The 114526-nt window shown below is 74.1% G+C and carries 97 protein-coding genes (1 of these 97 cut by a window edge); 46 read left to right on the plus strand and 51 right to left on the minus strand.

What is annotated here, in order from left to right:
* Window positions 1-1332, minus strand: a 1332-nt coding sequence (locus IO39_RS11075; RefSeq protein WP_043620013.1) for a HAMP domain-containing protein, incomplete at its 3' end; no start/stop codon positions are given.
* Window positions 1333-1565: 233 nt separating this feature from the next.
* Between IO39_RS11075 and IO39_RS11080 the strand changes: the two genes are divergently transcribed.
* The 5 genes from IO39_RS11080 to IO39_RS11100 are packed head-to-tail and all read left to right on the plus strand — an operon-like array spanning window position 1566 to window position 6732.
* Entirely contained in the window at window positions 1566-3149 is a 1584-nt protein-coding gene (locus IO39_RS11080; RefSeq protein ID WP_043620016.1) for an ABC transporter substrate-binding protein, read from the plus strand.
* Window positions 3146-4123, plus strand: a complete 978-nt coding sequence (locus IO39_RS11085; RefSeq protein ID WP_245641910.1) for an ABC transporter permease — start codon at window positions 3146-3148, stop codon at window positions 4121-4123. The genes IO39_RS11080 and IO39_RS11085 overlap by 4 nt, the downstream gene beginning before the upstream one ends.
* Entirely contained in the window at window positions 4123-5004 is an 882-nt protein-coding gene (locus IO39_RS56700) for an ABC transporter permease (RefSeq protein ID WP_043620018.1), read from the plus strand. The genes IO39_RS11085 and IO39_RS56700 overlap by 1 nt, the downstream gene beginning before the upstream one ends.
* Complete coding sequence (locus tag IO39_RS11095; RefSeq protein WP_245641911.1) at window positions 5001-6065, plus strand: ABC transporter ATP-binding protein; 1065 nt, start codon at window positions 5001-5003, stop codon at window positions 6063-6065. The genes IO39_RS56700 and IO39_RS11095 overlap by 4 nt, the downstream gene beginning before the upstream one ends.
* Complete coding sequence (locus IO39_RS11100) at window positions 6058-6732, plus strand: ABC transporter ATP-binding protein (RefSeq protein ID WP_052422735.1); 675 nt, start codon at window positions 6058-6060, stop codon at window positions 6730-6732. The genes IO39_RS11095 and IO39_RS11100 overlap by 8 nt, the downstream gene beginning before the upstream one ends.
* Window positions 6733-6846: 114 nt before the next feature.
* On the opposite strand, the gene IO39_RS11105 is transcribed toward IO39_RS11100, so the two are convergent.
* The 3 genes from IO39_RS11105 to IO39_RS11115 form a co-directional block, all read right to left on the minus strand.
* A complete protein-coding gene (locus IO39_RS11105; RefSeq protein ID WP_043620020.1) occupies window positions 6847-7212 on the minus strand; it encodes an STAS domain-containing protein in 366 nt (121 codons plus the stop codon).
* A 90-nt stretch (window positions 7213-7302) separates the two neighbouring features.
* Window positions 7303-8868 carry an MFS transporter gene (locus tag IO39_RS11110; protein WP_157548189.1) on the minus strand — a complete coding sequence of 522 codons (1566 nt, stop codon included), beginning with the start codon at window positions 8866-8868 and terminating at the stop codon, window positions 7303-7305.
* Window positions 8869-9049: 181 nt separating this feature from the next.
* A complete protein-coding gene (locus IO39_RS11115; protein ID WP_043620022.1) occupies window positions 9050-9370 on the minus strand; it encodes an ArsR/SmtB family transcription factor in 321 nt (106 codons plus the stop codon).
* Between the two features lie 100 nt (window positions 9371-9470).
* Between IO39_RS11115 and IO39_RS11120 the strand changes: the two genes are divergently transcribed.
* Window positions 9471-10472: a zinc-dependent alcohol dehydrogenase family protein gene (locus tag IO39_RS11120; RefSeq protein WP_043620024.1), complete on the plus strand. Its 1002-nt coding sequence runs from the start codon at window positions 9471-9473 to the stop codon at window positions 10470-10472.
* Between the two features lie 18 nt (window positions 10473-10490).
* Here the strand turns inward: IO39_RS11120 and IO39_RS11125 are convergent, their stop codons facing one another.
* The 4 genes from IO39_RS11125 to IO39_RS11140 form a co-directional block, all read right to left on the minus strand.
* Complete coding sequence (locus IO39_RS11125; protein WP_043620025.1) at window positions 10491-11111, minus strand: TetR/AcrR family transcriptional regulator; 621 nt, start codon at window positions 11109-11111, stop codon at window positions 10491-10493.
* 161 nt (window positions 11112-11272) lie between these two features.
* A complete protein-coding gene (locus tag IO39_RS11130; protein ID WP_043620026.1) occupies window positions 11273-11716 on the minus strand; it encodes a CBS domain-containing protein in 444 nt (147 codons plus the stop codon).
* A gap of 186 nt (window positions 11717-11902) precedes the next feature.
* Window positions 11903-12565 carry a potassium channel family protein gene (locus IO39_RS11135; protein ID WP_211266977.1) on the minus strand — a complete coding sequence of 221 codons (663 nt, stop codon included), beginning with the start codon at window positions 12563-12565 and terminating at the stop codon, window positions 11903-11905.
* A complete protein-coding gene (locus tag IO39_RS11140) occupies window positions 12558-13907 on the minus strand; it encodes a TrkH family potassium uptake protein (RefSeq protein ID WP_043620027.1) in 1350 nt (449 codons plus the stop codon). Before IO39_RS11140 ends, IO39_RS11135 begins: the two co-directional genes overlap by 8 nt.
* Before the next feature lie 213 nt (window positions 13908-14120).
* On the opposite strand from IO39_RS11140, the gene ybiA reads away from it, so the two are divergent.
* The gene (gene ybiA / locus IO39_RS11145) at window positions 14121-14555 is read left to right on the plus strand and encodes a riboflavin biosynthesis intermediates N-glycosidase (RefSeq protein ID WP_342671411.1); all 435 of its coding nucleotides are present in this window, start codon (window positions 14121-14123) and stop codon (window positions 14553-14555) included.
* A gap of 101 nt (window positions 14556-14656) precedes the next feature.
* On the opposite strand, the gene IO39_RS11150 is transcribed toward ybiA, so the two are convergent.
* Complete coding sequence (locus IO39_RS11150) at window positions 14657-15202, minus strand: RNA 2'-phosphotransferase (RefSeq protein ID WP_439331472.1); 546 nt, start codon at window positions 15200-15202, stop codon at window positions 14657-14659.
* Window positions 15203-15490: 288 nt separating this feature from the next.
* Here IO39_RS11150 and IO39_RS52480 point away from each other — a divergent pair, with 288 nt between their 5' ends.
* Window positions 15491-18643 carry an FAD-binding and (Fe-S)-binding domain-containing protein gene (locus IO39_RS52480; protein ID WP_063765251.1) on the plus strand — a complete coding sequence of 1051 codons (3153 nt, stop codon included), beginning with the start codon at window positions 15491-15493 and terminating at the stop codon, window positions 18641-18643.
* 79 nt (window positions 18644-18722) lie between these two features.
* On the opposite strand, the gene recD2 is transcribed toward IO39_RS52480, so the two are convergent.
* The 3 genes from recD2 to IO39_RS11170 are packed head-to-tail and all read right to left on the minus strand — an operon-like array spanning window position 18723 to window position 23294.
* Entirely contained in the window at window positions 18723-20864 is a 2142-nt protein-coding gene (recD2, locus tag IO39_RS11160; RefSeq protein ID WP_052422738.1) for an SF1B family DNA helicase RecD2, read from the minus strand.
* Window positions 20865-20898: 34 nt separating this feature from the next.
* Entirely contained in the window at window positions 20899-22158 is a 1260-nt protein-coding gene (locus tag IO39_RS11165; protein WP_052422739.1) for an erythromycin esterase family protein, read from the minus strand.
* Entirely contained in the window at window positions 22155-23294 is a 1140-nt protein-coding gene (locus IO39_RS11170; RefSeq protein WP_084772693.1) for an acetate/propionate family kinase, read from the minus strand. Before IO39_RS11170 ends, IO39_RS11165 begins: the two co-directional genes overlap by 4 nt.
* Window positions 23295-23389: 95 nt before the next feature.
* On the opposite strand from IO39_RS11170, the gene IO39_RS11175 reads away from it, so the two are divergent.
* From IO39_RS11175 to IO39_RS11190, 4 genes are read left to right on the plus strand one after another with little or no spacing between them, the layout of a single operon-like run.
* Complete coding sequence (locus IO39_RS11175) at window positions 23390-23878, plus strand: (2Fe-2S)-binding protein (protein ID WP_043620033.1); 489 nt, start codon at window positions 23390-23392, stop codon at window positions 23876-23878.
* Complete coding sequence (locus IO39_RS11180) at window positions 23875-24846, plus strand: FAD binding domain-containing protein (RefSeq protein ID WP_043620035.1); 972 nt, start codon at window positions 23875-23877, stop codon at window positions 24844-24846. The genes IO39_RS11175 and IO39_RS11180 overlap by 4 nt, the downstream gene beginning before the upstream one ends.
* Window positions 24843-26873 (plus strand): xanthine dehydrogenase family protein molybdopterin-binding subunit, encoded by a 2031-nt coding sequence (locus IO39_RS11185; RefSeq protein WP_043620036.1) that lies wholly within the window; start codon window positions 24843-24845, stop codon window positions 26871-26873. The genes IO39_RS11180 and IO39_RS11185 overlap by 4 nt, the downstream gene beginning before the upstream one ends.
* A 52-nt stretch (window positions 26874-26925) precedes the next feature.
* Window positions 26926-27504: a DUF6328 family protein gene (locus tag IO39_RS11190; protein ID WP_052422740.1), complete on the plus strand. Its 579-nt coding sequence runs from the start codon at window positions 26926-26928 to the stop codon at window positions 27502-27504.
* Here IO39_RS11190 and IO39_RS11195 read toward each other — a convergent pair.
* The 7 genes from IO39_RS11195 to IO39_RS11225 all read right to left on the minus strand — a co-directional run bounded on the left by IO39_RS11195 (window position 27453) and on the right by IO39_RS11225 (window position 35327).
* Window positions 27453-27770: a cation:proton antiporter gene (locus tag IO39_RS11195; protein WP_043620038.1), complete on the minus strand. Its 318-nt coding sequence runs from the start codon at window positions 27768-27770 to the stop codon at window positions 27453-27455. The genes IO39_RS11190 and IO39_RS11195 overlap by 52 nt on opposite strands.
* Before the next feature lie 40 nt (window positions 27771-27810).
* Window positions 27811-28071, minus strand: a complete 261-nt coding sequence (locus IO39_RS11200; protein ID WP_043620040.1) for an MrpF/PhaF family protein — start codon at window positions 28069-28071, stop codon at window positions 27811-27813.
* Complete coding sequence (locus IO39_RS11205) at window positions 28068-28661, minus strand: Na+/H+ antiporter subunit E (protein ID WP_052422741.1); 594 nt, start codon at window positions 28659-28661, stop codon at window positions 28068-28070. The genes IO39_RS11200 and IO39_RS11205 overlap by 4 nt, the downstream gene beginning before the upstream one ends.
* The gene (locus tag IO39_RS11210; protein ID WP_245641912.1) at window positions 28658-30226 is read right to left on the minus strand and encodes a Na+/H+ antiporter subunit D; all 1569 of its coding nucleotides are present in this window, start codon (window positions 30224-30226) and stop codon (window positions 28658-28660) included. The genes IO39_RS11205 and IO39_RS11210 overlap by 4 nt, the downstream gene beginning before the upstream one ends.
* Window positions 30223-31038 (minus strand): Na(+)/H(+) antiporter subunit C, encoded by an 816-nt coding sequence (locus IO39_RS11215; protein WP_245641913.1) that lies wholly within the window; start codon window positions 31036-31038, stop codon window positions 30223-30225. The genes IO39_RS11210 and IO39_RS11215 overlap by 4 nt, the downstream gene beginning before the upstream one ends.
* Complete coding sequence (locus IO39_RS11220) at window positions 31035-33842, minus strand: Na+/H+ antiporter subunit A (RefSeq protein ID WP_043620042.1); 2808 nt, start codon at window positions 33840-33842, stop codon at window positions 31035-31037. The genes IO39_RS11215 and IO39_RS11220 overlap by 4 nt, the downstream gene beginning before the upstream one ends.
* Window positions 33843-34115: 273 nt before the next feature.
* A complete protein-coding gene (locus IO39_RS11225) occupies window positions 34116-35327 on the minus strand; it encodes an alpha/beta hydrolase (protein WP_245641914.1) in 1212 nt (403 codons plus the stop codon).
* Window positions 35328-35677: 350 nt separating this feature from the next.
* Between IO39_RS11225 and IO39_RS11230 the strand changes: the two genes are divergently transcribed.
* The 3 genes from IO39_RS11230 (at window position 35678) to katG (ending at window position 38868) form a co-directional block, all read left to right on the plus strand.
* Window positions 35678-36046 carry a hypothetical protein gene (locus IO39_RS11230; RefSeq protein WP_052422742.1) on the plus strand — a complete coding sequence of 123 codons (369 nt, stop codon included), beginning with the start codon at window positions 35678-35680 and terminating at the stop codon, window positions 36044-36046.
* Window positions 36047-36173: 127 nt separating this feature from the next.
* The gene (locus tag IO39_RS11235; RefSeq protein WP_043620044.1) at window positions 36174-36608 is read left to right on the plus strand and encodes a Fur family transcriptional regulator; all 435 of its coding nucleotides are present in this window, start codon (window positions 36174-36176) and stop codon (window positions 36606-36608) included.
* Between the two features lie 34 nt (window positions 36609-36642).
* Window positions 36643-38868, plus strand: coding sequence for a catalase/peroxidase HPI (gene katG / locus IO39_RS11240; RefSeq protein ID WP_043620046.1), 2226 nt, complete (start codon window positions 36643-36645; stop codon window positions 38866-38868).
* 60 nt (window positions 38869-38928) lie between these two features.
* Here katG and IO39_RS11245 read toward each other — a convergent pair whose 3' ends face one another.
* On the minus strand, window positions 38929-39348 hold the full coding sequence (locus IO39_RS11245; protein WP_043620048.1) for an SRPBCC family protein: 420 nt from the start codon (window positions 39346-39348) through the stop codon (window positions 38929-38931).
* A gap of 134 nt (window positions 39349-39482) precedes the next feature.
* Here IO39_RS11245 and IO39_RS56705 point away from each other — a divergent pair, with 134 nt between their 5' ends.
* From IO39_RS56705 to rhaS, 8 genes are all read left to right on the plus strand, one after another.
* Entirely contained in the window at window positions 39483-41207 is a 1725-nt protein-coding gene (locus IO39_RS56705; RefSeq protein ID WP_052422743.1) for a TIGR02677 family protein, read from the plus strand.
* The gene (locus tag IO39_RS11255) at window positions 41204-42442 is read left to right on the plus strand and encodes a TIGR02678 family protein (protein ID WP_043620372.1); all 1239 of its coding nucleotides are present in this window, start codon (window positions 41204-41206) and stop codon (window positions 42440-42442) included. Before IO39_RS56705 ends, IO39_RS11255 begins: the two co-directional genes overlap by 4 nt.
* Window positions 42439-46467 (plus strand): TIGR02680 family protein, encoded by a 4029-nt coding sequence (locus tag IO39_RS11260; RefSeq protein ID WP_043620050.1) that lies wholly within the window; start codon window positions 42439-42441, stop codon window positions 46465-46467. Before IO39_RS11255 ends, IO39_RS11260 begins: the two co-directional genes overlap by 4 nt.
* Before the next feature lie 20 nt (window positions 46468-46487).
* Window positions 46488-47717, plus strand: coding sequence for a TIGR02679 family protein (locus IO39_RS11265; protein WP_245641915.1), 1230 nt, complete (start codon window positions 46488-46490; stop codon window positions 47715-47717).
* Between the two features lie 139 nt (window positions 47718-47856).
* Complete coding sequence (locus IO39_RS11270) at window positions 47857-49362, plus strand: sugar ABC transporter ATP-binding protein (protein ID WP_043620053.1); 1506 nt, start codon at window positions 47857-47859, stop codon at window positions 49360-49362.
* Window positions 49359-50384, plus strand: a complete 1026-nt coding sequence (locus tag IO39_RS11275) for an ABC transporter permease (RefSeq protein ID WP_043620055.1) — start codon at window positions 49359-49361, stop codon at window positions 50382-50384. The genes IO39_RS11270 and IO39_RS11275 overlap by 4 nt, the downstream gene beginning before the upstream one ends.
* Window positions 50377-51447 (plus strand): ABC transporter permease, encoded by a 1071-nt coding sequence (locus IO39_RS11280; RefSeq protein WP_084772695.1) that lies wholly within the window; start codon window positions 50377-50379, stop codon window positions 51445-51447. The genes IO39_RS11275 and IO39_RS11280 overlap by 8 nt, the downstream gene beginning before the upstream one ends.
* Window positions 51448-51456: 9 nt before the next feature.
* Window positions 51457-52524, plus strand: coding sequence for a rhamnose ABC transporter substrate-binding protein (rhaS, locus tag IO39_RS11285; protein ID WP_043620059.1), 1068 nt, complete (start codon window positions 51457-51459; stop codon window positions 52522-52524).
* A gap of 21 nt (window positions 52525-52545) precedes the next feature.
* On the opposite strand, the gene IO39_RS11290 is transcribed toward rhaS, so the two are convergent.
* Both IO39_RS11290 and IO39_RS50485 read right to left on the minus strand, forming a co-directional pair.
* Window positions 52546-53562 (minus strand): carbohydrate kinase family protein, encoded by a 1017-nt coding sequence (locus tag IO39_RS11290; RefSeq protein WP_043620376.1) that lies wholly within the window; start codon window positions 53560-53562, stop codon window positions 52546-52548.
* 212 nt (window positions 53563-53774) lie between these two features.
* On the minus strand, window positions 53775-57206 hold the full coding sequence (locus IO39_RS50485) for a S8 family serine peptidase (protein WP_157548191.1): 3432 nt from the start codon (window positions 57204-57206) through the stop codon (window positions 53775-53777).
* 201 nt (window positions 57207-57407) lie between these two features.
* Here IO39_RS50485 and IO39_RS11300 point away from each other — a divergent pair, with 201 nt between their 5' ends.
* Window positions 57408-58370 carry a helix-turn-helix transcriptional regulator gene (locus IO39_RS11300; protein WP_043620061.1) on the plus strand — a complete coding sequence of 321 codons (963 nt, stop codon included), beginning with the start codon at window positions 57408-57410 and terminating at the stop codon, window positions 58368-58370.
* 36 nt (window positions 58371-58406) lie between these two features.
* Here the strand turns inward: IO39_RS11300 and IO39_RS57600 are convergent, their stop codons facing one another.
* From IO39_RS57600 to IO39_RS11315, 3 genes are all read right to left on the minus strand, one after another.
* On the minus strand, window positions 58407-60089 hold the full coding sequence (locus tag IO39_RS57600; protein ID WP_084772698.1) for a PQQ-dependent sugar dehydrogenase: 1683 nt from the start codon (window positions 60087-60089) through the stop codon (window positions 58407-58409).
* 131 nt (window positions 60090-60220) lie between these two features.
* A complete protein-coding gene (locus IO39_RS11310; RefSeq protein ID WP_043620063.1) occupies window positions 60221-61045 on the minus strand; it encodes a PIG-L family deacetylase in 825 nt (274 codons plus the stop codon).
* 114 nt (window positions 61046-61159) lie between these two features.
* A complete protein-coding gene (locus tag IO39_RS11315) occupies window positions 61160-62551 on the minus strand; it encodes a tetratricopeptide repeat protein (RefSeq protein WP_157548193.1) in 1392 nt (463 codons plus the stop codon).
* Window positions 62552-62686: 135 nt separating this feature from the next.
* Here IO39_RS11315 and IO39_RS11320 point away from each other — a divergent pair, with 135 nt between their 5' ends.
* On the plus strand, window positions 62687-63508 hold the full coding sequence (locus IO39_RS11320; protein ID WP_043620067.1) for a DUF1206 domain-containing protein: 822 nt from the start codon (window positions 62687-62689) through the stop codon (window positions 63506-63508).
* Between the two features lie 81 nt (window positions 63509-63589).
* Here IO39_RS11320 and IO39_RS11325 read toward each other — a convergent pair whose 3' ends face one another.
* The 4 genes from IO39_RS11325 to IO39_RS11340 form a co-directional block, all read right to left on the minus strand.
* Window positions 63590-64684: a glycerophosphodiester phosphodiesterase gene (locus IO39_RS11325; protein WP_245641916.1), complete on the minus strand. Its 1095-nt coding sequence runs from the start codon at window positions 64682-64684 to the stop codon at window positions 63590-63592.
* Window positions 64685-64794: 110 nt separating this feature from the next.
* Window positions 64795-66393 carry a GMC oxidoreductase gene (locus tag IO39_RS11330; RefSeq protein ID WP_052422747.1) on the minus strand — a complete coding sequence of 533 codons (1599 nt, stop codon included), beginning with the start codon at window positions 66391-66393 and terminating at the stop codon, window positions 64795-64797.
* Window positions 66390-67019, minus strand: a complete 630-nt coding sequence (locus tag IO39_RS11335; protein ID WP_245641917.1) for a carboxymuconolactone decarboxylase family protein — start codon at window positions 67017-67019, stop codon at window positions 66390-66392. Before IO39_RS11335 ends, IO39_RS11330 begins: the two co-directional genes overlap by 4 nt.
* The gene (locus IO39_RS11340) at window positions 67016-68095 is read right to left on the minus strand and encodes an NAD(P)H-dependent amine dehydrogenase family protein (protein WP_043620070.1); all 1080 of its coding nucleotides are present in this window, start codon (window positions 68093-68095) and stop codon (window positions 67016-67018) included. Before IO39_RS11340 ends, IO39_RS11335 begins: the two co-directional genes overlap by 4 nt.
* Window positions 68096-68443: 348 nt before the next feature.
* On the opposite strand from IO39_RS11340, the gene IO39_RS11345 reads away from it, so the two are divergent.
* A complete protein-coding gene (locus IO39_RS11345) occupies window positions 68444-70423 on the plus strand; it encodes an ATP-binding protein (protein ID WP_052422748.1) in 1980 nt (659 codons plus the stop codon).
* Between the two features lie 6 nt (window positions 70424-70429).
* On the opposite strand, the gene IO39_RS11350 is transcribed toward IO39_RS11345, so the two are convergent.
* The 7 genes from IO39_RS11350 to IO39_RS11380 all read right to left on the minus strand — a co-directional run bounded on the left by IO39_RS11350 (window position 70430) and on the right by IO39_RS11380 (window position 76656).
* Window positions 70430-71875 (minus strand): amidase, encoded by a 1446-nt coding sequence (locus tag IO39_RS11350; RefSeq protein ID WP_052422749.1) that lies wholly within the window; start codon window positions 71873-71875, stop codon window positions 70430-70432.
* A gap of 89 nt (window positions 71876-71964) precedes the next feature.
* Window positions 71965-72762: an amino acid ABC transporter permease gene (locus tag IO39_RS11355; protein ID WP_157548195.1), complete on the minus strand. Its 798-nt coding sequence runs from the start codon at window positions 72760-72762 to the stop codon at window positions 71965-71967.
* Window positions 72759-73427, minus strand: coding sequence for an amino acid ABC transporter permease (locus IO39_RS11360; RefSeq protein WP_043620073.1), 669 nt, complete (start codon window positions 73425-73427; stop codon window positions 72759-72761). Before IO39_RS11360 ends, IO39_RS11355 begins: the two co-directional genes overlap by 4 nt.
* A gap of 5 nt (window positions 73428-73432) precedes the next feature.
* Window positions 73433-74272 carry a glutamate ABC transporter substrate-binding protein gene (locus IO39_RS11365; protein WP_052422750.1) on the minus strand — a complete coding sequence of 280 codons (840 nt, stop codon included), beginning with the start codon at window positions 74270-74272 and terminating at the stop codon, window positions 73433-73435.
* 8 nt (window positions 74273-74280) lie between these two features.
* A complete protein-coding gene (locus IO39_RS11370; protein WP_043620074.1) occupies window positions 74281-75024 on the minus strand; it encodes an amino acid ABC transporter ATP-binding protein in 744 nt (247 codons plus the stop codon).
* Window positions 75025-75136: 112 nt separating this feature from the next.
* Window positions 75137-75976, minus strand: coding sequence for a glutamate ABC transporter substrate-binding protein (locus IO39_RS11375; protein WP_043620075.1), 840 nt, complete (start codon window positions 75974-75976; stop codon window positions 75137-75139).
* Window positions 75973-76656: a response regulator gene (locus IO39_RS11380; protein WP_052422778.1), complete on the minus strand. Its 684-nt coding sequence runs from the start codon at window positions 76654-76656 to the stop codon at window positions 75973-75975. The genes IO39_RS11375 and IO39_RS11380 overlap by 4 nt, the downstream gene beginning before the upstream one ends.
* A 156-nt stretch (window positions 76657-76812) precedes the next feature.
* Between IO39_RS11380 and IO39_RS11385 the strand changes: the two genes are divergently transcribed.
* The 5 genes from IO39_RS11385 (at window position 76813) to IO39_RS11405 (ending at window position 83479) form a co-directional block, all read left to right on the plus strand.
* The gene (locus tag IO39_RS11385) at window positions 76813-79734 is read left to right on the plus strand and encodes a hybrid sensor histidine kinase/response regulator (RefSeq protein WP_043620080.1); all 2922 of its coding nucleotides are present in this window, start codon (window positions 76813-76815) and stop codon (window positions 79732-79734) included.
* 161 nt (window positions 79735-79895) lie between these two features.
* Window positions 79896-80801 (plus strand): ATP-binding cassette domain-containing protein, encoded by a 906-nt coding sequence (locus tag IO39_RS11390; RefSeq protein ID WP_043620082.1) that lies wholly within the window; start codon window positions 79896-79898, stop codon window positions 80799-80801.
* Window positions 80798-81589, plus strand: a complete 792-nt coding sequence (locus tag IO39_RS11395) for an ABC transporter permease subunit (protein WP_043620084.1) — start codon at window positions 80798-80800, stop codon at window positions 81587-81589. Before IO39_RS11390 ends, IO39_RS11395 begins: the two co-directional genes overlap by 4 nt.
* Window positions 81590-81701: 112 nt before the next feature.
* On the plus strand, window positions 81702-82844 hold the full coding sequence (locus tag IO39_RS11400; RefSeq protein WP_043620086.1) for a sensor histidine kinase: 1143 nt from the start codon (window positions 81702-81704) through the stop codon (window positions 82842-82844).
* Window positions 82835-83479 (plus strand): response regulator, encoded by a 645-nt coding sequence (locus tag IO39_RS11405; RefSeq protein WP_043620088.1) that lies wholly within the window; start codon window positions 82835-82837, stop codon window positions 83477-83479. The genes IO39_RS11400 and IO39_RS11405 overlap by 10 nt, the downstream gene beginning before the upstream one ends.
* 39 nt (window positions 83480-83518) lie before the next feature.
* Here the strand turns inward: IO39_RS11405 and IO39_RS11410 are convergent, their stop codons facing one another.
* Window positions 83519-84223, minus strand: a complete 705-nt coding sequence (locus tag IO39_RS11410; RefSeq protein ID WP_043620090.1) for a sulfotransferase family protein — start codon at window positions 84221-84223, stop codon at window positions 83519-83521.
* Window positions 84224-84351: 128 nt separating this feature from the next.
* On the opposite strand from IO39_RS11410, the gene IO39_RS11415 reads away from it, so the two are divergent.
* Together IO39_RS11415 and IO39_RS11420 are read left to right on the plus strand one after the other, a co-directional pair.
* Window positions 84352-85176 (plus strand): aldo/keto reductase, encoded by an 825-nt coding sequence (locus IO39_RS11415; RefSeq protein WP_043620092.1) that lies wholly within the window; start codon window positions 84352-84354, stop codon window positions 85174-85176.
* A gap of 12 nt (window positions 85177-85188) precedes the next feature.
* Complete coding sequence (locus IO39_RS11420; RefSeq protein ID WP_043620094.1) at window positions 85189-86340, plus strand: acyl-CoA dehydrogenase family protein; 1152 nt, start codon at window positions 85189-85191, stop codon at window positions 86338-86340.
* Between the two features lie 141 nt (window positions 86341-86481).
* Here the strand turns inward: IO39_RS11420 and IO39_RS11425 are convergent, their stop codons facing one another.
* Window positions 86482-87795, minus strand: coding sequence for an MFS transporter (locus IO39_RS11425; protein WP_211266978.1), 1314 nt, complete (start codon window positions 87793-87795; stop codon window positions 86482-86484).
* A gap of 66 nt (window positions 87796-87861) precedes the next feature.
* Here IO39_RS11425 and IO39_RS11430 point away from each other — a divergent pair, with 66 nt between their 5' ends.
* Together IO39_RS11430 and IO39_RS11435 are read left to right on the plus strand one after the other, a co-directional pair.
* On the plus strand, window positions 87862-88821 hold the full coding sequence (locus IO39_RS11430; RefSeq protein ID WP_043620099.1) for a LysR family transcriptional regulator: 960 nt from the start codon (window positions 87862-87864) through the stop codon (window positions 88819-88821).
* Window positions 88822-88927: 106 nt separating this feature from the next.
* Entirely contained in the window at window positions 88928-89269 is a 342-nt protein-coding gene (locus IO39_RS11435) for a hypothetical protein (RefSeq protein WP_063765253.1), read from the plus strand.
* 15 nt (window positions 89270-89284) lie between these two features.
* Here the strand turns inward: IO39_RS11435 and IO39_RS11440 are convergent, their stop codons facing one another.
* From IO39_RS11440 to IO39_RS11470, 7 genes are all read right to left on the minus strand, one after another.
* Window positions 89285-89929 (minus strand): class I SAM-dependent methyltransferase, encoded by a 645-nt coding sequence (locus tag IO39_RS11440; protein WP_169789052.1) that lies wholly within the window; start codon window positions 89927-89929, stop codon window positions 89285-89287.
* Between the two features lie 187 nt (window positions 89930-90116).
* Window positions 90117-91637, minus strand: a complete 1521-nt coding sequence (locus tag IO39_RS11445) for an acyl-CoA synthetase (RefSeq protein ID WP_052422753.1) — start codon at window positions 91635-91637, stop codon at window positions 90117-90119.
* Window positions 91638-91680: 43 nt separating this feature from the next.
* Window positions 91681-92670, minus strand: a complete 990-nt coding sequence (locus IO39_RS11450; RefSeq protein ID WP_043620106.1) for an LLM class flavin-dependent oxidoreductase — start codon at window positions 92668-92670, stop codon at window positions 91681-91683.
* A 29-nt stretch (window positions 92671-92699) separates the two neighbouring features.
* On the minus strand, window positions 92700-93623 hold the full coding sequence (locus tag IO39_RS11455; RefSeq protein ID WP_052422754.1) for an aminotransferase class IV: 924 nt from the start codon (window positions 93621-93623) through the stop codon (window positions 92700-92702).
* A gap of 11 nt (window positions 93624-93634) precedes the next feature.
* Window positions 93635-94690, minus strand: a complete 1056-nt coding sequence (locus IO39_RS11460) for a hypothetical protein (RefSeq protein ID WP_043620108.1) — start codon at window positions 94688-94690, stop codon at window positions 93635-93637.
* Window positions 94687-95166: a SigE family RNA polymerase sigma factor gene (locus IO39_RS11465; protein ID WP_043620110.1), complete on the minus strand. Its 480-nt coding sequence runs from the start codon at window positions 95164-95166 to the stop codon at window positions 94687-94689. The genes IO39_RS11460 and IO39_RS11465 overlap by 4 nt, the downstream gene beginning before the upstream one ends.
* A 168-nt stretch (window positions 95167-95334) precedes the next feature.
* Window positions 95335-96297, minus strand: a complete 963-nt coding sequence (locus IO39_RS11470; protein ID WP_157548197.1) for an adenylate/guanylate cyclase domain-containing protein — start codon at window positions 96295-96297, stop codon at window positions 95335-95337.
* 190 nt (window positions 96298-96487) lie between these two features.
* Between IO39_RS11470 and IO39_RS11475 the strand changes: the two genes are divergently transcribed.
* From IO39_RS11475 to IO39_RS11500, 6 genes are read left to right on the plus strand one after another with little or no spacing between them, the layout of a single operon-like run.
* Window positions 96488-97987, plus strand: coding sequence for an ABC transporter substrate-binding protein (locus IO39_RS11475; RefSeq protein ID WP_052422756.1), 1500 nt, complete (start codon window positions 96488-96490; stop codon window positions 97985-97987).
* Entirely contained in the window at window positions 97984-98955 is a 972-nt protein-coding gene (locus IO39_RS11480; protein ID WP_052422757.1) for an ABC transporter permease, read from the plus strand. Before IO39_RS11475 ends, IO39_RS11480 begins: the two co-directional genes overlap by 4 nt.
* Before the next feature lie 20 nt (window positions 98956-98975).
* Window positions 98976-99917, plus strand: coding sequence for an ABC transporter permease (locus tag IO39_RS11485; RefSeq protein WP_084772723.1), 942 nt, complete (start codon window positions 98976-98978; stop codon window positions 99915-99917).
* Window positions 99904-100923: an ABC transporter ATP-binding protein gene (locus IO39_RS11490; protein WP_084772700.1), complete on the plus strand. Its 1020-nt coding sequence runs from the start codon at window positions 99904-99906 to the stop codon at window positions 100921-100923. The genes IO39_RS11485 and IO39_RS11490 overlap by 14 nt, the downstream gene beginning before the upstream one ends.
* A complete protein-coding gene (locus IO39_RS11495) occupies window positions 100892-101707 on the plus strand; it encodes an ATP-binding cassette domain-containing protein (protein WP_063765254.1) in 816 nt (271 codons plus the stop codon). Before IO39_RS11490 ends, IO39_RS11495 begins: the two co-directional genes overlap by 32 nt.
* Before the next feature lie 56 nt (window positions 101708-101763).
* Entirely contained in the window at window positions 101764-102942 is a 1179-nt protein-coding gene (locus IO39_RS11500) for a M20 family metallopeptidase (protein ID WP_211266979.1), read from the plus strand.
* Between the two features lie 126 nt (window positions 102943-103068).
* Here the strand turns inward: IO39_RS11500 and IO39_RS11505 are convergent, their stop codons facing one another.
* Together IO39_RS11505 and IO39_RS11510 are read right to left on the minus strand one after the other, a co-directional pair.
* The gene (locus IO39_RS11505) at window positions 103069-103830 is read right to left on the minus strand and encodes an SDR family NAD(P)-dependent oxidoreductase (RefSeq protein ID WP_043620112.1); all 762 of its coding nucleotides are present in this window, start codon (window positions 103828-103830) and stop codon (window positions 103069-103071) included.
* A gap of 10 nt (window positions 103831-103840) precedes the next feature.
* Complete coding sequence (locus IO39_RS11510) at window positions 103841-104374, minus strand: GNAT family N-acetyltransferase (protein WP_043620114.1); 534 nt, start codon at window positions 104372-104374, stop codon at window positions 103841-103843.
* Window positions 104375-104465: 91 nt separating this feature from the next.
* On the opposite strand from IO39_RS11510, the gene IO39_RS11515 reads away from it, so the two are divergent.
* A complete protein-coding gene (locus IO39_RS11515; protein WP_052422758.1) occupies window positions 104466-104990 on the plus strand; it encodes a type II toxin-antitoxin system prevent-host-death family antitoxin in 525 nt (174 codons plus the stop codon).
* Between the two features lie 30 nt (window positions 104991-105020).
* On the opposite strand, the gene IO39_RS11520 is transcribed toward IO39_RS11515, so the two are convergent.
* The gene (locus IO39_RS11520) at window positions 105021-105212 is read right to left on the minus strand and encodes a DUF1918 domain-containing protein (protein WP_043620116.1); all 192 of its coding nucleotides are present in this window, start codon (window positions 105210-105212) and stop codon (window positions 105021-105023) included.
* Window positions 105213-105379: 167 nt separating this feature from the next.
* Entirely contained in the window at window positions 105380-106036 is a 657-nt protein-coding gene (locus IO39_RS11525) for a TetR/AcrR family transcriptional regulator (RefSeq protein ID WP_043620118.1), read from the minus strand.
* 80 nt (window positions 106037-106116) lie between these two features.
* Here IO39_RS11525 and IO39_RS11530 point away from each other — a divergent pair, with 80 nt between their 5' ends.
* From IO39_RS11530 to IO39_RS11540, 3 genes are all read left to right on the plus strand, one after another.
* Window positions 106117-107124 carry an NAD(P)-dependent alcohol dehydrogenase gene (locus tag IO39_RS11530; protein ID WP_043620423.1) on the plus strand — a complete coding sequence of 336 codons (1008 nt, stop codon included), beginning with the start codon at window positions 106117-106119 and terminating at the stop codon, window positions 107122-107124.
* A 219-nt stretch (window positions 107125-107343) separates the two neighbouring features.
* Window positions 107344-111555 carry a hypothetical protein gene (locus IO39_RS11535; protein ID WP_157548199.1) on the plus strand — a complete coding sequence of 1404 codons (4212 nt, stop codon included), beginning with the start codon at window positions 107344-107346 and terminating at the stop codon, window positions 111553-111555.
* 126 nt (window positions 111556-111681) lie between these two features.
* Window positions 111682-112140 carry a pyridoxamine 5'-phosphate oxidase family protein gene (locus IO39_RS11540; RefSeq protein ID WP_043620122.1) on the plus strand — a complete coding sequence of 153 codons (459 nt, stop codon included), beginning with the start codon at window positions 111682-111684 and terminating at the stop codon, window positions 112138-112140.
* On the opposite strand, the gene IO39_RS50490 is transcribed toward IO39_RS11540, so the two are convergent.
* Window positions 112133-113347: a methyltransferase domain-containing protein gene (locus tag IO39_RS50490; protein ID WP_052422759.1), complete on the minus strand. Its 1215-nt coding sequence runs from the start codon at window positions 113345-113347 to the stop codon at window positions 112133-112135. The genes IO39_RS11540 and IO39_RS50490 overlap by 8 nt on opposite strands.
* A 150-nt stretch (window positions 113348-113497) precedes the next feature.
* Between IO39_RS50490 and IO39_RS11550 the strand changes: the two genes are divergently transcribed.
* Window positions 113498-113785: a HesB/IscA family protein gene (locus IO39_RS11550; RefSeq protein ID WP_043620124.1), complete on the plus strand. Its 288-nt coding sequence runs from the start codon at window positions 113498-113500 to the stop codon at window positions 113783-113785.
* 119 nt (window positions 113786-113904) lie between these two features.
* Here IO39_RS11550 and IO39_RS11555 read toward each other — a convergent pair whose 3' ends face one another.
* Window positions 113905-114526, minus strand: the 3' portion of a protein-coding gene (locus IO39_RS11555; protein ID WP_043620126.1) for an acetylxylan esterase. It continues 362 nt past the right edge of the window; the window shows 622 of its 984 coding nt (coding positions 363-984); its start codon lies off the right edge, out of view — the gene reads right to left on this strand; its stop codon occupies window positions 113905-113907.

Below are 114526 nucleotides of genomic sequence, written 5' to 3' on the forward strand. Positions count from 1 at the left end.
GAGGTTGCCGGCCAGCTCGTTGACGTTCTCCGTCAGCCGCTTCCAGGTGCCCGACACGCCCTCGACCTCGGCCTGCCCGCCGAGCCTGCCCTCGCTGCCGACCTCCCTGGCCACCCTGGTCACCTCGGCGGCGAAGGAGGAGAGCTGGTCGACCATCGTGTTGATGGTGGTCTTCAGCTCCAGGATCTCGCCCCGGGCGTCCACGTCGATCTTGCGGGTCAGGTCGCCGCGGGCCACCGCCTGGCCCTCCGTGCCGACCTCGCGGGCCACCCGGGTCACCTCGTCGGCGAACGCGCTGAGCGTGTCGACCATCGTGTTGATCGTCTGCGCCAGTGCGGCCACCTCGCCCTTGGCCTCCACGGTGATCTTCTGCGACAGGTCGCCGCGCGCCACGGCGGTGGCCACCTGGGCGATGCTGCGCACCTGGTTGGTCAGGTTGGAGGCCATGACGTTGACGTTCTCCGTCAGGTCCTTCCAGGTGCCGGAGACGCCCCTGACCGTGGCCTGGCCGCCCAGGTTGCCCTCGGTGCCCACCTCGCGCGCCACCCGGGTCACCTCGTCGGCGAAGGAGGAGAGCTGGTCGACCATCGTGTTCAGGGTGTTCTTCAGCTCCAGGATCTCGCCCCGGGCCGAGACCGTGATGCTCTGCGACAGGTCGCCCCTGGCCACGGCCGTGGCCACCTGGGAGATGTTGCGCACCTGGTCGGTGAGGTTGCCGGCCATGAAGTTCACCGAGTCGGTCAGCGCCCGCCAGGTGCCGGCCACGCCCTTGACGTCGGCCTGGCCGCCCAGCCGCCCCTCGGTGCCCACCTCGCGCGCCACCCGGGTCACCTCGTCGGCGAAGGAGGAGAGCTGGTCGACCATCGTGTTGACGGTGTTCTTCAGCTCCAGGATCTCGCCGCGCGCGTGCACGGTGATCTTCTGTGACAGGTCGCCGCGCGCCACGGCCGTGGTGACCTGGGCGATGCTGCGCACCTGGTCGGTGAGGTTGCCCGCCATGGCGTTGACGGACTCGGTGAGGTCCTTCCAGGTGCCCGACACCGCCGGCACGTCGGCCTGGCCGCCCAGCCGCCCCTCGGTGCCGACCTCCCGCGCCACGCGCGTCACCTCGGAGGTGAACAGCGAGAGCTGGTCCACCATGCCGTTGAAGACCGAGGCGATCTCGCCGAGCAGCCCCTCGGCGTCGTCGGGCAGCCTGGTGCGGAAGTCGCCGTCCCTGACCGCCGTCAGCCCGGCCAGGAGCCGGCGCAGCTCGGGCTCCTCGCGGGCCTCACCGGCGCGTTTTCCGCGCGCGGACGATCGGGACACGCCGCCGACGGTGGGGTCGCTCATGACCTGGCCTCCGTACTCGCCCGGGCTTCCTCAGGTAGCGGAGAGATTAGCCGGATGTGCCCATGGTGCGCGCTAACCGCACGTTGTCATCTATCTATCACAGGACGTACACGAGGGGGCGGGCGAGATTTCGGGCGGTTCATGTGGGCGTTACCCGGGAGGCGCCATTCCGCCCACCGGCCCTTATTGCGAGATAGTTGCAATTGCATGATGCCAGCTTTAAGGTCGCCAGCATGAGGCGAAGAATGGCCCTCTTCGGGGCAATTGTCCTGGCGTTGAGCGCGTGTTCGGCTCCCACCCCGCCATCGGGAGCGGGCGCGCCCGCCACCGCGCGGGACACCGCCGCGCAGGACACCGCCGCGCAGGACACCGCCGTCCTGGGTCTCGGCTCGGAACCCGACTCGCTCAACCCGGTGCTCGGCTACGCGGTGGACGGCGGCTCGCTCATGTTCGACGGGCTCGTCCGGCGCACCCCCGACCTCAGGCTCGAACCGGCGCTGGCCGAGGCGCTGCCCGAGGTGAAGGGCGAGCAGGTGACGTTCACGCTGCGGCAGGGGGTCACGTTCCACGACGGCCGGCCGCTGACCGGCGCCGACGTCGTCTACACCTACGAGCAGGTGCTCGACTCCGCCAACAACTCCCCGGTCAGGGGCGACTACGCGGCCATCGAGAAGGTCGAGTCGCCCGGCCCGCGCACGGTCGTCTTCCACCTCAAGCATCCCTACGCGCCCATCCTGCAGCGCGCCACCCTCGGCATCGTCCCCGACAAGTCGGACCTCGCCGGGAACCCGGTCGGCACCGGGCCGTACGCCTTCGTCTCCTGGACCAAGGGCGACAAGATCACCCTCAGGGCCAACGACCGCTACTGGGGCCGGCCGCCGGCGATCAGGAACCTCGTGCTGGCGTACACGAGCGACGACAACGCGCGCGCGACCAGGATGGCGGCCGGCGAGTTCACCGCCACCGAGCTGCCGCCCAAGGCCGTGGCCCGGTTCAGGGAGCAGCCGGGCATGACCGTGTACGAGGTGGACAGCGCCGACTACCGGGGCGTCATGTTCCCCCTGGAGCAGCCGGTCACCGGCGACCCCGCCATCCGCAGGGCGCTCAGCCTGGCCATGGACCGGGAGGCCATGGTCTCGGCCATCCTGGCCGGCGCGGGCGCCCCCGCCTTCGGGCCGATCGCGCCCGGCACCGACTGGCACAACCCCGCCGTCACCGGCTCCGCCGCCCCCGACCGGGGCAAGGCCGCCGCCACGCTGGACGCGGCCGGCTGGAAGGCGGGCGCGGACGGCATCAGGGCCAAGGACGGCACCCCGGCCAGGTTCACGCTCATGTACCCGGCGGGCGACTCGCTGCGCAAGGAGCTGGCGCTGGCCGTGGCCTCCGACGCCAAGCAGGTCGGCATCGACGTGCGGCTCGCCGGGCTCGACTGGGACGCCATCGACCAGCGCATGTCCAAGGACGCCCTGATCATGGGCTACGGAACCCCGTACGACCCCGACTACACCAACTACGAGCTGTTCCACTCCTCCTTCGCCGGCCAGGGCTACCTCAACCCCGGCCGGTACCGGAACGCCGAGGCGGACCGGCTGCTGGAGGAGGGGCGCGGCACCACCGACCCGGCCGCGCGCAAGAAGGTCTACGACCGGCTCCAGCAGCGGCTGCACGACGACGCCGTCTGGCTGTACCTGGTCTTCCTCAAGCACACCTACGTCGTACGCGGCGACTGGACCGGCCTGACCCCCGGCGTCGAGGCCCACGAGCACGCCACCGGCGGCCTGCTCGGCACCGTCGTCAACTGGAAGGCCGCCGCGTGACCTGGGCGCGCATCGTGCTGTGGCGGCTGGCGTTCGCCGTGCCGCTGCTGCTGGCGGTGACGTTCGGGATGTTCGCGCTGGCCAAGGCGTCCCCGTTCGACCCCGTGCGGCAGTACCTCGGCGAGCGGGCCATGGTCACCGGCCCCGAGGTCATGGCGGAGATCAGGGCGAACTGGGGCCTGGACCGGCCGCTGCTGGAGCAGTACACGACCTGGCTCGGCAACCTGCTCACCGGCGAGCTGGGCGACTCCCGCTCGATGCGGCTGCCCGTCGCCCAGGTGATCGGCGAGCGGCTGGGCTGGACGCTGCTCGTCGTCGGCTGCGCGCTGGTCGTCATGCTGGCCGCCGGGCTGACCCTCGGCACGCTGGCCGCCTGGCGGCGCGACTCCTGGCTGGACCGCCTGGTCACCGGCACGGCCTTCACCAACGAGGCCGCGCCGGTGTTCTGGACCGGGCTGCTGGCGATCTGGGTGTTCTCCGTGACGCTCGGCTGGCTGCCCGCCGGCGGGCTCACCGACGCCGCCGCCACCACCGTCACGCTGCCCGACCTGGCCCGGCACATGGTGCTGCCGGTGCTGGTGCTGGCCTTCTCGCAGTCGTCGTGGCTGCTGCTGTTCGTGCGCGAGTCGGTGATCGGCGTGCTGCGCGAGGACTTCGTGACCGGGGCGCGGGCGCGCGGCCTGCGCGAACGCACCGTGCTGCTGCGGCACGCGCTGCGCTCGGCGCTGCTGCCGTTCATCACGATCATGGGGGCCCGGGTGCCCGAGCTGGTGACGGGGGCGATCCTGGTCGAGTCGGTGTTCTCCTGGCCCGGGGTGGCCGAGACCACGATCAAGGCGGCCCTGGCGGTGGACTTCCCGCTGCTGGCGGCGCTGACCCTGCTGGCCACGCTCGCCGTGGTGGCCGGGAACCTGCTGGCGGACCTGGCGTACACGGTGGCCGACCCGCGCGTACGCGTGCTCGGGGTGAGCTGATGACCCTCGAACGCTCCTCCAGGAGGCCACGGCGGGCCGGCGTGCGGCGGGCCGGCGTGCGGCGGCCCGGCCGCCACCGCCTGGCGCTGGTCACCGTGGTCGTGCTCGTGCTGGCCGTCGTCCTGGTGCCGCTGCTGGCCCGCCTCGACCAGCAGCTCGTGGACCTGCGCTCGGCCGGCCTGCCGCCGTCCCTCGCGCACCCCTTCGGCACCGACGAGGTCGGCAGGGACGTGCTGCTCCGCTCCATCTACGGGCTGCGCGTCTCCCTGCTGGTCGGCCTGGCCGCGGCCGTGGTCAGCGTGGTCGTCGGCGGGCTCGTCGGGCTCGCCGCGGGCGCGGCCGGCGGGCCGCTCGACCGGCTGCTGATGCGGGTCGTGGACGGCTTCAACGCGCTGCCGCACCTGCTGTTCGGCGTCTTCATCGTGGCCCTGTTCGCGCCCAGCGCCACCGCCGTGGTCGTGTCCGTGGCCGTCACCCACTGGACGACCGCCGCCCGCATCGTCCGCTCCGAGGTGTTGTCGCTGCGCGGCCGGCCCTTCGTGGACGCGGCCGTCTCCGGCGGCTCCGGCCGGCTGCGCATCGTGGTGCGCCACTTCCTGCCCAACCTCGCGCCGCACCTGCTGCTCGCCACCGTGCTGATGATCCCGCACGCCATCTGGCACGAGACCGCGCTCAGCTTCCTCGGCCTCGGGATGCCCCCGCACCTGGCCTCGCTCGGCAACATGATCAACGACGGGCAGCGGTCGCTGCTGGTGGGCGACTGGTGGTCCAGCCTCTTCCCCGGGCTGCTCATCCTGGTGCCGACGCTGGCGGTGTCGTCGCTGGCCCAGCACGTACGCGACCGCGCCAACCCGCGCTGGAGATCGGAGCTCAACCTGTGAAGCTGCGTGTGGACGGCCTGTCGGTACGCTTCCACCTCCCCGGCGCCGACGTGCACGCCGTCACCGACGCCCGCTTCGAGCTGCGCGAGGGACGCTGCCTGGCGCTGGTGGGGGAGTCGGGGTGCGGCAAGTCCGTGATGGCCCACGCCCTGCTCGGCCTGCTGCCGGGCAACGCCACCGTCACCGGGCACGCCCGGCTCGACGACCTGCCGGGCGGCGGCTCCCTCGACCTGGTGACCGCGCCGGAGAAGGTGCTCGCCCGGCAGGTCCGCGGCCGCCTCATCGGGCTCGTCCCGCAGAGCCCCGCCGCCCACCTCACCCCCGTGCGCACCGCCCGCTCCCAGATCGCCGAGACGCTGCGGGAGCTCGGCCGCACCGGCGAGAGCGCCGACACCCTCGCCGAACGCGCCGGCCTGAGCCCCCGGGACCTGGACCGCTACCCGCACCAGCTCTCCGGCGGCATGGCGCAGCGCGTCGCCAACGCCCTCGCCCTGGCCGGCGACCCGCCGCTGATCCTGGCCGACGAACCCACCACCGGCCTGGACCGGCCCCTCGTGGACGCGACCATGGCCGAGCTGCGCCGCCTGTGCGACGAGGGGCGCGCGGTGCTGGTCATCACGCACGACCTGCGCGCCGCCGAGCGGGTGGCCGACGAGATCGCGGTCATGTACGCCAGCCGCATCGTCGAGCTGTCACCGGCGGAGCCGTTCTTCTCGGGGCCGCGGCACCCGTACGCCCGGGGGCTGCTGGACGCGCTGCCGTCGCGGCGGTTCGTCCCGATCCCCGGGCAGCCGCCCGAGCTCACCCGGCTCCCGGACGGCTGCGCCTTCCTGCCGCGCTGCTCCTCGGCGACCTCCGCCTGCGAGCGCCAACCACCCCTGCACGCCGGCCCCGCCGTGAACGGGCAGGTCGTGAACGGGCAGTTCGTGGAGGGGCAGTTCGTGGAGGGGCAGTTCGTGGAGGGGCAGCCGGTCGTGGGCGGGCAGCCGGCCCTGGACGGGCAGGCGGCCGGGAACGGGCAGACGTCCATGAGTCGGAAGGTGGCCTGTCACCATGCTTGAGGCCCGCGACATCACGCTCTCCTTCGGCCGGCACCGGGTGCTCGACGGGGTCTCGCTGTCGCTGCGGCCGGGGGAGGTGCTGGGCCTGGCCGGGCCCAGCGGCTGCGGCAAGTCGACGCTCGCCCGCGTGCTGGCCCTGCTGCTGCGCCCCTCGTCGGGCACGGTCAGCGTGGACGGCACGGTGGTGAAGGGGTGGCGGCACCGGGCGCCGCAGCGTACCGCGATCGGCCTGATCTTCCAGCAGCCCCGGCTCGCCGTCGATCCCCGCTTCACCCTCCTGGACGTGATCGCCGAGCCCCTGCGCGCGGCCCGGCGGCCCCTGGACCGGGCCCACGAGCTGGCCGAGGAACTGGGGCTGACGCCCGAGCTGTTCGGCCGCCGCCCGCACGAGGTGTCGGACGGGCAGTTGCAGCGGGCGTGCGTGGCGCGGGCGCTGGTGCTGGAGCCCCGCTACCTGATCTGCGACGAGATGACCACGATGCTGGACGCCTCGACGCAGGCGCACCTGGTGGGCCGGATCGAGGCGTACCGGGAGCGTACGGGGGCGGGGGTGCTGGCGGTCAGCCACGACGCGGAGCTGCTGCACCGCTGGTCGGACGGCAACGTCCGCGACTGGAACCCCGCCCCGGCGCCGGCCAGGAACGCTGACCCGGCTCCCGCGTCCTGAACCCACCCGCCCCGAGCTCTGACCCGGCTCCCGCGTCTTGAACCCGGCCCGGCATCCGGCCCCCGGCGGAAACGCCGGCCGGGTCATGGGGCGGGGTGCGGGTGCCCGGCGCCGTCAGAGGGACGGGCCCGCGGAGGTCAGGGCGGCCGCGATGGCGTCATCGACGCTGGTGTGCACCGGTATGTGCGCCACCACGCCGGTGATCTCGAAGAGCCGGGCCGGCAGGGGCTGCACGCCCGCCAGGCGGACCGCGCCCCCGCGCTTGATGCAGTCGGTGGCGCACGACAGCAGGACGTGCAGGCCGGAGCTGTCCATGAACGGCACCCCCGAAAGGTCGAACACCAGTCGTTCCGGCGAATCTCTCCGGACACCGCGGAGATAGTTCTCGAAATCGGCTCGATTCGTGGCGTCCATCTCACCGTCAACGGCGACCACGGTCACCCCGCGCAGGTGCTGGTGGCCCAGCGTCAATGGCGGCATCTACGGGTTCACCGCTTTCGCCGGCAGAACTTGACCATCAATGAAGGATAGACCGCCCGAGTCGTCGGCGATATCCCGGTTTTGCGCCAGTCAGTGGCCGTGCCCGTGCCCGTGGCCGACGAAGGACGCGGCGGGCTTGCCCGGGGGCACCAGCCCGAGCGCGATCACTCCCGCCACCCCCGCCGTCACGGCGCACACCGTGAACCCGGCCACGAACCCTCCGGCGTCGCCCGCCGCGCCCGGGGCGAGGCCGGCCGCGGCGACGGTGGAGACGACGGCCACCCCGATCGAGCCGCCGAGCTCGTGGAAGGTGCTGATGACGCCGGAGGCGACGCCGTTCTCGCCGGGCGGGACGTTGGCCATGGTCGTCGTGGTGGCCGTGACGAACAGCGGGCCGATGCCCAGCGCGGCCAGCACGAAGCCGGGCAGCAGCGTCGTGTACGCGCTCGCGTCCGGCGAGATCCGCGTCATCAGCGCCGCTCCCGCCGCCGTCACCAGGAACGCGCCCACCGCCACCGGCCGTCCGCCCAGCCGGCCGATGAGGTGCCCGCCGAGCTGCGCGCCGGCCGTGATGGCGACGGCCGCGGGCAGGAAGAGCAGCCCGGTCTCCAGGGCGCTGAAGCCGAGCGTGTGCTGCAGGTAGAGCGTGCTGAGGAAGAACAGGCCCAGCATCAGGCCGGTCGCCACCAGCATGACGAACGTCCCCGAGAGCACCGGCCGCCGGGCGAGGGTCTCGGCGCGCATGAGCGGCGACCGTACGGAGCGCTCGATCACCACGAACGCCGCGTACAGCAGCGCCGCGCCGGCCAGCGGCAGCAGCGTGCCCGCGGACGCCCATCCGGCGTCGCCCGCCGTGACCAGGCCGTAGATCAGCAGCGCCGTCGCCATGGTGACGACCAGCGCCCCCGGCACGTCCACCCGCTTCCGCCCCTCCGGGACCCGGACCGACGGGCCGTGGCCCGGCGGGACGTGCCCGGCCGTGGTCCCGGTTCCAGTCCCGGTCCCGGTCCCGGCGACCGAGGTTGCGGCGGCGGCCGGGAGCACGGCGGGCACGAGGGCCAGCACCGCGAGCCCGATCGGCACGTTGATGGAGAAGATCCAGGCCCATCCCGGGCCCGCGGTCAGCAGGCCGCCGACGAGCACGCCCAGGGCCGCCCCCGTGCCGCCGATGGCCGCCCACACGCCGAGCGCGCGGGTGCGGCGCGCTCCCCGGAAGACGGTGGTGATGACGGCCAGCGCCGCGGGGGAGAGCAGCGCCGCGCCGACCCCCTGCAACGCCCGCCCCGCGATCAGTACGGCGCCGCTCCCGGCCAGCCCGCACACCAGCGACGCCGCCGTGAACAGCCCCAGCCCGGCCAGCAGCACCCCACGGGCGCCGAACGCGTCCGCCAGCCGCCCGCCGAGCACCATGAGCCCGCCGAAGCAGAGCGTGTACGTGGTCACCACCCAGGTCAGCGCCTCCCGCCCGAGCGCCAGGTCGGCGCCGATGGAGGGCAGGGCGACCTGGACCACGGTGATGTCGACGATCAACATGAACTGCGCCAGGCAGAGCAGCACCAGCACGCTCCACCCGCCGCTACTTCCCGGCCCCGTGTCGTGCCCCGTGTCGTGCCCCATGTCATGCGCTGTGCCGTGAGTCGTGTCGTGAGAACTCATCCGCAACTCCTTAACTCGAACATCGGTGTTCAAGTTAGCACGCAGAACGGTACCCCGGTACGGTTCAGGCGGAAACAACGCCTCCCGAACCTGATGGAGATCGGGGGAGGCGGGGCCGGGCGATCGCCGGAGGGTGGTCGCGAGGTCCTTCCGGGGCCGGTCGCGGGCCGGCCCGGGGTGGTTACGCGTCCCGTTCGGCGGCGATGAGGGCGTCGAGCAGTCCGGGGAAGACCTCGTCGAACTCGTCACGGCGCAGCGTGTTCATGCGCGAGGTGCCCACGTAGTGCTGCCGGATGAGTCCGGCCTCGCGCAGGACCCGGAAGTGGTGCGTGGCCGTGGACTTGCTCACGGCGATGTCGAACGCCCCGCAGGCGATGTCGGCGGCCGAGCGGAAGAGCTGCCTGACGATGCTGCGCCGGACCGGGTCGACGAGCGCTTCGAGGACCTGCTGAAGGGTGATCGTCCGCACGTCGGGATGCTCTGGGGCGCGATCGGTGCTCATGACTCCATAGTACGACGGTTGTCGAAGTTTGACAGTGATCGTACCAAGGGTCTATGAATGGGGCACTGCTCCTCGGACGGAGATCGGAAAGGACGACGTGATGACCACCAAAGCGGTGCTGTTCCGCGAGCTCGGCGGGCCCGACGTCATGCGGTTGGAGGACGTGCCCGTCGGCGAACCGGGGCCGGGCGAGGCGCGCATCCGCGTGGACGCGATCGGCCTGAACCGGGCCGAGGTGCTCTTCCGCACCGGGCAGTACATCGAGCCGGTCAGGCGGTTCCCGGCCAGGCTCGGCACCGAGGCGGCCGGCGTGGTCGAGGCGGTGGGCGACGGCGTCACCGGGCTGAGGCCGGGAGACCCGGTCAGCACCATCCCCGCGTTCTCCCAGAACGACTACGGCGTGTACGCCGAACGGGCGATCGTGCCCGCGTCGCTGCTGGTGCCGCGCCCCGAGGGTCTGGGCGCGGTCGAGGGGGCGGCGGTGTGGATGCCGTACATCACGGCCTACGGGGGGCTGGTGGAGGTCGGCGGGATGCGGCCGGGGGACACCGTCGTGCTGAACGCGGCCTCCAGCAGCGTGGGCCTGGCCGCCATCCACGTCGCCGAGCGGATCGGCGCCACGCCCATCGCCGTCACCCGCACCGCCGCCAAGAAGGAGGCGCTGCTGAAGGAGGGCGCGGCGGAGGTGATCGTGAGCGAGTCGGAGGACGTGGCCGGGCGCGTGCTCGCCGCCACCGGCGGGCGGGGCGCCGAGTACGTCTTCGACGCCGTCGCGGGTCCGGGTGTGACCGACCTGGCCAGGGCGGTCGCCGACGACGGCACGCTGATGCTGTACGGGGCGCTGAGCGGCCAGGCGACGCCCTATCCCGGGTTCGAGCTCGGCATGCCCGCGCTGAACGTGCGCACGTACACGATGCTCGAGACGGCCAGGCGGCCCGAGCGGCTGCGCAGGGCGGTCGCGTTCGTCCTGTCCGGGCTGCGCTCGGGCGCCTTCCGGCCCGTGGTGGACCGCACGTTCGACCTGGGCGACATCGTGGACGCCCACCGCTACCTGGAGTCGAACGCCCAGACCGGCAAGATCGTGACGACTGTCGCGCACTGACCAGGGGTTTGGGGCCCGTCAGGGCGTGGCGGGGTCTTCGGCGGCGGGCCGGGGGTGGAGCAGCGACAACATCGTCTTGGTCAGCACCCGCTCGACCTCCTCGGCCTCCAGCCGCCCCGCCTCCCGCTCCTGGGCGGCGCTGTGGATGATCGAGAAGAACGCGGTCACCAGCCACGGCAGCGGCAGGTCGGTACGGAAGTCGCCGTCGCGCTGCCCCCGCGCGATGAGCCGTTCGACCCGCCGCAGCGGGCGCTCGTGGTGCTCCCTGATCCGCTCGGTGGCCAGGACCCGGTCGGCGGCCAGGAACAGCCGCCGGTGCCGGTCGAGGATCTCCCAGGCCGACCGCAGCAGCTCGGCGATCGCCTCGGGCGCGGGCGCCGTGTCGATCGCCTCGTCCTCCAGCACGGCGTCCGCCAGCTCCACCGCGTGGTCGAGCACGGCGTCCACCAGCGCCTCGCGGGAGGGGAAATGCCCGTAGAGGGTGACCCGCCCGACCCCGGCCGCCTTGGCGATGTCGGCCACGCTGGCCGCCGGGTCGGCGCTGAGCAGCCGGGTGCCGGCCTCCAGGATCGCGGCGATGTTGCGCTCGGCGTCCGCGCGCCGGGAGGGTACGGGCTGTCGTGCCGCGGTCCTGACCATGGCACCAGCCTACGACGCCCGCCCCGTCCCGCCGGGACAGGCCCGCCGACACGCTGACCGCACCCCACAGCCGGGCCGGGTCACGGGGCGAGGTGGCGCGGGTGAAGTCGTGGGGGCGGGGTCGCGGGGCGAGGTGGCGCGGGTAGGGGGCGGGGCGCGGGTCAGGGGAGCAGGGCGTGGTCGAGCAGGGACTGGAGGGTGACGGCGCCGAGCAGCCGCCCCTGGTCCATCACCGCCACCAGCGGACTGCGCGTACGCGCCATCAGCGCCGCCAGCTCCAGCACCGTCGCCTGGGCGTCGGTCACCGGCAGCTCGCGCGGCTGCTCCGGCAGGGACTCGCGGACGGTCCTGCCCCCGAGCCGCCGCAGGAACCCGTCGGCGTGGGCCTCGTCCACCACCCGGGCCAGCGCCGGATCGTCCTGGCAGTACGCGGGCACGGCCAGCCGCAGCACCTGGGTGCCGGGCAGGATGCTGAGCGGCCGGCCGTCGTCGCCGATCAGGATGAGGCCCGGCAGGTCCTGGTCGGCCAGGAGCCTGGCCGCCTCCAGCGCCGGAGTGTCCAGCGTGACCGTCGGGAATTCGACGGCGAGATCGCGTGCGCGCATCAATGGCCTCCGCGTCCCAGCGTAGCCAACGGCCACCCCGGCCGGCCGCCGCGTAGCCAACGGCCACCCGGCCGGCCGCCGCGTAGCCAACGGCCACCCTGGCCGGCCGCCGCGTAGCCAACGGCCACCCTGGCCGGCCGCCGCCTCCCGGCGTAGCCAGCAGGCACCCCAGCCGGCCGCCGCGTGTCACGGCAGTTCGGCGAAGCGCTCCACCTGCTCGGTGCGGCCCGAGACCAGCACGATGTCACCGTACGACAGCTCGGTCTCCGCCGTCGCGTACGTGAACTCCTCGCCCGGCGGCTTCACGGCCACGATCGTGACGCCGTACTTGCGGCGCAGATTGGAGCGGCCGAGGGGGATGCCGACGTATTCCTTCGGCGGGCTGGTCTTGGCCAGCGCGAAGTTCTCGTCCACCTGCATGTAGTCCAGCATGCGGCCGCTGACCAGGTGGGCCACCCGCTCGCCCATGTCGTGCTCGGGGAAGACGACGTGGTGGGCGCCGATGCGGTCGAGGATGCGGCCGTGCTGGGTGCTGATCGCCTTGGCCCAGATGTCGTTGATCTCCAGCTCGGCCAGCAGTGAGGTGACCAGGATGCTGGCCTCGATGTCGCCGCCGATGGCGACCACCGCCTGGTAGAAGTCGGGCACGCCGAGCTGGCGCAGCGCCTCCATGTCGGTGGCGTCGGCGGTGGCGATCTGGGTGATCTGCCCCGCCAGGCTCTGGGTGATCTTGGGCCGGTTGTCGATGGCCAGGACCTCGGTGCCGCGCCGGGTGAGCTCCAGCGCCAGTGACGTGCCGAACCTGCCCAGGCCGATGACGACCACCGGGTCGCCCTTGTACTCAGCCAACGATGACACGCTCCTCGGGTAGCTCGTAGTGCCGGGCGCGCCTGTTGAGGGCCAGCGCGGAGCCCAGGGTGAGGGGACCGATCCTGCCGATGAACATGAGCGCGACCAGCAGCAGGTGACCGGCCACGCCGAGCTGGGCGGTGATGCCCGTGGACAGGCCCGCCGTGCCGAACGCCGCGACCACCTCGAACAGCACCTGGTCCAGACTGTACGGCGTGAGGGCGAGCAGCACGTACGTGGCGACGCCCACGATCACCACCCCCAGCGCCGTGATCGTCACCGCCTGGCGCTGTGCGGTGTCCGGCAGGCGGCGGTGGCCGATGTTCACCCGGCTCTCGCCGCGCAACTCGGCCCACACGACGAACACCAGCAGCCCGACCGTGGTCACCTTGATGCCGCCCGCCGTGCCCGCGCTGCCCCCGCCGATGAACATCAGCAGATCCGTGGTCAGCCAGCTCGACGGGTACATCTGGGAGACGTCGAGGGTGTTGAACCCGGCCGAACGCGGCATGACGGCGGCGAAGAAGGCGGCCAGCACCTTGCCGGGCTCGTCGAGCGGCCCGAGCGTCCTGGGGTTGCGCCACTCGATCGTCAGGAACGCCAGGGTGCCGAGCAGCAGCAGGATCGCGGTCACACCGACCGTGATCTTCGTCAGGATGGTCCACCTGCCCGGACGCCGCCAGGAGCGGGCCAGCTCGAACACCACGGGGAAGCCGAGGCCGCTGACGACGCTGGCGATCGCGACCGTCAGGCAGATCCACCCGTCGGACACGAACCGCACGAGACTGTCGGGCCAGAGCGCGAACCCGGCGTCGTTGAAAGCGCTGATCGCGTGAAAGACGCCCAGGTAGACCGCCCGCCCGAACGGCTCGTCGTAGCCGGTCACGAAGCGGGCGGTGAGCACGACGGCGGCGACGGCCTCGCACACCAGGCTGAACACGATCACCTTGCGGAGCACGTGGCGCACGTCGCTCATGCTCGGCGTCTTGGTCTCCGCCTGCGCCACGATCCTGGCCCGCAGACCTAACCGGCCGGACACGAGCAGGGTGAACACGGTCGCCATCGTCATGATCCCCAGGCCGCCCACCTGGACCAGCCCGGCGATCACCACCTCGCCGAACACCGACCAGTGCGACGCGGTGTCCACGAGCGCCAGCCCCGTCACGCACACGGCGGAGGTCGCGGTGAACAGCGCGGCCACCCAGCCCGCCGGCTCGCCCGTGGTCGTGGCGATCGGCAGCGAGAGCAGGGCCGTGCCGGCCGCGACGGCCAGGCCGAACGCCGCCACCACGACCTGGGCCGGATGCCGGAAACGGGCGGTGAACGGCGTCAGGGCGCCCATGAGCGCGCCACACCCTCACGCCAACGGCAACAGCGACGGCCACGCATCGCGAACGCCTCCCCCGAGCATCCAACCGGCAGTCCACCTCTTTGCCGACCAGGCTTCCCGGCGTACCGCGCACTACCGTAACAGGCCCCATGAGCGCGGCGGCACCTCCACCTCCATGACGGGAAAACCACGCGTTCTTGACGCCCGCGTGCCCTCGCGCCGCTGGTGGAACGGCGTACGTCCGGGACCGGCGGCGCCGGGCGCGACGCCGGGCGACGCGGCAGGCCGCTCACGGACGACCCGCCGCCCGCGGCCGGGCATCCCGGCCGGGCCAAGGAGCTCGGCCGTGGCGTGCGCGGCTTCGACCAGGCGACGTGGGAGTCACACCGCTTCGACATCGTCGTACGCGGCAACGCCGCCAAGTTCGGGCAGCACCCCGAGCTGGCCGGCTACCTGCTCGGCACCGCCCGCCGGGTCCTGGTGGAGGCGAGCCCCGTGGACCGGGTGTGGGGCATCGGGCTGGCCGCCGACGACGACCGCGCCGCCTCACCGGCCGGCTGGAAGGGCCTCAACCTGCTCGGCTTCGCCCTCATGGCCGCCCGCGACCTCCTCACCCGGCGCCCGCCGGCAGGCCCCGTTCAGGACGGGAACCGCGGGTAGTCCGGCGGGCAGGCTCTGCTCAGGACGGGAACCGCGGGTAGTCCGGCGGGCAGGCCCCGTTCAGGGCGGGAACCGCGGGTAGTCCGGCGGGCAGGCCCCGTTCAGAACGGGAACCGCAGGTAGTCCGGTGGCACGTGGTCCGTCAGCCAGACACCGTTCGCGCTGCGCAGAAACGCGTGCCCGTCGGCGTGCATCGCCCCCGACGCCACCACCAGCACCACCGGCACGCCCCGCCGTGCCCCCACCCGCATGGCCGTCTCACGGTCAGGTGACAGGTGCACGTGGTGCCGGCTCATCGGCCGCAGGCCCTCGCGCCTGATCGCCGCCACGAACCGCCCCACGGTGCCGTGGTAGAGCACCTCGGGCGGCTCCAGGGCGGTCAGGCCGAGGTCCACCGGCACCGAATGCCCCTGGTCGGCCCGGATCCGCCCGCCGTCGATCGTGTACCGGCGCTTGTCGTTGACCGCGACGACCTTCCGCAGCTCCTCGGCCGTGATCGGGAACCCGTGCGTGGCCGCGGCCCGCAACAACTCTTCCACCTCCACCCAGCCGCCCGCGTCGAGGGCGAGCCCGATGCGCTGCGGGTCGTGCCGCAGATGCCGGGCGAGGTATTTGGATACGCGGATCATCCGCCTTTCGTCCATCATCTGCCATGCTGCCGCCCCGCGTCCCCCCGCCGCCAGCCGATTTCCCCGGTGCGGCACGGCGTGGCGGTGCTCAGGCAAGGGGCGGTGCTCAGGCAAGGGGCGGGACGTTCGCCCAGGCCGGCGGTGGTTCGCACAGGCGTGTCCACTCCGGGGGAGGGGACGTTCTGGCGCCGACGATGCCGCCCACGATCGCGCAGGTCGTGTCGATGTCCCGCCCGGCCGCCGCTTTGGGTGGGGTTTGGGGTGGGGTTGGGGCTCGGGTGGGGTGGCAGGGGTAAGGGCGGGAGCATGGACAGCCTGGTCACCACGCCCGTCACGGGCACGCCTCCGTCCCGCGAGATCGACGTCGAGACGTTGCGCCTGCGCCTGGAGGAGGCCGTGGACGGGGAGGTGCGGTTCGACGCGGGCAGCCGCGCCGCCTACGCCACCGACGCCTCCAACTACCGGCAGGTCCCGATCGGCGTCGTGGTGCCGCGCGACCTCGACGCCGGGGTGGCGGCGGTGGCCGTGTGCCGGGCCAGGGACGTGCCGACGCTGTCGCGGGGCGGCGGCACCAGCCTGGCCGGGCAGTGCTGCAACGTGGCCGTGGTGATCGACTGGTCCAAGTACTGCGGGCGGGTCGAGTCCGTGGACGTGGCGCGGCGGCGGGTCGTCGTGCAGGCGGGCGCGGTGCTGGACGCCGTCGATCACGTGCTGGCGCGGGACGGGCTGATGGTCGGGCCCAAGCCGTCCAGCCATCCGGCCTGCACCATCGGCGGCATGATCGGCAACGACTCGTGCGGGGCGTCGGCGCAGGCGTACGGGAAGATGGCGGACTCCGTGCTGCGGCTGGAGATCCTCACCTACGACGGCGTGCGCGCGTGGGTCGGGCCGACCAGCGCGGAGGAGTACGCCCGCATCCAGGCCGGCGGCGGGCGGCTCGCCGAGATCTACCGGCAGCTCCGCGAGCTGCGCGACGAGACCATGGAGCTGGTACGCACCCGCTTCCCCCGCCTGGAACGCCGCGTGTCCGGCTACAACCTCGACCAGCTCCTGCCTGAGAACGGCTTCAACGTGGCCCGCGCCCTGGTCGGCAGCGAGGGCACGCTCGTGCACGTGCTGCGCGCCGAGCTGGCCGTGGTGCCGCGACCGGCCGCCAGGGCGCTGGCCGTGCTCGGGTACGACGACATCTTCACCGCCGCCGACGCCGTGCCCGCCGTGGCCGCGCACCGGCCGCTGGCGCTGGAGGCCATGGACGAGACGATGTACCGGCTGGCCCGCGCCGAGCGGCCGCACGACCCGGCGCTGCGCGACCTGCCGGCGGGGGCGGGATGGCTGCTGGTGCAGTTCGGCGGTGACACGCCCGAGGAGGCGCGCGAGCGGGCCGAGACCATGATGCGCGACATGACGCGCAGGGGCGCCAGAGCCTCCGGCGACGGCAGCCGCCTCGTCCATGGCGACGGTGTCCGTGGCGACGGTGTCCGTGGCGGCGGTGTCGGTGGCGGCGGTGTCGGTGGCGGCGGTGTCGGTGGCGGCGGTGTCCGTGGCGGTGAGGTCCGTGGCGGTGAGGTCCGTGGCGGTGAGGTCCACGCGCCCGCTGACCGCGAGGGCGCCGGTGGCCGGGCCGGGGTGCCGGTGCCGACGCACGCGTTCCTGGGCGATCCGGTCAGGGAGGACCAGCTCTGGCGGCTGCGGGAGTCGGGGCTGGGCGTGGAGGCGTACCCGCCGACCGGGAAGCAGACCTACGAGGGCTGGTCGGACGCGGCCGTCCCGCCCGAGCGGCTGGGCGCGTACCTGCGGGACTACGACCGGCTGCGGCGCCGCCACGGCTACGCCCACTCGGCCCTGTACGGCCACTTCGGCCAGGGCTGCGTGCACGGCAGGCTCCCGCTCGACCTGCACACCGACGACGGGATCGCCGCGTACCGGAGGTTCGCCCAGGAGGCCGCCGACCTGGTCGCCTCCTATGGCGGGTCGTTGTCGGGCGAGCACGGCGACGGGCAGGCGCTGGCCGAGCTGCTGCCGCGCATGTTCGGCGAGGCCGTGGTCGAGGCGTTCGGCCGGTTCAAGGCCGTCTTCGATCCGCGCGACCGCATGAACCCCGGCAAGGTCGTGCACCCCAACCGCCTGGACCAGGACCTCACCCAGCGGCACTTCTACCCGCTGGAGCCCCGGCACACGTTCTTCGGCTATCCGCAGGACCACGGCCGGTTCGGGCACGCCGCCACCCGCTGCGTCGGGACGGGCAAGTGCCGCAAGCACACGTTCGAGGGCGGCGTGATGTGCCCCAGCTACCGGGTCACCCGGGAGGAGGAGCACTCCACGCGGGGCCGGGCCCGGCTGCTGGAGGAGATGGTGCGCGGCGACGTGATCGCCGACGGCTGGCGCTCCACCGCCGTGCGCGACGCGCTGGACCTGTGCCTGGCGTGCAAGGGCTGCCGCGCCGAGTGCCCGGTGAACGTGGACATGGCCACGTACAAGGCCGAGTTCCTCGCCCACCACTACCGGGGCCGGCCGCGGCCGGTCGCGCACTACTCGATGGGCTGGCTGCCGCTGTGGGCGGCGCTCGCCTCGGCGGCCCCCGGCACGGTGAACGCCCTCACGCACCTGCCGGGCCTGTCGCGGCTGGTCAAGGCCGCCGCCGGGATCGCGGGCCAGCGGGAGCTGCCGAGGTTCGCCAAGGAGCGGTTCACCGACTGGTTCAGGCGGCGCGGCACGGTGGGGCCGGGCACGCGCGGGCGGGTGGTGTTGTGGGCCGACACCTTCACCAACAACTTCGACGCCCACGTGGGGCGGGCGGCGGTGCACGTGCTGGAGGCGGCCGGGTTCGAGGTGCTCGTCCCGCCGGTGACGCTGTGCTGCGGGCTGACCTGGATCTCCACGGGGCAGCTCGGCGTCGCCCGGCGGGTGCTGGCGCGCAGCGTGCGGGCGCTGCTGCCGTGGGCCGAGTCGGGCGTGCCGGTGGTGGGGCTGGAGCCGAGCTGCACCGCCGTGTTCCGCTCCGACGGGCCCGAGCTGATCAACACGGCCCAGGCGCGGCTGGTGTCGGAGCGCACGCTGACGCTGGCCGAGCTGCTGGAGGAGCGCGCGCCCGACTGGCGGGCCGGCCGGGCCGGCGGGTCGGCGCTGGCGCAGGTGCACTGCCACCAGAGCGCCATCATGGGGTACGACGCCGACCGGGCCGTGCTGGAGCGGTTCGGCGTGCGGACGCGGGTGCTCGACACCGGGTGCTGCGGGCAGGCCGGGAACTTCGGGTTCGAGCGGGACCACTACGACGTGTCGGTGGCGTGCGCCGAGGAGGGCCTGTGGCCCGCGCTGCGCGCCGCGGACCCGGACGAGACGGTCCTCGCCGACGGCTTCTCCTGCCGCGCCCAGATCGCCGCCTCCGGCACCGGCCGCCAGGGCCGCCACCTGGCCGAGCTCCTCGCCGCCGCCCTCACCCGCCCGTCACACGAACCCTAGACCCCGCCGCCCCGGCATGCCGGCCCCGCGCGGGGAGACCACGGCCCTGCCCGGAGGCCGGGTGCCCTGCCCGGGAGGGTCAGGTGTCGAGGCTCAGGGAGAGGCGGCGGGCCAGGCCCGTGTTCCTCGGGTGCCCCAGCCGGTGCACCGCCAGCTCCAGCGCCTCCCGCTGCCCCACCAGCACCACCCACGCCCTGGCCCGGGTCACCAGCGTGTAGAGCAGCTTGCGGCGCAGCATGACGCCGCCCGACTCGGCCACGATCGGCGCCACCACGAACGGGTATTCGCTGCCCTGCGACCGGTGCACGCTGATCGCGTAGGCGTGTGTCAGGTCGTCGAGCTCGTCGAACGAGTAGCGCACGCTCTCCCCGTCGTCGGTGCGGATGTCGATCGCCCGCTCCTCCCGCACCACCGCCGTCACCGTGCCCGTCTCGCCGTTGAAGACCCCCTTGTCGTAGTTGTTGCGGATCGGCATCACCCGGTCGCCGACCCGGAAGACCGTCGCCCCCGACCAGTGCTCGGGCTTGTCGTCGGCGGCCGGGTTGAGCTGGTCCTGGATGAGCCGGCCGAGCGCGGTGGCGCCCGTCTCGCCCTTGCGCATCGGGCACAACACCTGGACCTGGGCGGGGTCGACGTTCTGCTTGCGGGGGATCGCCACCATCGCCAGGTGGGCCACCCGCCGGGCCACCTGCTCGGGGTCGTCGAGCTCCTCGAACCAGAACCCGCCGCCGCCGGGCCGCGCCGGCAGCCGGCCGGCCCGGATGCGGTGGGCGGCGTCGATGATGCCGCTGCCGCCCTGCTGGCGGAAGACGTGGGTGAGCTGCACCCGCGGGATCGCCTCGGCCCGCAGCAGGTCGGCCAGCACGTCGCCGGCGCCGATGCTGGGCAGCTGGTCGCTGTCGCCGATGAGCAGCAGGTGGCTGCCGGGCCGCACGGCCGAGGTGAGCCGGGTCGCCAGGTGCAGGTCGAGCATGGACGCCTCGTCGACCACGACCAGGTCGGCCTGGGATGGCCGCTCGTCGAAGAGCGTCTCGGGGTCGGGGTCGGGCTGCTGGGCCAGCATCCGGTGCACGGTCATCGCGGGCAGCCCGGTCAGCTCCGACAGCCGCTTGGCGGCCTTGCCGGTGGGGGCCGTGAGCGTCACCGTGCCGCCCGCCGCCCGCACGGTGGTCGCGATGGCCTTGACCGTGTGGCTCTTGCCGCAGCCCGGGCCGCCGGTGATGATCGAGACGGTGCTGGTCAGCGCCATGGTCACGGCGGCGCGCTGGTCTTCGTGCAGGTCCGGGTCCTCGCGGTAGGAGCGCAGCGGCAGCGTGGAGCGGGCCTTCATGAGCGCGGTGAGCTGGGCGGTGAGCGCCACCTCGCGGCTGTGGACGTGTTTGAGGTAGGCCACCACCTGCTCGGCCTGCCCCGGCCGCCCGGGCGCCGTCTCCAGGACCACCCGCCGCTCGGCCGCCAGCGCGTCGACCGTCGGCCGCACCAGGTCCTGGTCCTGCTCGATCAGCTCGGCCGCCTCCCTGACCAGCGTGGCGACCGGCACGTAGCAGTGCCCGTCGCGGTTGCCCGCCGCCTCCAGCCGGTCGAGCAGCGCCGCCCGGACCCGCTGCGGGCTGCGCTCGGGCACCCCCGACTGCAGCGCGATGCGGTCGGCGATGCGGAACCCGATGCCCCTGACCCGGCCGATGAGCCGGTAGGGGTCGGTGGCCAGCACCTCGTCGGCGTCCTGCCCGAACACCTGGTAGATCTTGGCCGCCAGCAGCGGGCTGACCCCCAGCCCCTGCAACGTCACCATCAGCGCGGCGATGGCCTTCTGCTCCTGCCACGCCGCGACGATCTGCGCCTGCCGCAGCGGGCCGATGTTGACGACCTCGGTGAGCCGCTCCGGCTCGGTGTCGATGACCTTGAGCGTGGCCTCGCCGAAGTGGTCGACGATCGCGTACGCCAGCCGCGGCCCGATGCCCCTGATCAGCCCCGACCCCAGATAGATGCGGATGGCCCGCACCGACGACGGCGTCACCCGCTCGCAGCCGGAGACCGCGAAACGCCGGCCGTAACGCGGATGCCGGCTCCAGTCGCCGAACAGCCGCAGCGTCTCGCCCGGCTGCACCCCGGCCAGCGCCCGCCCGGTGGCCACGAAGTCGGGCACGCCGTCGGCGCTCATGCGCGCGACGGTGTATTCGTCCTCCCGGACGTAGACGAGCTGCTCGACGGACGCCTCCACACGGGAGATCAAACCATCCGCCACCGACAAACGGTCACATCGCCGTCGGGTACGTCTCGGGCTCCACGTCGCCCCACGGCTCGCCGTGCAGCGGATGCACGGCCCTGGTCTCGTCCAGCCAGAGGAAGGCGTCGTAGCGGCGGCCCACCACCGTGGGCACGTAGTTGCCCCACCGCTCCCGCTCGGGGTGGTACACCACGCCGATCGCCCGGTGCCCCATCGGCTCGTCGTACCAGTCGGCGCGCAGGCCCGGCGGCGGCACCAGGAACAACGCGTCCCGCCCCGGCCCCGTCCCGCCCAGCGCCTCGTGCAGGAACGCCTCCAGCGACGCCGGCCGGGCCGGCGGCACCCGCATCACGTGGTGCTGCGCGCCCCACCGGTCGCCGGCCACCACCGTGCCGCGATGGCTGCCGAAGCCGACCAGCACCACGTCCTCGCGGTGCCGTTCGCGGGCGATCTGCCCCAGGTTGGTCATGCCCGCCGCGGCCATGTCGGTGGCGCGGGCGTCGCCGACATGCGTGTTGTGCGCCCACACGACGCCCTTGGCCCCGTGGTGCTCGGCCAGCCGGTCGAGGGTGTCGGCCATGTGGGCGTCCCTGATGTTCCAGGAGTCGGGGCCGCCGCGCACCATGGCCCGGTAGTAGCGCTCGGCCCCGGCCACGACCTCGGCGTTCTGCCGCACCCCGAACTCGCCGCCGCCCACCGAGGCCAGCAGGTTCACCACCTCGTCCTCGCAGGCGCCGGGGACGAGCCGGGCGGCCAGGCCGTACTGCTGCGGGTCGTGGCCGTAGGACTCGAAGCAGTACAGCGCCTCCATCACCGAGTCCATCTGCTCCGGCAGGTGGGCGGCGGCGTAGCGGCGGACGGCGCGCAGGGAGTCCCAGAGGCTGTAGACGTCGAGGCCGTGGAAGGCGCAGCGCTCGCCGGGCGGGCGTTCGGCGTTCCAGCGGCGCAGCCAGCGGCAGAAGTTCACGACCTCCTCGTTGGCCCACATGAAGGTGGGCCAGCGCGCGAACCCGTACAGGGCGTCGTAGGGGTCGGTGTCGGTGGTGACGGCCTGGTTGACGCGTTCGCAGTCGGGCCAGTCGCCCTCCACCGCGACGAAGCCGAAGCCCTTCTCGGCGATCAGCCGGCGGGTCAGCTCGGCCCGCCAGGCGTAGAACTCGTGGGTGCCGTGGCTGGCCTCGCCGATCAGCACGAACCTGGCCTCGCCCACCCGTTCGAGCAGCGGGCCGAGGTCTCCGGGGCCGGTGAGCGGCAGCGCCGCGCGGCGTACCTCGTCGAGGTTGCTCATGTCTCCTCCTCCGCCAGCACCCGCAGGCATTCCCGGGCGAGCTGGAGCTCCTCGCGCACCTGCACGACCAGGACGGGCACGGCCGCGCCGGCCGCGCTGACCGGCCCGTCGTCGCGGCGGCCCGCCAGGGCGGGCGGCTCGATCCCGAGCAGGCCGAGGCGGCGGCAGACGGCCTCGCGCACCTCGGGCTGGTCCCAGCCGATCTCCCCGGTGAACACCAGCGCGTCGATCCGCCGCAGCGAGGTGGCCGCGGCGGCGATCTCGCGGCCGATCCGCCGCGCGAACACGCGCAGCGCCAGCCCGGCCGCCGCGTCGCCGTCCCGCTCGGCCGCGACCAGCTCCCGCGTGTCGCCGGACCGGCCGCCGGACAGGCCGAGCAGCCCCGAGCGGCGCCACAGCCCGTCGGCCAGCTCCGGCGCCGGCATCCGGTCCAGCAGCCACAGCAGCATCCCCGGGTCCACGCTGCCCGAGCGCTTGCTCATGGGCAGGCCGTCGAGCGGCGTGAACCCCATCGAGGTGTCCAGGCTGCGCCCGCCCGACACGGCCGTGACCGAGCAGCCGCCGCCCAGGTGCGCCAGCACGAGATCCAGCTCGGCCGGCGGCCTGCCGAGCAGCTCGCTGGCCCGGTCGGCCGCCCAGGCGCAGGACAGGCCGTGAAAGCCGTGGCGGCGCAGGCCGTACCGGTCGCGCCACTCGGATGGCAGGGCGTACGCGGCGGCCTCGTCCGGCAGGCCGGCGTGGAAGGCCGTGTCGGGGCAGAGCACGTGCGGCACCGCGGGCAGCTCCGCGCGGGCCGCCTCCAGCAGGGCCAGCGCGGGCGGCAGGTGCAGCGGCGCCAGCCCGGTCAGGCCGCGCAGCGCCGCGACGGTCTCGTCGTCGGCCACCGCGGGGGCGCGCACCACGTCGCCGCCGTGCACCAGCCGGTGCGCCACCGCCCTGACGTCGCGGTCGAAGTGGCCACCGAGGAACGCCGACAGCTCCTCCCCGGCCGACCCGGGCCCGGCGGCCCGCTCGGCGTGCGCGCTGTCCAGCACGCTGCCCCCCTGTACGAGGTCCAGGCGCAGACTGGACGACCCGGCGTTGACGGTGAGTATCGCCGCCGACTCCGCCACCTGCTCGTCCATGGCCCGGCTCATGCCGCCCGGCTACCCCCCGTCGCCCCCCGGAAACGGCCGTCCGGCTTTACCGCCCCGCGAGGTTGTCCCCTGGGGACCTCGGGTAGCCGGACCCCATGAACATCACCCTGCAGGTGAACGGCGCGCCGCGCACGGTGGACGTGGATCCGCGCATGTCGCTGCTCGACCTGCTCCGCGAACGGCTCGGGCTCATCGGCGCCAAGAAGGGCTGCGACCACGGCCAGTGCGGCGCCTGCACGGTCCTGATCGACGGGCGGCGGGCCAACTCCTGCCTGGCGCTGGCGGTGGCGGTGGACGGCTCGGAGGTCACCACCGTCGAGGGGCTGGCCTCCGGCGACGACCTGCACCCGCTGCAGGCGGCCTTCATCGAGCACGACGCCTTCCAGTGCGGCTACTGCACGCCGGGGCAGCTCTGCTCGGCGGCGGGCATGCTGGGGGAGCCGGGCCCGAGCGCCGTCACCGAGGACCTCACCGTCGACCCCGGCCTGACGCCCGAGGAGATCGCCGAGCGGATGAGCGGCAACCTGTGCCGGTGCGGCGCGTACGTCAACATCGTCAGCGCGATCGGCGAGGTGACCCCGTGAAACCCTTCGAGTACGCCCGCGCGACCGGCCCGGCCGAGGCCGTGCGCGACTACACCCCCGGCACCATGTACCTCGGCGGCGGCACCAACCTCGTCGACCTCATGAAGCTGGGCGTGGCCGAGCCCGACCGCCTGCTGGACGTCAGCCGCCTGCCTCTCGACGGCATCGAGGAGGCGCGCGACCGCGTCCGCGTCGGCGCCACCGTCCGCAACACCGACCTGGCCGCCCACCCGCTGATCCGCGCCCGCTACCCGATGCTCGCGCGGGCGGTGCTGACCGGGGCCTCCGGGCAGGTCCGCAACGTCGCCACGGTCGCGGGCAACCTGCTGCAACGCACCCGCTGCACCTACTTCCAGGACGTCACCAGGCCGTGCAACAAGCGCCGGCCCGGCTCCGGCTGCCCCGCGATCGCCGGCGACCACGCCAACCTGGCCATCCTCGGCGCCTCCGACGCCTGCGTGGCCACCCACCCCTCCGACCTGGCGGTCGCGCTGGCCGCCCTCGACGCCGAGGTGCACGTCACCGGGCCGGGCGGCGACCGGATCGTGCCCATGCCGGGGCTGCACCGCCTGCCCGGCCACGAGCCCGAGCGCGACACCGTGCTGGCGCCCGGCGACCTCATCACGGGGGTGGAGCTGCCGCCCCCGCCGCCCGGCGCCTCGCTCTACCGCAAGGTGCGCGAGCGGGCCTCGTTCGCGTTCGCGCTGGTGTCCATCGCCGCCGTGCTCGACGTGGCCGCCGACGGCACCGTGGCGGACTGCCGCATCGCGCTGGGCGGCGTCGCCCACGTGCCCTGGCGGGCCGAGCGGGCCGAGCGGGCCCTGATCGGCGGGCCCGCGACCGGTGAGGCGTTCCTCCAGGCCGCCGAGGCCGAGCTGGAGCAGGCGGCGCCGCTGCCGCGCAACGCCTACAAGGTGCCGCTAGCCCGCAACCTGATCGTCGCCACGCTGGAGGAGCTCGCACCATGAACCGCGTCGAAGGCAGGGTCAAGGTCACGGGGCTGGCCACGTACGCGGCCGAGTACCCGGCGGAGAACGTCGCCTACGCCTACCCGGTGCAGGCGCAGATCGCCAAGGGCCGCGTCAAGCGCATCGACGTCGCGCAGGCGCTGGAGCTGCCCGGCGTGCTGGCCGTGCTGTCCTGCGAGGACCCGCCCCGGGTGGCCGAGGACGCCGACCCGGAGCTGGCCCTGTTTCAGCGCCGCGACGTCGCCTACCGGGGCCAGTTCGTGGCCGCCGTCGTCGCCGACACCTACGAGAACGCCCGCGCCGCCGCGGCGGCCGTGCGCGTCGACTACGACCCCGACGACCACGACGTGCGCCTCAGCGCCGACCACCCCGGCCTCTACCGGCCCGACGTCGTCAACCCCGGCTTCCCGACCGACACCGCCAAGGGCGACGTCGAGGCGGGCCTGGCCCAGGCCGCGACCACCGTGGACGTCACCTACGAGACGCCCGTCCTGCACAACAACCCGATGGAGCCGCACGCGGCGCTGGCCTTCTGGGACGCCGAGGGCCGGCTGCTGGTGTACGACACCGCGCAGGGCGCCTCCGGCAGCCGGGCCGCGATCGCCAAGACGCTGGGCCTGCCGCCCGACCGCGTCCGCGTGGTCTCCCGGCACGTCGGCGGCGGCTTCGGCGCCAAGGGCACCACCAGGCCGCAGGCCGTGCTGGCGGCGCTGGCCGCCAGGGAGGTGCGCCGCCCGGTCAAGATCGCGCTGACCCGGCACCAGATGTTCGACGTCACCGGCTACCGCACGCCCACGATCCAGCGGGTGCGGATCGGCGCCGACGCCGAGGGCCGGCTGACGGCCCTGGAGCACGTGGCGTACGAGCAGACCTCCACGCTGCTGGAGTTCGCCGAGCAGACCGCGGTCGTCGGCCGGGTCATGTACGCCACGCCCAACCTGCGCACCGCCCACCGCCTCGTCCGGCTGGACGTGTCCACCCCGTCGTGGATGCGCGCCCCGGGGGAGTGCCCCGGCATGTACGCGCTGGAGTCCGCCATGGACGAGCTGGCCTACGCCGCCGGCCTGGACCCCGTCGAGCTGCGCGTGCGCAACGACCCGGAGACCGAGCCCGAGGGCGGCCTGCCGTTCAGCTCCCGCAACCTGGTGGGCTGCTTGCGCGAGGGCGCCCGCCGCTTCGGCTGGGAGCGGCGCGACCCCGCGCCGGGGATCAGGCGCGAGGGGGAGTGGCTGGTGGGCACCGGCGTGGCCGCCTCCACCTACCCGGCCAGGCGCATGCCCTGCCAGGCCGTGGCCACCGTGCGCGACGGCGACTTCCTCGTCCAGGTGGCCGCCGCCGACATCGGCACCGGCGCGCGCACGGCGCTGACCAGGATCGCGGCGGGCGCGCTGGGCGTCGCGCCCGATCGCGTGCACGTCGAGCTGGGCGACAGCGACCTGCCGCGGGCGCCGGTCGCCGGCGGCTCCATGGGCACCGCCTCGTGGGGGTCGGCGGTCGTGCGGGCCTGCGAGGAGCTGCGGCGCGACGGCCGGGAGGGCCGCGCCGACACGACCGAGGAGATCAAGCGCGACGCCGAGCTGGCCAGGCACGCCTTCGGCGCCCAGTTCGCCGAGGTGCGGGTCAGCTCGGTGACCGGCGAGGTGCGCGTCTCGCGCCTGCTCGGCGTGTTCGCGGCCGGGCACATCGTGGACGCCAAGCTGGCCAGGTCGCAGTTCCTCGGCGGCATGACGATGGGCATGGGCATGGCGCTGATGGAGGAGACGCCCATCGACGAGGAGTTCGGCGGTTTCCTCCACCGCGACCTGGCGCAGTATCACGTCCCGGTCTGCGCCGACGCCCGGCACGTGGAGGCGGTCTGGCTGGAGGAGCACGACGACGCGCTCAACCCGATGGGCAGCAAGGGCATCGGCGAGATCGGCATCGTCGGCACGGCCGCCGCGATCGGCAACGCCGTCTTCCACGCCACCGGCCACCGCGTGCGCGAGCTGCCGATCACCCCGGCCAAGATCCTCGCGCCGAGGTTTTAGCGCCGTCCTGGAAGGAAGAGGAAACCCCTCGTTCGACACACGGGAGGGCGGCGTGACGTACCAGGCGGAGCAGGGACGGGCCGATCGCGAGGAGTCGGAGCAGGAGCGCGCGGACCGCAATTTCGTGGAATTACTCCAGGGCGCGCGGGTGGCGGTCACCGGGGTGCAGGTGCTGTTCGCGTTCCTGCTCACGGTGCCCTTCTCCTCCGCCTTCGCCAGGCTCGACCAGGTGGACCGGTGGTTGTACTTCGCGGCGCTGATCAGCGCCGCGCTCGCGTCGATCTGCTACATCGCGCCGGCCTCGCAGCACCGCGTGCTGTTCCGCCAGGGCCGCAAGGAGACTCTGGTACGGCGCTCCAACTTCTACGGCATCCTGGGCGCGCTGGCCCTGGCGGTGTCGATGACCACCGCCACCCTGTTCGTGATCGACTACCTGTTCGACGCCACCCTGGCCTGGATCACCGCGGGGCTGCTGGCGCTGCTGGCCCTGTGGACGTGGTTCCTCCAGCCGGGCATGGACCGCTCCGACGGGCCGGACGACCCCGCCGACGGGCCCGACCGGCTGCCGCGCCGGTCGCGTCAGTCCTCGGGCGGCAGCTCGGTGTCGTCGTCGGGGGACTCGCGCGAATAGCCGGCCCGCGCCACCATGTAGGCCGCGACCGACACGCCGATCACCTGCGACATCCCCACCAGCAGCAGCGGCCCCGCGTACGCCCAGGTGGGCCGGTGCAGCCACATGGCCAGCAGCACCAGCAGCACGCCGAGCACCTGCGGTTTTGTGCCGGCGTGCATGCGGTCGAGCGTGGTCCGGAAACGCACCAGGCCCACCCCGGCGGTGAGCGCCAGCAGCGCGCCCAGCAGCAGGCAGGCCGCCACCGCGACCTCCTGCGCGCTCATCGCGACCTCCCGCCGGAGCGCCCGCTGGCGGCCTCCCGGCTCATCGCGACCTCCCGGCGAAGAACCGGGCCAGCGACACCGACCCGACGAACCCCAGCAGCGACAGCACCAGCAGGATCGGCAGGTCGGAGTAGTCGTCCCTGGCCACGGCGAACGCCCCGACGCCGCACATCGACAACGACGTGAACACGTCCAGGGCCACCGCCCGGTCCAGCATCGTGGGGCCGCGCCCCACCCGGTAGAGCGCCGCCGCCGCCCCGCACCACAGCAGCCCGACGGTCACCAGGTACACCACCGTCATCCCAGCTCCTCCAGGTCCCGCGCGGTGCCGAACGCGCGCACGATCCGCCGCTCCAGCCTGGCCACGTCCGCCCGCACGGCGTCGGCCACGGTGCCGGCCACGGTGTCGGCCACGCCGCCGTGGCCGGCGTCGTGGCGCAGGCCCAGCACGTGCACCACCAGCTCCCTCGGGTACGCCTCCACGACGATGGTCCCCGGCACCGTGGACAGCGCCACCATGAGCAGCACGGTCATCGACTCCGACGAGGTGCGCAGCGGCACCCGGACGATCTCCGTCGGCGGCGGCCCCGGATGCGCCACCCAGAACACCACCCGCGCCGTCGAGGTCACCAGGTCCCACAGGAAGTACAGCAGGAACGTGACCAGCCCGACCGGCCGGATCCTGACCCCCGGGTCCAGGATCGGCAGCGGCAGCAGCCACGTCACCACCAGCCCGGTCACCACCCCGCCCAGCACGTTGCCGAGCGACAGGTCGCCCCACAACGTCACCCAGACCAGCGCCAGCCATGCCACCAGCGGCAGCGGCACCCGCCTGCCGAGCAGCCGCGGCGCCAGCACCCGCCGCGTCACGGGCGCCTCTCCGGCGCTCATCGGAGCCGCTCCAGCACGGCGGTGATGTACGGCTGGCGGGCCATCAGCTCGCCGGCCGCCCGCTGCGCCAGCCCCGACAGCGGCCCGGCCAGCACCGTGAACGACAGCCCCAGCACGACCAGCGCCGCCACCGCCGCCGGCAGCGCCACCGGCAGCGCGGTCGTGGTGACCGTCGGGTCCTCGCCGGTGTGCTCCTCGCTCTCCAGCACCCGGCCCACCCGGTCGGAGCGCGACCCCCGCCAGAACGCCTTGCCCCACGTCTTGGCGATCGCGTACAGCGTGAGCAGGCTCGTCACCAGGCCCGCCGCCACCAGCGTGACCGGCAGCCAGCCGCCGCGCGCCAGCCCGGCCTGCACCAGCATCAGCTTGCCGAGGAAGCCCGACATCGGCGGGATGCCCGACAGGTTCATGGCCGGCACGAAGAAGAGCACAGCCAGCAGCGGCGAGGCCCGCATCAGCCCGCCCAGCCGCGACACCGACGTGGTGCCGGTGCGCCGCTCGACCAGCCCCGCCACCAGGAACAGGCTCGTCTGCACGGTGATGTGGTGCACCACGTAGAACACCGCGCCCGCCAGCCCCGCCACCGTGGACAGCGCCACCCCGAACACCATGTAGCCGATGTGGCTGACCAGCGTGAAGGAGAGCATCCGCTTCATGTCCGTCTGCGCCACCGCACCCAGCACCCCCGTCAGCATCGTCGCCAGCGCCACCCACATCAGCAGCGTCGAGACCGGCCCGCCGGGGAACAGCAGCGCCTCCAGCCGGATGATCGAGTACACGCCGACCTTGGTCAGCAGCCCGGCGAACACCGCCGTGGCCGGGGCGGGCGCGGTGGGGTAGGAGTCGGGCAGCCACGCCGACATGGGGAAGATCGCCGCCTTGATCGCGAAGGCCAGCAGCAGCGTCAGCTCCACCAGCAGCTTGACCTGGTCCGGCAGCGTGGCGAAGCGTTCGGCGAGCTGCGCCAGCGACAGCGTCCCCGTGGCGCCGTAGCTGACGGCGATCGCGATCAGGAACAGCATCGACGAGGCCAGCGCCATCAGCGTGTACGTGGCCCCCGCCCGGATCCTGGACTCCGTGCCGCCGAACGTCAGCAGCACGTACGAGCCGCTCAGCAGCAGCTCGAACGCCACGAACAGGTTGAACAGGTCCCCCGCCAGGAACGCGTCGGCCACCCCCGCCACCATCACCAGGAACGCCGGATGGAAGATCGCCATGGGAGCGTCGTGCTCCTGCTCGTCGTAGGCGTTGGTGACCGAATACACCATCACGCACAGCGTCACCGCCAGCGACACCACCAGCACCAGCGTGGAGAGCCGGTCGGCCACCAGGGAGATGCCGATCGGCGCCGGCCAGCCGCCCAGCTCGGTCACCTGCGGCCCCTGCGTGTCGGCCGCGATCAGCAGCACCACCGACACGCTCAGCGAGACCCCGAGCGTGACCAGGCTGATCAGCGACTGCAGCCGGCGCAGCCGCCCGCCGATGGCCAGCTTCACCCCGGCGGCCAGCAGCGGCAGCAGCACGGGCACGCAGACGAGCCCCTCCAGCGGCGTCGGGCCGTTCACGAGTCGTCGCCCTCCAGCTCCGGGTCCTGGGCGAGGGCCTGCCGCTCGCGTTCCTCCCTGATGGCCTGCCGGAGCTGCCTGCGCGCCTCCCGCTGGCGGGCCTTGATGGCCCTGCGCAGCTCCCGCTCCCTGGCGGCCTGCTCCCTGCGGCCGCGCGCGTGCTCCTCGCGCAGTTGCTCGATGCGCTCCATGTTGGACATGGCGCCGGCGTCCTCCCGCAGCCCCACCTCCTCGAAGCGGTGCTGCAGCTCCTCCTCCGACATGCCCTCGTGGCGCAGCTCGCGCATCCACTGCTCCAGCTCGGTGTGCACGCGGGCGATGCGCCGCTCCAGGTCGGCCTCCTCCAGCCGCTCCCGCTCGGCCTGCTCGGCCTCCATGTTGGCCAGCTCGGCCCGCTGCTCGACGATCAGGCGGCGGTAGGCGTCCTGCCGGGCGCGCAGGGCGTCGCCCAGCTCGCCGCGGCGGGCGCGCAGCCGGACGCGGCGGTCCTCGGTGTCGTCCTGGACCTCGTCGCTGCCGGTGAGCTGCCACGACCGGTGCACCAGGGCCAGCAGGAACGCGCTCACGCCCAGCGTGATCACGATGGCGGTGAGCACCATGGCCTGCGGCAGCGGATCGGCCATGCCCGCCGCGCCCACGAAGGGCGGGCCGCCCGCGTCGCCGCCGGCGGTGACGATCAGCAGGTTCACCCCGTTGCCCAGCAGGATGACGCCGGCCAGCACGCGTACCAGGCTCCGCTCCAGCAGCAGCGTCACCCCGCAGGCGATCATCAGGCCGCAGGCCGCGAACGAGGACAGGGAGACGCTGTTCACACGCGCCCGCCCGCGCCGGCCCGCCGGTCGTCGCCGTCGTCCTGCAGGTCGATCTGGCGGTCCAGCTCGGCGCCCAGGGAGCGCAGCACGTCCTGGACCATGCCGATGACGGAGATGTAGACGCCCAGGTCGAACAGCAGCCCGGTGGACAGGTGCACGTGCTCCACCAGCGGCACGGGCACGTCGGTCGCCAGCATGTCCAGCGCCGCCCGGCCGAACAGCAGCCCGGCCAGCGCCGTCAGCGACGACAGCGTCAATCCCACGCCCATCAGCACGCCCGCGTGCACCGGCACGGCCGCGGCCAGCTCGTTCCTGCCGCCGGCCAGGTAGCGCACGGTGATCGCCAGCCCGGCCACGATGCCGCCCGCGAACCCGCCGCCGACCTTGCTGTGCCCGATGAACAGCAGGAACACCGAGAGCGTCAGCACCGTGTGGAACGTCAGCCGCGCGGCCACCTCCAGCGCCAGCGCCCGCTGCCCGCGCGGCAGCGTGGCCGCCAGCCAGTGGGTGTGCTCCGGGGGCCGGCGCCCGCTCTCGGCCCGCTCGATGCTGTACGACCGGCGCCGCAGGAACACCAGGCTCGTCACGCCCAGCGTCAGCACGATGAGCACCGCGCTCTCGCCCAGCGTGTCCCAGGCCCGGATGTCGAGGATGATGGTGCTGACGATGTTGCGGGCGCCGGTCTGCGCGGCCGCCGCCTCCATCAGCGCGCCGGCCGGCTCGGTGCCCCGCGCGGCCATCGCCACCATGCCCGCGCCCGCCGCCACCACGCCCACGGCCAGCCCGATCGCCAGCCGGAACGGGAACACCAGCCGGCCCTTGACCGGCGCGATCGGCAGCCGCCGCAGCACGAGCGCGAACAGCACCAGGCCCAGCGTCTCGGCCAGGAACTGGGTCAGCGCCAGGTCGGGGGAGCCGTGCGCCAGGAACATCAGCGCGGTCCCGTAGCCGGTCAGGCCGATGACCAGGCCCACCAACACGTACGCGCGGGCGAACAGCGCCAGGATCGACGCCGCCGCGAGCAGCACGACGAGAACCGGCTGCTCGGGCCGCTGCCAGGCGACGACCGGGACGTCCAGGCGCGGCGCGCCGCCGTACACGACGGAGAACAGCCCCACGCCGACCGTCGCGAGGAGGGTCAGCATGAGGTAATCGGGCACGGAGCCGCGCTGGATGAGACCGGTGAACTGGATGGCGAAGCGGTCCAGCCGCCGGATCGCCGTCCAGTACACCTGGCCGGAGTCCACCACGTGCAGGGCCGCGCCCGCCCGCGCCACCGGCTCCCTGGCCAGGAAGAGCGCCGCCCCGCCCGCCAGCGCCAGCGCCGACAGCAGCAGCGGCGCCGACAGGCCGGGCCAGGCCGCCAGGTGGGAGTGGTGCCCCGGGTCGCGGAACGTGCCGGTGTAACCGGACATCGCGCCCTCGTACCAGGGGGCCCACGGCGCGAGCAGCAGCCCCAGCGCCGCCAGCAGCGCCGCCGGGCCGAACATGGCGGCGGGCACCGGATGCGCCCGCGTGCGCTCGCGCTCCTTGCCGGCGAACGCGCCCCACAGGAACCGCAGCGTGTACGCCGCCGTCAGCGCCGACCCCGCCACCACGCCCGCCAGCGCGACCGGCGAGCCCAGCAGCGACTCCAGCGCCGCCTCCTTGCCCGCGAACCCCGCGAACAGCGGCAGCCCCGCCATGGACGCCCCCGCCAGCACCGCCGCCCCGCACACCCACGGCATCTCCCGGCCCAGCCCGCTCAGCTCGCGCAGGTCCCGCGTGCCGGTCGCGTGGTCGACGATGCCCACCACCAGGAAGAGCGCCGCCTTGAACAGCGCGTGGGCCAGGAGCATGCCCACCCCGGCCAGCGCCGCCCCCTGGGTGCCCGTGCCGAACAGCGTCACCAGGAACCCGAGCTGGCTGACCGTGCCGTAGGCCAGCAGCCGTTTCAGGTCGGTCTCCCGCAGCGCCCGCCAGCCGCCCAGCACCATCGTCACCAGGCCCAGCGGCACCGCCAGCGCCCGCCACAGGGCCAGGTCGCCGACCGCGGGCCCCAGCCTGGCCAGCAGGTACACCCCCGCCTTGACCATGGCCGCCGCGTGCAGGTAGGCCGACACGGGCGTGGGCGCGGCCATCGCGGCGGGCAGCCACGTGCTGAACGGGAAGATCGCCGACTTCGCCAGCGCCCCGGCCAGCACCAGCACGATCGCGGCCGGGGCCAGGTCCGGGGGGCGGGCGACGATCTCGGAGATCCGGTAGGTGCCGGCCGCCTGGCCGAGCAGGACGAACCCGGCGAGCATGGCCAGGCCGCCGAGCGTGGTCACCGTCAGCGCCTTCATCGCGGCCTGGCGGCTCACCCGGCTGAGCGGGTCGTAGCCGATGAGCAGGTAGGAGAAGACCGTGGTCAGCTCCCAGAACACGTACAGGAGCAGCAGGTCGTCGGCCATGACCAGGCCCAGCATCGAGCCGGCGAAGGCGGTCATCACGCCGCCGTAGCGGCCGAGCCCCTCGTCGCCCTGCGGGAAGTAGCGGGCGCTGTAGCAGAGCACCAGCACGCCGACGCCGGTGACCAGCGCCATCATCAGCACGGCCAGAGGGTCGGCGCGGAAGGACAGCTCGATGCCCATCAGCGGGCCCAGCGCGGGCGCGTACGGGAAGCTCTCGCGCGCGGGCAGCCCGCGCACCGCCAGCCACACCGTGCCGGCGAACGCGGCGGCCGGCGCGAGGGCCAGCACGAAGAAGGAGGCGCGCCCGATGCGGGCGGTCAGCCAGGGAGCGCAGACAGCCGCGACCGCGTGCAGGATGAGCAGCGACAGCATGGGCTCCTCAGGCGGGAATTTCCGGCTACGTCCGCCCAATCTCTCCCGCCGGGCCCCCGCCGCCGCGCAGGCGCGGCCTGGGTTGACCCGAAAGACACCAGTCCCACACCGAGGTGTGGGACTGGGGCACGCGCCCGGCCCGGCCGCGCGGCGTGTCGCGGGCCTGGGCGGTGGCAGGCGCCCGGTCGCGGAGGGCGCGCGGCGGGGTCATGCCCGGCCGGCGGTCAGGACCGGTCGCGGGGGGCGCGCGGCGGGGTCATGCCCGGCCGGCGGTCACGACCGGTCGCGGGAGGCGCCCGGGGGCGTGCCGCACGTCGCGGGGCGCGGGGCCTCCGCCGTGATCAGGTAGTGGTCGACCTTGCCGTCCAGGCAGGCCGAGCCCTTGCCGTAGCCGGTGTGGCCGTCGGCGACGTTGGTCAGCAGCACGCCCTTCGACAGCTGCGCCGCCAGCGCCTGCGCCAGCTTGTACGGCGTCGCCGGGTCACGCGTGGTGCCCACGACCACGATCGGCGGCGCGCCCTCGGCCCGCACCTTCTTCGGGTAGCGGGTGCCCTGGACCGGCCAGTTCGCGCACGGGTTCTCCGGGTGGTCGACGCAGTTGATGGCCATGAGGGCCTCGAAGCTGTTGTCGTATTTCCCGTTGGGCCGGCGGCCGTTGCTCTCGTCGGCCAGCCGCAGCAGCCCGGTGCCGTCGCCGCGGAAGGCGTCGGCCAGCGCGCCGCGCAGCCGGGGCCAGTCGGAGGTGGAGTACATGGCGTATTCCACGGCGGCGCGGGCCACGCCCTCGGTGACCTGCCTGCCGTCCCGCGTGTTGCGCAGCGGCGCCCGGTCGGCCCGCTCGTAGAGGCCCTCCAGCCGCTCCAGCGCGGCGTCGACCGAGCCCCCGGTGAACGGGCAGCCGCGGGTCCCGAAGCAGTCGCGCAGGAACGACTCGGTGGCCACCTCGAACCCGCGGTCCTGGTCGGCGCCGAGGTCCTGGGCGGTCTGCCCAGGGTCCTCGGCCCCGTCGAGCACCATCGCGCGGACGCGCGTGGGGAACAGGTCGGCGTAGACCGCGCCCAGGTAGGTGCCGTAGGAGAAGCCCAGGTAGGACAGGCGCGCGTCACCCAGCGCCACCCTCATGACGTCCATGTCGCGGGCCGCGTCGACGGTGCCGACGTGGGCCAGCAGCCGCTCGCCCGAGTTCTTCGCGCACGACTCGGCGAAGGTCTTGTCCCAGTTCGCGGCCTCCTTGACCTCGGCCTCGGTGTCGGGCGTCGGGTCGAGCGCGAGGTAGGCGTCGAGCCCCCGGCCGCCGAGGCAGCGCACCGGCGAGGAGCCGCCGACGCCGCGCGGGTCGAAGCCGACGATGTCGAAACGCTCGCGGACGGCCGCGGAAACGGTTTCCTTGGTGGCTTTCAGCGAATCCACGCCGGACCCGCCGGGGCCGCCGAAATTGAGCACCAGCGAGCCGATCTTCGGGCCCGTCGCGGGCAGCCGGACCATGCTGATGCCAATCTTCTCGCCACTCGGGCGGGAATAATCGAGAGGCACGGTCAATTTCGCGCACTCATAGCCGTTGCCACAGCTTGACCAGGCAAGACGCTGGCCGTAAAAGCCGTCGAGGCGATCGGTGCGGGGCGCGGCGGAAACCGCGCCCGGAACGCCGGTCAGGGCGATCAGGAACGCGACGAAGGACGTGAGGATTTTACTCAGGTGGCTCATGCATCAAGGGGGGGTAGGGAAATCGTGCACCATCCTTTATACGTGCTGGTGGGGAGCCACCGCAAAAAATGTCATTACCTGGGTACCGACGTGGGTGACCCGTACGTCTACGCAGGGGGAGACGAGAACCCATGTCCCAGCAGAACCGCGCGGTCCGGGGGGACCATCCGTACGAGCAGGAGATCACCTCCACGGACGAGCACGAGGAACGCCCCGGCCGCAGCCTCATCACCACCGACCACGACGTGATCCGCCAGTGGGCCGAGGAGCGCCAGGCGCGCCCGGCCAAGGTCCCGGGCACCGAGCACGACGGCAGGGCCGGGGTGCTGAGGTTCGACTTCCCCGGCTACGGCGGCGGCGACCTGGAGGAGATCTCCTGGGACGACTGGTTCAGGACGTTCGACGAGCGGGGCCTGAACTTCATCTACCAGGAGCACCGCAAGGACGGGAACCAGAGCAACTTCTTCCGCCTGGAGAACCCGGACCGCGAGGACGCCTGACCGGCCGCCCGGCCACCTCCCGGCCGCGCGGCCTGCCGTCGGGGGCTCTCAGGTCTCCGGTAACCGCCCTAAACCTGCATCATTCGTTGTCTTGAACAGTTCACGTCTATGGCCTAGGTTGTGCGCCATGACCGCATCCCGGCCTCAGGCGGCCGCCGAGGAACTGCGCGGCGCCGGCCTGCGGGTCACGGCCGCCCGCGTCGCACTGCTCGAGACCGTCCGGCACGGTGACCACCTCGACGTGGAGGCCATCGCCTCCGGGGTGCGCGAGCGGGTGGGCCACATCTCGCTCCAAGCCGTGTACGAGGCCCTCCACGTGCTCACCGCGGCCGGGCTCGTCCGCCGCATCGAGCCGGCGGGCAGCCCGGCCCGGTTCGAGGGCCGCGTCGGCGACAACCACCACCACGTCGTGTGCCGTTCGTGCGGGGTCGTCGCCGACGTCGACTGCGTGGTCGGGCACGCGCCGTGCCTGACCGCCTCCGACGACCACGGTTTCGCCATCGACGAGGCCGAGGTCATCTACTGGGGCCTGTGCCCCGCCTGTTCCACCGCCAGCTCCTGAGCATCAAGATCATTCGAGTCCCAGAAGGATCCCCATGACCGAGAACCCCGACGCAATCGTCACCGACGCGAAAACCGACGGCGCAAGCGGTTGCCCGGTCGCGCACACGCGCGCTCCGCACCCGACCCAGGGCGGCGGCAACCGCCAGTGGTGGCCGGAGCGGCTCAACCTGAAGATCCTGGCCAAGAACCCGGCCGTGGCCGACCCCATGGGCGAGGAGTTCGACTACGCCAAGGAGTTCAACTCCCTCGACCTGGCGGCCGTCAAGCGGGACATCGCCGAGGTGCTGACCACCTCCCAGGACTGGTGGCCGGCCGACTTCGGCCACTACGGCCCGCTCATCATCCGCATGGCCTGGCACAGCGCCGGCACCTACCGGATCAGCGACGGCCGTGGCGGCGCCGGCTCGGGCCAGCAGCGCTTCGCCCCGCTCAACAGCTGGCCGGACAACGCCAACCTCGACAAGGCCCGCCGCCTGCTGTGGCCGGTCAAGAAGAAGTACGGCAAGAAGCTGTCCTGGGCCGACCTGCTGATCCTGTCCGGCAACGTCGCCCTGGAGTCCATGGGCTTCAAGACCTTCGGCTTCGCCGGCGGCCGCGCGGACGTCTGGGAGGCCGAGGAGGACGTCTACTGGGGCCCCGAGACCACGTGGCTCGGCGACGAGCGCTACACCGGCGACCGCGAGCTGGAGAACCCGCTCGGCGCCGTCCAGATGGGCCTCATCTACGTCAACCCCGAGGGCCCCAACGGCAACCCCGACCCGCTGGCCGCGGCCCGCGACATCCGTGAGACGTTCCGCCGCATGGCGATGAACGACGAGGAGACCGTCGCCCTGATCGCCGGCGGCCACACCTTCGGCAAGACCCACGGCGCGGGCCCCGCCGACCACGTCGGCAACGACCCCGAGGCCGCCCCGATCGAGGACCAGGGCCTGGGCTGGAAGAGCACCTTCGGCACCGGCAAGGGCGGCGACGCCATCACCAGCGGCCTCGAGGGCATCTGGACCAACACCCCCACCGCGTGGGACAACAGCTTCTTCGAGATCCTCTACGGCTACGAGTGGGAGCTGTTCAAGAGCCCCGCGGGCGCCAACCAGTGGCGGCCGAAGGACGGCGCGGGCGCCGGCACCGTCCCCGACGCCCACGACCCGGACAAGCGCCACCAGCCGGTGATGCTCACCACCGACCTGGCGCTGCGCGTCGACCCGATCTACGACCAGATCTCGCGCCGCTTCCGCGACAACCCCGACGAGTTCGCCGACGCCTTCGCCCGCGCCTGGTTCAAGCTGACCCACCGCGACATGGGCCCGATCCAGCGCTACCTCGGCCCCGAGGTGCCGAGCGAGGTGCTGCTGTGGCAGGACCCGCTGCCCGAGCGCACCTACGAGCTCATCGACGCCGCCGACGCCGCCGCGCTCAAGGAGCAGATCCTGGCCTCCGGCCTGACGGTGTCGCAGCTCGTGTCCACCGCCTGGGCCTCGGCCTCGTCCTTCCGCGGCAGCGACAAGCGCGGCGGCGCCAACGGCGCCCGCATCCGCCTGCAGCCGCAGGCCGGGTGGGAGGTCAACGACCCCGACCGCCTCGCGGCCGTGCTGGGCACCCTGGAGGGCATCCAGAAGGCGTTCAACGGCGCCCAGACCGGCGGCAAGCAGGTCTCGCTCGCCGACCTGATCGTGCTGGCCGGCAACGCCGGCGTCGAGAAGGCGGCCAGGGACGCCGGCTACGAGATCGAGGTCCCGTTCCGGCCGGGCCGCGTGGACGCGCTGCAGGAGCAGACGGACGTCGAGTCGTTCGCGGCCCTGGAGCCGACCGCCGACGGGTTCCGCAACTACCTCGGCAAGGGCAACCGCCTGCCGGCCGAGTTCCTGCTGATCGACAAGGCCAACCTGCTCACCCTGAGCACCCCGGAGATGACCGTCCTGGTCGGCGGCCTGCGCGTGCTGGGCGCCAACTACCAGCAGACGCAGCTCGGCGTCTTCACCGACACCCCCGGCACGCTGACCAACGACTTCTTCGTCAACCTGCTCGACCTGGACACGACGTGGAAGGCGACCTCGGAGGACCAGCACACCTTCGAGGGCCGCGACGCCAAGGGCGAGGTCAAGTGGACCGGCAGCCGCGTCGACCTGGTCTTCGGCGCCAACTCCGAGCTGCGCGCCGTGGCCGAGGTCTACGCCAGCGACGACGCGAAGGAGAAGTTCGTCACCGACTTCGTCGCCGCGTGGGACAAGGTCATGAACCTCGACCGGTTCGACATCTGATCACCCGCGCCTGAGACCGCCCGGGCCGGTCACCACGGCCGGCCGGGTGTTCTCCACGGGTCAGCCGGCGTCGGAGACCCGGCGGCCGACCTCGTCCGCCAGGCGGTCGAGCGAGCGGTCGAGCAGCTCGCGCACCTCGTCCGCCCGCGCGCCCGCCTCGGACTCGTCCAGCAGGCTGATGTGCACGGTCACCTCGCTGGTCCCGGCCGCCGAGTCGGACACCTGCAACCACCCCGAATAGTCGGGATGGTCCCGGCCGCCCCACTCCACCCGGAGCTGGTCCTCCGAGGCGCGGAACAACCCCTCGTGCCGCCCGTCGCCGGGCACCAGCTCGCCGTCGGCCTCGACGGTGCCGGGGCCGCTGTCGTGCACCGACAGCCCCTGCGGCAACCACCGGTCCATGACGTCGACGTCGGACGCGACCCCGAACACCACCATGCTCTCCGCGGGCATCGCGCGCGTCGCCTCGAACTCCGCCATACCGCCCCCCTGACCGGCACCGCTTCCCATGCCAGCGCCGTACCCCTGCGATCTGCGCGCAAACAGCGGTCGCCGGGCCGGTCCCTGCCGCTACGGTTGCGTGGGTGGGAGTCGCGGGCGAGGGGAGCGGGACGATGGCGGAGCCGCCACGGGTGCCGCCGGAGATGTTCCGGTTCACCACCACCGAGCGGGCAGACCTGCACACCGCGGTCCTCTACGCCTTCGGCGAGGCCAACGAGCGGCTGGAGACGGCGCTGACCGTCGAGGAGGTGCGCGAGCGGCTGCGCGCGGTGGGCTGGTTCGCGCCGGTCGGCGAGCAGGAGCTGACCGGCACGCTGAAACAGCTCGCCGGGTGGGGGCTGCTCGACGTCATCTTCAACCACGCCGGCAGCTTCGCCACCGCCGAGGAGTACGAACGCAAGAACCTGCAATATTCGCTCACCAAGCGCGGCGAGGCCGCCTTCGCCGGCGTGCAGCACGCCATGGCCATGCTGGCCTCGGCCGGGGCGCTGCAGACGGCCGTGCTCGACGCCATCGCCGACCGGCTGGGCGAGCTGGACGACCTGCTGCGCGACCCCGACCCCGGCCGCAACCGGCGCATCTTCACCAGCCTGCAGGAGCTGGAGGGGCACCTCGACGGGCTGCGCGGCAACACCAAGCAGTTCAACGGCGAGCTGCAGCGGCTGCTGCGCGTCGAGGGCACCGACCTGGCCACCTTCCACGAGGTCAAGGCCGCCACCGTGGCCTACCTCCAGGAGTTCGTGACCAACCTGGAGCAGCGGGCCGAGACGATCGCCGCCGCGCTGCGGGCCGTGGCCGCGCACGGCGTAAGCGTGCTGCACGCCCGCGCGCTCGACGGCGCCGACCTGCCGAAGGTGCCCGGCGCCGACCACGCCACCCCGTGGCTGGCCGTCCGCGCCGCCCGCTGGGAGGGGCTGTGCCTGTGGTTCGCCCCCGGCGAGGGCCCGGGCGACGGCGCCGCCCCGCACGGCGCCGCTCCTGGCCGTGACGGCGCCGCCCCGCACGGCGCCGCCGACGCCGCTCCGGGGCGTGACGCCGCCGCTCCGCACGGCGGCGCGTCCGGCGCCGCGGTCGTCGCCGGTGCCGGGGGCGGGGAAGTGCCGCGGGTGCGGCAGTTGCACGACGTGGCGCGGCGGGCGATCGTGTCGCTGCTGCAGGTGCTCGACCGCATCACCGACTCGCGCCGCCGCTCCTCCAGCGCCGCCGCCGACTTCCGTACGCTGGCCCGCTGGTTCGCCACCGCGCCCGCCGAGGACGACGCGCACCGGCTGTGGGACGCGGCGTTCGGGCTCGGCTCGGCCCGCCACGCCCACCTCGGGCACGCCGACGCCGAGCTGATCCCGGCCGGGGTGCCCTGGCCGGAGGCCGAGCCGGTCCAGGTGTCGGCGCTGCTGCGCTCGCGCGGGCGCACCGAGCGCATGGGCCGCACCGGCAGGGTGCGCGACGTGGCCGCGCTGCGGGCCGAGCGCAGGGCGCGGGCGGAGAAGGAGCGGGCCGAGCTGGAGGCCGCCTGGGCGGCCCTGGCCACCACCGGCGCGGTGCGGCTGTCGCAGCTCGGGGAGCTCGGCCACGACGCGTTCGGCCGGCTGCTCGACCTGCTCGGCCGGGCGCTGGCCGAGCGCCCCGACTCGACCGGGTTCCGGCGCGCCGTCACCTCCGACGGGCGGGTGGAGATCGTGCTGCGGGCGCCCGACGACGGGGCGGTGGCGGTGCTGCGCACCCCCGAGGGCTGGTTCAGGGGCCCCGACTACCTCATCGACGTCCGCTCCCTCGCCGACGCCCCGGACAGCCCGCTCCCGGCCGGGCCCGACGCGGGCGGATGGGCGGCGGGGGCATGAGCAGCCTGGCCAACCAGCTCGTCAGGGCCGAGAAGGAGGAGATCGCCCGCGCGATCAGGACCCTGCTCGGCCGCCCCCTGGTGTCGCTGCACGACGACCCCGCCGCCTTCGACCTCATCAGGAGGCGCCGTCAGCCGCTGATCCAGTGGTTCGACTACTTCTGCGGCTGGCGGCTGGTCGTGGAGCCGCGCCAGGGGTACGCCCGCCTGGTCAAGGTCCGCTCCGAGCCCGGCCCGACCCGGCCCGCGCGCCGCCGCCGCACCACCAGGGCCCCGTTCGACCGCCGCCGCTACACGCTGCTGTGCCTGTGCGCGGCCGAGCTGCTCACCTCGCCGGTCACCACCATCGGGATGCTGGCCCAGCGGGTGGTGCAGGCGGCCGCGGTGGAGCCGGGCGTGCCCGCGTTCGACCCCGTCAGGAACGACGAGCGGGCCGCCTTCGTGGACGCGCTCAAGCTCCTGGAGCACTACGGCGCCGTCACCGCCATGGACGGCGCCACCGACGCCTACCTCGACGACGAGGACGCCAAGGTGCTCTACCGCGTGGACACCACGCGCGTCATCCGCCTGCTGTCCGCCCCGGTCCCCCCGTCCAGGGTCGCCGCCGCCCGCGAGCAGGCGCACCCGGCGGCCGGCGAGGCCGCCCCCTTCGTCCCGGGGGAGGGCGTGCTGGAGGCGCTCGTCGCCGAGGCCCGCTACGGCGGCGACGAGCCCACCGAGACCCAGCGCAACCTGTGGGCCCGCCACTCGCTCATCCGCCGCCTGCTCGACGAGCCCGTCGTCTACCGCGACGAGCTCACCCCCGCCCAGGCCGCCTACGCCGCCTCGCTCACCGGCCGGCAGCTCCTGCGCCGCGCCGCCGAGGAGGCCGGGTTCGTGCTGGAAGAGCGCGCCGAGGGCTTCCTGCTCGTCGACCCCGACGCCGTCGCCACCGACACCCGGTTCCCCGACGACGGCAGCCACGCCAAGGTGGCCGCCCTGCTCATGCTCGACCTGCTCGTCACCTCCGGCCCCGTCACCGCCGCCCGGCTCGACGAGGAGGCCGCCCGCCTGCTGCGCCGCTTCCCCCAGTGGGCCAAGGCCTACCAGTCCGACGGGGGCGGGCCCCGGCTGGCCGCCGACGCGCTGGAGGTGCTCACGCTCTTCGGGCTGGCCCGCCGCAGCGGTGACCGGGTCGCCGCCCTGCCAGCCGCCGCCCGATACCGGGTCGAACGCGCCGTACAGGAGGATTCGTGACCGTCACCGAGCTCGCCGCGCCGCGTGCCGCGCACGGGGTGGACGCCCGCTGGACCCCCGTGCGCGCCGGGATCGTCAACGTGTGGCGCTACTACGACGAGGTGTTCGAGTTCCACCGGGGCAGGCTGCTGCTGCGCGGGCCCAACGGCAGCGGCAAGTCCAAGGTGCTGGAGCTGCTGCTGCCGTACGTGCTGGACGCCAGCCTCAAGCCCAGCAGGCTGTCCACGTTCGGCGGCACCGAGCGCACCATGCACTGGAACCTCATGGGCGATGGCGCCTCCGGCACCACCCGGGTCGGCTACGTGTGGCTGGAGTTCCGGCACGCCGACGGCCGCTGGTTCACCTGCGGGGCGCGGCTCCAGGCCACCATCCACACCAAGAACGTCACCGCGGCCTACTTCACCAGCGACGCCCGCGTGGACGCGCCCGACGGCTTCCGGCTCACCGGCGAGGGCGGGCAGCCGCTGACCAAGGCCCAGCTCATCGACGAGCTCGGCACGTCGGGCAGGGTGCACGAGTCGGCCGAGTCCTACCGCACGCTCGTCCGCCAGACGCTCTACCGGGGCCTCAGCGAGCAGCGCTACGAGTCGCTGCTGACCGCGCTGCGCCAGCTTCGCACGCCCAAGCTGTCCGAGCGGCTCGACCCCGGGCTGCTGTCGGAGCTGCTGTCGAGCGCCCTGCCGCCGCTCGGCGAGGGGGAGATCCACGAGATCGCCGAGGGGTTCGAGCGGCTCGACCGGCAGCGCGAGGAGCTGCGGCTGCTCGACCGCGACGTGGAGGAGGCCGACCGGCTCGCCGGCCGCCAGCGCGGCTACGCCCAGCGCGTCCTGCGGGCCGCCGCCGCTGCCGTCACCTCCGCCGGCTACGCGCTGGAGTCGCTGGCCGCCGAGGTCAAGGCCGGGCGGGAGGCGCTCAAGGAGACCGAGCGGGAGCTCGACGCGGCGACCGTGCGGCTGGGGGAGGAGGAGGCGCGCGAGCTGGCCCTGGCCGCCCAGATCGACGGGCTGAAGGAGAGCGAGGCGTACCGGGCGGGCGGCGACCTGCACCGGCTGCGCGCCGAGGCGCAGGCGGCGCACGAGGTGGCCGGCCGCCTGCGCGACCAGGCGGGCGAGGCGGCCCGCGCGGTCACCGGCAAGCAGGAGGCCGCGGCCCGCGCCGCCGCCGCGGCCCGCACGGCGGACTCCCTCGCCGACCGCGCCCGCGCCGAGGCCCGCCACGCCGCCGAACGCGCCGGCCTCCTCACCGTCCACGAGGAGACCGAACGCGCCCTCCCCTCCGGCGACGACGGTGAGGCGGGTGTGCGCAGGGCGCGGGAGTTGTTGCGGGCCGCCGTCACCAGCAGGGCCGCCCAGATCCGCGAGGTCAGGGCGGGCGCGCTCCGCCACGACGAGGCGATCAGGCGCCGCACCGGCGCCGAGCACGACCGCGACCGGGCCAGGGACGACCTGGCCGCCGCCCGGCAGGCCCAGGAGAAGGCCGAGCGGCTGCGCGAGGAGAAGGCCCGCGACCTGGCCGCCGCCCTGGCCGACTGGGCGGGCGGCTGCACCCAGCTCCAGCTCGACCCGGCCGCGCTCGCCGAGCTGGCCGAGGACTTCGAACGGGCCGACGACCTGGTGGGCACCGCCCGCACGATGGCCGAAGTCGAGCTGGCCGCCCGCGAGCAGCACCTGTCCGGCCTGCGCCGGAGCCTGGTCGCCGAGCGGGACGAGCTGGCCGCCGAGCGCGAGAGCCTGAGCGGGCAGACGGTGCTCGAACCGCCCGCCCCGCACACCCGGACCGCCGCCGCCAGGCCGGGCCGCCCCGGCGCGCCGCTGTGGCGGGCCGTCGCGTTCCGGGCGGGTCTCGACCCCGTGGCCCAGGCGGGCGTGGAGGCCGCGCTGGAGGCGTCGGGCCTGCTCGACCTGTGGCTGCGGCCGGACGGCGGGTTCGACCCCGGCGAGCACGACGCGTTCGCCGTGGCCGCGCTGGCCGCGCCCGCCCCCGGCTACAGCCTGGCCCACGTGCTGTTCACGGAGGCCGGCTCGCCGGTGCCCGCCGACACCGTGCTGGCCGGCATCGCGTTCGCGCCCACCGCGATCGGCGTCGACCATCCGGCCGTCATCGGCGCCGACGGCACCTGGCGGCTGGGCCCGGCGGCGGGCCGCTGGGTCAAGCCCGAGCCCTCCTACATCGGCGCCACCGCCCGCGAGCGCGCCAGGCGCCGCCGCATCGCCGAGCTGGACGACCGGCTCGCCGAGCTGGCCGGTCGGATCGCCGAATGCGACCACCTGCGCGCCGTGGTGGACGGCGAGCGCGACACGCTGGCCGCCGAGCTGCGGCGCCGCCCCGGCAGGCAGGCGTACGCCGGCGCGGTCCAGGAGCTCGACGGCGCGACGCGGAAGGTGGCGCTGCTGGAGGACCAGCTCCGGGCGTACGAGGAGCGGCTGCACGAGTGCGAGCGGGACGTCGGCAGGTCGCTGCGCCGGCTCACCGAGCTGGCCGACCGGCACTCCCTGCCCACCGCGCCGGCCGCGCTCGACAACCTGGAGGAGGCGCTGCGCACCGCCGAGACGACCGGCGCCGTCTGGCACGACCGGCGCGCCGGCGCCCGCGCCGCCGGGGAGCGCGCCGAGCTGGCCGCCGAGAGCGCGGCCGAGTACGAGCGGCTCGCCGTCGAGGCCGTCGAGCGCGCCGAGGAGGCCGCGTCCCGCGCGGTCGTGCTGGCCGAGCGGCTGGCCGCGATCGAGTCCACGGTCGGCGTCGAGCACCTGCGCGTGCTCGAACGGCTCCAGGCGGCCCAGACCGCCCACCAGACCTGCCGCCGCCTGATCAAGTCCGTCAACGACGGCCTGGCCCGGCTCAACGCCCGGCTCGGGCAGCTCAGGGGCGAGCTGGCGATCGCCGAGGAGCGGCACGCCGAGGCCGGGCGGGCGCGCGACGAGGTGTCCGGCCGGTTCCGCCGCCTGGCGGCCGGGCACCTGCCCGCGGACGCGCGGGTGGAGGTCGCGCTGGCCCCCGAGGCGGGGGTGCGGGCCGTCCTGGAGGCGGCCAGGGCCGTGGCCGAGCGGCTCGCCGCGGTCCCGTACGAGCACAAGAACGTCAGGGAGGCCGAGGCGCGGCTGCAGGACGCCTTCCACCACGCCAGGGAGGTGCTGGCCGACCGCGCCGACCTGGAGCTGGCGCCCGACGAGGACGTGCAGGTGCTCACCGCCACCGTCAACGGCGTGCGGGCGGGGGCCGCGGCGCTGAGCGAGGCGCTGCGCAAGGAGCGCGACGCGCGGCGCTCCGACATCACCGAGGCCGAGCGGGACCTGTTCGACCGCACGCTGGCCGGTGACACGCGGCGGCACCTGGCCGACCGCATCAGGCAGGCCACGGCCCTGGTGGAGGGCATGAACCAGCGCCTCGAACGCGTCCGCACCGCCTCCCGCGTGGCCGTGCGGCTGGTGTGGCAGGTCGATCCCGCCCAGTCCGCCGGCACGCGGGCCGCCCGCGACCTGCTGCTGCGCGACCCGGCCGGGCTGAGCGAGGCCGACAAGGAGGCCCTGTACGTCTTCTTCAGAGACCGCGTGGAGGAGGCGCGGGCCGACAACTCCTCGGCGAGCTGGGAGGACCAGCTCATGAAGGTGCTCGACTACACGGCCTGGCACCGGTTCGTGGTCAAGCTCGACCGGGGCGACGGGCAGGGGTGGCAGGACCTGACCAGGAAGCTGCACGGGGCGCTGTCGGGCGGGGAGAAGGCGATCGCGCTGCACCTGCCGCTGTTCGCCGCCGTGGCCGCGCACTACCAGACCGACCCTGGGTGCCCGCGGTTCATCCTGCTCGACGAGGTGTTCGTGGGGGTGGACAAGACGAACCGGGGCCAGGTGTTCGACCTGCTGGTGGATCTGGGGCTGGACCTGGTGCTGACCTCGGACCACGAGTGGTGCGAGTACCGCGAGCTGGACGGGATCGCGATCCACCAGCTCATCACGGGCGACGGGGACGACGCGGTGACGACGGCCCGCTTCGTGTGGAACGGCTACCGCACGGTGCCCGCCGAATGACGGACCGGACGGAGACGGGTGTGGCGGCTGAGGCGTGCGTGCCGGAGCAGGCTGGCGTGGCGGTGGTGCCGGAGCGGTTGCGGGTGGCGGAGCTGCGGCCCGTGTGGGTCGCGCTGCACCGGCGGCTCGGCGCCGGCGGCCCGCTCAGCCGGGTCAGGGTGACCGGCCTGGCGGAGGCCGAGCAGGCGGCCGTCGCGGACCTGCTCGGCCTCGACCGCTACCCCGGCCCGGCCGTCACCATCGACGTGGCCAGGCTGGAGGGGGCGCTGGGCGGCCTCGACGCGCGCACGGTCGCCGAGGCGGTGGTCGGCCCGATCGACGACCGCCGGGGCCGGCAGGCCGGCCTGCGGCGGGAACGGGCCGCGCTGCTCGACTGGTTCGCCGCGCACCCGGTGGTCGCCGCCGAGCCCGCGCTGCTGGCCCTGTCGGCCCCGGCGGTCATAGGCCGGGCCGGCCGCGACCTCCTCGGGCAGGCCCTCGACGTGCTGGCCGCGCTGCCCGCCGCCGGACGCCCGCTGGCGGCGGTGGCCGCCGGCGTGACCGGCGACCCGCACGCCCTGGACGACGGCACGCGGCTGGCGTCCCTGGTGCTGAAGGCCCTGTCCATCCTGTACGACGTGCCGCCCCCGGAGGGCGCCGAGGCGCGGCGGGCGTTGTGGGAGCGGGCCGGGGTGGCCTGCGACGCGCTGTCCACCACGGTGCTGGTCGCCGGGTTACGCCCCGCCGGGGACACCGCCCTGGCCAGGGTGCTGCGCATCTGGGACGGCCGGCCGAGCGTGCTCACGCTCGCGCAGCTCCAGGACGTGCCCGAGCTGGCGCTGCGCGAGCGGGACGTGCGGGTGGTGGAGAACCCGACCGTGCTGGCGCTGGCCGCGCAGCGGTTCGGCGCGTCCTGCCCGCCCATGGTGTGCACCTCGGGCTGGCCCAACAGCGCCGTCGTCCGGCTGCTGCGCGCGCTGCCCGGCGCCCGCCTGCACTACCACGGCGACTTCGACGGGGCCGGCCTGCGCATCGCGGCGTACACGATGGCCAAGACCGGCGCGCGGCCCTGGCGCATGTCGGCGGCCGACTACGTGCGTGGGCTGGCGGACTGCCCGCCTCCGGGCCTGCCGGCCGGCCAGGTGACCGACGCGCCGTGGGACGCGGAGCTGGCGCCGGCCATGCGCGCGCGGGGGATCGCGGTGCCGGAGGAGGTGGTGGCGGAGCGGCTGCTGGAGAGCTGTGACCGCCGTTCATCGGATCGATGCTGAATCGTTTTACAGATTTTCCCGCAAACTCCGAAATCTACCCAAGTCACGGCGGATTAACGAGGTGTTGACACCCTCCACGCGCCCGTTTTACGTTCTGGGCACTTAAAACGTTTTGCCATAAACGTTTGCCGGAGGGCGCATGAGTGAACTGCCTCCCATCCTTTCGCTACGACATGTGAGCAAGTCTTTCGGCGCCGTACGGGCCCTCCAGGACGTACGGCTCGATCTGTGGCCCGGCGAGGTCCACGGCCTGGTGGGCGAGAACGGCGCGGGCAAGTCGACCCTGGTGAAGATCCTCGCCGGCGCGCACCCGGCCGACGCCGGCACCGTGCTGGTGGACGGAAGGGAGCTGAGCCCCTCGGGGCCGTCCGACGCGCGGGCCGCCGGCATCGCGGTCATCTACCAGGAGCCGGCCCTCTTCCCCGACCTGTCCGTGGCCGAGAACATCTTCATGAGCCGCCAGCCGCTGCGCTCGCTGCGCCGCATCGACGCCGGGGCCATGCGGCGGGCCACCGCCGAGCTGTTCGGCCGGCTCGGCATCCACCTCGACCCCGGCCGGCCGGCGCGCGGGCTGTCCATCGCCGACCAGCAGCTCGTGGAGATCGCCAAGGCGCTGGCGTTCGACGCCCGCATCCTGGTCATGGACGAGCCCACGGCGGCGCTGTCGGGGGTGGAGGCCGAGCGGCTGTTCTCGGTTGTGGCCTCGCTCCGGGAGGCCGGCGCGGCGGTGCTGTTCATCTCCCACCGTTTCGACGAGATCTTCGCCCTGTGCCACCGCGTCACCGTGATGCGGGACGGCCGCTGGGTCTCCACCGACCCGGCCGCCGGCCTCACGGTGGACGAGCTGGTACGCCGCATGGTCGGCCGCGAGGTGTCCGCCCTGTACCCCAGGACGGACGCGGCCGTGGGCGAGCCCCGGCTGGAGGTGCGCTCGCTGACGCGGCACGGCGTCTTCCGGGACGTCTCCTTCACCGTGCGCGGCGGGGAGATCGTCGCCCTGGCGGGCCTGGTCGGCGCCGGGCGCAGCGAGGTCGCCCGCGCCGTGTTCGGCATCGACCGCCCCGACGCGGGCGAGGTGCTGGTCGACGGCGTACGCCTGCCGCCCGGCGACACCGGCCGCGCGATCGCCGCCGGGCTGGCCCTGGTCCCGGAGGACCGCCGCCAGCAGGGCCTGGTCATGGAGCTGTCGGTGGAGCGCAACGCCACCCTCACCCGGCGCTGGTCGCTGAGCAGGCTGGGCCTGCTGACCGGCGGGCGCGAGCGCGCGGCCGCCCGCGAGTGGAGCGAGCGCCTGCGGGTCAAGACCGCCCGGCTCACCGACCCGGTCTCCGCCCTGTCGGGCGGCAACCAGCAGAAGGTGGTGCTGGCCAAGTGGCTGTCCACCGGCCCGCGAGTGCTCATCGTGGACGAGCCCACCCGGGGCATCGACGTGGGCACCAAGGCCGAGGTGCACCGGCTGCTGTCGGAGCTGGCCGGGCAGGGCGTGGCGGTGCTGATGATCTCCAGCGAGCTGCCCGAGGTGCTCGGCATGGCCGACCGCGTCCTGGTGATGCACGAGGGCAGGCTGGTCGCCGACGTGCCGCGCGCCGAGGCCGGCGAGGAGAGGGTCATGCTCGCCGCCACCGGCCAGGGCGGCGCCGCATGACGGCGGCCGGCGTGCTCGGCGGCGCCAAGGAGGGCGGCCGGCTCGCGCATCGCGTGCTCCTGGTCAGGGAGCTGGGCATCGCGGTCGCGCTGGCGCTGCTCGTCGGCGTGACGGTGCTGGTCAACCCGCGTTTCCTGACCGCGCAGGGCATCAAGGACCTGCTGCTCGGCGCCACCATCCTGGCCGTGCTCGCCGTCGGGCAGAGCATCGTCGTCATCACCCGCAACGTGGACCTGTCGGTCGGGTCGGTGCTGGGCCTGTCGGCGTTCGCGACGGGCAGCCTGTTCGTGGCGAACCCGGGCCTGCCGATCCCGGTGGCGCTCGCGGCCGGGGTGCTGCTCGGGGCCGCGTGCGGGGTCGTCAACGGCGGGCTCATCGCCGCCGCCCGCGTTCCGGCGCTCGTGGTCACCCTCGGCACCCTGTACGTCTTCCGCGGCCTCGACCACACCTGGGCCGGCGGCCGCCAGATCAACGCCGCCGACATGCCGCCGGGCTTCCTGCGCATGGGCAGCGGCACGCTGCTGGGCGTGCCGGTGCTGACGCTGTTCGCCGTGGTGGTGCTGGTGGCGGCGGGCTACTACCTGCGCGGCTACCGCAGCGGCCGGGAGCTGTACGCGATCGGCTCCAGCCCCGCCGCCGCCCGCCTGGCCGGCATCCCGGTGGGGCGCAGGGTGTTCGCCGCGTTCGTCGCCAGCGGCGCCCTGGCCGGCCTGGCCGGCGTGCTGTACGCGGCCCGCTTCGGCACCCTCGACGCCAACGCCGGCAACGGCTTCGAGCTGAACGTGGTCGCCGCCGTCGTGGTCGGCGGCGTGGCCATCTTCGGCGGCAGCGGCTCGGTCTACGGCGCCGCGCTCGGCGCGGTGCTGCTCACCACGATCAGCAGCGCGCTGCCGGTGCTCGGCGTCAGCCCGTTCTGGCAGCGGGCCGCCGTGGGCGCGCTGATCCTGGCCGCCATCGGCCTGGACCGGGCGCTGGCCGTCCGCCTGGCCAAGACCCTGAGAGGAAGGAACGGCCATGGCTGAGCCGACGCCAGCACCAGGAGGCGGCCGGGCCGGGCGGGCCCCGGCGGGAAGGGGCACGGCCGGGCGGACGGCGCGGTGGCGGGGGGTGGCCGGGTCGTGGGACGCCGCCCTGCTCGTGGCTCTGGCCCTGGTCGTCGTGGCCGGCGCGCTCGCCGTCGAGGGCGTGGCCAGCCCGCGCTTCTGGCGGTTCGTCACGCTGGAGGTCATCCCGATCGCGCTGATCGCCCTGCCCATGACCCTGGTGATCATCACCGGCGAGATCGACCTGTCGGTGGCCAGCATCCTCGGCCTGACCTGCACGGTCATGGGCCAGCTCTGGCTGTGGGGCATCTCGTCGCTGCCGGTGCTGATCGCCGTGGCCCTGCTGCTGGGCGCGCTGCTCGGCGCGGTCAACGGGGTGTTCGTCACCGCGTTCGGGCTGCCGTCGCTGGCCGTCACGATCGGCACCCTCGCGCTGTATCGCGGGCTGGCGTACGTGGTGCTCGGCGACCGCGCGGTGGCCGACTACCCGCCCGGGTGGACGACGGGCGCGATCGCGGCGATCCCCGGCCTGACCATCCCCTGGATGATCATCGTGGTGGCCGTGCTCGCCGTCGTCTTCGGCCTGCTGCTGCACGCCACCCCGATCGGCCGCGGCCTGTACGCGATGGGCAACAACGCCGAGGCCGCCCGCTTCACCGGCATCCACGTGGCCCGCGCCAAGTTCTGGCTGTTCGTCGCCACCGGCGCGATGTCGGCGCTGGCCGGCGTCTTCTGGACGCTGCGCTACGCCAGCGCCCGCGCCGACAACGGCAACGGGCTCGAACTCGCCGTCGTGGCCGCCGTCCTGCTGGGCGGCGTGTCCATCTTCGGCGGGCGCGGCCGTCTCGTCGGCGTCATCGCCGCGGTCGTCCTGCTCGGCATCCTGCGCAACGTCCTGCAACTGGCGTACGTGCCCGCCAACACCCTCACCATCATCACCGGATCCCTGCTCATCGTCTCCGTCGTGGGACCCAACGTCGCCGCCATGCTCCGCGATCGCCTGCGCAGGCGACGACCCGCCGCCCCCCTGCCCCAGGAGTGAGGACACACCATGTCAGCGAGAATCCGAGGAGGCCGGGCCGTCGCCCTGGCCCTGCTCACCGCGCTCACCCTCGCCGCCGCCGGCTGCGCCGGTGAGGAGCCCGCCACCACCGCCGGGCAACCGGCCGCCGGCGGCGGAGCGAAGACGATCAAGGAGGGCCTGAAGATCGCCTTCCTGCCCAAGCAGGTCAACAACCCGTACTTCGACGCCTCCGACAACAAGGGCGGCAAGGTCGCGGTCGAGGAGGTCAAGGGCGTCTACAGCCAGACCGGCCCGTCGGAGGCCAGCCCGTCGGCGCAGGTCTCCTACATCAACACGCTGTCGCAGCAGGGCGCCGACGTGATCGTGGTCTCGGCCAACGACAAGGACGCCATCTGCGGCGCGCTCCAGGAGGCCCGCACCGCCGGGGCCAAGGTCGTCACCTACGACTCCGACACCAACCCCTCCTGCCGGGACGTCTTCATCAACCAGGCCAGCGCAGAGGGCATCGCCGCCTCCCAGGTCAAGCTCATCTCCGAGGCCGTCGGCCCGGACGGCGGCGAGATCGCCATCCTGTCGGCGACCGCGAACGCCACCAACCAGAACGCCTGGATCGCGATGATGAAGACCGAGCTGGCCAAGCCGGAGCACGGCAGGCTCAAGCTGGTGGCCACGGTCTACGGGGACGACGACGACCAGAAGTCCTTCCAGGAGGCGCAGGGCCTGCTGGCCAAGCACCCGAACCTCAAGGGCATCATCTCGCCCACCACGGTCGGCGTCGCCGCGGCGGCCCGCTACCTGTCGGGGTCGGAGTACAAGGGCAAGGTGCAGCTCACCGGCCTGGGCACGCCGAACCAGATGCGCGCGTACGTCAAGGACGGCACGGTCAAGTCGTTCGCCCTGTGGAACCCGTCCGACCTGGGCTACCTGGCCGCCTACGCCGGCGGCGCGCTGGCCTCGGGCCTGATCACCGGCAAGGAGGGCGAGAAGTTCACCGCGGGCAGGCTGGGCGAGTACACCGTCGGCAAGGACGGCGTGGTGCTGCTCGGCGACCCGTTCGTGTTCACCAAGGACAACATCGACGAGTTCGACTTCTGACGCACCGGACCCGCCCCGGCGTCAGAGCTGGCCGGCGCGGGGCGGGTTCGCGCCCGCCACCGAGCAGGTCAGCGCCGACACCCGGGCGGCGAACTCCGCCGCCGCGACCGCCGTCTCCAGGTCGAGCCCGTCGAGCCGGCCGCCCAGCAGGCCCCTGGCGGCGAGGGCGTGCAGCAGGCCGGCCGTGAACGCGTCGCCCGCGCCGACCGTGTCCACCACCTCCACGCGCGGCGCGGCGACCCTGGCGCGGGCGCCGTCCAGCGAGATCAGCGCGCCCGCCGCGCCCATGGTGACGACGACGAGACGGGCCCCGGCGGCGTGCCAGCCGTCGCAGGCCCGCTCCGGCGGCACCCCGGGCAGCAGGAAGGCGAGGTCGTCGTCGCTGAGCCTGAGGATGTCGGCGAAGGAGCACCAGCGCTCCACCTGGTAGTCGTCCTTGGCCGCCAGGCTGGGGCGCACGTTGGGGTCGATCGAGACCGTGGCGCGTCCGGCCGCCGCCCTGGCGAACTCCTCCACCGCCGTCCGCCCCGGCTCCCTGACCAGGGCGAGCGAGCCGGTGTGCAGGCAGGTGGCGGCGCCGAGGCGGGCCGGGTCCAGCTCGTCCGGGCGCCACTGCCAGTCGGCCGCGCCGGTGGCGTAGAAGGTGTAGTCGGCCCGCCCGCGCTCGTCGAGCGCCGCGACCGCGAGCGTGCTGGGCTCCTCGGCCGCCACGCAGGCCGACAGGTCCACCCCCGACGCGGCCAGGCGCTCGCGGAACATCGCGCCGAACACGTCGGAGGAGATGCGGCCGAGGAACCGGGCCGGCGTGCCGAGCCGCGCCAGCGCCACCGCCGTGTTGGCCGGCCCGCCCCCGGGCAGCGCCCGCAACGTCAACCCGCCGTCCGGCCCACTGTCCGGCCCACTGCCCGGCCCGCTGTCCTGCCGGGCTGCCTGCGCGCCGTCCCGGTCGCGGCCCTGCCCGGCGTCCGGCCCGCCGTGCGGGCCGGCAGGCCGGTCGGTGAAGGCATCGGCGACGCACTCGCCCAGCACAGCGATCATCGGGCCGGCCTTTCGTGAGACGGTCGCCGGCTCGTCAGGCACGCGGGCGCCGGCGATTCCGGGGGGTCGGAGACCATCATCCCAGCACCCGAGCGGGGCCCGGCCGGGGGGCGGGGCCGGCGCCCGGCGGACCCGCCCGCAAGCGGCCGGCCCAACGTGAACCCGTCCCGCCGGTCGTCAGCCGTCCCGAGAGGAGCCCCGCTCGTCGCCGGTCAGCGCTTGACCGTGAACTCGCCGGTGAGGGGGCCGAGCCTGACGGCGTGGGTGCCCGCCTGGGCTCCGCGCAGCTCGAAGGTGACCCGCTCGGTGCGGCCGGGCCGCAGCGACACGGCCCGCCGTCCCTGCTCCGCGCCGTCCACGTGCAGCACGGCCTCGTACGAGCCCGCCCGCTCGCCCACGTTCTTCACCAGCGCCCGCACCCGCACGCGCCCCGCCCGGGACACCTCGGGAGAGACCTCCAGGCCGCTCACCGTGAACAGCGCCTCGGGCCCGGCCACCAGGTCGTGCACGAACACGTCGCCGCGCTTGTTCGTGTCGCCCTCGCCCAGGTTGGCCGAGGTGCTCTCGAAGGCCACGTACCGGCCGTCGTCGCTGATGGAGGGCAGCACGGCGCGGCCGTCGCCCTCCTCGCCCCGCGGCCCGCCGGAGACCCGCGTGGTGGTGCCGGCCGCGACATCCCGGACGAACACGTCGTTCCGCCCGTTGGTGTCGCCGGGGACCAGCGCGGGCGAGTCGCTGTAGAAGGCCACCCTGCCGCCGTCGGCGGTGATCGAGGGGGCGAAGGACATGGCGCCGGCCGGCTCGCCGCCGGGGGTCACCGACACCAGCCGGGCCTCGCCCGTGGCGAACGGCCTCTTCACGTAGAGCTCGCCCAGGCCGACGCCGTTGGTGAAGGTCACGGCCGTGCCGTCGGCGCTGATCACCGGCCCGGTGGTCTCCTCGTCCGGGTAGGGCGCCGCCAGCCGCGTCAAGGTTCCCGACCGGCGGTCCAGCACGTACGCGTCGATCACGCCGTTGGCGTCGCCGGGGGTCAGCGCGTCGGCGCCGCTCTGGAAGGCCACGTACCGGCCGTCGGCGCTGATCGTCGGCTCGCGCGAGCTGTCGTCCACCTGGACGCCGCCGCGCGCCACGGACAGCCGTTCGGTCGTGCCGCTCTGCCGGTCGCGCAGGAACACGTCCGTGCGGCCGTTGGTGTCGCCGGGAACCAGGTTCGCCGCGTCGCTGTCGAAGACCGCGAAGCGGCCGTCCGCGCTGAACCGGGGCGCGCCGGACAGCCCGTCGCCGGGCGTGCCGTCGGGGGCGACCGAGAGCAGCTCCGTCGTGCCGGTCCGCCGGTCGTGCACGAAGGCGTCCGACAGGCCGTTGGTGTCGCCGGGAACCAGGTTGGCCGCGCCGCTGTTGAACCCGACGTACCGGCCGTCCCCGCTCACCGTCGGCGACAGCGAGAACGAGTCGGCCAGCCCGCCGCCGCTCGGCACCGAGACCCGCCGGGTGGTGCGGGTGCGCAGGTCGGTGGCGAAGACGTCCAGCTCGCCGTTGGTGTCCTCGACGTCGTCGAGGTTGGTCGCGAAGCTGGCGAACACCACCACGCCGCCGTCGCCGCTCAGCTCCGGCCACCAGGCGTCGTTGTTGGCCTGCCGCCCGTCCGGGCCCAGCGACACCCGTTCGGTCCGGGGCCGGCGCGGCAGCACGACGTCCGCCGCGGCCCGGCTCCGGGTCACGGTGACCGTGACCGGGTCGGAGCGCGACACGCCGGCGGCGTGCGCGGAGATCCGGTGCTCGCCCGCGGGCACGTCCTTGATCGTGTATCGGCCGTCGCGGTCCGTCGTGCCGGTCAGCACGTCCGGCACGCCGAGCACGGTGACCGTGGCGCCGGGCACGGTGGCGCCGGTCGGCTCGTACGTCACCCGGCCCGAGATCGTGCTCCACCGGGTGCGCGTCAGCTCCAGCCGCACGTCGGAGAGCCGGTCGGCCCGCACGGTGACCGTCTTCGCGGCCGTCTCGTAACCGAACCTGGACAGCGTCAGCTCGTGCTCGCCGGCCGGGAGCCGCAGCTCGAAGCGGCCGTCCGCGCCGGTCTCGGTGCCCCGGCCGTCGGCCCGGACGATCTTCACGCCGGCCAGCGGCCTGCGGCTGCGCCCGTCGGTGACGGTGCCGCGCACGCCGCTGGTGAGCGCCGCCTCCGCGACGGCCGCGTAGGCGTCGATGCGGCCCTGGCCGTAGCGGGCGTTCGGGCGCGGGCCGTAGCGGTCGTCGGAGACCGACGTGCCGGCCAGGATCTCCTCGGCCGCGTCCACGGCCAGCCCGGGCCGGGCCTCCAGCATCAGCGCGACCGTGCCGGAGACGTGCGGGGTGGCCATCGAGGTGCCGTTCAGCGCGGCGTACTCGCCGCCCGGCATGGCCGACACGACGTCCACGCCGGGGGCGGAGACGTCCGGCACGACGTACGAGTCCGGCCACTCCGGCGGCGCGGCGAACCAGTCGCCGCTCTTGACCACGCCGCCGCAGGAGAAGCCGGCCACGTTGTCGGCGGCGTCGGTCGCGCCCACGGCCACGGCCTCGTAGACGTTGCCCGGGCTGCCGGAGCCGCCGGGCGAGCAGTCGTTGCCGATGGCGAAGGAGGGGAAGGCGCCGGCGCGGTAGATGTTCCTGGCCGGCTCGATCAGCTCGTCGGCGTAGCCCTCCGCGCCCAGCGACATGCTCACCACGTCGGCCGGCTCGCCCGCCGGGGTGCCGTCGGCCCGGTACGGCGCCAGCGCCCACTGCATGCCGGCGATCACCTGCGCCAGCGTGCCCCGGCCGCCGGGGATGACCAGCCCGGCCATCAGCTCGGCCCCCGGCGCCACGCCGATCCGCGTGCCGGAGGCGTCGCCGCCCGCGATCGTGCCCGCCACGTGCGTGCCGTGGTAGCTGCTGTCGTGCGGCTCGCTCGGCACCGGCTTGCCGTTGGCGTCGAACTCGATCCAGCCGCCCGGCGCCTTCGGGTCGGCGGGGTCGGCGGTGGCGAGCTTGCCCTTCAGGTCGGGGTGGGTGACGTCGATGCCGGTGTCGAGCACTGCCACGCGCACGCCCTTGCCCGTCAGCCCGCGCTCGTCCTGCACCCGGTCGGCGCCGATCTTGGCCAGGCCCCAGGTCGTGGCCGCGGCGGCGGTGGTCCTGGGCGCGGCGGCCCGGCCCGGCTCGGGGGCGGTCAGCGTGAAGTTGGGGATGATCCGCTCGACCAGGTCGAGCTCGGCCAGGGCGCCCAGGGTGCCGGGGGTGGCGCGTACCAGGAGCATGTTCTTCAGCCAGAACGTGTTGACCACCTGGTCGCCGCGCGAGCGCACGAACGCGGCCACCGGGTCCTGCACGGGCGCGGCGCCCTCGCGCAGCGCCGCGCGCGCCTCGGCGGCGGAGCGGGCCGGCGGCGGGTCGTGCGGGGCGCGCAGCACGACGACGGCCTCAAGGGGGCCGCGCGCGCCCTTCATCCGCTCGGCGAGCTTGGCGTCGATCTTCGGCGGGTCGGCGTGCTCGGTGGTGGGTCCCGTGGTGGGCCCAGTGGTGAGCCCAGTATTGAGCAGGGTGGCGGGGCCGGACGTGGCGGCCCGCGCGGCGGCGGGGCTCGCGACCAGCATCCCGAAAGTCCCGATCGTCCCGGAGGTCATCAGTACGGCTGGTAAGACGGCTGCGAGCAGGCGTCGCCCAGCGGAACGGCGGGGGGACAGGGGCATGGTGCTCCTTCAATCAGGTGACCCAGAGGGCCATTCGTGCACCCAGAACGCTGACATCCTCCGATGTTTCCTGACAAGATCGGTTGCTGACGAGTTTCCGTCACGTGACGTGAACCCGACACCCCGGAGGAGCGTGTGCTGGAGGCCATCGGACTCGGCCGTCAGGACGAGGAGGTGTACGCCGCGCTGGTCCGCCGCACCCAGGCGACCGTCGCCGAGATCGTCGCCGACTGCCATCTCCCCGCCCCGGTGGCGCGGCGCGTCGTGCACGGGCTCGTCACCCTCGGCCTGGCCACCCGGTCGTCCGGCCGCCCCGTCCGCTACGTCGCCGTCTCGCCCGACAGCGGCCTGGAGGCGATCCTGCGCGAGCGCGAGCGGGAGCTGGACGACGTCCGCGGCCACATCCGCGCGCTCATGGACGTCTACCGCGCCGGCACCCGCTTCGCCCACCCCGGCGAGCTGATCGAGGTCATCTCGGGCCGCGACGAGGTCAACCACCGGTGGGTGCGGATGCAGCAGGACACGCGGGTGCAGATGCGCGGCTTCGACCGCCCGCCGTACGCCGCGCCGCAGCAGCACACGGAGTCGAACACCGTCGAGCTCGACCTGCTCAGGACCGGGGTGAGATATCGCGTCATCTACGACACCAGCGTGCTGGAGCTGCCCGGCTGGCTGGACGACGTCACGGCCGGGGTGCAGCACGGGGAGCAGGCCAGGATCGCGGCCGTGCCGATGAAGCTGGGCATCTCCGACGACCGGCTGGCGATCATCCCGCTGCTGCGGCCGGGGGACGACGTGGTGTCGGCGTCGTACCTCATCCATCCGTCACCGCTGCTGGACGCGCTGGTGGCGCTGTTCGAGGCGTTGTGGGAGCGCAGCGTGCCGGTGGGGGTGGCCGCGCCGGAGGGCGAGCTGACGCAGGACGAGGAGCGGCTGCTGACGCTGCTGGCCTCGGGGGCGACCGACAAGGCGGCCGGCCGGGCGCTCGGGTGGAGCGAGCGCACGGTGCAGCGGCACGTCACCAAGCTGATGCGGCGGCTGGGCGCGCAGACCCGCTTCCAGGTCGCCATGGAGGCCACCCGCCGCGGCTGGATCTGACGCGGCCCGGCCCCGGGGCCTGCTGAGACGGGCGGGTCAGGGGCTGGTGCAGCGGTAGCCGGAGGGGAGGCCGCTGTCGCCGGCGGGCCGGGTGGCCTGGAAGCCGAACGAGACGCTCTGCCCCGGGGCCAGGGCGCCGTTGTGGCTGGTGCTCCGGGCCGTGACGGCCTGGCCCGCGCCGCTCAGCCCGGCGTTCCAGGAGCCGGTGACCTGGTGCCCGGGAGGCAGCGTGAACGTCACGGTCCAGCCGTTCAGCCTGGTCGTGCCGGTGTTGGTGACCGTGACGGGCTGGATCACGTAGCCGGTGCCCCACTGGGCCTGCGGCGTGGCCGTCACCGAGCAGGAGCCGCCCTGCGCGGCGGTGGTGGTGACCGTGATCGTGCCGGAGACGGGGGAGAGGTTGCCCGCGGCGTCGCGGGCGCGCACCTGATAGCGGTAGGCGGTGCCCGCGGTCAGGCCCGTGTCGGTGTGCGAGGTGCCCGCCGACGTGCCGACCCGGGCGAACGCGCCGCCGGAGGCGCCCGGCGCGCGTAAGACGTCGTAGCCGGTCACGCCCACGTCGTCGGTCGAGCCGGTCCAGCTCAGCGTGGTCGTGGTGGCGGTCGTGCCCGAGGCGGTCAGGCCGGTCGGCGCGGTCGGCGGTTCGGTGTCGGAGCCCCCGCCGGCCGGCGGGACGCGGATGATCCGGTCGTCCTGCGCCACCGGGTTGCCCCGGCCGTCGCGGTTGCTGGTCGAGATCCAGAGCCGGCCGTCCGGCCCGGCCGCCACCGCGCGCAGCCGGCCGTAGGCGGAGCGCAGCTCGGCCACCGGGGTGCCGGCCGTGCCGTCGCCGTTCAGCGGCACCGCCCAGATCCGCTGCCCGCGCAGCGCCGCCGCGAACAGCGTGCCGTTGGCGTACGCCAGCCCGCTGGGTGAGGACTCCGCCGTCGTCCAGGTGACGACGGGGTTGCGGAAGGACGGGTCGGAGCAGGTGCCCTCGCAGGCCGGCCAGCCGTAGTTGCCGCCCGCGACGATCTGGTTGATCTCGTCCCAGGTGCTCTGGCCGAACTCGGTGGCGTACATCCGGCCCTGCCCGTCCCAGGCCAGGCCCTGCACGTTGCGGTGGCCGTAGCTCCAGACGCGGGAGCCGGCGAACGGGTTGCCCGCGGGGACGCCGCCGGTGGGCGTCATGCGCAGGATCTTGCCCGCCGGGCTGTTGAGGTTCTGGGCGTTGGCGGTGACGCCGGCGTCGCCGGTGGCGACGTAGAGCATGCCGTCGGGGCCGAACGCGATGCGGCCGCCGTCGTGGATCGCCGCGCTCGGCACCCCGGAGAAGATCACCGTCTGCGTCTGCGGGGCGGTGAGCTGGAATCTGACCAGCCGGTTGTCGCCGCTGGTGCTGGTGAAGTAGGCGTAGACCCAGCCGTCCTGCGCGTAGGTCGGCGAGACCGCGAGCCCCAGCAGCCCGCTCTCGCCCGAGGCGCTGACCCCGCTGACGGTGGCGACCTGCGTGGGCGCCTGGCCGGGCCGCACCCGCATGACGCGGCCCGTGTTGCGCTCGGAGACCAGCGCGTCGCCGTCGGGCAGGAACGCCATCGCCCACGGCACCTGCAGCCCCGTGACGGAGACCTCCGCCCTGGCGAAGTCGAAACCGCCGGTCACCTGGGCGTGGGCCGGCGGGACGCCGAGGCCCACGGCGAGGAGGGTCAGGACCAGGGCCGGGATGAGACGGGCGCGCATGACAATCTCCTTGACCGGAGGGTTGCCAGCACCGTAGGCATCATGGCGACCGGATCTCAACCCCGCCCGCCCCGCGAATCCGGCCGATCTGCTGAGACGGCCGGCCCGCCGGTGAAACTTTCAGGGGCGCCTCAGGCGTCGCGCAGGCCCGCGAACAGGTCTTCCTCGTGCTTCGGCGTGTCCACCTTGCTCAGCACCCGCTCGAACGCCTCGTGGGAGAACGCCTGCTGCTGCGCCTCCTCCGGCATGCGCAGCAGGAAGATGTTCTCCCCCTGGCTCTCGTGCGCCCGCAGGGCCTTGAGCTTGCGCTCGGTGTAGGCGGTGACGTCGACGATGCTGGTGACGCGCTCGTCGGGGGTGCCGAAGTCGTCGGAGGGCTCGAAGCCCAGGTCGGCGCCGTGCTCGCGCATCAGCTCGAACATGCGCTTGATCGCCGAGCGGGGGATGGCCGTGTAGTAGAGCTTGTCGGGGATGCCCGTGCGCTCGGTGGCGGCCACGGTGATGCGGTGGGTCTGCACGTGGTCGGGGTGGCCGTAACCGCCGCCGCCCGTCTCGTCGTAGGTCACCACGACCTGCGGCCGGTAGTGCTCCATCAGCGCGGCCAGCCTGGCGGCGGCCGTCTCGACCGGGACGTTGGCGAACGCGTCGGGGTGGCCGTTGCCGTCCCAGCCGTCCATCCCCGAGTCGCGGTAGCCGAGCAGCTCCAGATGGTCGATGCCCAGGTGGGCCACCGACTCGCGCAGCTCGCCCAGCCGCCGCTCGGCCACCGCCGCGTCGTCGTGGCCGGGCTCGCCCGGCTTGACGCCGCCCAGGTCGTCGCCCTGCTCGCCGTTGGTGCAGGTCACCAGGACGGTGCGGATGCCCTCCTCGGTGTAGCGGGCCAGGATGCCGCCGGTGCTCAGGCATTCGTCGTCGGGGTGGGCGTGCACGACCATCAAGGTGAGTTGCCGATCCATGAATGAAGACCCTACCCGGCGCCCCCGACAGATCGGCGTGGCGCCCGCGCCCCTCACGACCGGACGGCTCGGGCTGGTCGGGTGGCTCGGGCTGGTCGGGCGGCTCGGGGCCGGCTATCCGGACCGGGCCAGCTCGCCCGCCCGGGCGCGGGCGAGGGCCGCCGCCGCGCCGTCGCCGAGGGCGTCGGCCAGCGACGCCTGCTTGAGCCAGTTGTACGGGCTGCACGGCCGCACCCAGATCCGCTCGCTCACCAGCACCCTGGCCAGGTCGTGCCGCCCGGCCCGCAGCGCGGACTCCAGCAGCGTGCGCTGCACGGCGTCGCGCTGCGCGTGGCTGCCGCCGAACGCGTTGACCCGGTGCCTGATCGGATGGAGCAGGTCCACCACCGCCTCGTGGTCGCCGCGCCCGAACGCCGTGATCGCCCGGCACACCGGCAGCCCCACCCGCAGCGTCATGTCGTGGTTGGTCACCCCGGGCCGCGGCCGGGCCGCGTACGCCTCCCGCTCCGCGACCAGCTTCTCCGCCGCGCCGATGCGCCCGGCCCCGACGTAGGACATCACCGCGTGCATGTCGTTGAAGGCGTAGAACGGCTCGGCGACCAGGGGCGGCCACGCGTCGGCCAGCGCCCGCCAGCGTTCGTGCTGGTCGGAGCCCTCCAGGTGGAGCCGCCAGAGCAGCGCGGCGGCGTCGAGCAGCTCCATGCACGACCGCCCGCCCGCCAGCGCCGCGTCGTAGATCGCCAGCACGCGCGGCACGTCGCCGGTCTCCAGCGCGTACAGGCAGTAGTGCCACCAGTTGTGCACGTTGAAGAACGTGCCCTCCGACCAGTCGCGCACCCGCGCGTCGAGGTAGCGCAGGCCGTCGCCGAAGCGGCCCTGCATCTCGTAGGTGTGCACCACCGCGTGGATGCCCCACACGTCGCGCGGGTTCAGCTCCACCGCGCGCAGCCCGACCTCCTCCGACCGGTCGTAGTGGCCGGCCTCCTCCAGGCCGAAGGCGTACATGCCGAGCAGGTGCCCGAAGTGCGGGTCGTCCTCGCGCCAGGCGTTCAGGGCCCCGCCGATCCGGTCGCGGAGCATGCGCGCGTCGCCGGTGAAGAAGTCGACCTGGTGCCCGGCGGCCAGCGCCAGGGCGTCGCGCGGGTACGCGACGGCGATCTCGGCGAGCAGCGCCCCGCAGGTCAGGAAGTCGCCGCCGAGCAGCGCCCGCACGGCCGCCAGGTGCGCCCGCTCGCGGGGCGGCAGCGCGCTCTCGTCGGTCCCGCGCAGGAACGCGCCGAACCGGGCCCGCGCCGCCCGCGCGTCCTCGGCCTCCGTGGTCAGCAGCCCCAGGTAGGCCGACAGGACGTTGCCCATCGGGAAGCCGGGCGACTCCGCCAGCGCGGCGGCCGCCTCGGTGTCGACCTCGGCCCGGAAGTGCAGCAGGGCGTCGATCGCCCGGTCGTAGTGCCGGACCGCGGCGGCGCTCGCGCCGGTCATCGCCAGTCCGTGCTGGTCGTGACTCACTGACTCACTGTAACCAGGGACGTCCTTCCCGGCGGGCGTAACCGGGGACGTCGTGCCTGGCAGCGCGGTGCCGACGCCTAGAGCCGGGAATTGCGGGCACTCGGAGTTCTCCGGGAAGACCCCTTGGAGGAAACGGTGAATACTGCCCAACAGGCGGGATACGAGGCGAAGGCCGCGACGCGGCGGGCGACCCGCAGCCGTCCGATGGCCGTGCTGACCAGGGTCGGCCTGGCGTGCCGGGGCGTGCTGTACGCGCTGATCGGCGTGGTGGCCCTGCAGATCGGCCTCGGCCAGGGCGCGGGCGGGGAGGCCGACAAGGCCGGCGCCATCACCACGCTGGCCGGGCTGCCGTTCGGCCAGGCGCTGTTGTGGATCATGGTGGCGGGCTTCACGGCGCTGGCGCTGTGGCAGGCGTCCGAGGCGCTGCTCGGCGGCGGGAAGGCGCTGGACAGGGCCGAGTCCGCCGCGCGGACCGTCGTGTACGTCCTGATCGTCTACACGCTGTGGAGCGTGATCACCTCCGGCGAGGCCACCTCCGACGACCAGAAGTCGCAGGACATCACGGGCAAGCTGCTCGACCTGCCGGGCGGCCCGCTGATCGTGGGCGCGGTCGGGCTCGGCCTGGCCGCGCTCGGCGTCTACTGGGTGCACCGGGGCGTCACGAAGGGCTTCAGGGAGGAGCTCGACACCGGGCGCATGTCGCCGCGCGCCGCCACGGCCATGGACCGGCTCGGCGTCGGCGGGTACGTGGCCCGCGGGGCGATCGCCGGGCTGGCCGGCATCTTCGTCGGCTACGCGGCGATCACCCACGACGCGGACAAGGCGGGCGGCATCGACGCGACCCTCAGGCAGTTCGCCGAGACGCCCGCCGGGCCCTGGCTGCTCGTGGTGGTGGCGCTGGGAGTGCTGCTGTTCGCCGGCTACTGCTTCGGCGAGGCCCGCTGGCGCCGTACCTGACGGGCCGGCGCGAGCGAGCGCGGACCTGACGACTCAGCGCGCGTGCGCGGCCACGACTCAGCGCGCGTGCGCGGCCACGACTCAGCGCGCGTGCGCGGCCACGACGGCCCGGCCCATGGCCGGGTCGTCGCAGAACGCGCCGTCCACGCCCAGGTCGAGCAGGCGCGACAGCCAGCCCATCACGTTCCCCGCCGCCCGCGGGTAGGCGGGGCTCGCCGGGTCCCCCATCCGGTGGTCGGCGGGAAGCTGGGAGTTCTCGTTGCGGATCGTCCACACGTGCACGTCGAGCCCGCGGCGGTGGGCGTCGGCCACGAGCCGGGTCGGCCGGGTGGTCGCGCCGGAGGCGTCCACGGGCACCACGCGCCGGGTGTCCACGCCGATCCCGTCCGCGTAGCGCGCGACCTCGCGCAGCCCCTCCGGCGTCACCATGTCGTCATAGGTGCGCGTGCTGCCCGCGGCCACCCAGTCGTAGGGCGCGCCGCCGGACGTGATGAGCTGGATCAGCGGCAGCCGCGTCCGGCCGCGCAGCTCGCGCAGGTTCGCCGTCTCGAACGACTGGATGTACGCCTTGCGCACCCGGTTGCGGTGCAGCACGTCGAGCAGCGGCTCCTCCAGCGACAGGCCGATGGAGTCGAAGTACGTGGGGTGCTTGGTCTCGGGGTAGACGCCCACGCCGTGCTCCAGCGCCAGCCGCACGACCTCCTCGAACGTCGGGATCTCCGCCAGCCCGTCGAAGGCGGTGTTGCCGGGGCGCAGGTCGGGCACGCGCTCCTTGGCCCGCAGCGTCTTCAGCTCGGCCAGCGTGAAGTCCTCGGTGAACCAGCCGGTCACCGGCCGGCCGTCCACGGTCTTGGTGGTGCGCCGGCCGGCGAACTCGGGGCGCGCGGCCACGTCGGTGGTGCCGGAGATCTCGTTCTCGTGCCGGGCCACCAGCACGTGGTCCTTGGTGGAGACGAGGTCGGGCTCGATGTAGTCGGCGCCCATGGCGATGGCCGCCTCGTACGACAGCAGCGTGTGCTCGGGCCGGTGGGCGCTGGCGCCCCGGTGGGCGATCACGATGGGCTCCCGGGCACGGCGCTCGGCCGTGGCGGGAGTGGTCTGGGTCAGCACGACGGTGACCGTACCGCCGGCGAGGAGTGCGGACAGCACGGTCGCGATCAACCTGCGCATCGTCATGGGCGCACGGTAGACCGCCGAGGTGGACCGCGAGTTACGGGTGGGCGCACAGGGGTGAACGCCCGGTTTTTCGGTATCGGCGGGCACACTCCGGCGGTCCGCGCGCGGGGTCAGAGGTCTGTCGCGATGATGTGCTCGATGTTGCGCTCGGCCAGCGCCGTGATGGTGACGAACGGGTTGACCGTCGTGTTCCCGGGGATCAGCGCGCCGTCGATGACGTACAGGCCCGGGTAGGCGGTCAGGCGGCCGTAGTTGTCGGTGGCCCGGTTCAGGACGGCGCCCCCCAGCGGGTGGTAGGTCAGGTGGTCGCCCCAGACCTTGTAGATCCCGAACAGGTCCGTACGGTAGATGGTCCCCTCCCTGGCGTTGATCCGGTCGAAGATGGTCCTGGCCATGTCGATCGACGGCTGCTTCCAGGCCGTCTGCCAGTTCAGCTCCACCCGGCCCGTCCCCGCGTTCCAGGAGAACTGCGCGCGGTGCGGGTTCTTGGTGATCGACAGGTAGAACGAGGCGAACGTCTCGATGCCGGTCGGCAGCGGCGCGACCTCGGCGAACGCGCCGCCCGCGGCCCAGTTGTCGATGCCGCAGCACGGGATGGCCGACTGGAGGCTGCCGGTCGGGTCCCACAGGTGGTTGGCACGGCCGCACATGACGTTGCCGTTGTCGCCCCAGCCCTTGCCGACCTCGCCGTTCAGCGCGGGCAGCACGCCCGTGGCCTTCAGCTTGACCAGGAGCTTGCTGGTGCCGACGCTGCCCGCGGCGAAGAACACCCGCTCGGCCGTCACGGTCTTGGTGGCCAGCCTGGCGCCGTCCGTGCCCAGGTGTTCGAGGGTGACCAGGTAGCCGCCCGCCGCCGGGGCGACCGAGGTGACCTGGTGCAGCGGCGAGACCGAGACCCGGCCGGTGGCGGCGGCCCGGGCGAGGTAGGTGCGCTGCAACGACCTCTTGCCGTGGTTGTTGCCGTAGAGGATCTCGCCGGCCAGCGCCGACTTCGGTACGGTGCCGGCCTCCTCCTGCTTCATGTAGTCCCAGTCGTACACGTCGGGCACGAACACGAACGGGAACCCGGAGCGCTGGGCGTGCTTGCGGCCGACCCGGGCGTACTGGTAGCAGTCGGTGGCGTCGAACCAGGCCGGGTCCACCGTGCCCACCCCGAGCGCGGCGTTGGCGCGCGGGTAGTAGACGCCGTACATCTCGTCGGCGTTCACCGAGGGCAGCACGGCGGCGAAGTTCTCGCGCTTCGGCGTGACCGCCATGCCGCCGTTGACCAGCGAGCCGCCGCCGACGCCGCGGCCCTGGTAGACGGTGATGCCGCCGAACTCCTCCGCGTCCAGGACGCCGGTGTGGCGGGGGATGTCCCGGTCGATGGGGAAGCCGAGGAAGTAGTTGAGCGGGGCCTTCGTGCGGGTGCGCAGCCAGTAGGAGCGGTAGTCCGGCGTCCGCGTGTTGCAGAAGATCTTCCCATCGGGGCCGGGGGTGTCCCAGGCCATGCCCATCTCGGCCAGGTGCACGTCCACGCCCGCCTCGGCCAGGCGCAGGGCGGCCACGGCGCCGCCGTACCCGGTGCCGATCACCAGGACGGGGACGCGCGCGCCGTCGGCGATGGGGCCGCCCGCGCGGGCGGCGGGGGAGTGCGCGCCGAGCGCGGCGGTGCCGAGCAGGGCGCCGGTCGCGGTCAGGAAGCCGCGCCGGGAGACGTCGCCGCTCATCTCCGTGACCTCGCTTCCGCAGGGGAGGGGAGGTCCGTCTCGGACGGGAGACCCGTTCCGGACGGGACGTCCGCCCCGGCCGGGGTGTCCGTCCCGGAAGGGGCTCCCGCCGGGGCCGGGCCGCCGGGGCGGGCGGGGGCGGGGGTGCGGCCGCTGGGCAGGCGGCAGGCGGTGTCCAGCCCCAGCACGTGGTTGAGCCGGCCGAACGCCAGCCACGACCCGAGGCACATGCTCAGCTCCACGATTTCGAGCTGGCTGTAGTGCGCGCTCATCCGGGCCCAGAACTCCTCGTCGAGGCCGTGGTGGTCGAGGGCGTACCGCTCGGCGTACTCGGCGGCCAGCCGGGTGCGCGCGTCGAACGCGCCGGTCGTGCGCCAGTCGGCGACGGCCTCGGCGAAGCCGTCCTCGACCTTGACGCCGTCCCGCTCCGTCCGCCAGTCCAGGCAGAACGCGCAGCCGTTGATCTGCGCGATCCGCAGCCGGGCCGCCTCGAACTCGCGCAGCCCGAGCGTGGTGTGGGCGTAGACCGCCAGCGAGAAGCGCGAGGCGGCGGCGCCGATGCCGGGGACCATCTCGCCCCAGACGTACTCGATGGCGTCCTTGCCCTCAGGGATGTCGATTCTCACGGGCTGCTCCTTCCGAGCTTGCCGATCGCCGGGCGCAGCGGCACGTCCAGCGCGTCGTAGAGCCCAGGGCCGGCCTCCACGAGCCAGCCGACGGCTCCCACCAGGCGGCCCACGGCCGTGGCGTTGCCGCCCGCGGCGCGGTTGCCGCCCTCGTCGGTGGCCTCCACCGTGACCTCGATGCGCGGGCGGCCCTCGACGATCACGCGGTGCGCGCCCGCTCCGGAGGGCGGCAGCGGCCAGTCGGGCGCGCAGGACGGGTGGATGCGGGTGACGTGCTCGACCACGATGGCGGGCCGCCCGCCGACGATCCCCTGCACCTCGAAGCGGGCCGCGCCCTGGGTGCCCGCCTCGAACACGCCCATCGACGCCGTGGTGACCGTGGTCGTGAGGGGGCGGCGGGCCACGCTCTCGCGGATCTCGTCGAGCTCGGCGCCGAGCGCCCTGGCCATCAGGCGCACCTGGCCGCCCCACACCATGGTGGGGACGGTCGGCGCGAGCATCGGCGGCTGGTAGTCCAGCGGATGGCCCATGCCGACCAGGTGGCGCACCGAGTCGGGCTGGTCGTAGGCGGAGTAGTCGAAGATCTCCTGGCAGCGTACGGCGTCCACGGTCGTGGCCAGCCCGCTGACCAGCAGCGGCAGCACGTCGTTGGCCCAGCCGGGATCGACGCCGGAGACGAACAGGGAGCCGCCGCCCTCCGCGACCGCGGCCAGCACCCGCTCGCGCACCTCGGGCGGGGCCGAATGCCGGTCGTAGAGGGCGTACAGGGACGGGGTGACGACCACGGCGCCGGCGCGGACGGCGCGCAGCACGTCGGCGAGGGCCTCGTCGGGGCGCAGGTCGCCGGAGGCGGCGTAGACGACGGCGCCGGGGCCCGCGGCCAGCGCCGCGTCCACGTCCGCGCTCGCCGCGACGCCGAGATGGTGGCCGAGCCCGGCCAGCTCGCCCGCGTCCCTGCCGACCTTGGCCGGGTCGGCGACGAGCACGGCGGCCAGCTTCAGCGACGGGCAGGCCGCGACGGCGCGGATGGCGGCGCGGCCGATGTTGCCGGTACCCCAGACGATCGTGGACACCATGGGCGGAGCGTAGCAAGCGCTTGGTCAGGTGTATAGGGCCCGCCGGCCAGGCGTTCTCCGTGCTCGGAGCGGGATCTTGGACGAAAGGGAAGGGGCCGCTGAACGAGGAGGGACATGATGAAAGGCCCGCAATCCGGCCTCTTGTGTAGTCACTTTCTCACTTTTCGTGGCGGATACGGGCGGCGTCCGGCAAGCTGCTGTTCACCAAGGGCGGTGGACCGAGCCGGACAGGTGAGGATCATGAACATGGGTGGGCGGCACGCCGGGAATCTGCCGCCGGAGACGACCAGTCTGGTGGGCCGCCGCGGAGAACTCGCCCGGATCCGCCGGCTGTGCAGGGAATTCCGGATGGTGACGCTGACCGGGGTGGGCGGCGTCGGCAAGACCCGGCTGGCGCTGCGCGCCGCCGCCCTCATGCGCAAGGACTTCGGCGACGGCGCCTGGCTCGTGACGCTGTCGGCGCTGGACCAGGGGGCGCTGGTGCCGTACGCCATCGCCGAGTCGCTGCCCCTGGCCGACCGCTCCACCCGGCCGATGCTGGACGTGCTGGCCGAATATCTCGTCGACCGGCACGTCCTGCTGGTCCTCGACACCTGCGAGCACCTGGTCGAAGCCTGCGCCGGCACCGCGGAGGAGCTGCTGGTCGCCGCACCTGGCCTGTCGATCCTGGCCACCAGCCGCCGGCCGCTCGGCGTGCCCGACGAGCAGGTGCTGATCATCGACCCGCTGCCCGTGCCCGACGGCCGCGGCGAGGGGCGCCAGGAGGCCGTGGCGCTGCTCGCCGAGCGCACCGCCCGCTCCGTGCCCGGCTTCACCGTCACCGACGGCAACCGCGCCGACCTGGCCCGCCTGTGCCGCCGCCTGGAGGGGCTGCCGCTGGCGATCGAGCTGGCCGCGGCCCGGCTGCGCGAGCTGCCCGCCGCCGAGCTGTGCGAGCGGCTCGACGACCGCTTCGCCATGCTGGGCGACACCGAGGCCGCGGTGGCCGCCGCCGACCCGCCCTGGCACCAGGCGCTGCGCACCGCGATCGGGTGGAGCCACCAGCTCTGCACCCCCGAGGAGCGGCTGCTGTGGGCGCGGACGTCGGTGTTCGCCGGCAGCTTCGACGGCGTCGCCGCCGCGCGGGTCTGCGCCGACGCGCTGCTGCCCGCCGAGGTCATTCCCGGGCTGCTGGCCGGGCTGGTGGACAAGTCGATCCTCATCTGGTCGCCCACCGGCGGCGGCGAGCGCTACCGCATGCTGGACACCATCCGCGAGTACGGCGCCATCTGGCTGGCCGCCCTGGGCGAGCAGGAGGGCCTGCGCCGCCGGCACCGCGACTACTACCTGGCCATGGCCCGCCGCGGCGACGCCGCCTGGTTCGGGCCCGACCAGGTCTCCTGGAACGACCGCACCACCGCCGAGCACGACAACCTGCGCACCGCGCTCGACTTCTCCCTCGCCAACCCCGCCGACCACACCGCGCTGGAGCTGGCCGCGGCGCTGTGGTTCTTCTGGTATCCGTGCGGCTTCCTGCGGGAGGGCCAGCACTACCTGGAGCGCGCGCTGGCCTGCGACACCGAGCCGGGCGTCGTGCGCAACCGCGCCCTGTGGGTGTGCAGCCTGACCCTCATGGTGCAGGGCGACCCGACCGCCGGCATGGCCTGGGCCGCCGAGTGCGCGGGCGTCGCCGAGCAGCTCGGCGACACCTCCGCCGCGCTCGCCGCGCAGGCCATGGTCATGGCCGCGGCCACCATCAGGGGCGACCTGGCGCTGGCGCTGGCGCTGGCCGACAGCCTGCTGGCCGTGCACCGGCCCGAGCACGGGCTCACCCTGCCCACGCTGCTGGCCCGTCTGTGCCAGAGCCACGTGCACACCGCCCAGGGTCGCGTCGAGGACGCCGTCAAGGCGCTGGAGGAGATGTGCGCCGAGTGCGACAAGCACGGGGAGCGCTGGATGCGCGCCTACGCCGACCTCTTCCGCGCCCAGGCGGAGCTGTCGCTGGGCCGCAACGAGGCGGCGCAGCGGTACGCCAGGTCGGCGCTGGAGATCAAGCACCGCCTGCACGACAGCATCGGCATCGCCCTGGCCCTCGACGTGCTGGCCTGCGCCGCGGCCGCCGCCGGTCAGGGCGAGCCGGCCGCGCGCCTGCTGGGGCTGGCCCAGCAGGTGTGGGAGACGATCGGGCGGGCGCAGATCGGCATCCGGGAGTGGGTCAGCGCCCGGGAGGAGAGCGAGCGGCTGGCGCGCGCGGCGATCGGCGACCGCGCCTTCCAGGCGGCCTTCCGCGCCGGGTACGAGACCGCGCTGGACACCGGCATCGCCCGCGTCCTCGACGCCGGCCTCTGACAGTCGTCAGGCGGGGGTGACCCGCGCGGCCGTGCTGAAGAGGAGGGGCTCCGCGCCAGGGCGGCAGACGAGCTGCAGGCCGACCGGCAGGCCGGCCACCGTGCCGGCGGGCACGGTCAGCGCCGGGAGCCCGAACACGTTCCACGGGCTGGTCAGCGCGAGCAGCGCGGGACGCACCGCGACCGGCCGGCCGGCCACCTCGATCTCACGGCGGTCCAGCGGCGGCGCGACGATCGGCACGGTGGGCAGCGCGATCACGTCGTGCCCGCCGAACAGCGCCGCCACCGCCCCGGCCAGCCGCTCCCTGGCCCGCAGGGCGCGCACGTACCGCCAGCCGGGCAGCTCGGCGGCGGCGCGCAGCCGCTCCAGCACCTCGGGGTCGAACAGCTCGGGCGCCCGCGCCAGCCGCTCCGCGTGCACCTCGGCCGTCTCGCAGCTCTGCACCGCCAGGTACGTCTCCCGCACCTCCTCGCCGAACCCCTCGGGCAGCCGCACCTCCGCCACCTCGCCCAGCAGGGCCCGCACGGTGTCCACCACCCGCCGGTCCCCGTCGAACAGGCACCCCGGATCCAGCCAGGCCACCCGCACCGGCCCGCCCGCCTCCCCGCCGGGCCCGCCCGCCTCTCCGCCAGGCCCGCCGGGCGAGCCCGCCTCTCCGGCCGTTCCGGTCGTGTCCCGGGCCGGCGCGGGCCCGGGACCGCCGGGCACGGCGCCGGACGTCAGGCAGTGGTAGGCGAGCAGGCAGTCCGCCGCCCCGCCGGCCAGGACGCCCACGTGGTCGAGGCTGCGCGACAGCGGGAACACCCCGTCCGCCGGGATCGCCCCGTACGCGGGCTTGAACCCCGCCACCCCGCACAGCGCGGCCGGGATGCGCACCGAGCCGCCCGTGTCCGTGCCGATCGCCAGCGGGACGACGCCCGCCGCCACGGCCGCCGCGCTGCCGCCGCTGGAGCCGCCCGACATGCGCCCGGTGTCCCGGGGGTTGCGCGAGGGCCCGTTGGCGGAGCGGTCGCCGGTGGGCCCGTACGCGAACTCGTGCGTCGTCGTCTTGCCCACGATCACCGCGCCGGCCGCGCGCAACCGGGTGACGCACACGGCGTCGGCGTCCGGGACGTGGCCGGCGAAGTGGCGCGAGCCCATGGTCGCGGGCAGCCCCGCCACGTCGATCAGGTCCTTCACCGCGACCGGCAGCCCGTGCAGCGGCCCCCGGTCGACGCCCGCGGCCAGCTCGGCGTCCGCCCGGCGGGCCGCCGCCAGCGCGCCGGCCGCGTCCACGGTGACGAACGCGTTCAGCGCCGGGTCGAGCGCCGCCGCGGCGTCGAGCGCCCGCTCGGCGAGGCCGGTGGCGGTCGCCCGCCCGTCGCGCAGGTCCCGGGCGAGCCCGGCGAGGGTGCGGCCGGCGAAGGGCCCGGGGGAGAGGTGGCCGGAGGAGGAGCGGGGGGTCAGCGGCATGGTGCTCTTTCTACCGTATCGACCCGCGGGCGCCCGCCCAGGCCGATGGCCCCTCGGGCGCCCAGGCCGGCCGGTCCGCGGGCGCCGGGTCAGGACGACTGGCCCAGGCGGTGGGCCAGGCGGTCCAGCGCGAGGTTGATCACGATGAAGATGCCCGCGATGAGGATCGCCGCGGGGATCACGTTGGAGAAGTTGGCCGCGATCCCGTTCAGCCCCCGGTCCACCAGCTCGTCGTAGCCCACGATCAGGCCCAGGGCCGAGTCCTTCAGCAGCACGATGAACTGGCTGACCAGCGCGGGCAGCATGGCCTTGACGGCCTGCGGCAGCAGCACCAGCCGCAGCACCTGCCCCTTGCGCATGCCGACCGCGTACGCCGCCTCCCGCTGCCCCTTCGGCAGGCTCAGCACCCCGGCCCGGAGGATCTCCGCGATCACCGACCCGTTGTAGAGGGTCAGCCCGAACACCACGGCGGCGAAGGCCGAGATGTTCACCCCGATCAGCACGTACGACCCGAAGAAGGCGAAGAAGATCAGCAGCAGCAGCGGCACGGACCGGAAGAACTCCACCACGGCCGCCGCCGGCAGCCGGATCCACCGGTGCTCCGACAGCCGGGCGACGGCGAACACGATCCCGAACAGGGCGGCCAGCACCACCCCGGCGACGGCCGCGGACAGCGTCCCGGCCAGGCCGGGCAGGATGAATGTGGCCCACACGTCGCCGCGCAGCAGCGGCGTCCACTTCTCGGCCGCCCACTGGCCCTTGTCGTCGAAGCGCACGTAGACGAAGGCCGCCACCGCCAGCAGCGCGGCCGCCACCACGACCGTCAGCAGCCGGTTGCGCCGCACGCCGCGCGGCCCCGGGGCCTCGTACAGGTTGGCGTAGCTCATCGCGCCACCGCCATCCGCCGCGACAACCAGCCGAACAGCAGCCCCATCGGCAGGCAGAGCAGCACGAACCCGGCGGCGAAGCCGAGGAAGATCTCGATGACCTGGTCGCCGTACGTCTCGATCAGCTCACGCATCCGCACCGACGCCTCGCTCACGCCCACCACCAGCGCGATCGTGGTGTTCTTGGTCAGCGCGATGAGGATGCTGCCCAGCGGCGCCACCACGGCGCGGAACGCCTGCGGCAGCGTGATCAGCGCCAGCGTCCTGACGAAGCCCAGCCCGAGCGAGCGGGCCGCCTCCGCCTGCCCCACCGACACCGTGTTGAGCCCGGAGCGCAGCGCCTCGCACACGAAGGCCGAGGTGTAGGCGGTCAGCCCGATCACGGCGAGCCAGAAGTTGTTGGTCGCGATGTCGTCCGACAGCTCCAGGCCCAGGTTCGCTCCGATGCCGAGCCCGGTGAACAGCAGCACCAGCGTGAGCGGGGTGTTGCGGAGCACGGTCACGTACGCGGTCGCGGCGGTGCGCAGCGCGCCCAGCGGGGCCACCCGCATGGCGGTCAGCACCGTGCCCAGCACCAGCGAGCCGAGCGCGCTGACCGCCGTCAGCCGCACCGTCATCCAGAAGGCGGCCAGGATCGTGCCGCCCTCGGTCAGCAGCGCTTCCATCGGCCTCAGTACCGCTCGAGCTGCGGGGCCTGCGGCACGGCGAAGCCGGAGGCGCCCACGCTGGCCTGCAGCGCCTTGGTCCAGCTCCCGTCGGCGAACATCTTCTCCAGGGCGTCGTTGATCGCCTTGCGCCCGGCGGTGTCGTCCTTCTTCAGCCCGATGCCGTACTTCTCGGTGCTGAACGGCTTGCCGACCACCTTGAGCTTGCCCGGGTGCTGCGCGGCGTAGCCGGCCAGGATGACGTTGTCGGTGGTCAGGGCGTCGAGCTGGCCGCCGAGCACGCGGTCCACGCAGGACGAGTACGTGCGCTCCTCCTGGAGCTGCGCCTCCTTGGCGTACTCCGTCTTGACCTTCTGGGCCGGGGTCGAGCCGGCGACCGAGCAGAGCTTCTTGCCGTTGAGCGCCTCGGGCCCGGTCAGCGCCGCGTCGTCGGCCCGTACCAGCAGGTCCTGGCCGGCCACGAAGTACGGCCCGGCGAAGGAGACCTTCTGCTTGCGCGCGTCGGTGATCGAGTACGTGGCCACCACCATGTCCACCTGGCCCTGCTCGATGAAGGCCTCGCGGTTGGCCGACACGGTCTCCTTGAACGTGATGCCGGAGGGCTCGACGCCGAGCTGCTTGGCGACGTACTTGGCGACCTCGATGTCGAAGCCGGTGAAGCTGCCGTCCGGCGTGCGCAGCCCCAGGCCCGGCTGGTCGGCCTTGACGCCGATCACCAGCTTCTTGTCGTTCTTGGCCTTGTCCACGATGGAGGCGTTGCTCGCCGCGGCCTGGCCGCCGCACGCGGTGGCGGTCAGGGAGAGGGCGGCCACGGCGAACACGGCGTAGAGGGATCTGCCGAACATGACACTCCTTAGTGGGTCAGGATCTTGGCGAGGAAGGAAGAGGCGCGGTCGCTGCTCGGCGCGCCGAAGAAGGCGTCGGGGGAGTTCTGCTCGACGATCTCGCCGTCGGCCATGAAGACGACCCGGTCGGCGGCGCGCCGGGCGAAGCCCATCTCGTGGGTGACGACGACCATCGTCATGCCCTCGCGGGCCAGCGCCGTCATGACCTCCAGCACCTCGTTGACCATCTCCGGGTCCAGCGCCGAGGTGGGCTCGTCGAACAGGATCGCCTTCGGGTCCATGGCCAGCGCCCTGGCGATGGCCACCCGCTGCTGCTGCCCGCCGGAGAGCTGGGCGGGGAACTTGGCGGCCTGGGCGCCGATCCCGACCCGGTCGAGCAGCTCGCGCGCCTTGCGCTCGGCCTCGGCCCGGCTCCGCTTCAGCACGTGCACCTGGCCCAGGACGACGTTGTCCAGGACGGTCTTGTGCGCGAACAGGTTGAACGACTGGAACACCATGCCGACCTCGGCGCGCAGCCGGGCCAGCGCCCTGCCCTCGGCCGGCAGCGCTCTGCCGTCGAGGGTGATGGTGCCGGAGTCGATGCTCTCCAGCCGGTTGATCGCGCGGCACAGGGTGGACTTGCCAGCACCGGACGGGCCGATGATCACCACGACCTCGCCCTGCCGGACGGTCAGGTCGACGTCCCTGAGCACGTGGTGCTCGCCGTAGCGCTTGTTGACCTGCTGCAGGACGATCAGGTCCCCCGGGGTCATGCGTCACGCTCCTCGTGTCGGTCAGCGTTGGCGTAACCGTAGGAGCCGGGGATGCCCGGGAAGGGCTTGTGATCGTTCTGCTTAGTTTGTGATCATTCTGCTCAGCGGCGGGTCAGGGGGTGGCCGGTCTGGCCGACTCGGAGGTGACGCCGGTGACCCCGATGGTGGCCATGTAGGCGCGGTCCCACTCGCCGTCGCGCAGCCAGCGCGCGATCAGCCCGTTGAGGTAGTCGCGGAAGGCCACGTCGTGCTTGCGCACGCCCATCCCGTACGGCTCGCGCCCGAAGGGCTTGCCGACCAGCCGCAGCGTGTCGCGGTGCTGGGCCAGCAGCCCGAGCAGGATGGTGTCGTCGGTGCTGAGCGCGTCCACCCGCCCGGCGATCAGCGCGGGGATGCAGATGCTGTAGGCGTCCACGATCTCCAGGTGGGCGCGGGGCACGGTGGCGCGCAGGCGTTCGACGGAGGTGGAGCCGCGCGCGGTGCAGACCGACTTGCCGTCCAGGTCGGCCACCTCGTTGATGGTGCCGTCGCCGATGCGCACGAGCAGGTCCTGGCCGGCGTAGTAGTACGGCTCGGTGAAGGAGACCCGCCGGCCGCGGGCCGGGGTGATCGAGTAGGTGGCGATGACGAGGTCCACCACGCCCTGCTCGATGAAGTTCTCGCGCTCGCGCGAGACGGTCTCCACGAAGCGGATGTTGCGCTCGCTGCCGGTGAGGTCTCTGGCCAGCAGCCGGGCCATCTCGGCGTCGAAGCCGGTGATCCGCCCGGTGGCCGGGTCCTTGTAGCCGAACATCGGCTGGTCGAACTTGATGCCGACGGTGAGGATGCCGCGCTCCCTGATGCGGGCCATCGTCGAGTCCTCGGGGAAGGGGTCCGCCTGGCCGCACCCGACCGGCAGCAGGCAGACCAGCGCCGCCGCGACGCACGCCCGGAACGCCCTGAGCGCCCTCATCGGACGCGGTACCGGTGCTGCGGGCGTCCCGTCGTGCCGTACTTCGGCCGGCCCTCGACCAGCCCCCGCTCGGCCAGGTGCTCCAGGTAGCGGCGGGCGGTGGCCCGGCTGACGCCCACCATCCCGGCCAGCTCGTCGGCCGAGGCGTCCTCGACCTCCGACAGCGCGTCCAGCACCGCCTGCTCGGTGGCCGGGGAGATGCTCTTGGGGCGGGTGCCCGCGTCGAGGTGGAGCACGCGGAAGAGGTTGTCGATCTCCTGCTGGTCGGTGAAGCGGGAGCCGGACTCGAGCTGCTTGACCGAGGCGGCGTAACGTAACAGCGCCTGCTCCAGGGTGCCCGCCCTGGTGGGTTTGACCAGGTAGTTCAGGGCACCGCGCTGCATGGCCGCGCGTACCGTGGCCGACTCCTTGCGGCCGGAGATCACGATGATGTCGGCGGGCGGCTGGTCGGGCCGGCGCAGCCGGTGCGCGACCTCCAGGCCGGGCATATCAGGGAGATGGAGGTCGAGCAGGATCAGCTGCGGCGCGAACCGTCCGGCGGCGGCCAGCGCCGCGTGCCCGGTGTGCGCGATGCCCACGACCCTGAAGCCGAGCACCCGGTTCACCTGCGCGTGCAGCGCGGCGGTGACGACGGGGTCGTCGTCCACGATGAGAACGGTGATGTCCCTGAGCTCAGGCACCGACACGCTCCTCGTCATACTGGTCGCTTACCGCAGCTTATGCGGGTTTTCCGCAAAAAGATCAACTTTTGCTCGTTCTGCTCACGGAGAACCGGCGCGCGCGCCCCTTCTTTACCTACTCTGTACCCGAGCGAGTGGGGGGAGGGACGGACGCCCGTGCGATGGTTGCTCGCGGTGACGGCCCTGTGGACGTTGCTCGGCCTGCTGCCCCTGGCGCTGCTCACCTCCTCCAGCATCTCGCTGTCGGAGCACGCGGTCAGGGGAGAGGCCGACCACCGGGTCAGGACCACCGCGTCCGTGAGCCGCGTCGTGGTGGAGCAGCAGATGGGCTCGCTCAAGCAGCTCGTCACCGCCTTCGCGCAGCGGCCCCAGGTGCGCCAGGCGGTGGCCGACCCCGCCCCCGGCACCCTGCGCGACTGGCTCGGCGAGCTGCGGCGCATGCGCGACGGCGTCAGCGGCCTGATCATGATCTCCCCCGAGGGCGACATGCTGGGCGCCGAACCGCCGACCGTGCTGCCGCAGGACGTCAGCACCACCGACTGGTACCGCGCCGTCCGCGACGAGCACCAGGCCCACGTCTCCCAGGCGTACACGCCCACGATGGTCGGCGTGTCCAGGGCCGTCGCCGTGGCCGCGCCCATCCCCAGCGCGGACGGCACCGCCATGCTCGGCATGCTCACGGTCGTCTACAGCCTCGACGCCATCCAGGAGTTCGCCGAGGAGGCCGCCAACGCGCAGGACATCCGGCTGCTCATCACCGACAAGGCCGGCGTGCTCGTCGCCGACCCCGGCCGGCAGCTCTACGCGCTGACCTCCCTGCGCGAGGACCCCCGGGTGGACCGCGCGCTCAACGGGCAGGCGTGGAACGGCGAGTACAACGGCATCGACGGCCTCGTCCTGTCGGCCTCCGAGCCCATCCCGAGCATCGGCTGGACGGTCACCGCCGAGGTCTCCGCCACCGAGGCGATGGCCTCGGCCGAGCAGCTGCGCGCCAACGTGCTGACCGTCGCGCTGCTGCTCGCCCTGCTCATCCTCAGCGGCCTGGGCCTGCAGATCCACTCCACCCGCGGCCGCCGCCGGGCCCAGGCCACGCTGGCCAGGTACGCCGCCGAGCTGGCCGACGCCAGGGACGAGGCGGTCAGCGCCTCCAGCGCCAAGTCCGAGTTCGTGGCCAAGATCAGCCACGAGATCCGCACCCCGATCAACGGCGTGCTCGGCATGAACTCCCTGCTCATGGGCACCCGCCTGGACGAGGAGCAGCGCTACTACGCCAGCACCGCCCAGGAGTCGGCCCAGAACGTGCTGCGCCTGCTCGACGACTTCCTCGACCTGTCCAGGATCGAGGCGGGCCACCTCCAGGTCGAGGAGGTGCCGTTCGACCTGCCGCGCCTGTGCGACGAAGTGGTGGCGCCGTTCGCGCCGTACGCCTACGAGCAGGGCCTGTGGCTGACGCTGCGGCTCGACGAGAACGTGCCCAGCCAGGTCTGCGGCGACCCCGCCCGGCTGCGCCAGGTGCTGACCAACCTGGTCGGCAACGCGCTGAAGTTCACCTTCCAGGGCGGCGTGGACCTGCACGTCACCCTCGACGAGGGCGAGCCGGGCCAGGAGCGGGTGGTGCTGCGCTTCGCGGTGGCCGACACCGGCATCGGGGTCGGCCCCCAGGACCGGGAGCGGGTCTTCGGCGTCTTCCGCCAGGTCGACTCGCCCATCACGCGCAGGACCGGCGGCAGCGGGCTGGGGCTGGCCATCAGCAGGCAGCTCGTCGAGCTCATGGGCGGGCGGATCGGGCTGGACAGCGTCGAGGGCGTGGGCAGCCGGTTCTGGGCCACGCTGCCGGTGGACGTGCTCACCTGGGCGGAGCCGGGGGCGGGGACCCTGGAGGGGCGGCGCGCGCTGGTGGCCGACCCGCGGCCCGAGGACCGCACGCTGGCCGCGCGGCTGCTGGCCCAGGCGGGGGCCGAGGTGGAGGAGACCAGGGACGAGCGCACCGCCCTGGCCCGCCTGCGGGCCGCCGCGGCCGAGGGGGCGCCGTACGAGCTGGCCGTGGTCGCGCTGGACCTCGGCGCGGGGGCCGAGGCCGCGGGCGGCACGAACGGTTCCGGCGGCTCGAACGGTTCGGGCGGTGCTGGAGGGGCGCACCCCGGCGAGCCCGCGGCGCCGCGCTCGCTCGCCCACGCGATCCTCACCGACCCCCTGCTGCAGGCCACCAGCGTCATCGTGGTCGTCACGCCGGGCCGCTCCGGGTTCGCCTGGCCGGGTGCGGCAGGGGAGCGGGCCGTGCAGTCGATGACCCGGCCGCTCAGCCGCCGCCGCCTGCTGGCCGCCGTGGAGAACGCCCTGGGCGCCCCCGAGTGCCCCGGCGAGCCACGCGAGGGCGCCCAGGCCGACGGCGGCGCCGAGGGCGCGCGCATCCTGGTGGCCGAGGACGACGAGGTCAGCCGCCAGGTGGCGATGCTCGTCCTGGGCCAGGCCGGACACTCGGTCGAGGTGGTCGACGACGGGGCCAAGGCGGTGCGCGCCGTGCTGACCGGCGGGTACGACCTGGTGTTCATGGACTGCCAGCTCCCCGTGCAGGACGGCCTGGCCGCCACCGAGGAGATCAGGCGGCGCGAGGAGGCGCACACCCCGATCATCGCGATGACCGCCGCCGCCATGCCCGGCGACCGCATCCGGTGCCTGGAGGCGGGCATGGACGACCACCTGGCCAAGCCCGTGGACTGGCCGCGCGTGCTGGCCAGGATCCCCGAGTGGACGGCCTCGGCCGGGCTGCCGCCCGAGCTGGCCGGGCTGTCGCAGGAGGCCATCGCCGACGTGGCGCGGGCGTACCTGGCGACGGCGACGCGCACGTACGAGGAGCTCAGGCAGGCCGTGCGGGACGGCGACCAGGAGAGCGCCGCCGCGCTCGCGCACCGGCTCAAGGGGGCCTGCGCGACGGTCGGCGCGGCCCGCGAGGCCGAGCTGTGCCGCCGCGCCGAGGACCTGGCCAGAGCCGGTCACACCGTGGACGAGGCGCTCCTGGACGAGCTGGGCGGCCTGCTCGGCGACGTGCCCGACTGGATGGGCGCCTCCCGCCCGTGACGTGACACCGGCGCGTCGCGCCCTGACCCGCCTGGCCCGTCGCGCCCTGACCCGGCGACGGCGCCCGGCTTCGGTTCCGCCGGCTTTACGGTTTTCCGCCATCGAGGTCGGCGGGCCGCCTCCATGGTGGCGGCCCCGTCCCGCGCCTAGCGTGGGGCGACGTGATCAGTCTGAAGAACCTCGGCAAGAGGTACGGCGACCGGCTCGCGGTCGACGACCTGACGCTGGAGCTGAAGCCCGGCACGGTGACCGGCTTCCTCGGCCCGAACGGCGCGGGCAAGTCGACCACGATGCGCCTGATCCTCGGCCTCGACCGCCCCACCTCGGGCACCGCGCTCATCGGCGGCCTGCCCTACCACCGCATCGGCAACCCGCTGCGCACCGTCGGCGCGCTGCTCGACGCGCGGGCCGTGCACCCGGGCCGCAGCGGCCGGGCCCACCTGACCGCGCTGGCCCGCAGCAACGGCATCCCGCAGCGCCGGGTGGGCGAGGTGCTGGAGACGGTCGGCATGGCCGCCGCGGCGCGCAAGCGGGCCGGAACCCTCTCCCTGGGCATGAGCCAGCGGCTCGGCATCGCCGCCGCGCTGCTCGGCGACCCGGCGGTGCTGATGTTCGACGAGCCCGTCAACGGGCTCGACCCGGACGGCGTGCGCTGGGTGCGCGGGCTCATGCGCTCGCTGGCCGCCGAGGGCCGCACCGTGTTCGTCTCCAGCCACCTGATGAGCGAGATGCAGCTCACCGCCGACCACCTCGTGGTGATCGGCAAGGGCCGGCTCATCATGGACGCGCCGCTCGCGGACGTCCTGGCGGGCAGCTCGCTGACGGCCGTGCTGGTCCGCAGCCCGCACGCCGGGGACCTCGCCGACCGGCTGCGCGCCGCCGGCATCAGGGTGGACCGGCTCGGCGAGAACGAGATCGAGGCCACCGGCGCGTCCATCGAGCGCGTCGGCGACCTGGCGCACGAGGCCGGCATCCGCCTGCACGAGCTGCGCACCAGGGAGGCTTCCCTGGAACAGGCCTATCAGGAGCTGACGTCGGGCAGCGTGGAGTACGGGGCGAACGCATGAGGGCGCTGGGCCGGACGATCGGCTCCGAATGGGCCAAGCTGTGGTCGGTCAGGTCCACGTGGTGGTGCCTGGCCTGCGCGCTCGTGCTCAACGTGCTGGCCTCCGTCACCCTGGGCGGGGCCGCCGCCACCGAGGCGATGCGCGCGGGCGCGGCCGGCACGCGGGTCGTGGCCAGCTCGCCCGTGGTCTCGGCCTCGTCGTTCGTGCAGTTCGCGCTGGTGGCGCTGGCGATGCTGGCGATCACCTCGGAGTACACCTCCGGCGGCATCAGGGTCACGCTGCAGGCCACGCCCGTGCGCGGAATGGTGCTGGCGGCCAAGGCGCTGGCGGTGGGGCCGGTGATGTTCGCGGCGGGCGTGCTCACGGGGGCCGTGGCGACGGCGGCCGTTCACCTGGTGCTGTCGGTCGACGCGTTCGGCGGGTTCGTGGTGCTGCCCTTCGGCGAGGTGCTGTCCGACCTGGTGGGCATGGGGGTGTTCTACGCGCTGGTGTCGGTGATGACCGTCGGCGTCGGAGCCGCGGCGCGCAGCGCGGCCGGCACGCTGACCGTGGTGTTCATGCTGCTCATGGGGGTGCCGCTGATGGTCCTCATGACGGGCAGCCCGGCGCTGGTCGAGGCCTCGCTGCGCATGCCGATGTTCGCCGGCCTGGCGTTCATGGGCAGCGCGGACAACCTCACCGGCGGGCCGATGCCGTACTCGGCGGGGGAGGGGCTGGCGTGGCTGCTGGCCTGGGCGGCGGTGGCCGTCGCGGCCGGCCACGTCGTGCTGCGCCGCCGTGACGCCTGACCCCACCGCCCGCCCGGGCGACCGGCACGCCCGCCCGGGTTCGGGGGGCGCCGGTGCAGGGCGTGCCGGCGGGGGCCGCGGCCGGCCCGGCGGCCGCCTAGACTTCACGCACGTGTCAGGCACGCGCATCGCCTCCGCCCTGGCGGGAGTCCTCCTCGGGATGGCCCTCGGCTTCGTCGAGCTGGCCTTCCTCTGCGTGGCGGCGCCCGCCCGGCTGATCCCGCCGCTGCGCCCCGCCGTCGCGCGCGGGCTGGCCCGGCTGACCGCGCTGGAACGGGCCCGGCTGTCGCGCCGGCTCGGCCACGGCGCCGCCCCGCGCGAGGGCGGCTACGCCTTCCTCGCCGCCCGCGCCGTGTTCGGCGTCACCAGCGCGTACATCTGCGCCGCCACCGGGTTCCTGGCCGCCCTGCTGCTGGCCGGCGGCGCCTGGGACCTGCTGTGGAACGAGCCGGACCACGTGCCGCTCAACCTGCCCGGCGTCAGGCTCGTCACCCGCCCCGGCGCCGTCGGCCTGACCGCCGGCGCGCTCCTGGCGTTCGTGCTGGTCGTCCTGCTCGTGGCCGTCGCCGCCCTCGACCGCCGCCTGGCCGTGCACTTCCTCGGCCCCGGCAGCGAGGAGCTGATGCGCCGGCGCATCGCCGAGCTGACCGCGACCCGCTCCGGCATCGTGCGGGCCGTGGACGACGAGCGCCGCAGGATCGAGCGCGACCTGCACGACGGCGTGCAGCAGCGCGGCGTCGCCCTGGCCATGCTGCTCGGCCGCGCCAGGCACGACCCCGGGCAGGCGGCCGAGCTGGTCGGCCAGGCCTACCTCGAGTCGCGCCGCCTCCTCGACGAGCTGCGCGACGTGGCCTGGCGCGTCTACCCGACCGCGCTCGACGAGCTGGGGCTGCGCGCCGCCCTGGACGGCGTCGCGGAACGCGCCGGCGTGCCCGTCACCGTGCACTACGGGCTGACGCGAAGGCCCGCCTCGGAGATCGAGACCGCCGTCTACTTCGTGGCCCGCGAGGCCATCACCAACGCCGTCAAGCACGCCCGCGCGCATGACATCCTGGTGGTGCTGAGCGAGGACGAGCGGACGGTGAGCGTGACCATCTCAGACGACGGCCAGGGCGGGGCCGACCCGGCCGGCGGCGGCCTGTCCGGGCTGGCCAGGCGGGTCCTGGCGCTCGACGGCACGTTCACCGTCGACAGCGCCCCCGGCGGCCCCACCAGGATCGCCGCCACGCTGCCCAAGGCGCCGCCGTGCGAGTGATCCTGGCCGACGACTCCGTGCTGCTGCGCGAGGGCCTGACCCGGCTGCTCGCCGACGCCGGCCACGACGTCGTCGCCGCCGTCGGCGACGCGCCCGCGCTGCTCGACGCCGTCGCGCTGCACCGCCCCGACGTGGCCGTGATCGACGTGCGCATGCCGCCCACGCACAAGGACGACGGGCTGCGGGCCGCGCTGGAGATCCGCGAGCGCCTGCCGGGCGTCGGCGTGCTCGTCCTGTCGCAGTACATCGAGCAGCACTACGCCGCCAGGCTGCTGACCGGGCCCACCGAAGGGCTCGGCTACCTGCTCAAGGACCGGGTCTCCGAGGTGACCGAGTTCCTCGACTCGCTGGAGCGGGTGCGCGCGGGCGGCACCGTCTTCGACCCCGAGGTGGTGCGCCGGCTCCTGGCCCGCACCACCCGCGCCGACCCGCTGAGCAGGCTCAGCCCGCGCGAGGGCGAGGTGCTGCGCCACCTCGCCCAGGGCTTCGTCAACGCCGCCATCGCCGAGCGCCTGCACGTCTCGCTCAGCACGGTCGAGAAGCACGTCAACGCCATCATGGACAAGCTCGACCTGCCCCGCGACCCCGGCTACAGCCGGCGCGTGCTGGCGATCCTGCGCTACCTGGAGAGCTGAGGCTCCTGGGGTTGGGCGGGTCCTGGGGAGCCGGGCGGCCTACGCCTGCGTCAGGAACGACGGGTTGGAGGTGTCGCCGCGCAGCATCCGCGCCATGAAGTCCTGCAGCGACTTGGCGTCGTTCAGATGCGGGAACGGCTCCCGGGGCACGTCCACCTCCAGGAAGCGGCAGAGCGGCTCCCACCCCTCGCGCACGTCGAACACCAGCAGCCGCTCCGGCGGCAGGCTCGCCCGCACCGTGGCCGTGTGGCGCTCGAACGCCGCCACCGCGCTCGCCTCGTCGACCGGGCCGTCGGCCATCGTCCGGCCCGGCCCGAACAGCGCGGCGGCCATCCGGTCGAGCAGCGGCGTCAGCCGCCCCACCTCGGCCAGGAAGGTCCCGGCCGGCGGCGGCGGCCCCTCGGGCGAGAGAGCTCGCGGCCCGGTCTCGATCAGCGTCATCATGCTGCGGTACCAGGCGTGCGGCTCGCGCACGGTGAGCACGACCTTCGCCTCCGGGTACGCCAGCGCCTGCTCCCGCCAGAAGTGGGAGGCCGGCCAGTCCACGCTCGACCGGAACCCCTCGAGCACGTGATCCCAGTCCACCGGCCCGTCCCCGGCCAGGGGCAGCCAGCGGTCGATGCGGGCCGGGCCGCTCATGACGTCGTACATGTGGTGGCAGGGGCCGAATCCCAGCCGCTCCAGCGCGGCCTTCATGGAACTGGTCCCGGTGCGCGGGAAACCCGCGCCTATGACGGTCAGCACATCGCACCTCCCACAGTTGTCTACCTCATTGATCGGAAAGGTCGAGGACACTGTGACGGCACGCGACGGATTGGCTGATGTGGCCTCGGGGTAAGGAGCACAGTCGGCTCCACCGAGGAAAGGACCCCATGATGACCGTCATGCTCGCCGACGGCCGCCCGATGCCGCGCCTGGGCCTGGGCACCTGGCCCATGAACGACGAGGAGGCCCGTCAGGCCGTCACCTACGCCGTCTCGCTCGGCTACCGGCTGATCGACACCGCCGCCTCCTACGGCAACGAGGCCGGCGTCGGCGCCGCCGTGGCGGAGGCGTCCGTGGCGCGCGAGGAGCTGTTCGTCACCACGAAGCTGCGCGGCTCCCACCACGGTTACGATGCCGCCATGCGCGGCTTCGAGGAGAGCCGGGCCAGGCTCGGCCTCGACTACGTGGACCTGTTCCTCATCCACTGGCCGCTGCCCGGCCGGGGGCTCTACGTCGACACCTGGCGCGCGTTCACGCACCTGCGCGAGCAGGGCCTGGTCCGCTCGATCGGCGTGTCCAACTTCACGCCCGGGCAGATCGAGCGCCTGGTCGCCGAGATCGGCGTCTGGCCGGCCGTCAACCAGGTCGAGCTGCACCCCGGCTTCCCGCAGCGCGAGCTGCGCGCCTGGCACGCCGAGCACGACATCGTGACCGAGTCGTGGAGCCCGCTCGGCGCCGGCTCCAAGCTGCTCGACGACCCCGTGGTGGCCGACCTGGCCGCCGCGCACGGCCGTACCCCCGCGCAGGTCGTGCTCCGCTGGCACCTGCAGCTCGGCGCGGTGCCGATCCCCAAGTCGGCCGACCCCGAGCGCATCCGGCAGAACTTCGAGGTCTTCGACTTCAGCCTGTCGCCCGACGAGATGGCCCGGCTCGACGACCTCGACACCGGCGGCCGCCTCGGCGGCGACCCCGACACGCACGTCGAACTCTGACCGGAGGCGACCATGGCGCACGACCAGGAGAGCGGCCCCCGAGACGGCGCCGACCCCTTCGAGGACATGCTCGCCGAGCTGGCCGGGCGCCGCGAGGAGTTCCACGAGCTGCGCTACGTCCCCAGAGACTTCGTCGACCGGCTCAAGACGCTCGGCCTCTACCGGGCCGCCACGCCCGAACGGTTCGGCGGGCAGACCATGCCGCCCGCCGAGTTCCTCAGGAAGATCGAGCGGATCTCGGCCGTCGACGGCTCCACCGGCTGGGTCGCCAGTTTCGGCTCCCAGCTCGTCTACCTGGGCCCGCTGCCGCTGGAGACCCAGGCCAAGCTGTACGCTGACGGCCCCGACGTCGTCTTCGCCGGCGGGCTGTTCCCGGTCCAGCCGGCCACCCCGACCGCGCGCGGCTTCCTGCTCAACGGCCGGTGGAAGTTCGCCAGCGGCTGCATGGCGGCCGACGTCGTCTGCGTCGGCATCCCCGGCGACGACGCCACCGCCGGCAAGCCGCGCGGCGTGGTCCTCACCCCCGACCGCCTGGAGATCGTCCGCGAGTGGGACGTCGTCGGCATGCGGGCCACCGGCTCCTTCGACCTGGTCGCCAAAGACGTCGAGGTCGACAGGGAGTGGTCCTTCATCAGGGGCGGCCCGCCGGTGATCGACGAGCCGCTCTACCGCTATCCCGCGATCGCGTACGCCGCCCAGTCGCTCTCCGTCGTCTCCGCCGGCGTGGCCAGGGCCGCGCTCGACTTCGCCGAGCGGACCGGAAGCGGCCGGGCGAGCATCACCGGCGCGCCGCGGCTCGCCGAGCGCGCCTACTACCGGGCCGGCGTCGCCGAGGCGGAGGCCGCGCTGCGCTCCGCCCGCGCCTACTTCTACGAGGCCGCCGAGGAGGCGTGGGACTCACTCGCCGCCGGCGGCGAGGTCGGCGACGAGCAGAACGCGCACCTGCGGCTCTCCGCCGCCCACCTCGCCAGGACGGCGGCGGAGGTGGTGGCCAAGGTCGTCTCCCTGTCCGGCACCGCCGCCATCCACCGCACCCACCCGCTGCAGGCCCTGCTCGGGGACGCGCTGGTGCCCCAGGAACACGCCTTCCTCAGCCCCGCCATGTACGACGCCGCCGGCGCCGTCCTCATGGGCCACCCGCCCACCGTCCCGGCCTTCCGCTGACCCGGCCGGGCGCGGCAGGGGTGAGCGGCGAGAAGGCCACGATCGGCGCGACGCTCGGCTGGCTGACCGACTCCCTGGAGCGCTCCGTCACGTGACCCGGAGCACGCCGTCAGGCGGGGCGGCGGCGGGGAGTGGAGTGGGTCAGGCGGTGCGGGGGCGGGTGAGGAGGACGGCGAGGGCGGCCGTCAGGAGCCAGGCCGAGGTCAGGACGATCAGCCAGGTCCAGCCCACGCGGTCGTACACGACGGCGCCCGCCGTGCCGCCCACGCCGCTGCCCAGGTAGTAGCAGAGCGTGTACAGCCCGGCGGCGCGGCCCCGGGCGGCCGGGGGCGCGTCGGCGGTGACCCAGGCGTTGGCGATGGCGTGCGCGGCGAAGAACCCGGCGGTCAGGACGGCGAAGCCGGCCGCTATGACGGGCAGGGACGACGCGGCGGTCAGCGTGGTCCCCGCCACCGTCACGACCAGCGCCGCGACCAGCGCCGGCGTCCTGCCCAGGCGGCCGGCCAGCCTGCCCGCGGCGGCCGAGGAGACCGTGCCCATGGCGTAGGACAGGAAGACCAGGGAGGCGGCGGCCGGGGCGAGCGAGAGGGGCGGCGCGGCCAGCCGGAACCCGGCGGCGTTGTACAGCGCCACGAACGCCCCCATCGCCAGCGCCCCCACCGCCATCGGCGTCGCCAGCCTCCACCCCAGCCGCACGCGCCCGGCAGGCACGCCGTCCCGCGCTCCGGCGCGCGCCGCATCGTCCCGTGGCTCGGCCCTCGTGCCGACGCCGGCACCGGCGCCCTCCCGCGCGCAGGTTTCCGCGCCGGCCTGAGGCTCGGCGCCGCCGGCGGTGGTGCCGCCGGCGGTGGTGCCGGTGGCGGGGGGCTTGCCGGCGGGGAGGGTGGCCGCGGTGAAGATCGCGCAGATCAGGGCCACGGCGGCCACCGCGAGCAGGGCTCCGTGCCAGCCCAGCGGGCCGGCCGCGAAGCCGGCGCCGAGCCGTCCCAGCATGCCCCCGACCGAGTTGCCCGCGATCATCGCCCCCACCGCCCCGGCCGGCCGCGCGATGCCGACCTGGTCGGCCAGGTACGCCGCCGCCACCCCCGCGAACCCGGCGATCGCCACCCCCTGCACCCCGCGCAGCACGAGCAGCACCGGAAAGGACGGCGCCAGCGGCAGCAGCAGCCCGATCACCGCCGCGGCGAGCACCGACCAGAGGATCACCCGCCGCCGCCCCACCACCCCGGCCAGCCACGCCAGCGGCAGCACCGCCACGGCCAGCGCGGCGGTCGCCACCGAGACGGCCAGCGACGCGCTGCCCGGGTCCAGCCGGTAGGCCGCCGCGAGCTGGGGCAGCACCGGCTGCGGCGCGTACAGCAGGGCGAACGACGACAGCCCCGCCGCCGCCACGGCGGCGCTGACGCGCCGGGTGCCGACGGAGGCGGGAGCGGAAGAAGCCTCAAGAACCACCACCCGCCAAACGCTAAGCAAGGCTAATAAATACGTCTAATACTGTGATGAGCGATAATTCATACCGTGATGGATGATTCCGACGACCGCCTGGCCGCCCGCCTGGCCCCGGCCCTCGCGCTCCTGGCCGCCGTGGGCGAGACCGGCCACGTGACCCGGGCGGCCGAGCTCCTCGGCATCCCGCAGCCGACGGCCAGCCGCCGCCTGGCCGCCCTGGCCGAGCTGGTCGGCGCGCCGCTGGTGCTCCCGTCCGGCCGGGGCATCCGCCTGACCAGGGCGGGCCGCACGCTGGCCGCCTCCGCCACCCGCGCCCTGGCCACCGTGACCGCCGCCGCCCGCGAGGTGCGCGAGGAGATCGACCCCGGCAGCGGCCGCATCGTGCTCGGCTTCCTGCACCTGCTCGGCCGCACCCTGGTGCCGTCGCTCATCGGCGGCTTCCGCGCGCGCAGCCCGGGCGTGCGCTTCAGCCTGGTCCAGGGCTCGCGGCAGGACATGCTGGACGCGCTCCGCGAGGGCGAGATCGACCTGGTGTTCGTCGCCCCCATGCCGCTGGACGACCCCGGCCTGGTCAGCCGCCCGCTCGCCGACCAGGAGCTGGTGCTCGTCGCGCCGCGCACCCACCCCCTGGCCGCCAGGCGGCGGGCGCGCGTCGCGGACCTGGAGGGGGAGGACCTGGTGATGATGGAGCACGGGTACGGGCTGCGCCAGATCACCGACGACCTCTGCGCGGCGGCCGGCTTCGAGCCGCGGGTCGCCTTCGAGGGGCAGGAGTCGGAGACCGTCCGCGGGCTGGTGGCGGCCGGGCTCGGGGTGGCCCTCCTGCCCCGCTCCGACCACCCGCCGGCCGTCCTGAACGGCGGGGACGTGGTGGAGGTCCCGCTCTCGCCCCCGCTGTTCAGGACGATCGGCGTGAGCTGGCCCGCCGGCGACCGCCTGACCCCGGCGGCCCGCTCGTTCCGCGACCACGTCTGCTCCGGCGTCACCGACCTCGGCCCCGCCTTCCGCCCGCCCCACCGCCCTCCCGCGTAGCACCGGGAGCCGCGACGCCGCCGGTGGCGGCGCAGCCTGCGAAACCGCGCCCGGCCGCCCCCTGAATGCCCGCGGGCCGGCCGGGTGCTGGGCCAGACTGAGGCGCATGAATCATGACGGGGACGCGGGGGTGCCGGGTTCGCTGGCGCGGGTCCTGGCCGACGTGGCGGCCGAGCGGGTGGCCCAGGACGTACGGTTCGGGATGCAGCTGCTGCCGGACGGCACCGGCGGCGAGGACGCGACGGCCGACTCCGACCTGGCCAGGCAGGAGACCGACGAGGCCGCCAGGAGCGGGAAGCTGACCTGGCGGCACATCCTGGCCGAGGAGGTGATGGAGGCGTTCGCGGAGTCCGACCCGGGACGGCTGCGCAAGGAGCTCATCCAGGTGGCGGCCGTGGCGGTCAAGTGGACCCAGGCGCTCGACCGCCGCACCACCACCACCACCTGAAGCGCGCGACAGCGGTCAGGCGGGCTTCGCGCCGTAGATCGTGATGGCGAAGGGGCGGGGCGGCGTCTGGTAGACCTGCTCGGTCAGCCGGGCCAGTGACCCGTGCGCGTCGAGATAGCCGTGCAGCCGGGTCGCCTCGGGCCAGGGGTGCACCGCCACGAGCACCCCGTCGGGCGCGAGCAGCCCGCTGAGCTGCGCGGAGGCCCGCTGGAGGCGCTCGTGGCGGCCCAGGTAGTAGAGCGTCTCGGAACAGAAGACCAGGTCGAAGCGGTGCTCGGCCCGGTGGGTGAGGATGTCGGCCTGGATGAAGCGCACCCGGCCGCCGTCATCCGGCACGCGGGCGCGCGCCCGCTCCAGCGCCCGCTCCGACACGTCCACCCCGGTGATCTCCGCCTCGGGGTACGCCGCCGCGAGCGCCTGGGTGAACACGCCCTCCGCGCAGCCCACCTCGATGATGCGCCGGTACGGCCGGGGCGGCAGCTGCTCCAGCGTCGAGCGGTATTTGTGCTGCTCGTAGCCGTCGGTGGACAGCTTCCACGGGTCAGGGCTGCGGTGCCACCAGTCGAAGTAGCGGCGCAGGACGAGCCCTTGTCCCTTGGGTGGGAGCAGTGAAAGCGTGCGGAACAATGTACGGTGTGCCAGCTCGGGCAGACTGGGCAATGGCGGCCTCTCTCGGGTCTGAGACGGCGGTGCCGTCCGGGACGTGAGGTGAAGTCGTCGTCGGAAGGGGATGCCCGTTAGACGAGCGGGCGATACCTGATCGTGCCCGAGCCGCGCCGCTATTTCGCGCCGCGCGCTTTTTACGCCACGCGCCTTACCACCACCAGGCCTGAGCCGGCCCGCGCCCTCACTCCACCCGGTTGCGCAGCTCCCGCTTGAGCACCTTGCCCGAGGCGTTCTTCGGCAGGGCCGCCACGAACACCACCCGCTTGGGCGTCTTGAACGGCGCCAGCCGCTCGCGCAGGAACCCGATCAGCTCCTCGGCCGTCGCCTCGGCCCCCTCGCGCAGCACCACCGCGGCCGTCACCGCCTCGATCCACTTCTCGTCCGGCACGCCGAACACCGCCGCCTCCGCGACCGCCGGATGCCGGTAGAGCGCCTCCTCGACCTCGCGGCCGGCCACGTTCTCGCCACCTGACTTGATCATGTCCTTCTTCCTGTCCACCACCGACAGGTAGCCGTCGGCGTCCATGACGCCCAGGTCGCCGCTGTGGAACCAGCCGCCGCGGAACGCCTCGGCGGTCTTGTCCGGGTCGTTCCAGTAGCCGAGCATCGCGTGCGGGCTGCGGTGCACGATCTCGCCGACCACGCCGGGCGGCACCGGCTCGCCGGCGTCGTCCACGATCCGGGTCTCGACGTTCAGCGCGGGCCGGCCGGCCGAGCCGAGCCGGGTGAGCTGCTCGTCGGGGCCGAGGATGGTGGCGACGGGGGCCATCTCGGTCTGGCCGTAGAAGTTGAACAGCCGCACGCCGGGCAGGCGCGCGGCGATCTCCTTCAGCACCTCCACCGGCATGATCGAGGCGCCGTAGTAGCCCTTGCGCAGCGACGACAGGTCACGGCGGTCGAAGTCGGGGTGGCGCAGCAGCGAGATCCAGACCGTCGGCGGGCAGAACAGCTTGGTGGCGCGCTCGCCCTCGATCGTGGCCAGGATCGCCGCGGGGCTCGGGCCGGGCAGGATGATGTTGGTGGCGCCCAGGTAGACGCCCGGCATCAGGAAGCAGTGCAGCTGCGCGCAGTGATAGAGGGGCAGGGCGTGCACCTCGACGTCGTCGTGGCTCATCTCGCCGTCCACGACGCAGGTGGCGTACTGCGCGATCAGGCTCCTGCTCGACAGCGTGGCGCCCTTGGGGCGGGACTCGGTGCCGCTGGTGTACATGAGCTGGATCGGGTCGTCGTCGGCGATCTCCACCCGCGGCTCGGAGGCGTCGTCGAAGGCGGCCCAGGCGGTGAACGGCTCCCAGCCGTCCCGGGCGGCGCCGATCACGCCGCGCACGGCGATCCGGTCGGTGACCGCCGCCGCGGCCACCGGCAGCAGCGCCTCCTCGGCCAGCAGGCCGGTCGCGCCGGAGTGGTCGAGGACGTAGGCCACCTCGTCGGCGCCGAGCATGAAGTTGACCGGCACGGAGATCGCCCCGAGCCGCGCCAGCGCGAAGTACGCGACCACGAAGGCGTGGTTGTTGTGACTGAAGATCGCGAACCGGTCGCCCTTGCCCACGCCCCGCGCGGCCAGGGCGTTGGCCGTCCTGTTCACGACCTGGTCGAGGTCGGCGTAGCTCTGGCGCAGGTCGCCGAAGACGATCGCGGTCTTGGCGGGGTGGCGGGCGGCCGAGCGCCGCAGGAGGTCACCGATGGCGTGCTGACGGATCATGGGGGGTGCCCCTTCACTCACGCAGAACGATATTCGGGTGATCCTAACCCGTGAATACGGTCGCGAGCCGCCGATAGGAGTCCAGCCGCCGGTCCAGGTCGTAGGTGTTCATCGTGACCAGCACCTCGTCGGCCCCGCTCGCCTCGACCAGCGCGCTGAGCGCCACCGCGACCTCGGGCTCGGTGCCGTGGATCTTGCCCTTGAGCGTCTCCTCCAGGTAGGCCCGCTCCCGCGCCCCCGGCGCCAGCGCCGCGACCTCCTCGGCGACCTCCTCGGCGGGCACGAGCGGCGGGAAGGCCCCGCCGGTGCGCGAGCGCACCGTGGACCACGCCTCGGGCAGCTGCAGCAGCGCCGCCTCCGCCGCCGTCGGCCCGACCGCGACGTCCACCGCCACCATCACGTACGGCCGCGCCGCCCACGCCGACGGCCGGAACCCGGCGCGGTACCGCGCCACCGCGTCCACCATCCGCGCCCCGCCGCCGATCACCATCGGCAGCCCGTGCTCCGCCGCGATGTCCGCCCCCGCCCCCATCGCCAGCACGAACACCTGTGGCCGCAGCCCCTCGGCGGGCAGCGCGTGCACCCCGGGATGCACGCTCTGCGTGCCGGTGAAATAGCCGAGCAGCTCGGCGAGCTGGTCGCCGAACCCGTCGGCGGCCTCCTTGCCGTGCCCGAGCGCCCTGCGGATGCCGCCCGTGAAACCCACGGAACGCCCCAGGCCCATGTCGATCCGGCCGGGGTGCAGCGACTCCAGCACGCCGAACTGCTCGGCCACCACGAGCGGGCGGTGGTTGGGCAGCATCACGCCGCCGGTGCCCACCCGGATCCGTGAGGTGGCCGCGGCCACCGCCGCCGCCAGCACCGTCGGGGCCGAGCCCGCCACGCCCGGCACGCTGTGGTGCTCCGACACCCAGAACCGGTGGTAGCCGAGCTCCTCGGCCTGCCGTGCGAACCGCACGCTCTCGCGCAGCGCGGCCGCGGGGTCGGAGCCGCGCCGGACGAGTGAACGGTCGAGAATCGAGTAGGCGGTCATGTACGGGTGCAACACCCCCGCCGCCCGGATCAATCCAGCGGATCGCCCGCAATGCCGTCGTAGTACGCGAGCAGCCGCTTCAACAGCCCCTCGTCGACGCTCAGCGGCACCCCGGCCACGCTGCCGACCGGCATCACGCCCCAGGAGTTGCAGAGGAAGACCAGGTCGAACCCGCTCAGGTCGGCCACCCTCAGCGGGCGGCGCTCCTGCGGCACGTCCAGGCGCTCCAGCAGCCGCATGGTGATCCCGTGCAGCATCGGCGCGTCCGGCCAGACCAGCCGGCCGCCGGCGAAGCCGCCCAGGTTGGTGATCGAGCCCTCGCTGATCAGGCCGTCCTCGGTGGTCAGCAGCGCCTCGCCGTAGCCCGCGCGCCGCGCCGTACGGAGGATGTGGGCCTGCTGGAAGCCGCCCGCCTGCTTGATGTGCGGCAGGTAGCGCTGGTAGACGACCGGCCGCACGCTCAGCGGGCGGGGGAGCGGCGCGTGGGGCGGGCCCGCGCTGACGACGACGCGCGGCGGCTCGGCCTCCAGCACGTAGACCCGGACGCTCGCGTCGCGGAGGCGGGTGTCCAGGACGCGAGCGTCCGGGACGCCGTCGCCCCGGGCCGTGCCGTCGCCCGACGCTGTGCCGTCACCGGGCGCCGGGTCGCGGTCGGGCGCCGGGTCGCGGTCGGGCGCCGGGCCGCCGTCCAGCGCCGTGCGGATCGCGGCGAGCACCGCGGCCCGGTCGACGCCGGTCCCGAACAGCTCGCGGTTGGCGCTGTCGAGCCGCTCCAGGTGCAGGTCGAGCCCGCGCACCCGGCGGTCCCTGACCTGCATGGCGGTGAAGTGGCCGTAACGGGACTCCACCAGGAACCGCGCGTCACCGTCCAGCAGCCTGCCCTCGCTCGCGGCCCGCTCGATCACGGCCACCTCCTCCTCCGCCTCCTCGCGCACCGGCCCTCGCGCGCCCATAGCCTAAGGCGTCACTTGACGTAGATCCCGATCGCCCAGTTCACCGGCCGGCTCGTGTGCTCGCCCCAGCTCCCGATCCGCGCGCTGATCCGCACCTTCCGCCCCCTGGGCACCGGGAACTCGCTCATCGCCGCCGGGAACGGGCCCTTCTTCCACACGCCGCACCCGGGGGTGGAGGAGGCCGGCTTCCCGTCGACGGTGAACGTGAACCACAACCGGTCGGCCAGGTCGCCCGTGCAGAGCTGCTCGATGCCGATCTTGCCGCCCCGGCTGACGACCTCGGCCTCGACGGAGGCGTCCGCCGGGTACCGGCCCGTCGCCAGGCGGGCCAGCTTCATGCCGCCCAGCCGGTCGGGCAAGGTCCTGACGGGCTCGGGGGTGACCGGCCGGTCCGGCGGCGTCCACTCGTAGATCCCCAGGCTCCAGTCGGCGGGCCTCTCCTTGGCCGGCACGCACGGCCCGTCCTTCTTCTCGAAGACGCAGCCCCGGCCGACGGTCGTGGTGTCGAACGTGACCGTGACCTCCTTGGCGCCCTCCGGCACCGTCAGCGGCCGGAGCTGCATGCCGTCCGGGCACGGCGAGAACCGGTGGGAGCCGGAGTTCCTGCCGTTCACGAGGAACCGCGGCGTGGCCGCGCCGAACTCGCCGTCGCACACCCCGGCCACGTCCAGGGGCAGCCCGGAGACCGGGACCGTCACCGACGCCCTCTTCTCGCCGCCGTGGGTGATCGCGGTCGTGGTCAGGCGGCGGTACCGGGTGCCGTCGGGCGCGGTGAACCGCTCGGGCAGGCTGCGCTCCGCCCGCGCCGACGCCGACGCCGACGCCGACGGCTCGGCGGCCGGCCGGGTCAGCGCCGTCGTCTCGCGCGGCTCCGCCTCGTCGGCGCCCGGCAGCAGGGCGACGGCCACCGTCACGGCCGCCACCGCCGCCGTCGCGCCCGCCGCCGTCCGCCTGCGCCGGCGCCGCCTGCGGATGCGGGCGCGGACCTCGTCGTGGCGGTACGGGTTCGCGGGCGAGGGACCGCCGGCCCGTTCCCGCAGGACGTCACGCAGGTCTTGCACGCTCATCGGCGCAGCTCCTTCACGATCGACTCGTCCACTCGCAGCTTCGCCAGCGCCTTGGCCGTCTGGCTCTTGACCGTGCCCTCCTGGCAGCCGAGCACCCGGGCCACCTCGCTGACCGGCAGGTCCTCGTAGAACCGCAGCACGATCACCGCCCGCTGCTTGGCGGGCAGGCGGCCGACGGCCCGCCACAACTCCTCGCCCTCGCCCGCCGCGTCATGCACCGCCCCTTCGGGCAGGTCGTCGCTGGGCAGCTCCCTGCGCCAGCGCCGCCGCCACCAGGACGTGTACGTGGTCACCAGCACCCTGCGCACGTACGGCTCGGGCTCGTCGATGCCCGGCCAGGCGAACCACGCCTTGGCCAGCGACTCCTGCAGCAGGTCCTCCGCGACGCCCCAGTCCCTGGTCAGCAGGTACGCAGTACGTAACAACCGATCCGACCTCGTCACCACGAAGTCCTGAAATATCGCCCTATCCGCCAACTTGACGCGCCTCCTGTGAACACCGGCTGCCGGTAGTGACGCATCGACCGCCGGACCAGGTTGCCCGCCCCCGGCCGCCCTGTTCCAGCCCGGCCCGTCCCGGGTCGCCCGCGTCGCTCCGCCCGTACCGGGAGGAGGTCGCTCCGCCCGTACCGGAAGGAGGGGGTGTCAGGGGGTTTCGGCCCGCATGAGCGTGTACGGCGCCAGCTCGCCCAGCCCGCGCACCGACAGCCGGTTGACCTCGCGCAGCCGGAAGGCCCGATCGCCCTCCAGCTCCTCCGCGAGCTGCGGGTCGGCCAGGATCGTGCCCGGCAGCGACAGCGCGGTCAGCCGGCTGGCCAGGTTGACCGTCGTGCCGAACACGTCGCCCATGCGCCAGACGACCGGCCCGGACGCCAGCCCCACCCGCAGCTCCGGCATGTCCCTGCCGCGCGCGTGCGTCTCGACCAGCCGCAGCGCGATCTCCGCCGCCACGTGCGCCTTGTCGCTGACGAACAGCACCGAGTCGCCCAGCGTCTTGACCACCCGCCCGCCGGAGGAGGTCACCACGTCGGCCGAGCGCCCCTCGAACCTGTCGATCAGCCGGGCCAGCTCGCTGCCGGTGATCTGCCTGCTCAGCCGGGTGAAGGCGACCAGGTCGGCGAACCCGACCGCCAGGCGTACGGAGCTGAGGTCCTGCTCGGCGATGCGCCCGGCGGCGGCGGCGAGCTGGCGCTGCCAGGCGTAGACCAGCAGCCGCGCCAGGTCGGGCACCACCAGCTCGGCCCGCCTGCGCCAGGCGCGCGGCCGGTCGGCCAGCGGCACGCCCGCCTTGTCGAGCGCCTCGGCGCCCAGCTCGGCCTGCGACTCGGCCAGCCTGGTCGTGGCCCGGCCCAGCGAGCGCGCCATGAGCAGCACGTGCTCCTCGTCGTAGACGCCCGAGGTCACCATGCCGACCAGCGTCTTGAGCGCCTCGACGTCGGAGTCGGTGAACTCCACCGCGTCGTCGGGCACGTTGGCGAACCCCAGGGCACGCCAGAACCGCCGCGCGCGATAGACCGGCACCCCCGCCATCTCGGCGACCTGGTGACTGGTGTATCGCCGCGGCTCACGCAGAAAGGCCTCTCTCAGGCCGTCCCCGTCCCCGTCCACGCGCGCCACCTGGGCAACATAACACCCTGTGTGCCACGTCACTCCAGCAGCGCCCGCGGGGCGATTCACGCGCGGCGCCCCCGCGCGGCGGAGCGGCTCACCTGGAACCGCGCCATCGGCTCGCGCCCGCCCGGCAGGTGGTCGCTAGCCTACTGGTCGGATCAGTACACTAGCCAGGAGGCTGTAGGACATGAGGCGCATCGGGATCTGGATCGCCGCGGGCGGTCTCCTGCTGGCCACCGCCTGCGGCGGCGACGGGGGAGGCACCGGTGGCGGCGCCGGAGACGCCGCCCGCGCGTCGTCGTTGTCGGTCGGGTTCGTGGCCGAGCCGGCGAACCTCGACTTCACCTCCACCGAGGGCGCCGCCATCCCGCAGGCGCTGCTCGTCAACGTCTACGAGGGCCTGGTCAAGCTCGACCAGGCGGGCCGGATCGTGCCGCTGCTGGCCGAGAAGTGGGACGTCTCCGGCGACCGCAGGACCTACACGTTCACCCTGCGACCCAACGTGAGGTTCACCAACGGCGCGCCGTTCACGGCCGACGACGTGGTGTTCTCGCTGGACCGGGTCAGGACGGACTGGAAGCTCAAGATCAAGTCGCAGCTCGACGTCATCGACGAGGTCGAGAAGAAGGACGACACCACCGTCGTCGTCACGCTCAAGCGGCCCAGCAACGGCTTCCTCTACTCGATGGCCACCAGGCTCGGTGCCATGTTCAGCCGCACCGGGGTCGCCGACCTGGCCAACAAGCCCGTCGGCACGGGGCCGTACGTGCTGGGCTCCTGGCGGCGCGGCGACTCCATCAGGCTGGCGGTCAACCCCTCCTACTGGGGTGCCAAGCCGCCGCTGTCGGCGATCACGCTGAAATACTTCAAGGACGCCACGGCGATGAACAACGCGCTGCTCACGGGTGGCATCGACGTCATCTCCAGCGTGCAGGCCCCCGAGTCGCTGCAGCAGTTCGCCGACCCCGGCCGGTTCGTCACCGTCGAGGGCACCACCAACGGCGAGGTGGTGCTGTCGATGAACAACGGCCGCCCGCCCTTCGACGACAAGAAGGTCAGGCAGGCCGTCCGGCACGCCATCGACCACAAGGCGCTGCTCGACACCGCCTGGGCCGGGCGCGGGCAGCTCATCGGCTCGATGGTGCCGCCCACCGACCCCTGGTACGAAGACCGCACCGGCGACTACCCCTACGACCCGGCCAGGGCCAAGGAGCTGCTCGGCGGCAGGACGTTCACCGTCAAGATGCGCATCCCCAACCTGCCGTACGCGGTCAACAGCGCCCAGGTCGTCAAGTCGCAGCTCGCCCAGGTCGGCATCACGGCCGACATCGAGCCGCTGGAGTTCCCCGCCCGCTGGCTGGACCAGGTGTTCACCAAGGGCGACTATGACCTGTCCATCATCAACCACGTCGAACCCCGCGACATGGGCATTTTTGCCGACAAGTCGTACTACTTCCGTTACGACAACCCCGAATTCGGCAAGCTGCTCGCCTCCGCCGACGAGGGCACCGAACAGCAGCAGGCCGACGACCTCAAGCAGGCCGCCAAGCTGCTGTCCGAGGACGCCGCGGCCGACTGGCTCTTCCTGTTCCCGAACCTGATCGTGGCGAAGAAGGGCGTCACCGGGCTGCCGAAGAACGCCATCGCGGAGTCCTTCGACTTCACCGCGCTCGCCAGGCAACCGTGACCCCGCCCAACCCGGGTCCGGCCGGGGCGGCGGCGCCGTACCTCGTCAAGCGGGTGGCGGTGCTGCTCGCCAGCACCGCCGTGGCCGCCGTGGCGGTCTTCGCGTTCATGGCGCTGCTGCCCGGCGACCCGGCCGAGATCGCGCTGGGCGTCAACGCCACCCCCGAGGCGGTGGCCGAGCTGCGCCGCCAGTTCGGCACCGACCGGCCGCCCGCCGTGCGCTTCCTCGACTGGTTCGGCGGCCTGCTCCAGGGCGACTTCGGCACCTCGTACGTGACCAGCGCCCCCATCGGCCCGCAGATCGCCGACCGGCTCGGCGTCACGGTCGTGCTGGTGGCCGGCGGCATGGCCGTGGCGCTGGCGCTGGCGGTGCCGCTGGGCACGTTCGCCGCCGTGCACCACCGCAACCCCCTCGGCGCGGCGATCAGCGCGGTCAGCCAGATCGGCATCGCGGTGCCCGCGTTCCTGGCCGGCATCCTGCTGGTGTTCGTGTTCGCGGTACGGGCCCAGGCGCTGCCGTCCGGCGGCTACGTGCCGCTCGCCGACGGGCCGGGGGAGTGGCTGCGCCACCTGCTGATGCCGTGGTTGTCGCTCGGCCTGGTGCAGGGCGCCGTGCTGACCCGGTACGTGCGCAGCGCCGTGCTCGACGTGATGCGCGAGGACTACCTGCGCACCGCCCGCGCCAAGGGCCGGGGCAGCACCGGCGCGCTGTGGCGGCACGGGCTGCGCAACGCCTCCATCCCCGTCGTCACCGTGCTCGGCCTGCAACTGGCCACGCTGCTGATCGGCGCGGTGGTGGTCGAGCGGGTCTTCGTCCTGCCCGGCCTCGGCGACCTGCTGCTCAGCGGCGTCGCGGGGCGCGACCTGCTGCTCGTCCAGGGCGTGGTGATGGTGCTGGTGGCGGCCGTCCTGCTGATCAACTTCGTGGTGGACGTGGCCTACCACCTGCTCGACCCGAGGCTGCGATGACCGGCAGGAAGGCGCGCTGGATGACACGCTGGACGACAGGCGGGCGGCCGGGCGATCGGCCCGGCGAGCAGCCCGGCGAGGGACGGGGGGACCTGCCCGATGACCGGCCGGGCAGGCGGCCCGGGAGGCCGGGGGGCCGGCTGAACGCCGGGCTGCTGGCCGGCGGCGCGCTCGTCGGGCTGGTGGCGCTCGCGGCCGTGGCGTCGTTCTTCTGGACCCCGCACGACCCCACGCTCGTGGACGCCGCGCAGCGGCTGCGCGAGCCGGGCGGCGGCTACCTCCTGGGGGCCGACAAGTTCGGCCGCGACACCTTCAGCCAGCTCATGGTCGGCGCCCGCACCACGCTCTACGTCGGCGTCGTCGCCGTCGGCATCGCCGCCGTGCTCGGCGCCCCGCTCGGCGTGATCGCCGGGATGACGCCGCGCGGCTGGTTGTCGGAGCTGATCATGCGGGTCAACGACCTGGTGTTCGCCTTCCCCGCGCTGCTGCTGGCCGTCATGCTCGGCGCGGTCTACGGGCCGGGCACGCTCACCGCGATGATCGCGATCGGGGTGGCCACCGTGCCGGCGTTCGCCCGCGTGGCCCGCGCCGCCACGCTCCAGGTCATGGTGACCGACTACATCCTGGCGGCCAGGGCCGCCGGGCGGCGCCGCCCGGCCATCGCCGTACGGCACGTGCTGCCCAACATCGCCTCCGTGCTGATCGTGCAGGCGTCGGTGTCGTTCGCCATCGCGATCCTGGCCGAGGCGGCGCTGTCGTTCCTCGGCTTCGGCACCCGCCCGCCCATCCCGTCCTGGGGGCGCATGCTGCAGGAGTCGCAGGAGCTGCTCTTCTCCACCCCGCGCCTGGCCCTGTGGCCGGGGCTCGCGATCGCCCTGGCCGTGCTGGGCTTCAACCTCCTCGGCGACGGCCTGCGTGACTTCCTCGACCCCAGGCTCAGGAGGATCCGTGCTGAAGGTTGAGGGCCTGACCGTGCGCGCGGACGGCGTCGAGCTCGTCCACGACGTCTCCTTCTCCCTCGCGCCCGGCGAACGGGTCGGGCTCATCGGCGAGTCCGGCTCCGGCAAGTCGCTGACCGCGCTGTCGCTCATGGGCCTGCTGCCCGAGGGCGTCACCGCGACCGGGCGGGCCAGGCTGGGCGGCGACGACCTGCTGGGGGTGCCGGAGAGCCGGCTGAAGGGGCTGCGGGGCAGCCGGATGTCCATGGTCTTCCAGGAGCCCATGACCGCGCTCAACCCGCTCATGCGGGTCGGCGCCCAGGTCGCCGAGGTCATGACGCTGCACGGCCGCCCCCGGGGCGAGGCCCGCGAGCGCGCGGTGGAGCTGCTGGACCGCGTACGGCTGCCCGAGCCCGCCCGGCTCGCCCGCGCCTACCCGCACCAGCTCTCCGGCGGGCAGCGCCAGCGCGTCATGCTCGCCATCGCCCTGGCCAACGGCCCCGGCCTGCTCATCTGTGACGAGCCCACCACCGCGCTCGACGTCACCGTGCAGAAGCAGATGCTCGACCTGATCTCCGAGGTCGCGCCCGCGCTGCTGTTCATCACCCACGACCTGGCCGTGGTGGCCTCGATGTGCGAGCGGGTCCTGGTCATGTACGGCGGCCGCGTCGTCGAGTCGGGCCCGCTCCGCGAGGTCTTCACCCGGCCCCGCCACCGCTACACCCAGGGCCTGCTGGCCGCCTCCCGGCTCACGCCGCGCGGCACCCGGCTGCCGGTCATCGAGGGCAGCGTCCCGGCGGCCGGGCACTTCCCCGGCGGCTGCGTGTTCCGCAACCGCTGCCCGCACGCCACCCCCACCTGCGAGACCGAGCCCCAACTCACCGAGCCCCAACTCACCGATCCGGCCCCGGGCGATCCGGCCCCGGGCGATCCGGCCCCGGGCGATCCGGCCCCGGGCGAGCCGACGCCGGGCGAGCCGACACCGACAGGAGACCGTCATGCCTTCGCATGCTGGCACCCCGCCGAATGACGGCCCGCTGATCGAGGTGCGCGGGGTCAGCCGCGTCTACCGCCGCCCCCGCAGCTCGTTCGGCCGGCAGGGCGGCGTCGTGCACGCCCTGCGCGACGTGTCGCTGACCGTCCAGCGCGGTGAACGCCACGGCATCGTCGGCGAGTCCGGCTCGGGCAAGTCCACCCTGCTGCGCCTGCTCTGCGCCCTCGACCAGCCCACCGCCGGCTCCATCCGCTTCGACGGCAGGGAGATCACCGGCAGGCCGGAGCGCGCGCTGCGCTTCCTGCGCGAGAACCTCCAGATCGTCTTCCAGGACCCGATGAGCTCGCTCGACCCGCGCATGCGGGTGCGCGACCTCGTCGCCGAGCCGCTCGTCGGGCTCGGCCTGCCCGTCGGGAACCGGGTGGCGGAGCTGCTCGACGCGGTCGGGCTGCCCGCCGGCGCCGCCGGCCGCTACCCGCACCAGTTCTCCGGCGGGCAGCGCCAGCGCATCGCGATCGCCCGCGCGCTCGCGCCCCGGCCCGCGGTGCTCGTCGCCGACGAGCCGGTCAGCGCACTGGACGTCTCCGTACGGGGGCAGATACTCAATCTGCTGGCCGACCTGGTGGACGAGCTGGGGCTCACGCTCGTGTTCGTCTCGCACGACCTGTCCGTGGTGCGGCACGTGTGCGAGACGGTCACGGTCATGAGCGCGGGCGAGATCGTGGAGAGCGGGCCCGTGGACGACGTCTGGGCCGCGCCCGCCCACCCGTACACGCAGGCGCTGCTACGGGCCGTACCGACGCTGGAGGGACTGCTGTGACCGACCCCGTGACCGATGCTGTGACCGGCCCCGTGACTGGCCCTGTGACAAACCCCGTGATCGAGATCGACGCCGATGGAGTGGTGCGGTTCACCCAGGCGCTGGTGCGCGTCCCCAGCACCAACGACCCGGCGCGCGGGCGCAGCGAGCGGCCCGCCGCCGAGCTGGTCGAGGCGAAGATGCGGGAGTGGGGCTGGGACCCGGTCGTGTACGAGGCCGCGCCCGGCCGCCCCAACGTGGTGGCCGTCGTCGAGGGCGGCGGCGGCCCCGGCCCGACCCTGATGTTCGAGGGCCACACGGACGTCGTCACCGAAGGCGACCCGTCCGCCTGGAGCGTCGACCCGTTCGGCGGCGAGATCCGCGACGGGCGGCTGTGGGGCCGGGGCAGCGCCGACATGAAGTCCGGCCTGGCCGCCATCCTCTACGCCACCCGCGCCCTGCAGCTCGCGGGCCCGTTCCCCGGCCGGGTCAAGGTGTGCGCGCTGGCCGACGAGGAGGGTCTCATGCTCGGCGCGCACCACTTCGTCTCCGCCGGCCTCACCGCCGGCGTGGACGGCGCGATCGTGGCCGAGCCCGAGGCGGGCGAGATCTGCGCCGTCGCCAAGGGCGCGCTGCGGCTGCGCGTCGAGCTGACCGGCACGATGGCGCACGGCGCGATGCCGCAGCACGGCCGCAATCCCGTCGCGGCCGCCGGCTCCCTGCTGGTGGCGCTGCGCGAGCTGCAGGGGGAGCTGCAGGCGCGCCACCCGGCGCACGAGCACCTCGGCGAGGTGTACGTGACGCCGACCGTGCTGCGGGCCGGCTCCGAGGAGCAGGTCAACGTGATCCCCGCGACGGCCTCGGTCTTCGTGGACGTGCGCACGATCCCCGGCGTCGAGCACAAGGAGCTCGCCGACCGGGTGGCCGCGCTCGCCTCCCGCGACGGGATCGACGCCGAGGTGTCGGTGCTGGTGGACCGGCCGCCGGTGGACGTGCCCGTGACCGACCCGGTGGTGGCCGCGCTGGCCGCCGCGCACCTGGCCGTGACGGGGGAGGAGCCGGTGTACGGCGGGGTGCCCGGCTCGACGGACGGGACCGTGCTGACGCACTGGGGCGGCATCCCGTCGGTCGTGTACGGGCCCGGCGGCAAGTGGATCGCGCACCAGGCGGACGAGTTCGTGGAGGTGGCCGAGATCGTGCGCTGCACGCGGGTGTTCGCCGAGGCCGCCCGCCGCTTCCTGACCCGCGACTTCTGACCGCACGGCCCGCCGGTCCACCCCGGCTCAGGTCGGTGGGTCGAAACGGCCGTCCCCGGTTCAGGTCGGTGGGTCGAAACGGCCGTCCCCGGTTCAGGTCGGAGGGTCGAAACGGCCGTCCCCGGTCTAGGTCGGGGGGTCGAAGCGACCGTCCACGGCGGTCCAGCCGCCGTCCACGTACAGGACGGAGCCGGTCACGAAGCTCGCCGCGTCGCCGGCCAGGTAGACCACCGCGCCGGCCAGCTCGCCGGCCGTCGCCCAGCGGCCGAGCGCGCTCTTGGCGGCGTAGGCGGCGTACCAGGCGGGGTCGTCCTTGATCTGCCGGGTCAGCGGCGTCTCCACCACGCCGGGCGCGATCGCGTTCACCCGCACGCCGTGCGGCCCGAACTCGGCGGCGGCCGTGCGCAGCAACTGCACCAGCCCGGCCTTGGTGGCGGAGTACGCGCCCTGCCCCGGCTCGGTGACCGAGGCCCTGATCGAGGCGAAGCCGATGATCGAGCCCCGGCCCCGCTCGACCATGCCCGCCCCGAACGCCCGCACGACGTCGAACGAGGCCCGCAGGTTCAGCCCCACCACCCGGTCGAACTCCTCGCCGGTGTAGTCGAGCAACCGCTTGCGCACGTTGGCGGCGGCGGTGAACACCAGCACGTCGGCCGGCTCCCGCGCGGCCAGCTCGCGCACCGCGCCGCCGTCGAGCACGTCCACCGGCCGGGCCGTGCCCCCGCACCCGGCGGCGGTCTCCTCCGCGCCGGGCAGGTCACGGTCGGCGCAGACCACCGAGGCGCCGTGGGCGGCCAGCGCCAGCGCCGCCTCCCTGCCGATCCCGCTGGCCGCCCCGATCACCACGGCCCGCCGCCCGTCCAGGCGGAACAGCGCGTCATATCCCATGGGAGGCACCCTAACCACTGTGGCCGGCGTCACGGGCGGCCTGCCACTCGGGGCGCAGCAGCTCGTACTCGACCCCGCCCTGCTCCCAGCCCTCGACGTGCGCGAGCGAGTCCAGGGGGAAGGTGCGCGCGAAGCGCAGCCCGGACTTCTCCATCACCCGCCGCGAGCCGAGGTTGACCGTCATCGTCCGCGCCGACACGCGCCGCGCGCCCAGCTCGCCGAAGGCCTTGGCGATCAGCGCGCGGGAGCCCTCGGTCGCGTACCCCCGGCCCCAGGCCGCCTGGTGCAGGCGGTAGCCCAGCTCGGGCTCCTCGTCCGTGCCGCCCTCGGCCGGCCGCAGGTGGAACCAGCCGAGGAACCGGCCGGCCTGCCGCTTGTCCAGCGCCGTGTAGAACCCGCCGCCGATGAGCGCGGGCAGCGTCCGCTCGGCGATCTCCTCGCGGGGCGTCGGCCGGCCGCCGTTCAGGTAGCGCATGACCTCCGGGTCGTTGTGCAGGTGGAAGAGGTCGTCCGCGTCGGACTCCACGACGCGCCGCAGGATCAGCCGCTCGGTCTCAAGGAAAGATGTGCACCGGGGTACCTTACGCGGCCGGTGATGATTTGCGGAGGTTTGTAAGGCGGCTTACGATCCGTCAATGATCACCATGGACCCGTCCGTCTATGAGGAGCTGCGCGACCGCTTCGGCGCCCCCGTCGGCGTGGAGGAGGCGCGCGCCCAGTGGGGCGCCCTCGTGCGCGCGGCCAGGAACGGCGCCACCACCCTGATCACCCGGGAGCGCTACGAGTGGGCCGCGCTGATCCCGCGCTCCGAGGTGCCCGGCGTGCTCAGCGGCCTGCCGGTGGTGTCGCTGTCCACGGCCCGCGCCAAGCTCGGCGATCTCGTACGCCAGACCGCCGGCCCGTACGACGAGGGCCCCGTGCTGCTGACCCGCCACCGCACGCCCGTCGCCGCGCTGATCGCGGCCGGCCGGCTGCTCGACCGGCCCGCTCCCCGGCGCCGCCCGGACGCCGAGGAGCTGGTGGCCCGGGGTCACACGATCACCCTGGCCAGGGGCCCGGTGGACGGGGTCGTCGCCATCGCCCGCGACCGGGAGGGCCAGGAGGTCGCGGCCGGCTCGGGCCCCGACCTCCGGGCCGCCCTGCGCTCGCTCGGCGAGTGACCGCCGCCGCCCGGAGCCCCCGGCGGGCGGTCACTCCGGCGTCGCCGGCTGGACCACGGCGTCGGGGCCGGGGAAGACCATCTGCTCGTGGCCGTCGTCGAAGCGCACGACGAAGGGAGGTGTCCCGGCCTCGCCCCGGACCTCGATGATCTCGGCCTTCCTGTCGCCGTGGCCGACGACGTTGGAGTGGAAGATCAGCATGTCACCGACGTTCGCGTGCATGATGGGTTCCTCTCAGCTGGGCTCTGGCAACTTTGAGGTGCTCTCCCACCTTGCACCAGACAGGCGGCGCGGGGAAGCGGGGCGCCGCGACGCGCTCACGCCGAGCCCCGTGAGCGCGCGCCGCGCCGGCGGCCCGCGACGCACCCACGCCGGGCCGTGTCAGCGGGTCAGCGGGCGGCCGGTGCGGCGCGCAGGTGGCCGAGCGTGAGCGGCGGGGGTGGCGGCAGGGGCTCGGCGTGCTCGGCGCCGAAGGACTGCAGCAGGTACGCCACCAGCCGCCGCGACCCCGCCGCCGCGGCCTCCCCGCTCCCGGTGGCCACGCCGCAGTTGGCCTTGAGCAGCAGCGTCAGGTCGGCCAGGTCGAAGTCGGGCCGCAGCCGGCCCGCCTCCTTGGCCCGCCGCACCACCTCCGCCAGGCCCCGCTCGGCCCGCGCCCGCGCCCGCTCGTAGTCCGCCGCCTCCGGGAACGCCGTCAGGAACGCCTCGGTGAACCCCCGATCGCTCACCTGCATCGCGCACACCTTCTCGACGGCCGTGCGGAACCCCCGCCACGGGTCCGGATCGGCCAGAGCCTCGTCCAGGACCGACGCGCACGCGGCCAGCTCGTCGCCGAACACCTCCGTGATCAGCGACTCGCGTGACGGGAAGCGCCGGTAGAGCGTCGCCACGCCGACCCCGGCCCGCCGCGCGATGGCCGCCATGGGCACGTCGAGCCCGCGCGCGGCGAACGACTCCCGCGCGGCGTCGAGGATGCGCCGCCGGTTGTGCCGCGCGTCGGCCCGCAGCTCCTCGGAGGGCTCCAACTGAGAGGGATGAGCAGGCATGTTTCTCACATTAACGTAAGTGGACGACCCCATCCGGTTTGCCCGCTAGCGTCACTGGTGTGGACAAGACACCGAACGAGATGCGCGCGGCCCTGTTCGACCGGTACGGGCCGCCGGAGGTGCTGTACGTGGGGACGGTGCCCAGGCCGGTCCCCGCACCCGGAGAGGTGCTGGTGCGCGTGCACGCCGCCAGCGTCAACGGCGGCGAGCTGCACGGCAGGGCGGGCCGGCTGCGGCTGGTCACGGGGCTGATGCGGCGGGGCTTCCCGAAGCGCATCGGCATCGACTTCACCGGCGAGGTCGTCGCCCTGGGCCCGGAAGCCGCAGGCGCGTCTGGTGGCGGCTCGGGCCGGCCGGACGGGGCCGGCGGTGGCGGTGCGGGGCCGAAGGTCGGGGATCGGGTGTGGGGCGGGCTGGGCCTCGTGTTCGGCAGCGTCGCCGAGTACGTGGTCGTCCGCCCCCGGCGCCTGTCCCTGGTCCCGGCCGGTCTCGACCTGGTCGAGGCGGCGGCGCTCCCGGTGGGCGTGACCGCGATCACGGCGCTGCGCGACAAGGCCGCGCTCCGGCCGGGCGAGCGCCTGCTGGTCCGGGGCGGCAGCGGCGGCGTGGGCGTCGTGGCGGTGCAGCTCGGCAGGGCGCTCGGCGCCCACGTCACGGCCCTGGCCGGGGCGCGGAACCTGGACCTCGTCCGCGATCTCGGTGCCCACGAGGCGTACGACTACGCCACCACCCGGCCGTCGGACCTGGGCCCGTTCGACGTGATCCTGGACACCGCCGGCACCGATCACGCCGCCTACCGCCGGCTCCTGACGCGGTCCGGCCGCATGGTGGCGATCGCCTTCGACATCGACCGGCTCGTCCCGTCCCTGGCCTACCTCGCCGCCTCCGCCGTGTACGGCTCCCGGCGCGTGCGCTTCTTCAGCGGCGAGCCCAGCCACCGCCTCCTGTCCGACCTCGCCGGATACGTGAGGTCCGGCGACCTGAAACCGGTCGTGGACCGGGTCTTCCCCCTGGAGGAGATCGCCGAGGCGCACCGGGCGCTGGAGGCGGGCGGCGTGCGCGGCAAGATCATCGTGCGCCTCGTCTGAGACGGCCGGAGCGGGACCGGACGCGCCCGCGTGCCGGGATGGTGGCCCCGCGGCCGCCCCTACCGGCCCTGACGCCGGCCCCAGCCCCTCCCGTCCGTTCGGGACGGAAATTTGGAGCCCCATGTCGGATCCTGTTTGACTCCCAGTGAGGGAATGTGGTCGTCTCGTGACCTATGTTTCTGATGGGATGAAATAGATAGGTCCGGGGGAGATCGCTTCATGCCGCACGCCCTCCTGCGCGTGCTCGCTTCGACGTCCATCGCCGGCGCGGCCCTCGTGGCCCTGCCGCCCGCTGCCGGAGCGCAGCCCCTGCCGCCCGGGGCGCTGACCCGGCCCGCAACGCCCGCCCGCACACCACTCCAGGCAGCGCCCGCCCAAGGGCTCGCCCAAGCGCCCGCCCAAGGGCTCGCGCAGGCGGCGGGCGCACGGGTGCGGCCGGTGCCCGCGCTCGACGAGCCGCCGCCCGCCACGGTGAGCGTCGCGCGGCGGGCCTCGCTCGCGCTCCGGCCCGCCGGGAACGAGCGGGTCGGTCCCGGCGCGCCCGAGGTCACCACGCCCGCCGGGCCGGGCCTGATCGACGAGCTGACCGCGGGCGCGGCGGACGTCCAGGAGGCGGAGGGGTTCGGCAGGCGGGCGCCCGACGTGCGCGACGTGCTGCCGGACACCGCGCGGGCCGCACCGCTGACCCTGATCAAGCCGCCGGCCACGGCCGGGAAGGCGCCCAGCGGGCTCGGGAAGGTGACCGAAGGGCTGGGCAAAGCGTCCGAAGGGCTCGGCAAGACGGCAGAGGGGCTCGGGAAGGCGGCCGAAGGGCTGGGCAGGACGGCCGGCGGGCTCGGGAAGGCCGTGCCCGGGCTGACGTACCGGCTGTGCGTGGCGAGCGCGGCCGTGCCGGTCTCCTGCTCGGCGGCCCGGCCGGTCGGCGTGCCGGCGGCGGCCGACGTGACCGGCGACGGGCGGCCCGACCTGGCCGCCGGCCTGCTGCCCGCCGCCGCCCCGGGACGCGGTGCGGTCGGCGTCACGTTCGCCGTCAGGAGGCTGGCGCGCGAGAACCTCAAGGCCCAGGTCTGGGCCGAGTACGACGGCAGGGTGTCGGTCGGCTTCGACGGCCTGCGCCGCGGCTCGTCGTTGTCGGCCTCCGACCGGGGCACGTTCACCGTGGACCTGGCGGGCAGGCGGGTCGAGGCCGTCGTCGAACGAAAGGAGCCGGGGCGGAGCGCCGCCGTGGTGGCCGGGCTGACCGGGCGCGCCGCCGTGAGCCTGCGCCAGACGCCCGCCACCGCCCGGCTCACCGTGAACGCCACCCTCGACGATCCCGCCCTGGAGCTCACCGCCTCCGCCCCCGCCCGGCTGGAGGCGGTGGCCGTCACCGGCGGCCGCTTCACCAAGGCCGTGCTCGACCGCATGCCCGCCCGCGCCGAGGTGCGCCTGTCGGGCGGCCGGCTGCGCTTCGCCGCCCCGTCCACGATCGCCCGCGCCCGCCTGCACGACCTGCACTACCGGGACGGGCGGCTGTCCCGGGTGACCGAGGCCGAGCTGGAGCGCGTGCCGCCGTCCTTCACCGCCGCGTACGGCTCCGCCAAGGGCAGGCAGACGCTGTCGGTGACGGCCGGCGCGGGCGGTGCGGGCGGTGCGCGGGCCGGGGCCGCCCGGCTGCGCCACTACGACCGGGGCGCGGGCAAGACGGTGCTCAAGGCCGAGCTGAGCGACGTGCCCGCCAGGATGCGCCTGGTCAGCGACCCGGCCGCGCATCGCGTCACGCACACGACCAGCTCGCCCATCGGCAGGTTCGCCGTGGTGCTGCAGCGCGGCGAGGGCGCCGTCTCCAGCCCGCGCGGCGGCCACGTCACCATGATCAAGGACGGCGCCGCGGTCGGGGTGTCGGGGCTGCTGTCGGGGTTGTCGGGGTTCGACGTCACGTACGGGGCCGCGCCGCGCGTCCACCTGGAGACGGCGGGGGGCGGGCGGCCGTTCGTGGGTGCGGCCGGCATCGACCGCACCCACCTGGCCCGCCTGGAGATCTCCAACACGCCCGCCACCGTGGACGTCACGCTCGACCCCGCCGCCAGGCGGGCGTCCTACCGGGCCGACGGGACGATCGACGAGCTGCGCGCCGCGTACGCGAACGTCAGGTCCGGCCCCACCGTGGAGGCTGCCGTGCGCGGCGTGCGTGACGACGTGGCGGCGTCGTGGGAGCTGGGCGAGCGCTCGACGGTCAAGGTCGCGACCTCCGCCAAGCTCCAGGAAGTGCGGATTTATGCCAATAAAGCGCACGTCACGACGGCGACCGGCGAGGACGTCCGCGCCACCGTCACGGGCGTGCGCAGGCGGGCCGAGCTGGTCGCCGACACCAGGGCCAGGAGCCTGACCTGGAACGCGGACGGGCCGGTGGCGAAGGTGACGGCGCTGGCCAGGGTCAGACTCGGCGGCCGCTACGCCAGGGCCGCCGCCGAGGTGACGGGCGTGCCGGCCCGCTTCGACGCCTCCTGGGACGCGGCCGCGTACCGCTTCCGGGGCCTGTCGGGGCCGGTCGGGACGGCCGCGCTGGCGTTCACCAACCACGACCGCGCCACCTCGCCCGCCGGGCCGCACCTGGCGGCCCACTACGACCAGGCCAGCGGCGACCTGGACGGCAGTGTCCTGGTCAACGGGCTCTCAAGAGTCGAGTTCGCCCCGTCGGGGCAGGGCTTCGCCGCCGGCTTCCGCTCGGCCCGGCAGACCCTCGCCGTGGACGCCGACGTCACCCGGGGCGACACCCGCTTCGGCCTGCTCGGCACGGTCGGGCCCGTCCCCGGCAGGCTGGCCGTCACCGCCGACGGCGGCAAACTCACCTACGAGGGCTCCCGGCTGGACGTGCGGGCCCGCGCCTGGCTCGGCAAGGCCGCCGCCCTCGACCGCATGCGGGCCGCGCCCGCGCTGCCCGGCGGGGTCTCGCTCGTGGACGGCGCCTGCCCCGCCGGGACGCCCGGCTGCGGCCAGGGGGCCTTCTGCGCGCCGCGCGGCTGCTACGGGCTGCAGGGCCACCTGGACGTGACCGGCCTGCCCGACCGCGTGACGGTCGACCTGGCGGGCCGGACGTTCGCCTTCTCCGGGTTCCGCCCCAAGCGGCGCGGCCTGGCGGTGTACCTGTCCAGCGGCGTCCTGTCACCCGTCCCCATCAAGGCCAGGGCCACGCTGACCGGCCTGCCCGCCGAGATCACCGGCATGTCGCTGGGGCCGTTCGAGGTGGGCGCGGGGAACGCGGTGCGGGCCGCGTACCGGATCGAGCCGCCCGCCACGCTGGGCGCGCTCGACGTGCGGGCGGAGGCGGCCGGGCTGCGCGGCCACGTCGCCATCGACCCGGTCCCCGCCGCGGTGTCCGTCCACGGCACGTACGGGGCCAGGACCCGCGTCAGGGTGCGCAACTCCGCGCCCGTCGAACGCCTGACCGCCACCGTCACCGTGCCCGGGAAGGGCACCGGCGAGCTGCGCTTCTCCGACGTGCCCGCCGTCTTCGGGGTGGACGCCGACGCCTCGGCCGCCGGGCTGAGCGTGCCGGCCGTCACGTACCGGGCGGAGGGCGGGGCCGGCACGCTCGACGGCCGGCTCGGCGTGGAGGGCGGCCTGGTGGACCCGTCGGGGCGGCTCGGGGACGTGTCGCTCGCGGTCGAGGACTTGGCCCCCGACACCACCGTCCGGCTCAACCCCGACCAGTCGCTCGACCTGCTCTCCCGGCCGGTGCCCACGGGGCGCGTCGCGCTGCGCGCCGGGCTGCGGGTGGACGCCGTGCCCCGGCAGGCGATCGCGGTGGGCAAGGAGGTCCCGTACACGGGCGGGTTCCTCACCTACCACGTCGGCGGCCACTTCGGGCTCGGCAGGAGCGCCGTCGAGCGCCTCTCGCTCACCGCCGCCCGCGTGTCGTCGCTGCGCGTCAGGCCAGGCAAGGTGCCCTTCGGGCTGAAGGCGCCCCCGGCGCTCGGGTACCTCGCCCCCGGCTTCGAGGGCGATTACGGCAGCCTCAGGATCGCCGCCAAGGGCGTGGACCTGCGGCCGGACGTCAGCCTCGACGTCCGGCTGAGCCGGGAGGTCGGCGACGACGTCTTCCGCGAGTCGGTGCGGATCGGGCCCACCGACGCGCTCGCGCCGCGCCGCTACGACCAGCGGATGCGGCGGATCGGGGCGAAACAGCAGATCAAGGCCGCCGGGATCAGCCTGGCCTGCGTGACCGTGGACGCCAGGCCCGGCTTCGCCGCGCGCGGCGCCCGCGACTCCATCACGCTGCGCGGGGCCGACGGGCCGCAGATGGTGTCCCTGCTGGACCCGGGCGGCCAGGTGCCGGACTACGCGGTGGACCTGCTCACGCACTTCATGAGCCCGTTCCCGGGGGCGGACTGGAAGGTGGCGAACACCGAGGCCGGCTCCTGCGGCCCGCCCCCGCCACCCGACCGCTAGGCCGGCCCCTGCGGCCCACCCCCCACCCGACCCTCAGGCCGCCGCCGGGCGGCTCGCCCCCGCCGCCCGGCCTGCCCGATAATGTCGGGATCACATCCTTGTCATCACGGAAGAGAGCGAAGACTGATGCCCCAGCCCACCCCGCGCACCCCCGAGCAGCGCAGACGGGACACGCTGCACCGCCTGGAGCACGACGTGGACGCCTGGGTGGCCACCGCGGGGGAGGGCGGAGAGCCGTACATGGTGCCGCTGTCGTTCCTGTGGGACGGCGCCGCGCTGGTCCTCGCCACCGCCAGCGCCAGCCCGACCGCGCGCAACCTGCTGGCCAACGGGCGGGCGCGGGTGGCGATCGGGCTGGTGCGCGACGTCGTGCTCATCGAGGGCACCGCAAGGGCCACGCCCGCGACCGAGATCTCGGGCGAGGTGGCCGACGCGTTCGCCGAGAAGTCGGGCTTCGACCCGCGCAAGGAGGCCGAGGCGTACCACTACTTCCACCTCACGCCACGGCGGCTGCAGGCCTGGCGGGAGTCGAACGAACTGGCCGGCCGCGACCTCATCCGCGACGGCGAGTGGATCGTCACCTGAAGCGTGCCACCAGCGTGGTGTGCCGCTTCTCGATGACCACCGCCCCGCCGCCCACAGTCCCGCCGCCCGCCGCCCCGCCGGGGGAGCGGCCCTGGTAGGCGTCGATGCGCAGGTCGCCGGCCTGGGGGCGGCCCGCCGTGTCCCAGGCCCTGACGTGCGCGGCCAGCCGGGCCGCCAGCCGGGCCCCGCCGGCGCCGTGGCCGCGGGCGACCAGGGCGCCCTCCATCCCGAGCAGCGCGATGCCGTCCGCCTCGACCAGGCCGGGAACGTACCCGGGGCCGCCGCCCAGGTCGCCGGTGACGGCGCACCAGTGAGGCTCGTGCAGCGCCAGCCACAGCGCCACGCCCATCCCGGCCACGAACGGCGAGGCCTGCTCCTCCGCCTTCACCGTGATCTCGGTGGGCACGGCGGCCAGCGCCGACAGGACGTCGCCGACCTCGCGCGGCTCGGGCAGGGCCAGCACCACCTCGGGATCGCGCCGCACCACGGTGACGACCTCGGTCCCGGCGAGCGGGCCGCGCATCCGCATGAACCCGCACGGCGCCACCGACCGGCTGACCCAGTGCTCCCCGCCGGGCCGCTCGCCGGGCCGCCCGCCGGCCTCCTCGCCGGGGTCGTGTGACCGTTCCATGGACACCGACACCTGCACGCCGCGCAGGTCGAGCGGCACCACCAGCCGTCCGTCCGGGCGGAGCTGGGCAAGCCAGGCGGGCGACAGGTCCCACACGCCCACGGTGGCGATCAGCCGGTCGTACGGGGCCCGCTCCGCGCAGCCCCCGGCCCCGTCGCGGCAGAGCACCTCGACCCCCGCCGCCCCGGCCGCGTCCAGGTGGGCCCTGGCCTGCCGGGCGGTGTCGGCGTCGATGTCCACGCTGACCACCTGCCCGCCGGGCCCGGCCAGGCGGGCGAGCAGGGCCGCGTTGTAGCCGGTGCCGGCGCCGATCTCCAGCACCCGGTGCCCCGGCTCCACGCCGAGCTGGCCGAGCATGGTCGCCATGATGGCCGGTTGCGAGGAGGAGCTGATCGGCGTGCCGCCCGCGTCGCGTTTGGTGACGATGGGCTCGTCGCGGTAGGCGTCCTCCGGGCATACCTCCGGCACGAACAGGTGACGGGGCACCGCGAGCATGGCCTCGGCCACCCGGTCGCCGACGGGTTGACGCGCCCTGAGCTGCGCCACCATGGCCTGCCTCTGCTCCGCGTAGTCCATGCGGCCATTGTCCACGGGCCGGGCGGGGGCGCGGGCGGCGTGCGGGAGCCGGCGGGAATCTTCGGCAAAAGAACAGCCAAGGAGGGTTGAGGCGGAAAGCTGAGGGAAGGGCAGGCAGCTTCTGAACGTCGAACGTGAGGAGGAGCCGTAGTGCTCACCCTGACAGCCAACGCCGCCCAGGCGATCCGTGACCTGACCGCGGGCGCGCCCGAGCCTTCCCAGAGCGGGATCCGCATCTCGTCCCGGGGGGAGAGCGCGAGCTCGCTCACCCTGACGCTGGCCACCGCGCCCGAACCCGCGGACGCGGTGGTCGAGACCGAAGGGGCCCGCGTCTACCTCGACCCGGTGGCCGCGACGGTGCTGGACGACAAGTCGCTCGACGCCGGAGCCGATGCCCAGGGGAGCGTGTCCTTCCTGGTCACCGAGCAGACCGCCTGACCGCTGCGCGAAGCGGTACGGGCCGTTGCCCGGCCGCGCCGCGGCCCCTCGGAGCGCCGCGGCGCGGCGGGCACGCCGCCATCGTCCCCCGGGCGTCTCCGGCCGGGAACGGCAAGTCCCTAGTCGTCCTCTGACAGCAGCTTGTGCAGGTAGCGGACCTGCTCCTCCGACTGGTAGCCGCCGCCGCCCTCGTGGTTGTTCCAGGGCCACACCGTGATCTCCTTGGGGCCCTGCCAGTGGTTGTAGGCGGCGAACACCGTGGACGGCGGGCAGACGTCGTCCATCAGCGCCACCGAGTACAACGCCGGCACCGTGCCCCGCGCCGCGAAGTTGAGGCCGTCGAAGTAGGCCAGCGTGCGGAAGACCTGCTCGGCGCTGTCGCGCCGGGTGGCGAGGAACCGGACCAGCTCCTGGTACGGGTCCCGCCCCGTGATCTCCACCGCCCGCCGGAAGTGGGACAGGAACGGCACGTCGATCAGCGCCGCCCTGACCCCTGGGTGCAGCGCGGCCGTGGCCTGCGCGATGGCGCCGCCCTGGCTGCCGCCCGAGACCACGATGCGCGCCGCGTCCACCGCCGGGTGCGCGGCGGCCGCGTCCACCGCCCGCACGGCGTCGGTGAACACCCGCCGGTAGTAGTAGTCGGCCGGGTCGAGGATGCCCCGGGTCATCATGCCGGGCGCCTGCGGGCCGGAGCTGCCGTGGGGGTCGCCGGTGGAGCCGGGGCTGCCCACGTTCGCGCCG

This window comes from Nonomuraea candida, from assembly GCF_000725485.1.
GTDB classification, from domain to species: domain Bacteria; phylum Actinomycetota; class Actinomycetes; order Streptosporangiales; family Streptosporangiaceae; genus Nonomuraea; species Nonomuraea candida.

What these genes read in the sequence shown, in the direction of transcription:
- IO39_RS11370 (WP_043620074.1), bottom strand. Translation starts at nt 75,024, where the DNA reads ATGACCCCGGGGGACCTGATCGTCCTGCAGCAGGTCAACAAGCGCTAC.
- IO39_RS11340 (WP_043620070.1), bottom strand. Translation starts at nt 68,095, where the DNA reads ATGGTGTCCACGATCGTCTGGGGTACCGGCAACATCGGCCGCGCCGCC.
- IO39_RS11445 (WP_052422753.1), bottom strand. Translation starts at nt 91,637, where the DNA reads ATGATCCGTCAGCACGCCATCGGTGACCTCCTGCGGCGCTCGGCCGCC.
- IO39_RS11245 (WP_043620048.1), bottom strand. Translation starts at nt 39,348, where the DNA reads ATGGCGGAGTTCGAGGCGACGCGCGCGATGCCCGCGGAGAGCATGGTG.
- IO39_RS11290 (WP_043620376.1), bottom strand. Translation starts at nt 53,562, where the DNA reads ATGATCGCTGTGCTGGGCGAGTGCGTCGCCGATGCCTTCACCGACCGG.
- IO39_RS11310 (WP_043620063.1), bottom strand. Translation starts at nt 61,045, where the DNA reads ATGGATCGGCAACTCACCTTGATGGTCGTGCACGCCCACCCCGACGAC.
- IO39_RS57600 (WP_084772698.1), bottom strand. Translation starts at nt 60,089, where the DNA reads ATGCGCGCCCGTCTCATCCCGGCCCTGGTCCTGACCCTCCTCGCCGTG.
- IO39_RS11415 (WP_043620092.1), top strand. Translation starts at nt 84,352, where the DNA reads ATGATGACCGTCATGCTCGCCGACGGCCGCCCGATGCCGCGCCTGGGC.
- IO39_RS11270 (WP_043620053.1), top strand. Translation starts at nt 47,857, where the DNA reads ATGAGTGAACTGCCTCCCATCCTTTCGCTACGACATGTGAGCAAGTCT.
- IO39_RS52480 (WP_063765251.1), top strand. Translation starts at nt 15,491, where the DNA reads ATGGACAGCCTGGTCACCACGCCCGTCACGGGCACGCCTCCGTCCCGC.
- katG (WP_043620046.1), top strand. Translation starts at nt 36,643, where the DNA reads ATGACCGAGAACCCCGACGCAATCGTCACCGACGCGAAAACCGACGGC.
- IO39_RS11455 (WP_052422754.1), bottom strand. Translation starts at nt 93,623, where the DNA reads ATGGGCGCGCGAGGGCCGGTGCGCGAGGAGGCGGAGGAGGAGGTGGCC.
- IO39_RS11520 (WP_043620116.1), bottom strand. Translation starts at nt 105,212, where the DNA reads ATGCACGCGAACGTCGGTGACATGCTGATCTTCCACTCCAACGTCGTC.
- IO39_RS11450 (WP_043620106.1), bottom strand. Translation starts at nt 92,670, where the DNA reads ATGACCGCCTACTCGATTCTCGACCGTTCACTCGTCCGGCGCGGCTCC.
- IO39_RS11130 (WP_043620026.1), bottom strand. Translation starts at nt 11,716, where the DNA reads ATGCGCGCACGCGATCTCGCCGTCGAATTCCCGACGGTCACGCTGGAC.
- IO39_RS11485 (WP_084772723.1), top strand. Translation starts at nt 98,976, where the DNA reads ATGACACGCTGGACGACAGGCGGGCGGCCGGGCGATCGGCCCGGCGAG.
- IO39_RS11170 (WP_084772693.1), bottom strand. Translation starts at nt 23,294, where the DNA reads ATGAGCCGGGCCATGGACGAGCAGGTGGCGGAGTCGGCGGCGATACTC.
- IO39_RS11330 (WP_052422747.1), bottom strand. Translation starts at nt 66,393, where the DNA reads ATGAGCGGCGACGTCTCCCGGCGCGGCTTCCTGACCGCGACCGGCGCC.
- IO39_RS11530 (WP_043620423.1), top strand. Translation starts at nt 106,117, where the DNA reads ATGCGCGCGGCCCTGTTCGACCGGTACGGGCCGCCGGAGGTGCTGTAC.
- rhaS (WP_043620059.1), top strand. Translation starts at nt 51,457, where the DNA reads ATGTCAGCGAGAATCCGAGGAGGCCGGGCCGTCGCCCTGGCCCTGCTC.
- IO39_RS11165 (WP_052422739.1), bottom strand. Translation starts at nt 22,158, where the DNA reads ATGAGCAACCTCGACGAGGTACGCCGCGCGGCGCTGCCGCTCACCGGC.
- IO39_RS11435 (WP_063765253.1), top strand. Translation starts at nt 88,928, where the DNA reads ATGAATCATGACGGGGACGCGGGGGTGCCGGGTTCGCTGGCGCGGGTC.
- IO39_RS11525 (WP_043620118.1), bottom strand. Translation starts at nt 106,036, where the DNA reads ATGCCTGCTCATCCCTCTCAGTTGGAGCCCTCCGAGGAGCTGCGGGCC.
- IO39_RS11275 (WP_043620055.1), top strand. Translation starts at nt 49,359, where the DNA reads ATGACGGCGGCCGGCGTGCTCGGCGGCGCCAAGGAGGGCGGCCGGCTC.
- IO39_RS11230 (WP_052422742.1), top strand. Translation starts at nt 35,678, where the DNA reads ATGTCCCAGCAGAACCGCGCGGTCCGGGGGGACCATCCGTACGAGCAG.
- IO39_RS50485 (WP_157548191.1), bottom strand. Translation starts at nt 57,206, where the DNA reads ATGACCTCCGGGACGATCGGGACTTTCGGGATGCTGGTCGCGAGCCCC.
- IO39_RS11505 (WP_043620112.1), bottom strand. Translation starts at nt 103,830, where the DNA reads ATGGGATATGACGCGCTGTTCCGCCTGGACGGGCGGCGGGCCGTGGTG.
- IO39_RS11515 (WP_052422758.1), top strand. Translation starts at nt 104,466, where the DNA reads ATGATCACCATGGACCCGTCCGTCTATGAGGAGCTGCGCGACCGCTTC.
- IO39_RS11255 (WP_043620372.1), top strand. Translation starts at nt 41,204, where the DNA reads ATGAGCAGCCTGGCCAACCAGCTCGTCAGGGCCGAGAAGGAGGAGATC.
- IO39_RS11100 (WP_052422735.1), top strand. Translation starts at nt 6,058, where the DNA reads ATGCTTGAGGCCCGCGACATCACGCTCTCCTTCGGCCGGCACCGGGTG.
- IO39_RS56700 (WP_043620018.1), top strand. Translation starts at nt 4,123, where the DNA reads ATGACCCTCGAACGCTCCTCCAGGAGGCCACGGCGGGCCGGCGTGCGG.
- IO39_RS11535 (WP_157548199.1), top strand. Translation starts at nt 107,344, where the DNA reads ATGCCGCACGCCCTCCTGCGCGTGCTCGCTTCGACGTCCATCGCCGGC.
- IO39_RS11420 (WP_043620094.1), top strand. Translation starts at nt 85,189, where the DNA reads ATGGCGCACGACCAGGAGAGCGGCCCCCGAGACGGCGCCGACCCCTTC.
- IO39_RS50490 (WP_052422759.1), bottom strand. Translation starts at nt 113,347, where the DNA reads ATGGACTACGCGGAGCAGAGGCAGGCCATGGTGGCGCAGCTCAGGGCG.
- IO39_RS11195 (WP_043620038.1), bottom strand. Translation starts at nt 27,770, where the DNA reads ATGAGCGCGCAGGAGGTCGCGGTGGCGGCCTGCCTGCTGCTGGGCGCG.
- IO39_RS56705 (WP_052422743.1), top strand. Translation starts at nt 39,483, where the DNA reads ATGGCGGAGCCGCCACGGGTGCCGCCGGAGATGTTCCGGTTCACCACC.
- IO39_RS11200 (WP_043620040.1), bottom strand. Translation starts at nt 28,071, where the DNA reads ATGACGGTGGTGTACCTGGTGACCGTCGGGCTGCTGTGGTGCGGGGCG.
- IO39_RS11220 (WP_043620042.1), bottom strand. Translation starts at nt 33,842, where the DNA reads ATGCTGTCGCTGCTCATCCTGCACGCGGTCGCGGCTGTCTGCGCTCCC.
- IO39_RS11110 (WP_157548189.1), bottom strand. Translation starts at nt 8,868, where the DNA reads ATGAGTTCTCACGACACGACTCACGGCACAGCGCATGACATGGGGCAC.
- IO39_RS11350 (WP_052422749.1), bottom strand. Translation starts at nt 71,875, where the DNA reads ATGCCGCTGACCCCCCGCTCCTCCTCCGGCCACCTCTCCCCCGGGCCC.
- IO39_RS11395 (WP_043620084.1), top strand. Translation starts at nt 80,798, where the DNA reads ATGAGGGCGCTGGGCCGGACGATCGGCTCCGAATGGGCCAAGCTGTGG.
- IO39_RS11105 (WP_043620020.1), bottom strand. Translation starts at nt 7,212, where the DNA reads ATGCCGCCATTGACGCTGGGCCACCAGCACCTGCGCGGGGTGACCGTG.
- IO39_RS11115 (WP_043620022.1), bottom strand. Translation starts at nt 9,370, where the DNA reads ATGAGCACCGATCGCGCCCCAGAGCATCCCGACGTGCGGACGATCACC.
- IO39_RS11375 (WP_043620075.1), bottom strand. Translation starts at nt 75,976, where the DNA reads ATGAGGGCGCTCAGGGCGTTCCGGGCGTGCGTCGCGGCGGCGCTGGTC.
- IO39_RS11080 (WP_043620016.1), top strand. Translation starts at nt 1,566, where the DNA reads ATGAGGCGAAGAATGGCCCTCTTCGGGGCAATTGTCCTGGCGTTGAGC.
- IO39_RS11345 (WP_052422748.1), top strand. Translation starts at nt 68,444, where the DNA reads ATGGTGACGCTGACCGGGGTGGGCGGCGTCGGCAAGACCCGGCTGGCG.
- IO39_RS11355 (WP_157548195.1), bottom strand. Translation starts at nt 72,762, where the DNA reads ATGAGCTACGCCAACCTGTACGAGGCCCCGGGGCCGCGCGGCGTGCGG.
- IO39_RS11540 (WP_043620122.1), top strand. Translation starts at nt 111,682, where the DNA reads ATGCCCCAGCCCACCCCGCGCACCCCCGAGCAGCGCAGACGGGACACG.
- IO39_RS11460 (WP_043620108.1), bottom strand. Translation starts at nt 94,690, where the DNA reads ATGAGCGTGCAAGACCTGCGTGACGTCCTGCGGGAACGGGCCGGCGGT.
- IO39_RS11495 (WP_063765254.1), top strand. Translation starts at nt 100,892, where the DNA reads ATGCCTTCGCATGCTGGCACCCCGCCGAATGACGGCCCGCTGATCGAG.
- IO39_RS11185 (WP_043620036.1), top strand. Translation starts at nt 24,843, where the DNA reads ATGAACCGCGTCGAAGGCAGGGTCAAGGTCACGGGGCTGGCCACGTAC.
- IO39_RS11120 (WP_043620024.1), top strand. Translation starts at nt 9,471, where the DNA reads ATGACCACCAAAGCGGTGCTGTTCCGCGAGCTCGGCGGGCCCGACGTC.
- IO39_RS11150 (WP_439331472.1), bottom strand. Translation starts at nt 15,202, where the DNA reads ATGATGGACGAAAGGCGGATGATCCGCGTATCCAAATACCTCGCCCGG.
- IO39_RS11235 (WP_043620044.1), top strand. Translation starts at nt 36,174, where the DNA reads ATGACCGCATCCCGGCCTCAGGCGGCCGCCGAGGAACTGCGCGGCGCC.
- IO39_RS11325 (WP_245641916.1), bottom strand. Translation starts at nt 64,684, where the DNA reads ATGACGATGCGCAGGTTGATCGCGACCGTGCTGTCCGCACTCCTCGCC.
- IO39_RS11125 (WP_043620025.1), bottom strand. Translation starts at nt 11,111, where the DNA reads ATGGTCAGGACCGCGGCACGACAGCCCGTACCCTCCCGGCGCGCGGAC.
- IO39_RS11360 (WP_043620073.1), bottom strand. Translation starts at nt 73,427, where the DNA reads ATGGAAGCGCTGCTGACCGAGGGCGGCACGATCCTGGCCGCCTTCTGG.
- IO39_RS11140 (WP_043620027.1), bottom strand. Translation starts at nt 13,907, where the DNA reads ATGGGCGCCCTGACGCCGTTCACCGCCCGTTTCCGGCATCCGGCCCAG.
- IO39_RS11175 (WP_043620033.1), top strand. Translation starts at nt 23,390, where the DNA reads ATGAACATCACCCTGCAGGTGAACGGCGCGCCGCGCACGGTGGACGTG.
- IO39_RS11225 (WP_245641914.1), bottom strand. Translation starts at nt 35,327, where the DNA reads ATGGTCCGGCTGCCCGCGACGGGCCCGAAGATCGGCTCGCTGGTGCTC.
- IO39_RS11475 (WP_052422756.1), top strand. Translation starts at nt 96,488, where the DNA reads ATGAGGCGCATCGGGATCTGGATCGCCGCGGGCGGTCTCCTGCTGGCC.
- IO39_RS11365 (WP_052422750.1), bottom strand. Translation starts at nt 74,272, where the DNA reads ATGTTCGGCAGATCCCTCTACGCCGTGTTCGCCGTGGCCGCCCTCTCC.
- IO39_RS11280 (WP_084772695.1), top strand. Translation starts at nt 50,377, where the DNA reads ATGGCTGAGCCGACGCCAGCACCAGGAGGCGGCCGGGCCGGGCGGGCC.
- IO39_RS11205 (WP_052422741.1), bottom strand. Translation starts at nt 28,661, where the DNA reads ATGAGCGCCGGAGAGGCGCCCGTGACGCGGCGGGTGCTGGCGCCGCGG.
- IO39_RS11430 (WP_043620099.1), top strand. Translation starts at nt 87,862, where the DNA reads ATGGATGATTCCGACGACCGCCTGGCCGCCCGCCTGGCCCCGGCCCTC.